The organism is Micromonospora sp. NBC_01638, from assembly GCF_045209745.1.
Classification (GTDB): Bacteria; Actinomycetota; Actinomycetes; order Mycobacteriales; family Micromonosporaceae; genus Micromonospora.
In genome coordinates this window covers 5,726,266-5,838,257 of record NZ_CP109273.1, presented here as the reverse complement: position 1 = coordinate 5,838,257, position 111,992 = coordinate 5,726,266, and the positions used below count along the sequence as shown (strand labels likewise).

General features: G+C 70.8%; 112 protein-coding genes, 1 tRNA gene, 2 pseudogenes and 1 riboswitch (1 of these 116 running past the window's edge). Of the genes and pseudogenes, 75 read left to right on the top strand and 40 right to left on the bottom strand.

Annotated elements, in window-relative coordinates; genetic code table 11:
- The 7 genes from egtB to OG811_RS27310 all read left to right on the top strand — a co-directional run.
- Nucleotides 1-404, top strand: the end of a protein-coding gene (gene egtB / locus OG811_RS27340; protein WP_406069813.1) for an ergothioneine biosynthesis protein EgtB. 943 nt of this gene lie to the left of the window's left edge; 404 of the gene's 1,347 nt are visible here — the last part of the coding sequence; its start codon lies beyond the left edge, outside the window; it ends in the stop codon at nt 402-404.
- Nucleotides 405-444: 40 nt separating this feature from the next.
- On the top strand, nt 445-1,191 hold the full coding sequence (egtC, locus tag OG811_RS27335) for an ergothioneine biosynthesis protein EgtC (protein WP_406069811.1): 747 nt from the start codon (nt 445-447) through the stop codon (nt 1,189-1,191).
- A 50-nt stretch (nt 1,192-1,241) separates the two neighbouring features.
- Nucleotides 1,242-2,207 (top strand): L-histidine N(alpha)-methyltransferase, encoded by a 966-nt coding sequence (egtD, locus tag OG811_RS27330; protein ID WP_406069809.1) that lies wholly within the window; start codon nt 1,242-1,244, stop codon nt 2,205-2,207.
- Between the two features lie 217 nt (nt 2,208-2,424).
- The gene (locus OG811_RS27325) at nt 2,425-3,012 is read left to right on the top strand and encodes a TMEM165/GDT1 family protein (RefSeq protein ID WP_406069808.1); all 588 of its coding nucleotides are present in this window, start codon (nt 2,425-2,427) and stop codon (nt 3,010-3,012) included.
- Between the two features lie 39 nt (nt 3,013-3,051).
- Entirely contained in the window at nt 3,052-3,414 is a 363-nt protein-coding gene (locus tag OG811_RS27320; protein WP_406069806.1) for a DUF1622 domain-containing protein, read from the top strand.
- Nucleotides 3,414-3,743, top strand: coding sequence for a hypothetical protein (locus OG811_RS27315; RefSeq protein ID WP_406069804.1), 330 nt, complete (start codon nt 3,414-3,416; stop codon nt 3,741-3,743). Before OG811_RS27320 ends, OG811_RS27315 begins: the two co-directional genes overlap by 1 nt.
- Nucleotides 3,740-3,937 carry a hypothetical protein gene (locus OG811_RS27310; protein WP_406069802.1) on the top strand — a complete coding sequence of 66 codons (198 nt, stop codon included), beginning with the start codon at nt 3,740-3,742 and terminating at the stop codon, nt 3,935-3,937. The genes OG811_RS27315 and OG811_RS27310 overlap by 4 nt, the downstream gene beginning before the upstream one ends.
- An 85-nt stretch (nt 3,938-4,022) precedes the next feature.
- Here OG811_RS27310 and nhaA read toward each other — a convergent pair whose 3' ends face one another.
- The gene (nhaA, locus tag OG811_RS27305; RefSeq protein WP_406069800.1) at nt 4,023-5,381 is read right to left on the bottom strand and encodes a Na+/H+ antiporter NhaA; all 1,359 of its coding nucleotides are present in this window, start codon (nt 5,379-5,381) and stop codon (nt 4,023-4,025) included.
- 338 nt (nt 5,382-5,719) lie between these two features.
- On the opposite strand from nhaA, the gene OG811_RS27300 reads away from it, so the two are divergent.
- Nucleotides 5,720-7,180 carry a polysaccharide biosynthesis tyrosine autokinase gene (locus OG811_RS27300; RefSeq protein WP_406069799.1) on the top strand — a complete coding sequence of 487 codons (1,461 nt, stop codon included), beginning with the start codon at nt 5,720-5,722 and terminating at the stop codon, nt 7,178-7,180.
- Here OG811_RS27300 and OG811_RS27295 read toward each other — a convergent pair.
- On the bottom strand, nt 7,161-7,715 hold the full coding sequence (locus OG811_RS27295; protein WP_406069798.1) for a low molecular weight phosphatase family protein: 555 nt from the start codon (nt 7,713-7,715) through the stop codon (nt 7,161-7,163). The two genes, OG811_RS27300 and OG811_RS27295, sit on opposite strands and share 20 nt — an antisense overlap.
- Before the next feature lie 168 nt (nt 7,716-7,883).
- Here OG811_RS27295 and OG811_RS27290 point away from each other — a divergent pair, with 168 nt between their 5' ends.
- The 4 genes from OG811_RS27290 to OG811_RS27275 all read left to right on the top strand — a co-directional run bounded on the left by OG811_RS27290 (nt 7,884) and on the right by OG811_RS27275 (nt 13,264).
- On the top strand, nt 7,884-9,131 hold the full coding sequence (locus tag OG811_RS27290) for a glycosyltransferase family 4 protein (RefSeq protein ID WP_406069796.1): 1,248 nt from the start codon (nt 7,884-7,886) through the stop codon (nt 9,129-9,131).
- Between the two features lie 97 nt (nt 9,132-9,228).
- Nucleotides 9,229-11,013, top strand: a complete 1,785-nt coding sequence (locus OG811_RS27285; RefSeq protein WP_406069795.1) for a DUF4012 domain-containing protein — start codon at nt 9,229-9,231, stop codon at nt 11,011-11,013.
- 13 nt (nt 11,014-11,026) lie between these two features.
- Entirely contained in the window at nt 11,027-11,662 is a 636-nt protein-coding gene (locus OG811_RS27280) for a hypothetical protein (protein WP_406069794.1), read from the top strand.
- Nucleotides 11,663-12,679: 1,017 nt separating this feature from the next.
- Nucleotides 12,680-13,264 (top strand): hypothetical protein, encoded by a 585-nt coding sequence (locus OG811_RS27275; RefSeq protein ID WP_406069793.1) that lies wholly within the window; start codon nt 12,680-12,682, stop codon nt 13,262-13,264.
- Between the two features lie 74 nt (nt 13,265-13,338).
- Here the strand turns inward: OG811_RS27275 and OG811_RS27270 are convergent, their stop codons facing one another.
- Both OG811_RS27270 and OG811_RS27265 read right to left on the bottom strand, forming a co-directional pair.
- Nucleotides 13,339-14,781, bottom strand: coding sequence for an MFS transporter (locus tag OG811_RS27270; RefSeq protein ID WP_406069791.1), 1,443 nt, complete (start codon nt 14,779-14,781; stop codon nt 13,339-13,341).
- An 85-nt stretch (nt 14,782-14,866) separates the two neighbouring features.
- On the bottom strand, nt 14,867-15,103 hold the full coding sequence (locus OG811_RS27265; protein WP_406069790.1) for a hypothetical protein: 237 nt from the start codon (nt 15,101-15,103) through the stop codon (nt 14,867-14,869).
- A gap of 161 nt (nt 15,104-15,264) precedes the next feature.
- Here OG811_RS27265 and OG811_RS27260 point away from each other — a divergent pair, with 161 nt between their 5' ends.
- Complete coding sequence (locus OG811_RS27260; protein ID WP_406069789.1) at nt 15,265-16,395, top strand: geranylgeranyl reductase family protein; 1,131 nt, start codon at nt 15,265-15,267, stop codon at nt 16,393-16,395.
- A 103-nt stretch (nt 16,396-16,498) separates the two neighbouring features.
- Here the strand turns inward: OG811_RS27260 and OG811_RS27255 are convergent, their stop codons facing one another.
- Nucleotides 16,499-18,289 carry a bifunctional metallophosphatase/5'-nucleotidase gene (locus OG811_RS27255; protein WP_406069787.1) on the bottom strand — a complete coding sequence of 597 codons (1,791 nt, stop codon included), beginning with the start codon at nt 18,287-18,289 and terminating at the stop codon, nt 16,499-16,501.
- A gap of 158 nt (nt 18,290-18,447) precedes the next feature.
- On the opposite strand from OG811_RS27255, the gene OG811_RS27250 reads away from it, so the two are divergent.
- A complete protein-coding gene (locus OG811_RS27250) occupies nt 18,448-19,353 on the top strand; it encodes an SDR family oxidoreductase (protein ID WP_406069786.1) in 906 nt (301 codons plus the stop codon).
- Between the two features lie 68 nt (nt 19,354-19,421).
- Here the strand turns inward: OG811_RS27250 and OG811_RS27245 are convergent, their stop codons facing one another.
- Nucleotides 19,422-20,081 carry a nucleotidyl transferase AbiEii/AbiGii toxin family protein gene (locus tag OG811_RS27245; protein WP_406069784.1) on the bottom strand — a complete coding sequence of 220 codons (660 nt, stop codon included), beginning with the start codon at nt 20,079-20,081 and terminating at the stop codon, nt 19,422-19,424.
- Nucleotides 20,078-20,419: a hypothetical protein gene (locus OG811_RS27240; protein ID WP_406069782.1), complete on the bottom strand. Its 342-nt coding sequence runs from the start codon at nt 20,417-20,419 to the stop codon at nt 20,078-20,080. The genes OG811_RS27245 and OG811_RS27240 overlap by 4 nt, the downstream gene beginning before the upstream one ends.
- 770 nt (nt 20,420-21,189) lie before the next feature.
- On the opposite strand from OG811_RS27240, the gene OG811_RS27235 reads away from it, so the two are divergent.
- The 10 genes from OG811_RS27235 to OG811_RS27190 all read left to right on the top strand — a co-directional run bounded on the left by OG811_RS27235 (nt 21,190) and on the right by OG811_RS27190 (nt 32,812).
- The gene (locus tag OG811_RS27235; RefSeq protein WP_406069781.1) at nt 21,190-21,744 is read left to right on the top strand and encodes a hypothetical protein; all 555 of its coding nucleotides are present in this window, start codon (nt 21,190-21,192) and stop codon (nt 21,742-21,744) included.
- Nucleotides 21,745-22,347: 603 nt separating this feature from the next.
- Complete coding sequence (gene fdh, locus OG811_RS27230) at nt 22,348-25,653, top strand: formate dehydrogenase (RefSeq protein ID WP_406069780.1); 3,306 nt, start codon at nt 22,348-22,350, stop codon at nt 25,651-25,653.
- Nucleotides 25,646-26,587 (top strand): 4Fe-4S dicluster domain-containing protein, encoded by a 942-nt coding sequence (locus OG811_RS27225; protein WP_406075941.1) that lies wholly within the window; start codon nt 25,646-25,648, stop codon nt 26,585-26,587. The genes fdh and OG811_RS27225 overlap by 8 nt, the downstream gene beginning before the upstream one ends.
- A complete protein-coding gene (gene nrfD / locus OG811_RS27220; protein ID WP_406069778.1) occupies nt 26,584-27,750 on the top strand; it encodes an NrfD/PsrC family molybdoenzyme membrane anchor subunit in 1,167 nt (388 codons plus the stop codon). The genes OG811_RS27225 and nrfD overlap by 4 nt, the downstream gene beginning before the upstream one ends.
- Nucleotides 27,751-27,763: 13 nt before the next feature.
- Nucleotides 27,764-27,859 (top strand) — tRNA-Sec (locus OG811_RS27215).
- 21 nt (nt 27,860-27,880) lie between these two features.
- Entirely contained in the window at nt 27,881-29,185 is a 1,305-nt protein-coding gene (gene selA, locus OG811_RS27210; protein ID WP_406069777.1) for an L-seryl-tRNA(Sec) selenium transferase, read from the top strand.
- A 2-nt stretch (nt 29,186-29,187) separates the two neighbouring features.
- Nucleotides 29,188-30,942: a selenocysteine-specific translation elongation factor gene (gene selB / locus OG811_RS27205; protein WP_406069775.1), complete on the top strand. Its 1,755-nt coding sequence runs from the start codon at nt 29,188-29,190 to the stop codon at nt 30,940-30,942.
- Nucleotides 30,943-31,001: 59 nt separating this feature from the next.
- Nucleotides 31,002-31,199 (top strand): hypothetical protein, encoded by a 198-nt coding sequence (locus tag OG811_RS27200; RefSeq protein ID WP_406069773.1) that lies wholly within the window; start codon nt 31,002-31,004, stop codon nt 31,197-31,199.
- Nucleotides 31,200-31,278: 79 nt separating this feature from the next.
- Nucleotides 31,279-32,556 (top strand): hemolysin family protein, encoded by a 1,278-nt coding sequence (locus OG811_RS27195; RefSeq protein WP_406069772.1) that lies wholly within the window; start codon nt 31,279-31,281, stop codon nt 32,554-32,556.
- A gap of 70 nt (nt 32,557-32,626) precedes the next feature.
- Nucleotides 32,627-32,812, top strand: a complete 186-nt coding sequence (locus tag OG811_RS27190) for a hypothetical protein (protein WP_036410487.1) — start codon at nt 32,627-32,629, stop codon at nt 32,810-32,812.
- Between the two features lie 5 nt (nt 32,813-32,817).
- Here OG811_RS27190 and OG811_RS27185 read toward each other — a convergent pair whose 3' ends face one another.
- Nucleotides 32,818-33,468 (bottom strand): hypothetical protein, encoded by a 651-nt coding sequence (locus OG811_RS27185; RefSeq protein WP_406069771.1) that lies wholly within the window; start codon nt 33,466-33,468, stop codon nt 32,818-32,820.
- Nucleotides 33,469-33,586: 118 nt separating this feature from the next.
- On the opposite strand from OG811_RS27185, the gene OG811_RS27180 reads away from it, so the two are divergent.
- Both OG811_RS27180 and OG811_RS27175 read left to right on the top strand, forming a co-directional pair.
- Nucleotides 33,587-35,206, top strand: a complete 1,620-nt coding sequence (locus OG811_RS27180) for an IS1634 family transposase (RefSeq protein ID WP_406067849.1) — start codon at nt 33,587-33,589, stop codon at nt 35,204-35,206.
- Between the two features lie 11 nt (nt 35,207-35,217).
- A complete protein-coding gene (locus OG811_RS27175; protein ID WP_406069770.1) occupies nt 35,218-35,529 on the top strand; it encodes a hypothetical protein in 312 nt (103 codons plus the stop codon).
- Here OG811_RS27175 and OG811_RS27170 read toward each other — a convergent pair.
- The 3 genes from OG811_RS27170 to OG811_RS27160 form a co-directional block, all read right to left on the bottom strand.
- Nucleotides 35,526-36,002, bottom strand: a complete 477-nt coding sequence (locus OG811_RS27170; protein ID WP_406069769.1) for a hypothetical protein — start codon at nt 36,000-36,002, stop codon at nt 35,526-35,528. The genes OG811_RS27175 and OG811_RS27170 overlap by 4 nt on opposite strands.
- Nucleotides 35,999-36,211: a phosphatidylethanolamine-binding protein gene (locus tag OG811_RS27165; RefSeq protein ID WP_110566860.1), complete on the bottom strand. Its 213-nt coding sequence runs from the start codon at nt 36,209-36,211 to the stop codon at nt 35,999-36,001. Before OG811_RS27165 ends, OG811_RS27170 begins: the two co-directional genes overlap by 4 nt.
- Nucleotides 36,212-36,282: 71 nt before the next feature.
- On the bottom strand, nt 36,283-37,164 hold the full coding sequence (locus tag OG811_RS27160) for a universal stress protein (RefSeq protein ID WP_406069767.1): 882 nt from the start codon (nt 37,162-37,164) through the stop codon (nt 36,283-36,285).
- 116 nt (nt 37,165-37,280) lie between these two features.
- Between OG811_RS27160 and OG811_RS27155 the strand changes: the two genes are divergently transcribed.
- From OG811_RS27155 to OG811_RS27085, 15 genes are all read left to right on the top strand, one after another.
- Complete coding sequence (locus OG811_RS27155) at nt 37,281-38,027, top strand: SAM-dependent methyltransferase (RefSeq protein ID WP_406069765.1); 747 nt, start codon at nt 37,281-37,283, stop codon at nt 38,025-38,027.
- A gap of 71 nt (nt 38,028-38,098) precedes the next feature.
- Nucleotides 38,099-39,277 carry a PP2C family protein-serine/threonine phosphatase gene (locus OG811_RS27150; protein ID WP_406069763.1) on the top strand — a complete coding sequence of 393 codons (1,179 nt, stop codon included), beginning with the start codon at nt 38,099-38,101 and terminating at the stop codon, nt 39,275-39,277.
- Nucleotides 39,278-39,328: 51 nt separating this feature from the next.
- Nucleotides 39,329-39,793 carry a MarR family transcriptional regulator gene (locus tag OG811_RS27145; protein WP_406069762.1) on the top strand — a complete coding sequence of 155 codons (465 nt, stop codon included), beginning with the start codon at nt 39,329-39,331 and terminating at the stop codon, nt 39,791-39,793.
- A 293-nt stretch (nt 39,794-40,086) separates the two neighbouring features.
- Complete coding sequence (locus tag OG811_RS27140) at nt 40,087-40,719, top strand: CDP-alcohol phosphatidyltransferase family protein (RefSeq protein ID WP_406069760.1); 633 nt, start codon at nt 40,087-40,089, stop codon at nt 40,717-40,719.
- Nucleotides 40,716-41,660: a DUF881 domain-containing protein gene (locus OG811_RS27135; RefSeq protein ID WP_406069758.1), complete on the top strand. Its 945-nt coding sequence runs from the start codon at nt 40,716-40,718 to the stop codon at nt 41,658-41,660. The genes OG811_RS27140 and OG811_RS27135 overlap by 4 nt, the downstream gene beginning before the upstream one ends.
- Nucleotides 41,657-41,989 carry a small basic family protein gene (locus OG811_RS27130; RefSeq protein ID WP_030327710.1) on the top strand — a complete coding sequence of 111 codons (333 nt, stop codon included), beginning with the start codon at nt 41,657-41,659 and terminating at the stop codon, nt 41,987-41,989. Before OG811_RS27135 ends, OG811_RS27130 begins: the two co-directional genes overlap by 4 nt.
- Before the next feature lie 11 nt (nt 41,990-42,000).
- On the top strand, nt 42,001-43,008 hold the full coding sequence (locus OG811_RS27125) for a DUF881 domain-containing protein (RefSeq protein ID WP_406069756.1): 1,008 nt from the start codon (nt 42,001-42,003) through the stop codon (nt 43,006-43,008).
- A gap of 60 nt (nt 43,009-43,068) precedes the next feature.
- Nucleotides 43,069-43,449: a glycine cleavage system protein GcvH gene (gcvH, locus tag OG811_RS27120; RefSeq protein ID WP_406069754.1), complete on the top strand. Its 381-nt coding sequence runs from the start codon at nt 43,069-43,071 to the stop codon at nt 43,447-43,449.
- 214 nt (nt 43,450-43,663) lie between these two features.
- The gene (locus OG811_RS27115) at nt 43,664-44,116 is read left to right on the top strand and encodes an FHA domain-containing protein (RefSeq protein ID WP_007071101.1); all 453 of its coding nucleotides are present in this window, start codon (nt 43,664-43,666) and stop codon (nt 44,114-44,116) included.
- Nucleotides 44,117-44,166: 50 nt separating this feature from the next.
- Entirely contained in the window at nt 44,167-44,868 is a 702-nt protein-coding gene (locus OG811_RS27110; protein ID WP_406069752.1) for a MerR family transcriptional regulator, read from the top strand.
- Between the two features lie 187 nt (nt 44,869-45,055).
- On the top strand, nt 45,056-45,520 hold the full coding sequence (locus tag OG811_RS27105) for a bifunctional nuclease family protein (RefSeq protein ID WP_124774070.1): 465 nt from the start codon (nt 45,056-45,058) through the stop codon (nt 45,518-45,520).
- Nucleotides 45,521-45,708: 188 nt separating this feature from the next.
- Complete coding sequence (locus OG811_RS27100) at nt 45,709-46,305, top strand: MerR family transcriptional regulator (protein WP_406069750.1); 597 nt, start codon at nt 45,709-45,711, stop codon at nt 46,303-46,305.
- Between the two features lie 312 nt (nt 46,306-46,617).
- Nucleotides 46,618-47,016 (top strand): group 1 truncated hemoglobin, encoded by a 399-nt coding sequence (locus tag OG811_RS27095; protein WP_406069748.1) that lies wholly within the window; start codon nt 46,618-46,620, stop codon nt 47,014-47,016.
- Nucleotides 47,017-47,018: 2 nt separating this feature from the next.
- Nucleotides 47,019-48,200 (top strand): globin domain-containing protein, encoded by a 1,182-nt coding sequence (locus tag OG811_RS27090; protein WP_406069746.1) that lies wholly within the window; start codon nt 47,019-47,021, stop codon nt 48,198-48,200.
- A 43-nt stretch (nt 48,201-48,243) separates the two neighbouring features.
- A complete protein-coding gene (locus tag OG811_RS27085; RefSeq protein WP_406069744.1) occupies nt 48,244-48,939 on the top strand; it encodes a DivIVA domain-containing protein in 696 nt (231 codons plus the stop codon).
- 123 nt (nt 48,940-49,062) lie between these two features.
- Here the strand turns inward: OG811_RS27085 and OG811_RS27080 are convergent, their stop codons facing one another.
- Nucleotides 49,063-50,664: a DUF6194 family protein gene (locus OG811_RS27080; RefSeq protein WP_406069742.1), complete on the bottom strand. Its 1,602-nt coding sequence runs from the start codon at nt 50,662-50,664 to the stop codon at nt 49,063-49,065.
- 84 nt (nt 50,665-50,748) lie between these two features.
- On the opposite strand from OG811_RS27080, the gene OG811_RS27075 reads away from it, so the two are divergent.
- Nucleotides 50,749-51,474 carry a MerR family transcriptional regulator gene (locus OG811_RS27075; protein WP_406069740.1) on the top strand — a complete coding sequence of 242 codons (726 nt, stop codon included), beginning with the start codon at nt 50,749-50,751 and terminating at the stop codon, nt 51,472-51,474.
- A gap of 93 nt (nt 51,475-51,567) precedes the next feature.
- Here the strand turns inward: OG811_RS27075 and OG811_RS27070 are convergent, their stop codons facing one another.
- Complete coding sequence (locus OG811_RS27070; RefSeq protein WP_406069739.1) at nt 51,568-52,224, bottom strand: SDR family oxidoreductase; 657 nt, start codon at nt 52,222-52,224, stop codon at nt 51,568-51,570.
- Nucleotides 52,225-52,324: 100 nt separating this feature from the next.
- Between OG811_RS27070 and OG811_RS27065 the strand changes: the two genes are divergently transcribed.
- The 3 genes from OG811_RS27065 (at nt 52,325) to gcvP (ending at nt 57,423) form a co-directional block, all read left to right on the top strand.
- Nucleotides 52,325-53,392, top strand: coding sequence for a MerR family transcriptional regulator (locus OG811_RS27065; protein WP_406075939.1), 1,068 nt, complete (start codon nt 52,325-52,327; stop codon nt 53,390-53,392).
- Nucleotides 53,393-53,485: 93 nt separating this feature from the next.
- On the top strand, nt 53,486-54,334 hold the full coding sequence (locus OG811_RS27060; RefSeq protein ID WP_406069737.1) for an NAD-dependent protein deacetylase: 849 nt from the start codon (nt 53,486-53,488) through the stop codon (nt 54,332-54,334).
- Nucleotides 54,335-54,429: 95 nt separating this feature from the next.
- A riboswitch (glycine riboswitch) is annotated at nt 54,430-54,528 on the top strand.
- A 72-nt stretch (nt 54,529-54,600) separates the two neighbouring features.
- Entirely contained in the window at nt 54,601-57,423 is a 2,823-nt protein-coding gene (gcvP, locus tag OG811_RS27055) for an aminomethyl-transferring glycine dehydrogenase (protein ID WP_406069736.1), read from the top strand.
- 123 nt (nt 57,424-57,546) lie between these two features.
- Here the strand turns inward: gcvP and OG811_RS27050 are convergent, their stop codons facing one another.
- Nucleotides 57,547-57,747: a DUF5999 family protein gene (locus OG811_RS27050; protein ID WP_406069735.1), complete on the bottom strand. Its 201-nt coding sequence runs from the start codon at nt 57,745-57,747 to the stop codon at nt 57,547-57,549.
- A 96-nt stretch (nt 57,748-57,843) separates the two neighbouring features.
- On the opposite strand from OG811_RS27050, the gene OG811_RS27045 reads away from it, so the two are divergent.
- Nucleotides 57,844-59,064, top strand: a complete 1,221-nt coding sequence (locus OG811_RS27045; RefSeq protein ID WP_406069733.1) for a chorismate-binding protein — start codon at nt 57,844-57,846, stop codon at nt 59,062-59,064.
- Between the two features lie 31 nt (nt 59,065-59,095).
- Nucleotides 59,096-59,605, top strand: coding sequence for a peptide deformylase (gene def, locus OG811_RS27040; RefSeq protein WP_406069731.1), 510 nt, complete (start codon nt 59,096-59,098; stop codon nt 59,603-59,605).
- A gap of 115 nt (nt 59,606-59,720) precedes the next feature.
- Here the strand turns inward: def and OG811_RS27035 are convergent, their stop codons facing one another.
- Nucleotides 59,721-60,494 carry a sulfite exporter TauE/SafE family protein gene (locus OG811_RS27035; RefSeq protein ID WP_406069729.1) on the bottom strand — a complete coding sequence of 258 codons (774 nt, stop codon included), beginning with the start codon at nt 60,492-60,494 and terminating at the stop codon, nt 59,721-59,723.
- A gap of 221 nt (nt 60,495-60,715) precedes the next feature.
- Here OG811_RS27035 and OG811_RS27030 point away from each other — a divergent pair, with 221 nt between their 5' ends.
- Nucleotides 60,716-61,459, top strand: a complete 744-nt coding sequence (locus OG811_RS27030) for a response regulator transcription factor (RefSeq protein WP_406069727.1) — start codon at nt 60,716-60,718, stop codon at nt 61,457-61,459.
- Complete coding sequence (locus OG811_RS27025) at nt 61,456-63,105, top strand: sensor histidine kinase (RefSeq protein ID WP_406069726.1); 1,650 nt, start codon at nt 61,456-61,458, stop codon at nt 63,103-63,105. The genes OG811_RS27030 and OG811_RS27025 overlap by 4 nt, the downstream gene beginning before the upstream one ends.
- A 24-nt stretch (nt 63,106-63,129) precedes the next feature.
- Here OG811_RS27025 and OG811_RS27020 read toward each other — a convergent pair.
- Nucleotides 63,130-63,711, bottom strand: a pseudogene (locus tag OG811_RS27020) (phosphatase PAP2 family protein); the annotation flags it as partial.
- A 320-nt stretch (nt 63,712-64,031) separates the two neighbouring features.
- Nucleotides 64,032-64,985 (bottom strand): polysaccharide deacetylase family protein, encoded by a 954-nt coding sequence (locus OG811_RS27015; protein ID WP_406069725.1) that lies wholly within the window; start codon nt 64,983-64,985, stop codon nt 64,032-64,034.
- A gap of 136 nt (nt 64,986-65,121) precedes the next feature.
- Between OG811_RS27015 and OG811_RS27010 the strand changes: the two genes are divergently transcribed.
- From OG811_RS27010 to OG811_RS27000, 3 genes are all read left to right on the top strand, one after another.
- The gene (locus tag OG811_RS27010) at nt 65,122-65,901 is read left to right on the top strand and encodes an endonuclease/exonuclease/phosphatase family protein (protein ID WP_406069723.1); all 780 of its coding nucleotides are present in this window, start codon (nt 65,122-65,124) and stop codon (nt 65,899-65,901) included.
- A 123-nt stretch (nt 65,902-66,024) separates the two neighbouring features.
- Complete coding sequence (locus OG811_RS27005; protein ID WP_406069721.1) at nt 66,025-68,133, top strand: M14 family zinc carboxypeptidase; 2,109 nt, start codon at nt 66,025-66,027, stop codon at nt 68,131-68,133.
- A 97-nt stretch (nt 68,134-68,230) separates the two neighbouring features.
- Nucleotides 68,231-68,902: a fasciclin domain-containing protein gene (locus tag OG811_RS27000; RefSeq protein ID WP_406069719.1), complete on the top strand. Its 672-nt coding sequence runs from the start codon at nt 68,231-68,233 to the stop codon at nt 68,900-68,902.
- Between the two features lie 6 nt (nt 68,903-68,908).
- Here OG811_RS27000 and OG811_RS26995 read toward each other — a convergent pair whose 3' ends face one another.
- Nucleotides 68,909-69,910 carry a tyrosine-type recombinase/integrase gene (locus OG811_RS26995; protein WP_406069717.1) on the bottom strand — a complete coding sequence of 334 codons (1,002 nt, stop codon included), beginning with the start codon at nt 69,908-69,910 and terminating at the stop codon, nt 68,909-68,911.
- Between the two features lie 378 nt (nt 69,911-70,288).
- On the opposite strand from OG811_RS26995, the gene OG811_RS26990 reads away from it, so the two are divergent.
- Nucleotides 70,289-70,846, top strand: a complete 558-nt coding sequence (locus OG811_RS26990; protein ID WP_406069716.1) for a hypothetical protein — start codon at nt 70,289-70,291, stop codon at nt 70,844-70,846.
- Nucleotides 70,847-71,571: 725 nt separating this feature from the next.
- Nucleotides 71,572-72,951 carry a glucose-6-phosphate dehydrogenase gene (zwf, locus tag OG811_RS26985; RefSeq protein ID WP_406069714.1) on the top strand — a complete coding sequence of 460 codons (1,380 nt, stop codon included), beginning with the start codon at nt 71,572-71,574 and terminating at the stop codon, nt 72,949-72,951.
- Between the two features lie 99 nt (nt 72,952-73,050).
- Here zwf and OG811_RS26980 read toward each other — a convergent pair whose 3' ends face one another.
- On the bottom strand, nt 73,051-73,779 hold the full coding sequence (locus OG811_RS26980) for an SDR family NAD(P)-dependent oxidoreductase (protein WP_406069713.1): 729 nt from the start codon (nt 73,777-73,779) through the stop codon (nt 73,051-73,053).
- A 90-nt stretch (nt 73,780-73,869) separates the two neighbouring features.
- Between OG811_RS26980 and OG811_RS26975 the strand changes: the two genes are divergently transcribed.
- The 3 genes from OG811_RS26975 to OG811_RS26965 all read left to right on the top strand — a co-directional run bounded on the left by OG811_RS26975 (nt 73,870) and on the right by OG811_RS26965 (nt 75,980).
- Nucleotides 73,870-74,703, top strand: a complete 834-nt coding sequence (locus tag OG811_RS26975; protein ID WP_406069711.1) for a patatin-like phospholipase family protein — start codon at nt 73,870-73,872, stop codon at nt 74,701-74,703.
- Between the two features lie 45 nt (nt 74,704-74,748).
- Nucleotides 74,749-75,210, top strand: coding sequence for a peroxiredoxin (locus tag OG811_RS26970; protein ID WP_406069710.1), 462 nt, complete (start codon nt 74,749-74,751; stop codon nt 75,208-75,210).
- Nucleotides 75,211-75,293: 83 nt separating this feature from the next.
- Complete coding sequence (locus OG811_RS26965; RefSeq protein ID WP_406069709.1) at nt 75,294-75,980, top strand: hypothetical protein; 687 nt, start codon at nt 75,294-75,296, stop codon at nt 75,978-75,980.
- 9 nt (nt 75,981-75,989) lie between these two features.
- On the opposite strand, the gene OG811_RS26960 is transcribed toward OG811_RS26965, so the two are convergent.
- Nucleotides 75,990-76,442, bottom strand: a complete 453-nt coding sequence (locus tag OG811_RS26960) for a MarR family winged helix-turn-helix transcriptional regulator (RefSeq protein WP_406069708.1) — start codon at nt 76,440-76,442, stop codon at nt 75,990-75,992.
- 96 nt (nt 76,443-76,538) lie between these two features.
- Between OG811_RS26960 and OG811_RS26955 the strand changes: the two genes are divergently transcribed.
- Entirely contained in the window at nt 76,539-77,021 is a 483-nt protein-coding gene (locus OG811_RS26955) for a MarR family winged helix-turn-helix transcriptional regulator (protein ID WP_406069706.1), read from the top strand.
- Here the strand turns inward: OG811_RS26955 and eis are convergent.
- The 3 genes from eis to OG811_RS26940 all read right to left on the bottom strand — a co-directional run bounded on the left by eis (nt 77,012) and on the right by OG811_RS26940 (nt 80,716).
- The gene (gene eis, locus OG811_RS26950) at nt 77,012-78,202 is read right to left on the bottom strand and encodes an enhanced intracellular survival protein Eis (protein ID WP_406069704.1); all 1,191 of its coding nucleotides are present in this window, start codon (nt 78,200-78,202) and stop codon (nt 77,012-77,014) included. The two genes, OG811_RS26955 and eis, sit on opposite strands and share 10 nt — an antisense overlap.
- Before the next feature lie 88 nt (nt 78,203-78,290).
- Nucleotides 78,291-79,289: a cytochrome d ubiquinol oxidase subunit II gene (gene cydB / locus OG811_RS26945; protein WP_406069703.1), complete on the bottom strand. Its 999-nt coding sequence runs from the start codon at nt 79,287-79,289 to the stop codon at nt 78,291-78,293.
- A 14-nt stretch (nt 79,290-79,303) separates the two neighbouring features.
- Nucleotides 79,304-80,716 carry a cytochrome ubiquinol oxidase subunit I gene (locus OG811_RS26940; protein WP_406075938.1) on the bottom strand — a complete coding sequence of 471 codons (1,413 nt, stop codon included), beginning with the start codon at nt 80,714-80,716 and terminating at the stop codon, nt 79,304-79,306.
- A gap of 204 nt (nt 80,717-80,920) precedes the next feature.
- Here OG811_RS26940 and OG811_RS26935 point away from each other — a divergent pair, with 204 nt between their 5' ends.
- From OG811_RS26935 to OG811_RS26920, 4 genes are read left to right on the top strand one after another with little or no spacing between them, the layout of a single operon-like run.
- Entirely contained in the window at nt 80,921-81,694 is a 774-nt protein-coding gene (locus tag OG811_RS26935) for a lysophospholipid acyltransferase family protein (RefSeq protein WP_406069701.1), read from the top strand.
- Nucleotides 81,695-81,751: 57 nt separating this feature from the next.
- A complete protein-coding gene (locus OG811_RS26930) occupies nt 81,752-82,540 on the top strand; it encodes a glycerophosphodiester phosphodiesterase (protein WP_406069699.1) in 789 nt (262 codons plus the stop codon).
- A 17-nt stretch (nt 82,541-82,557) separates the two neighbouring features.
- Complete coding sequence (locus tag OG811_RS26925; RefSeq protein ID WP_406069698.1) at nt 82,558-83,949, top strand: MFS transporter; 1,392 nt, start codon at nt 82,558-82,560, stop codon at nt 83,947-83,949.
- Between the two features lie 52 nt (nt 83,950-84,001).
- Nucleotides 84,002-84,727: a thymidine kinase gene (locus OG811_RS26920; RefSeq protein ID WP_406069697.1), complete on the top strand. Its 726-nt coding sequence runs from the start codon at nt 84,002-84,004 to the stop codon at nt 84,725-84,727.
- A gap of 24 nt (nt 84,728-84,751) precedes the next feature.
- Here OG811_RS26920 and OG811_RS26915 read toward each other — a convergent pair whose 3' ends face one another.
- A complete protein-coding gene (locus OG811_RS26915; RefSeq protein WP_406069695.1) occupies nt 84,752-85,210 on the bottom strand; it encodes a hypothetical protein in 459 nt (152 codons plus the stop codon).
- A gap of 146 nt (nt 85,211-85,356) precedes the next feature.
- Here OG811_RS26915 and OG811_RS26910 point away from each other — a divergent pair, with 146 nt between their 5' ends.
- On the top strand, nt 85,357-87,060 hold the full coding sequence (locus tag OG811_RS26910) for an acyl-CoA dehydrogenase family protein (protein WP_406069694.1): 1,704 nt from the start codon (nt 85,357-85,359) through the stop codon (nt 87,058-87,060).
- Nucleotides 87,061-87,170: 110 nt separating this feature from the next.
- Nucleotides 87,171-87,542: a VOC family protein gene (locus tag OG811_RS26905; protein WP_406069692.1), complete on the top strand. Its 372-nt coding sequence runs from the start codon at nt 87,171-87,173 to the stop codon at nt 87,540-87,542.
- 91 nt (nt 87,543-87,633) lie between these two features.
- Here the strand turns inward: OG811_RS26905 and OG811_RS26900 are convergent, their stop codons facing one another.
- The 6 genes from OG811_RS26900 to OG811_RS26875 all read right to left on the bottom strand — a co-directional run bounded on the left by OG811_RS26900 (nt 87,634) and on the right by OG811_RS26875 (nt 91,514).
- Nucleotides 87,634-88,632, bottom strand: a complete 999-nt coding sequence (locus OG811_RS26900) for a tyrosine-type recombinase/integrase (RefSeq protein ID WP_406069690.1) — start codon at nt 88,630-88,632, stop codon at nt 87,634-87,636.
- 67 nt (nt 88,633-88,699) lie between these two features.
- A complete protein-coding gene (locus OG811_RS26895; protein ID WP_406075937.1) occupies nt 88,700-89,125 on the bottom strand; it encodes an Hsp20/alpha crystallin family protein in 426 nt (141 codons plus the stop codon).
- Between the two features lie 102 nt (nt 89,126-89,227).
- A complete protein-coding gene (locus OG811_RS26890; RefSeq protein ID WP_406069689.1) occupies nt 89,228-89,722 on the bottom strand; it encodes a GNAT family N-acetyltransferase in 495 nt (164 codons plus the stop codon).
- A gap of 43 nt (nt 89,723-89,765) precedes the next feature.
- Nucleotides 89,766-90,179, bottom strand: a complete 414-nt coding sequence (locus tag OG811_RS26885; RefSeq protein WP_406069687.1) for a DUF6069 family protein — start codon at nt 90,177-90,179, stop codon at nt 89,766-89,768.
- Between the two features lie 75 nt (nt 90,180-90,254).
- A complete protein-coding gene (locus OG811_RS26880; protein WP_406069686.1) occupies nt 90,255-90,731 on the bottom strand; it encodes a MarR family winged helix-turn-helix transcriptional regulator in 477 nt (158 codons plus the stop codon).
- A 279-nt stretch (nt 90,732-91,010) separates the two neighbouring features.
- Nucleotides 91,011-91,514: a MarR family winged helix-turn-helix transcriptional regulator gene (locus tag OG811_RS26875; protein ID WP_406069685.1), complete on the bottom strand. Its 504-nt coding sequence runs from the start codon at nt 91,512-91,514 to the stop codon at nt 91,011-91,013.
- A gap of 68 nt (nt 91,515-91,582) precedes the next feature.
- On the opposite strand from OG811_RS26875, the gene OG811_RS26870 reads away from it, so the two are divergent.
- A complete protein-coding gene (locus OG811_RS26870) occupies nt 91,583-92,815 on the top strand; it encodes an MFS transporter (RefSeq protein WP_406069683.1) in 1,233 nt (410 codons plus the stop codon).
- Between the two features lie 17 nt (nt 92,816-92,832).
- On the opposite strand, the gene OG811_RS26865 is transcribed toward OG811_RS26870, so the two are convergent.
- Nucleotides 92,833-93,024, bottom strand: a complete 192-nt coding sequence (locus tag OG811_RS26865) for a DUF397 domain-containing protein (RefSeq protein WP_406069681.1) — start codon at nt 93,022-93,024, stop codon at nt 92,833-92,835.
- Nucleotides 93,015-93,782, bottom strand: a complete 768-nt coding sequence (locus OG811_RS26860; protein WP_406075936.1) for a DUF5753 domain-containing protein — start codon at nt 93,780-93,782, stop codon at nt 93,015-93,017. The genes OG811_RS26865 and OG811_RS26860 overlap by 10 nt, the downstream gene beginning before the upstream one ends.
- A 383-nt stretch (nt 93,783-94,165) precedes the next feature.
- Here OG811_RS26860 and OG811_RS26855 point away from each other — a divergent pair, with 383 nt between their 5' ends.
- Nucleotides 94,166-94,411: a flavin reductase gene (locus OG811_RS26855; protein WP_406069679.1), complete on the top strand. Its 246-nt coding sequence runs from the start codon at nt 94,166-94,168 to the stop codon at nt 94,409-94,411.
- Between the two features lie 16 nt (nt 94,412-94,427).
- On the opposite strand, the gene OG811_RS26850 is transcribed toward OG811_RS26855, so the two are convergent.
- Nucleotides 94,428-94,934, bottom strand: a complete 507-nt coding sequence (locus OG811_RS26850; RefSeq protein ID WP_406069678.1) for a DinB family protein — start codon at nt 94,932-94,934, stop codon at nt 94,428-94,430.
- Nucleotides 94,931-95,968, bottom strand: a complete 1,038-nt coding sequence (locus tag OG811_RS26845) for an aldo/keto reductase (RefSeq protein WP_406069676.1) — start codon at nt 95,966-95,968, stop codon at nt 94,931-94,933. The genes OG811_RS26850 and OG811_RS26845 overlap by 4 nt, the downstream gene beginning before the upstream one ends.
- A 374-nt stretch (nt 95,969-96,342) precedes the next feature.
- On the opposite strand from OG811_RS26845, the gene OG811_RS26840 reads away from it, so the two are divergent.
- The 6 genes from OG811_RS26840 (at nt 96,343) to OG811_RS26815 (ending at nt 104,020) form a co-directional block, all read left to right on the top strand.
- On the top strand, nt 96,343-96,900 hold the full coding sequence (locus OG811_RS26840) for a hypothetical protein (RefSeq protein WP_406069674.1): 558 nt from the start codon (nt 96,343-96,345) through the stop codon (nt 96,898-96,900).
- Nucleotides 96,897-100,217: a glycosyltransferase gene (locus OG811_RS26835; protein WP_406069673.1), complete on the top strand. Its 3,321-nt coding sequence runs from the start codon at nt 96,897-96,899 to the stop codon at nt 100,215-100,217. The genes OG811_RS26840 and OG811_RS26835 overlap by 4 nt, the downstream gene beginning before the upstream one ends.
- A 238-nt stretch (nt 100,218-100,455) precedes the next feature.
- Nucleotides 100,456-102,009, top strand: a complete 1,554-nt coding sequence (locus OG811_RS26830) for an ArnT family glycosyltransferase (protein WP_406069671.1) — start codon at nt 100,456-100,458, stop codon at nt 102,007-102,009.
- Between the two features lie 24 nt (nt 102,010-102,033).
- Nucleotides 102,034-102,495: an HNH endonuclease gene (locus OG811_RS26825; RefSeq protein WP_406069669.1), complete on the top strand. Its 462-nt coding sequence runs from the start codon at nt 102,034-102,036 to the stop codon at nt 102,493-102,495.
- A 233-nt stretch (nt 102,496-102,728) separates the two neighbouring features.
- Complete coding sequence (locus OG811_RS26820; RefSeq protein WP_406069668.1) at nt 102,729-102,878, top strand: hypothetical protein; 150 nt, start codon at nt 102,729-102,731, stop codon at nt 102,876-102,878.
- 158 nt (nt 102,879-103,036) lie between these two features.
- Nucleotides 103,037-104,020, top strand: coding sequence for a serine hydrolase domain-containing protein (locus tag OG811_RS26815; RefSeq protein ID WP_406075935.1), 984 nt, complete (start codon nt 103,037-103,039; stop codon nt 104,018-104,020).
- A gap of 512 nt (nt 104,021-104,532) precedes the next feature.
- Here OG811_RS26815 and OG811_RS26810 read toward each other — a convergent pair.
- Nucleotides 104,533-105,225, bottom strand: a complete 693-nt coding sequence (locus OG811_RS26810; protein WP_406069666.1) for an NUDIX hydrolase — start codon at nt 105,223-105,225, stop codon at nt 104,533-104,535.
- A 140-nt stretch (nt 105,226-105,365) separates the two neighbouring features.
- Between OG811_RS26810 and OG811_RS26805 the strand changes: the two genes are divergently transcribed.
- Together OG811_RS26805 and OG811_RS26800 are read left to right on the top strand one after the other, a co-directional pair.
- Nucleotides 105,366-105,776, top strand: coding sequence for a VOC family protein (locus tag OG811_RS26805; RefSeq protein ID WP_406069665.1), 411 nt, complete (start codon nt 105,366-105,368; stop codon nt 105,774-105,776).
- Between the two features lie 117 nt (nt 105,777-105,893).
- The gene (locus OG811_RS26800; RefSeq protein WP_406069664.1) at nt 105,894-106,520 is read left to right on the top strand and encodes a glyoxalase; all 627 of its coding nucleotides are present in this window, start codon (nt 105,894-105,896) and stop codon (nt 106,518-106,520) included.
- A gap of 432 nt (nt 106,521-106,952) precedes the next feature.
- On the opposite strand, the pseudogene OG811_RS26795 reads toward OG811_RS26800, so the two are convergent.
- From OG811_RS26795 to OG811_RS26785, 3 genes and pseudogenes are all read right to left on the bottom strand, one after another.
- Nucleotides 106,953-107,611, bottom strand: a pseudogene (locus OG811_RS26795) (recombinase family protein); the annotation flags it as partial.
- A gap of 314 nt (nt 107,612-107,925) precedes the next feature.
- Complete coding sequence (locus tag OG811_RS26790; RefSeq protein ID WP_406069663.1) at nt 107,926-108,579, bottom strand: response regulator; 654 nt, start codon at nt 108,577-108,579, stop codon at nt 107,926-107,928.
- Entirely contained in the window at nt 108,576-109,853 is a 1,278-nt protein-coding gene (locus tag OG811_RS26785) for a sensor histidine kinase (RefSeq protein ID WP_406069661.1), read from the bottom strand. Before OG811_RS26785 ends, OG811_RS26790 begins: the two co-directional genes overlap by 4 nt.
- Nucleotides 109,854-110,014: 161 nt before the next feature.
- Here OG811_RS26785 and OG811_RS26780 point away from each other — a divergent pair, with 161 nt between their 5' ends.
- Nucleotides 110,015-110,608 (top strand): VanZ family protein, encoded by a 594-nt coding sequence (locus tag OG811_RS26780; protein ID WP_406069659.1) that lies wholly within the window; start codon nt 110,015-110,017, stop codon nt 110,606-110,608.
- Between the two features lie 176 nt (nt 110,609-110,784).
- Here OG811_RS26780 and OG811_RS26775 read toward each other — a convergent pair whose 3' ends face one another.
- Nucleotides 110,785-111,153 carry a hypothetical protein gene (locus OG811_RS26775; RefSeq protein WP_406069658.1) on the bottom strand — a complete coding sequence of 123 codons (369 nt, stop codon included), beginning with the start codon at nt 111,151-111,153 and terminating at the stop codon, nt 110,785-110,787.
- Nucleotides 111,154-111,407: 254 nt separating this feature from the next.
- On the bottom strand, nt 111,408-111,614 hold the full coding sequence (locus OG811_RS26770) for a hypothetical protein (protein WP_406069656.1): 207 nt from the start codon (nt 111,612-111,614) through the stop codon (nt 111,408-111,410).
- Nucleotides 111,615-111,992 lie beyond the last annotated feature (378 nt).

Below are 111,992 nucleotides of genomic sequence, written 5' to 3'. Positions count from 1 at the left end.
CCCGTTGGGACCCGGCAAGCGGGCGGTCCCGCCGTTACCCCTGGGGGGACGACGACCCGACCGAGGCGCACGCCAACCTCGACCAACGTCATCTGTGGCCGGCGCCGGTGGGCGCGTACCCGGCTGGTGCCTCCCCGTTGGGTGTGCACCAGCTCATCGGTGACGTCTGGGAGTGGACCTCGACGACGTTCAACGGGCATCCCGGCTTCGCGGCCTTCCCCTACCGTGAATACTCGGAGGTCTTCTTCGGTGACGACTACCGGGTGCTGCGCGGTGGCTCGTTCGGCACCGATCGTTCCGCCTGTCGGGGCACCTTCCGTAACTGGGACTATCCGATCCGGCGGCAGATCTTCAGCGGTTTCCGCTGCGCCCGCGACGCCCGGCCGGACGAGTCGTACCGGTGAGTCACCGCGTGGCCGGCGGTCCGGCGGGCACGGTGCGCTGATGTGTCGCCACCTGGCCTACCTGGGGCCGCCGGTCACCCTGGCCGAGGTGTTGTTCGACCCTCCGCACTCGCTGGTGCGGCAGTCCTGGGCACCCCGCGACATGCGCGGCGGCGGCACCATCAACGCGGACGGGTTCGGCGTCGGCTGGTACCCGGGCGAGGGTGAGCCGGTGCGCTACCGACGGGCGCAGCCGATCTGGAGCGACCCGACCATCGCTCAGCTCGCGGCGGTGACCCGCACCAGAGCGGTGCTCGCGGCGGTGCGTTCGGCCACCGTCGGGATGGCGGTGCTCGACGGCGCCGCTGCGCCCTTCGCCGAGGGGCCGTGGCTGTTCAGTCACAACGGTGTGGTTCGCGGCTGGCCGGACGCTGTGGTGCCGCTCGCCGCCGGTCTGCCGGTGCGTGACCTGCTCACCCTGGACGCCGCCACCGACTCGGCGTTGCTCTGGGCGCTGGTGCGGCACCGGCTGCGCGCTGGCGAGGACCCGGCCGAGGCGGTCGGGCGGACGGTGGCCGACGTCGCCGCGGCCGCCCCGGGGTCGCGGCTCAACCTGCTGCTCACTGACGGGCACCGGGCGGTGGCCAGCGTGGCCGGGCACGCGTTGTCGGTACGCGAGGCGCCGGGCTCGGTGCTGCTCGCCTCCGAGCCGCACGACGACGATCCCGGTTGGCGGGCGGTGCCGGAGGGGCATCTGGTCATCGCCGCCGCGGGCGAGGTGGGGGTACGTCCACTGCCGCCCCGGTGAGCCGTACGGGTTGGGCACGCAATTGTTGATTCGAGCAGAGAGGTGAACCGATGACCGCGGAACCGCTGGAGATCTACCTCGAAGAGCGCGACCTGGAGCGCGGCCTGCGCGACGACGTGCGGGCCGGGTTGAGCGCCGAGCAGAAGTGGCTGCCGCCGAAGTGGTTCTACGATGCCCGGGGCAGCGAGCTGTTCGAGGAGATCACCCGCCTTCCCGAGTATTACCCGACCCGGGCCGAGCGGGCCGTGCTGGCTGAGCGCGCCCCCGACATCGCGGCGCTGACCGGGGCCAAGACCTTGATTGAGTTGGGCTCCGGCTCGTCGGAAAAGACCCGGCTGCTGCTGGACGCCTTCACCGGCCAGGGCGGGTTGGGCACGTTCGTTCCGCTCGACGTGTCGGTCAGCGCGCTGACCGGGTCCACCGCCCAGATCGCCGCCGACTATCCGAGCCTGCGGGTCCGGGGCATCGTGGGGGACTTCACCCGGCAACTGGACCGGCTGCCCACCGGCGGCCGACGGCTGGTGGTGTTCCTCGGCGGCACCATCGGCAACCTGTTGCCCGCCGAGCGGGCCGAGTTCCTGACGGCGATGCGCGCCGCGTTGGAGGTCGGCGACTGGCTGTTGCTCGGCACCGACCTGGTGAAGGACCCGTCGGTGATCGTGCCCGCGTACGACGACGCCGCCGGGGTCACCGCCGAGTTCAACCGCAATGTGCTGCACGTGATCAATCGGGAGTTGGGTGCCGACTTCGATCCGGGTGCGTTCGAGCACGTCGCCCTCTGGGTTCCGGCCCACGAGTGGATCGAGATGCGGTTGCGGGCGACGCGGCCGATGCGGGTGCGGGTGCTGGGCATGACCGTCGACTTCGCGGCGGGGGAGGAGCTCCGTACCGAGGTCTCGGCGAAGTTCCACCCGGAGGGGGTCGCCACGGAGCTGGCCACGGCGGGCTTCGACACGACGATGTTCTGGTCCGACCCGGACGGGCTCTTCGGGGTCACGCTGGCGCGGGCACGGTGAGCGTGTTCACCCGCCTCGGCCGGACCGGGCGGTGATCGGTTAGGCTGGTCGCGCGAAGGGGAGTAGCCCCCAATGTCGTGGTCGACATACTGGTGCGTTTCGCATCCGGCCACGCGGCCTCGGTTTTTCCGAGGCGGGCGAGACCTTCGACTCAGGCTGTTGCAGCCGGGTCGAGGGCGCCCCTGTGCCTCTTCCCGGCGTGAACGGGAGGGAAGTCATGGAGGGATTTTTCGTCGCGCTGGTCGTCAGCTTCGGCGTCATTTTCGTCGCCGAGCTGGGGGACAAGTCCCAGCTGATGGCGCTGACCTTCGCCACGCGGTTCAAGCCGATCCCGGTGCTGATCGGCATCACGGTTGCCACGGCGGTGGTACACCTGGCGTCGGTCGCGATCGGCGTGGGTCTCGGGGCGGTGTTGCCGACCGAGTGGATCTCCCTGGTGGCCGGCGTGGCGTTCCTCGGCTTCGGTGCGTGGACGCTGCGCGGGGACAAGCTCACCGAAGAGGAGAAGCGCAAGGCGGAGAAGACCAGCAAGACTGCGATCGTGGCGGTGTCGGTGGCGTTCTTCCTGGCCGAGCTGGGCGACAAGACGATGCTCGCCACGATCACGCTCGCCACCAAGTACGGCTGGTTCGGCACCTGGCTCGGCTCCACCATCGGCATGGTGGCCGCGGACGCGCTGGCCATTCTGGTCGGCCGGATGCTTGGTCGCCGGCTGCCGGAGAAGACCATCAGGTACGGTGCCGCGATCCTTTTCGCCATCTCCGGTCTCTGGCTGATCCTGGAGGCGGTGAACGAGCTGACCTGAGTGCCGACTAGCTGCCCCGAGGGCGGGTAACGGCCCGGGGTGGAGCCGGCCGAGTTGTTGCGCCACGGCGACCAGGTGTTGGTTGCCGTGGTGGAGGTGGCCGGAGCACTGGTCATCTTCGTCGGGGCCGTCTGGGCGGCGGTGCGGTTCGTGGTCGAAGGGCTGCGACACCGCACCGCCGCCGTTTTCACTCCGATCCGGCTTTCGCTGGGTCGGTTTCTGACCCTCGGCCTTGAATTCCAGTTGGCGGCCGACGTGCTGCGGACCGCGGTGTCCCCGTCGTTCGAACAGATCGGCCAACTGGCCGCGATCGCGACGATCCGGACGGCGTTGAACTACTTCCTGGGCCGGGAGATCCGCCAGGAGCAGCGCCAGGTGGCCGAGGGGGAGCCCCGGACGTGATGGGTGCCCTGGTCACGGCGGTCACCGCGCTGGCGCTGGTCGCCGGTGTGGTCACCGCGCTCAGCACCAGGGCGCTCCGGACCGCCGTCCGATTGCTGCTGGATTTGCTGACGGCGGCCGGCCTGCTCCGGCTCGCTGCCGATCCGGGGTGGAGCGGCCTGGCCGGCGCGGTGGCGATCATCGCAATGCGTCAGCTGCTCGGTGCGGCGCTGCGTACCCGCCCGCCGTGGTCCGGGCGACAATCCCCGGCGTCCTGCGCCGGGGACGATCACCACCTACCGTTGGCGCTAAGAGGCGAAACCGGGGAAAGCGGGAGGATAACCACATGAGGCGGCACGACGAACCGAACGAGTACGGCTTCGCCGGCGATGGCACCGCCCCGGAGCCGCCGCCGGCAGGCAAGCCTGACGAGCAGGATCGAGCCGAGTCGGTGGCGGTGCCGGGCGACGACCTCACCGCGCCGACGGTCGAGGCGCTGGCCGAGGAGACCGAGGACCTGCCGCCCGCCGAGCGTCGCGACTGACCGGGAGCCCACGGCCGGGCCCGGGGTGGGCCGCGAGTCACCAGGACCGCCGCAACCGCCTCGTCGCCCCCTCGCAGCCGCCCGCTCAGCCGTCGGTTGGCCGCTGGTAGACGTCGGGTACGCCGTCGCCGTCGGCGTCGCGCCGCTCCCGCTCCGCCACCCGGCGGTACGCCGCGTTGCGACGGACGAGCACTGTGGCGGCGAGCCCGCCGGAGATCACCGACCCGAGCAGCACGGCCGCCTTGACCCGGTCGTCGGCCGTGCTGCCGGCGCCGAAGGCCAGGTCGCCGATGAGCAGCGACACGGTGAACCCGACGCCGGCCAGCAGGGCGATTCCGAGCAGGTCCGACCAGGTGATGTCCTCGTCCAACTCGGCGCGGGTGAACCGGGCCAGCAGGTACGTCGAACCGAAGATGCCGATGCTCTTGCCGAGCACCAGGGCGGCGACGATGGCGATCACCACCGGGTCGCTCAGCAGGGCGCCCAGGTCGGTGCCCCGCAGGGTGACCCCGGCGGCGAACAGCGCGAAGATCGGCACCGCGAAGCCAGCCGACACCGGCCGCCAGCGGTGCTCCAGGTGCGCGGCGAGCCCGCCCTCGTCCGCCCCCGCACCGCTCGCGTCCGGCTGGCCGCCACCCACCGTCCGGCGGCGGGCCAGCACCGGGACCGTGAAGCCGAGCAGGACACCGGCCACCGTGGCGTGCACACCCGAGGCGTGCACCAGCGCCCAGGCGGCGATCGCGAGTGGGATCAGCGCCCACCACCAGTCACGCCCACGCTGCACCAGGAACGCGAAGAGCCCGATTGGCACCAACGCAGCGAGCAGCGGAACGGGATGGAAGTCGGCGGTGTAGAAGACCGCGATGATGGTGATCGCGAACAGGTCGTCGACCACCGCGAGGGTGAGCAGGAAGGCGCGTAGGCCCTGCGGCAGGTGCGAGCTGACCACCGCGAGCACGGCCAGGGCGAAGGCGATGTCGGTGGCGGTCGGGATCGCCCAGCCACGCAACCCGTTCCCGCCTGCGCTCAGGATGACCGCCACGTAGATCAGCGCCGGCAGCAGCATCCCACCGAGGGCGGCCACCACCGGCAGCGCGGCGCGTCGCGGGTCGCGTAGTTCCCCGGCGACGAACTCCCGCTTGAGCTCCAGGCCGACCACGAAGAAGAAGATGGCCAGCAGGCCGTCCGCCGCCCAGGTGGCCGCGTCCAGGTCGAGATGCCACGACGCGCCGCCGGGCCAGGGCACCCAGTCGCCGAGCCGGGTGTACGAGTCGGACCAGGGGGAGTTGGCCCAGATCAGCGCGATCACCGCACCGAGCAGCAGCAGCGCGCCACCGACGGTCTCGGTGCGCAGCACGTCGGCCAGGTGCCGGGCCTGGGGCCAGGACGATCGCGAGAACAGCCGCATTTTCGGCTGCTGCTCGGACGGCGGGGTGGGGATCATCTGCGGGGCTCACCTCGGGAATCTGGACGGCAGGAATTCACTCGCCGACCAGACTTCCCGGCACACCGCCGCCGACCCTATCCGGGTTTCTGGGTGGTGGCGACCGCAGGGCCGCTCGGGCGGGTCCCGGATCGCTCTTCGAACTTTCCCCGATGTCGCCGCTGCCGAAAGAGCGTTTGTCGGGTTGGTCATGCGGGCGCACATGTCGCCGCCGGAAAGTACATAACTCCGGACATAAGCCGTATGAGCCGCTTTAATGGTTTCACGAGTTGGCAGACGACCTTGGGGGTTTTCGTGAAGTTCTTTGGCCTAACCGGACCGACACGGAGGCACTCCTGATGGAACTGCTCCGCTATCTGCGCCACGTGCGTCGGCACTGGTGGGTCGTGCTGGTCACGGTCATGGTGGCCCTGGGCGTTTCGGCGTTCCTGACCGTACGGGCCCAACCCCGGTACGTCGCCTCGGTGACCTTCTTCGTCACCACCCCCAATACGGGCGTCTCCGACGCCTACCAGGGTGGGCTCTTCCTCCAGCAGCGCGTCAAGTCGTACGCGGACCTGCTCACCAGCGACCGGCTGGCCCAGAGCGTGGTGGCCGACACTCCGGTGGGCCTCACCGCGGACGAGGTGCGTAGCCGGGTGAGCACCTCCACCGAGACCGGCACCGTCCTGCTCCGCGCGTCGGTCAATGACACTGATCAGACCCGGGCGATGCGGGTGACGGAGTCCCTCGCCAAGAAGTTCGTCGACCTCGTACAGAAGGTGGAGACGACGCCCGAGGGCAAGGCCCCGATCAAGATCGAGATCGTCAGTGGTCCACGGGTGACCGCCAGCCCTGTCTCGCCACGGCCCGTCAACAACCTCACCCTCGGTGGTTTGGCCGGCCTGGTCCTCGGCATCGGCCTGGCGATCCTGCGTGGCGTCGCCGACGTCCGGCTGCGCGACGCCGCCGGTCTGCGACGAGCCACCGGCAGCCCACTGCTCGGTGAGATCCCGTTCGAGAGCAACGCCCGCACCGCGCCACTGATCGTGGGCGACGCCGCGTCCTCGGCCCGAGCCGAGGCGGTGCGCAAGCTGCGTACCAACCTGCGCTTCGTGGATGTCCACGAGCCGGCCCGGGTCATCGCCGTGACCAGCGCCCTGCAGGGCGAGGGCAAGACCACGCTCTCCTGCAACCTGGCCATCGCGCTGGCCGAGGCGGGTTGGCGGGTGCTGCTGGTCGACGCGGACCTGCGCCGCCCGAAGGTCGACGATTACCTCGGCCTGGACGCTGGTGTCGGTCTCACCGACGTGCTCGTCGGCGACGTGCAGGTCGGCGACGTAGTACAGCGCTGGGGCGACAAGTCGATGCTGGTGCTACCCAGCGGTTCCGCCCCGCCGAACCCGAGCGAGCTGCTCGGTTCCAAGGCGATGTCGGACCTGCTGCTGGCGCTGCGCGAGTCGGCGGACATCGTGATCATCGACACCGCGCCACTGCTCGCGGTGACCGACGGCGTGGTCGTGGCCGTGCAGGCCGACGGGGCGCTGCTGGTGAGCCAGCATGGCCGGACCTCGCGCGCCCAGGCGGCCGCGGCGGCCCGTGCGCTGCACTCGGTCTCGGTCCGGCTGCTCGGCTGCGTGCTGAACATGGCCAAGGTGGCCAAGGCCGAGGCGTACCAGTACGAGGCCTACCGGGTGGTCGCCTCGACGGCCAAGTCATCGACGCCGGCCGACCGGACCACGTCCGGCCGGCACACGGAGACCACCGGGGTCAACGGCGTCGCTGACCACACCCAGGAACTCACCCGGCTGCCCCGATGAGCGCGGCGAGGGGTCGCAGCGACCGTTCGACCTCCTCGGCGCAGCGTCGGAAGTCGGCGGCGGTTCCGCCGATCGGGTCCCGAAGGTCGTCCGCGTCCGGGGCGGCCGGTTGCAGCCGTCCCCGCGCCCGGGCGGCGGCGGCGATCGCCGCCCGCAACGGGTCGTCGGCCGACCCGGCGGGCGGCTCGGCCGCCGCGGCCAACCGGCCGAACTGGCGAAGAGTGAACGTCCGGTGCAGGGCATCCGGTGCCAGCGAGGTGCAGACCGAGCGTTGGCGCCGGGTCGCCGTCAGCACCAGCGTCGCGTCGACCAGGTGCTCGGGGCGCAATTCCCGGGTCCGGAACGCCGCCGGGTCCGCGCCGCTCGCGGCCACGACCTCCATGGCGTACGGGTGCATGGTCATCCCGTCGATCGCGTCGGTGCCGGCGCTGGCCACGGTGACGGGCCGGTCGGCCAGCAGCCGGCGGGCCAGGAACTCGGCCATCGGTGACCGGCACAGGTTGGCGTGGCAGACGAACAACACGCGGTCAGCCATCGGTGTCCCTCTCATCGGTGCGGACGCGGGTGCCCGCACCGCGAGGGCGGTGCGTCGACGCCGGCGGCCGCGCAGGGAGGGGTTGTCGGCATCGTACGCGGGCCGGACGCTTGCCGTCCGTGGTGCCGCGCCGGCCGCCGCTGATCCACGGTGGACGGGGGTGCGGCGATGAAGATCGGCATCCTGTCGTACCACTTTCCGCCCGAGCCGGCGTTCATCCCCGGCAGCCTCGCCGAGGAGTTGGCCGCGCGCGGGCATGAGGTTCGGGTGCTCACCGGATTTCCGGACTACCCCGGCGGTCACGTCTACCCCGGCTGGCGGCAGCGGTGGCACCACGAGACGCACAGCGAACGGCTGACCGTCCGGCGGGTGCCCCGCTACCCCGGGGGTGCCGCGTCCACCGGAGCTCGGATGGCCAGCTATCTCTCCTTCGCCGGCAGCGCGACGCTGACCGCGCGTCGATTCCTCCGCGACGTGGACGCGCTCTACGTCTTTCAACTGCCGGCCACGACGTTCGCCGCCGCCGGGGTGCTCCGGTTGCTCGGGCAGGTGCCGGCGGTGCTCCACGTCCAGGATGTCTGGACCCGTGACGGGGCGAACGAGCCGGGCGATGGGCGTTGGGCGGCGCGGGTCGGCAGCGCGATGACCCGGATCTACCGGGCCGCCGCGCGGATCGCGGTCGCCGCGCCGTCGATGCGGGACCTGGTGGTCGCCGCCGGCGCCGACCCGGCGCGGGTCCGTCTGGTACTGAACTGGACCGACGAGCGGATCTTCTACCCGGCGACGCCCGGTGCGGCGGCTCGGCAGTTGGTCCGCCGGGACGGTCGGTGCGTGGTGATGCACGCCGGGACCATCGGCCCGCGGCAGGGGCTCGAGACCGCGGTCCGGGCGGCCGCGGCACTGGATCGGACGATGGATCTTGTCCTGGTCGGGTCCGGGACGGACGAGCTGCGGGTGCGAGGGCTTGCCGCCGAATTGGGCGCTGCGAACGTCCGCTTCGTCGAGCGACGATCGCCGGTCGACATGCCGGAGCTGTACGCCGCCGCCGACTACCAGCTGATCATGCTGCGCGACCTTCCGGAGTTTCGCGGCATGGTGCCCGGCAAGCTCCAGGCCGCGCTCTCCTGCGCCGCGCCGGTGGTGGCGTCGGCTGGCGGGGACACCGCCGAGTTGGTCGAAAGAGCCAGGGCGGGGCTGTCCTGCCCGCCGGAGGACTGGGCCGCGCTGGCCGACCGGTTCTGGCTGGCCGCCACCATCCCGCCGCCGACGCGTACCGAAATGGGTCGCCGGGGGCGGGCGACGTACCTGCGGGAGATGTCGCTGCCGGCCGGGGTGGACCGGATCGAGCGGCTGCTGCATGAGGCGGCGGGGCGAGGTGCCGAGCCCGCCAGCGAACCGCGAGGGAAATTCGCTTAAAGGGTGAGAAGTGCAATAACAGTAGGAAACTGCCTGACTCGTGCTAAGAACATCGGTGGAATCGACCTTCTGTCCGATTCCGAGAACGGAGCGTGGTGTGACGGAAATCGAACGACCGACCCGGCGGAGGCGCAGGTCTCGGCGCCGTCGGCGTGCCCGACTGCGCCAGGCCCTTCTCGGTGCCCTGGTGGTCGGGTCGCTGCTGCTGGTGACCGGCGGTTGGATCGGGTTCCGTGGCTGGCAGGCGCGCGCTCACCTGCTCAACGCCGCTAGCCTGGCCCGGGAGCTGAGCGCCCAGGTGGTGAGTGGGGACAGCGACCGCGCCCAGCGGACGCTCGCCGCTCTCCAGGAGCAGGCCGACGCGGCCCGGGCGGCGACCACCGACCCAATGTGGCGGCTCGGTCGGCGTGCCCCGTTTGCCGGCGACGATCTCGATGCCGTCGGGCAGATCGCGGTCGCCATTGACGAGCTGGCCCGGCAGGCGTTCCCGACCCTGCTCCGGACGGACCTGACCAGCCTGGTGCCGACCGGCGGTCGACTGGACCTGGCCCGGCTGACCTCGGTTTCCGCCGAGTTGTCCCGGGTGGACGAGTCGGTGCAGCGCACGCGTCGGGACCTGGCGGCGGTGCCGGCCGACCGCCTGGTCAGCCAGATCCGGCAGGCGCTGACCGATCTGCGCGGCGAGATCGACCGACTGGCCAGTCTCACCTCGGCCGCCGACCAGGGATCCCGCCTGCTGCCGCCGCTGCTCGGTGCGAGCGGTCCACGGCGATACCTGCTGGTCTCGCAGAACCTCGCCGAGTTGCGGGCCACTGGCGGCATGTTCGGGGCGTACGCGATGATCGAGGCCGAGAACGGTGCGGTGAGGATGGGCAAGCAGGGCAGCAGTGCCTCGCTCGGCCGGTTCACTCCGGCGCTGAAGGTGCCCGCCGAGACCCGGGCAATCTGGACCGACCTGCCCGGCATCTATCCCGCCGACGTCAATCTGTCCCCGCACTTCCCGACCGCCGCCGCGTTGTACCGCGAGATGTTCCGCCGCAAGATGGGCATCACGGTCGACGGCGTGCTCGCTGTCGACCCGGTGGTGCTGTCCTACCTGCTCAAGGCGACCGGTCCGGTGCTGGTGCCCGGTGGTGTCCCGCTGGCCAGCGAAAAGGTCGTGCAGACCCTGCTCAACGACAGCTACCAACGGCTGGACGTCAAACAGCAGGACGAGTTCTTCGCGACGTCGGCCGCTTCGGTGTTCGACGCCTTCTTCAAGAAGAATGTCGACCCACGTGTGTTGTTGTCCGCATTCGACCGTGCTGTCACTGAACGGCGGATATTGTTCTGGAGTGCCCGACCTGAAGAACAGCGGACGTTCGGCGACAGCCGGCTGTCCGGGACGCTTCCGGAACAGGACACCGTGCCGACGGTCGGCGTGTTCCTCAACGACGGCAGCGGCGCGAAGCTCGGTTACTACCTGCGGCCGACGGCGAACTTGACGGTCGGCGCCTGCCGGCCCGACGGCCGCCGCGAGCTACGGCTGCGGGTGACCCTGCGCTCGACGGCGCCAAAGTCCGGACTCAGCGAGTCGGTCCTCGGCCTCGGCCTGGCTGGCGACCCGTACACCGCCCGCACGTTGGTGTCGATCTTCAGCCCAGCTGGCGGAGCGGTGCTCGAGGCCCGGCTCGACGGGATCGAGACGGCGCTTGGCAGCGGCACCGAACGCCGCCGTCAGGTGGCGACGGCCAGCGTCGATGTCGGCCCCGGTGCCGAGACGGCGTTGGAGGTCACCGTGCTGACGGCCAAGACCGGTGTCGGGCGTGCCGAGCTGTGGCTGACCCCCACCGCCAGCCCATGGACCACCCAAGTTCATTCCGCACCAAGCTGTGACCAGTAGGAGGGAACCAATCATGCGGCTATCCCGCATCATCATGGCGCTCACGGTCGGCCTGGCCGTGGTGGCCATGCCGACGGCAGCGGGGGCGGCACAGCCGCAGCCGCAGCCGTCGCCCAGCGCGACCACTGACCCACCCCAGCCGCCGCCGTACGCGCCGCAGCCCCCGGCCCTGACCGTCAACCGGCCGACGATCTTCCTCGGCGAGACGGTCGTGCTGACCGGCACCGGCTTCGGTCCGAACGAGACTGTCGACCACTCGGTGACGGTGACGCCGCTGGCTGCTCCGGCGGGTGGTCAGGCCCCGGCTCGCCGCAGCGACGGCAGCACCGTGGCCATGGCCCCGGTGGCCTACCAGGCGAGCGCGCCGCTGAACTTCACGGCGTCCACCGACGCCCAGGGTCACTTCACCAAGAGCTACAAGCCGTCGGTGACGGGTCTGCTGACCTTCACGGCCACGGGCCGGGAGTCCGGCCGTACCGCCATCACCGAGCTGCGGGTGCTGACCGAGAAGCAGCCGCTGCCCGTCACGGGTGACAGTCTCGGCACGCCCATGAAGCTCGGCGGTGGCCTGGTCGGCGCCGGAGCGGTCATGCTGCTGCTGACCCTGGCCTGGCGTCGCCGCCAGCGCCTCGGCGGGGCTGCGCACTAATCCGTACACGACCGGGCAGTGCCCGGTTCGCACCTGAGGCTGACGCCCGTCGGAACACTCCGACGGGCGCCAGCCCGTCTTGGAGAGAGTGGCCTCCTCCCGAGTGCGCTACCTTCCCGGCGGTGGTTGGCGTCCTGATTGTTCCGATTGCCCCGGTTGTCCCGGCGCTCGGGCTTTCTGGCCTCCTGGCGTCGAGGGCGCTTTGACGTCTGGGCCCTCCTGGCGTTCGCGCGTCCGCCCCTCCTGGCGTCCGGGGCCTTTCGGCGTCCAGGGCCTGGCCTGTCGCACCGACTTAAAGGCGACCAGCGTCCGCGCCGCGATGGATCGCCTACGCCTGGACGGCGGCGTGCGATCCCGGCGGGGCCTTTGTCCGGTTTACGCGCGTTAACACGGGTCGGCCTGTTCGTGATCGACTCGGTTTCCGTGATACCGGGGTGTCCGGACGGCCGGTTACCCCGGTATCCGTGAAGGTGAGTGGATCATGCCCGGGGTGGGTGATCGGGGGCCCCGCCTGTTGGGCTTTGTGGGCGGTTTGTCCGGTCGAGGGTGTCTCGGGGTTGTGACCGGTCGCACCCGTGGGCCGGAATCATGGCCGGCCCGGGGTCGTTACATACCCTGACGATCGCAGCACCACCGGCCCGCCACCCCACCCCGGGGTTGGAACGCCGGGCCCCGGGTTGGAATGCCGGGCCTCGCCCGGTCGTTGCAGTCCCCGCGAACGACCACCCGGCCACCGCCTCCACGAGGGTGCCGAGGGTTGGGCCACCCCCGGAATGACCCCGGCCCCCCGGTCGTTACACCTGAACCCCGGAGCCACGAGCTCTCCGCTCGTCGCCGACCCCGGCGCCCACGAGCCCCCGCTTGTAGGTCGCCGACCCCGGACGCCGAGTCACCGTAGGCGTCCACCCCGCAGACCTTTCCCCCCTTGTACCTGCAGCGCCGGACGAGGTGCTCACACCCGCACACCACCGACCCCCGGTGGGTGGGTGTCCTTACCCCCGAAGGAGCTAAATCCTCATGAACACGATCATTCGTAAGAGCGTGCTGTCCGTTGCTGGTCTCGCGTTCGCCGGTGGTGTCTTCGCCGGTCCGATCGCCGCCCACGCCAACCCGGTCGACGCCAAGCCCGCCGCGGTGGCGGTGCAGGCTGACAAGCCGGACACGAGCAAGCTGATCCCGCACGGCACCCAGGGCAAGCAGTCCCGCATCCCGCTGAACGATGAGCAGATCGCGAACGTCAAGGCGATCATCGCCGCGACGAAGAAGGCCGGTCTGCCCGAACGCGCCGCGGTCATCTCCATCGCCACCAGCTTCCAGGAGTCGAAGCTGGAGAACCTGGGCCACCTCGGCGACCGCAACGACCACGACTCGCTGGGCCTGTTCCAGCAGCGCCCGAGCTCGGGCTGGGGTACCCCGGAGCAGATCACCAACCCCGAGTACTCCACCACCGCGTTCCTCAAGGGCCTGAAGCAGGTCGACGGGTGGCAGGACATGCCCCTGACCAAGGCCGCACAGACCGTCCAGGTCTCCGCCTACCCCGACGCCTACGCCCAGTGGGAGCAGCAGGCCGCCGACCTCGTCAGCCAGCACTGGAACAGCTGACCCACCGCACCACACCGACCGCTGGCCGGCACCCCAAACGAGGGGTGCCGGCCAGCGGCGTACCCCTGGGGTTGTCAGGTGTTGCGGTGGTTGTGGGTGCGGAAAATGTCGATCAGCGCGGCGATCAGCGCGAGCACGATGATGCCGGTGGCCAGCATGAGGGAGCGTTCGAAGGCGGCGGTCCAGTTGCCGCGGCTGCCGGTCAGCGACGAGAAGAACACCGAGCCGACGGCGGCGATGCCGGCGGCGGCTCCGATTCGCTGACCGGTCTGGAGCATGCCCGCGCCACTACCGGCCTGCGCCACCGGCACCTCGGCGAGGGTGAGTGTCTGATTGGGAGCAATCACCAGGCCGCTGCCGATCCCGGCGATGAGCAGTGGGCCGGCGGTTACCCAGGGCGCGGGGGCGTCCGGCGCGAGGCGCAGCGCGACCACCGTTGCCGTCAGCCCGATCACCACGGCGAGCAGACCGAGACCGACCAGTGGTCGACCGAAGCGGTTGACGATTCGGCCACCCAGCGCGGACGCGGCTGCCGAGCCGAGGGCGAACGGGGTGATGGCCATGCCGGAGATGAGCGCGCTGTAGCCGAGGCCGTTCTGCAGGTAGAGCGTGAAGATGAAGAAGATCGCGGTGAAGCCACCGAAATAGATCAGCGCGATGAGCGACCCGAGGGTGTACGACTGGAAGCTGAACAGCCGAAGGTCGAACAGGGGTTGGTAGTGGCGTGCGTACCGTCGCTCCCAGAGCCCGAAGGCGACCAGCACCGCCAGCCCGGCCGGGATGAACGCCCATTTCCACGGGGTCTGCCACTGCTGCTCCTGCACCAGCGGCAACAGGACGAGGACCACGCCGACGCCGAGCAGCAGGATGCCGACCGGGTCGAGTCGATGCCAGCCGCGCTGACCAGCGGGGCGGGCGGGCAGCAGGCGCCAGCCGAGAATCACCGCGATGATGCCGACCGGCACGTTGACGAAGAAAACCCACCGCCACCCTTGTTCTTCGCCGCCGATGGCGATGAGCAGCCCGCCGAGCAGCGGCCCGACGGCGGTGGAGATACCGATGGTGGCACCGAGCAGCCCGAACGGGCGGGCCCGTTCCGGCCCCCGGAAGAGTTGCTGGATCAGCCCGATGACCTGCGGGTTGACGATGCCGGCGGCGGCGCCCTGAAGCAGTCGGGCGATGACCAGCCACGTCGGGGAGGGGGCGAGGCCGGCGAGCGCGCTGGTCACGGTGAACAGTGCGATGCCGAAGACGAACGCGTTGCGCCGACCGCGGGCGTCGCCGAAACGGCCGGCGGGCACCAGTGCCAGGCCGAAGGTGAGCGCGTACCCGGAAAGGATCCACTGCAGGTCGCTCGGCGAAGCGTGCAGCGCCCGGTCGATGGACGGCACCGCGACGTTGACAATGCTCACGTCGAGCAGCGTCATGAACGCGGCGACCAACCCGACGCCAACAGCCTGCCAGCGCCGCCGATTTTCGGCCGCGTCCACCGGCTGCGGCGTTTGTGCCGCACTCATCGTGCCCCCCGTTGACCGTCGATCACGCATTGCTGGTCGCTACCCGGGTCGCCGGGGGGTGAATCGTCTCGGATGGTTCCGCGGGTCACGCCATCTGGCGGGAGCAGAACCGGGGGCCGAAGTCGAGGCCGGCCATCGGCGAATCCTCGCGGTGCAGCAGACCCTTCTCGGTGAGCAGATGCAGGGGGCTGCCCACCTGCTCCTCGGTCAGCCCGGACGCCTCGGCGATCAGGTCCGGGTAGGGCACCTGCCCGCGTGCCTCAAGGGTGGTGACTGCCTGGTACACCCGTTGCTCGGCCTCCGACAGTTGCACCTGCTGCATGGTTTCCTCCTCTGCTCGTCCGCCATCGCGGCGGCGGTTGCCCGGACCCGTTTACCCCCTCGGTGACTGAAAATGCACACCCGATCGGGCGATCGGTGCGGTGCGCGGGGCCCGCTGTGGCGGGGAGTTTCGGGCGTCCGGCGGTGCCCTAAGCTGCTTTCGTGATCGTTTGGGATCTCGTCATCGTCGGCGCTGGCCCCGCCGGGCTCTCCGCGGCGTACGTCGCTGCCCGCGCGGGTGTTCGCACCCTGGTTGTCGAGCGAGCCGCGCACCCGCGATACAAGACGTGTGGTGGTGGCCTGATCGGCACCTCCCTGGCGGCCGTTCAGGATCGGATCGAGGTGCCCGCGCACGACCGGGTGGACCGTGTCACGTTCACCCGCGACGGCCGCCGGGAGTTCACCCGCCGCAACGACGGTCCAGTGGTCACCATGGTGCGCCGTGAGGAGTTCGACGATCGGCTGCGCGCGGCGGCGGTCGCCGCCGGCGCGCAGATGCGGGAGCGGGTTGCGGTCCGCGCGATCGAGCAGGACCCCGAGGGGGTACGCCTGCGGCTGGCCGACGGTACGACGATCGCGGCCCGCGCGGTGATCGGGGCGGACGGCTCCTCGGGGGTGACGGCCCGGCACGTGGGGGTTCGGTACCGGCAGGTGGACCTGGGTCTGGAGTTGGAGATCCCGGTGCCGCCCGCCGAGCAGGAACGGTGGCGAGGGCGGCTGCTGCTGGACTGGGGTGCGATGCCGGGCTCGTACGCCTGGGTCTTCCCCAAGGGTGACCGGTTGACCGTTGGTGTGATCGCCGGTCGGGGCGCGGGGGAGGGGACCCGGGACTACCTGCGGCGGTTCGTCGACCGGTTGGGGCTGACCGGGTTGCCGGCGGAGCACGACTCCGGTCACCTGACCCGGTGCCGTGCGGAGGATTCGCCGTTGCGCAACGGCCGGGTGCTGGTCGTGGGGGATGCGGCGGGGCTGCTGGAGCCGTGGAGCCGGGAGGGCATCAGCTTCTCGTTGCGCTCCGGTGAGCTGGCCGGTGCCGCGGTCGTCGACGGTGAGCTGGCCGGGTACGAGCGGGCGGTTGCCGAGCGCCTGGTGCCGGAGATGCGGGCCGGGTCCCGGCTGCTCGACGTTTTCACCCGCCGTCCGGACGTGTTCCACGCCCTGTTGGCGACGACGCCGGGCTGGCGGATGTTCGTCCAGTTCTGCCAGGGGCGGGCGAGCTTCGACGAGATGCTGCGGCGTCGGCCGATCCGGGCAGCCCTCGCGGTGCTCGACCGGCTACCCACCTCGCGCTAGCTCAGCGCTGTCACCCAGGATCCTAGGACGCCTTACAGGGTGTGCGCACGCGCAGACGGGCCGCGGGGGTCACCACCCACGGCCCGTCTGCGATGTGCTGAGGTCAGAAGACCGGCACGCCCTCGCGTACCAGCCGCCAGTTGGGCTGGAAGAAGTCGGCAGGGTCGATCGTCCCCTTGACCTGCGCCCAGTCGATGAGCAGCTGACGGATCTCCTGCTGCGCGTTGTACACCTGGGTCTTCACGATGCCGGGGAAGTTGCCGCCACCGCTGCGCCGGTAGTTGTTCACCGCCACCACGAACTGGGCGTTGTCGGCCACCGGGGTGTCGGTGCCGGTCAGCACCAGTCGGGTGATCCGCTGCCCGACCGGCTTCGAGATGTCGATGTCGTAGTCCAGGCCGGAGAAGACGTCGTAGTTGTAGTCCGGCACCGCCGGGTCGTTGATCTGCTCCGGGTCGACCGTGGCACCCGGGGCGAGGGTGCGGAAGTACTTCGCCGAGTACTCCAGGTACGCGCGCACCTCGGCGCCGCTGAGCACGACCGCCTCAAGGGTGTTGTCGTACACGTACAGCCCGGCCACGTCGCGGATCTTGACGGCACCGGCGGGAAAGACCGCGGTACGGCTGAACGGTGCCGCGATCGACAGCACCGGCAGGTCCGCGTACGCGGTGCCGATCAGCGCCGCGCCGACCACCTCGGTTTGCACGTGATTGATGAAGTCCAGAATCGGGGTGTCCCTGTACCGCGACTCCGCCGCCGACAACTCCACCGTGGACTTTGCGACCACCTGGTTGACGTACGCCACGGTCTTCTGATGTTGGGTCCGCACGGCGGCGAGCACCTTCGGGTCCTCGACAACCGTGTTGGTGTTCAGCATGGTCGCGGCCTTCTTGGTGATCGTCCACCGGCCACGCTCACGGGCGAGGGTGAAATCCATCCGGGTGAGCCGCTGGCCCCACTTCGACGGCTCGGAGAGCAGCACCTGCGCACCGGTCCGCTCGTTGGTGACGAACCGCTCGACCACCTCGTTGTGCGCGTGCCCGAAGAGGATCGCGTCGATCCCCGGCACCTGCTGGGCGATCAGGGCGACCGGGTTCTCGTTCGGCAGCTCCGGGCCGTAACTGGAGGTGCCGCTGTCACCGCCGTGCGCGGAGATCAGCACGAGGTCCGCGCCACGGGCACGCATGATCGGCACCCACTTCGCGGCGGTCGCCACCATGTCGTCGAAGCGCAGCTTGCCCTCGACGTTGCCCTTGTCCCAGATGGCCACACCGGGGTTGGTGAGCCCCAGAATGCCGACCCGCAGGGTCGGCGCGGCGAAACCGAGGGAGACCTTCTTGATGACGTACGGCAGGAAGGCTGGCTTGCCGGTCTTCGCGTTGACCGCGTTCGCGGCGAGCGCCGGGAAGCCGAGCTGACGGATCCACAGGTCCAGCAACGGCAGACCGTAGTTGAACTCGTGGTTGCCCAGCGTCACCGCGTCGTAGTCGATGATGTTCATCGCCCGGGCCATCGGGTGCTTCTCCCCGGTAGCGGTGATCGGTTCCTGTTTGGCGTAGTACGTGGCCAGCGGAGTGCCCTGGATGGTGTCGCCAGCGTCGAGCACCAGCGTCGCCTTGCCGCGCCGCTCCCGACGGATCTGGTTGATCAGGGTCGCCAGCTTCGCGACGCCGATGTCGTTCTGCTTGCTGTCGTCGTACTCGGCGTCGCGGTAGTAGTCCCAGTTGTGGACGTTGCCGTGAGTGTCCGACGTGCCCAGGAGGGTGAGGTCCCAGGTGCGTGACCGGGCCGCACCGGCCGCCTGCGCGGGGGCGGCGGCGATCAGCGGGGTGCTCGCCGCCGCGGCCGCGGCGGCGAGCACCTGACGACGCGACGGGCCGGAGGGAGAGGTCATGGCGTGCCTTTCCATGGGGGTGGACGCGCTTCGTGGGCGCCTCGCGCACCATAGCCAGCAGCGGGCACTCCCGCCACGCCAGCCCTGATCGTCACCGCGTTTCCGCAAGCGGTCGCAGGGTAGGGCGGTAGGAACCTGCTTCCGCGCAGCGCGAGGAGATGTCCGTGAGCGACCAGCACACCCAACAGGATCCGACCAGCCAGTACGGTCAGCAGTCCGGCCAACCCACTCAGCAGCAGTCAGCGCCCGGCTTGACCAAAAACATGAACCCGAAGCCAGACCACGGTGAGGAGTCGTACCGGGGCTGCGGCAAACTCGACGGCAAGCGGGCGCTGATCACCGGTGGTGACTCGGGGATCGGCCGAGCGGTCGCGCTCGCCTTCTCCCGGGAGGGCGCGGACGTGCTCATCTCGTATCTGAGCGAGGAGGAGGACGCCGACGCCCAGGAGACCCTCCGGTTGGTCGAGGACGCCGGCCGGCGGGGCATCGCGGTGCGCGGCGACATCACCGACGAGGCGCACTGCCAGCAGTTGGTCGATCGGGCGGTGCGCGACCTGGGCGGCATCGACATCCTGGTCAACAACGCGGCTTACCAGATGTCGCAGGACAAGGGGATCCTCGGAATCAGCACCGAGCAACTCGACCGGGTGTTCAAGACCAACCTGTACGCCCTGTTCTGGCTCTGCAAGGCCGCCATTCCCCACCTGGCCGAGGGGTCGGCGATCATCAACACGTCGTCGATCCAGGCGTTCGACCCGTCGCCGCAGCTGTTGGACTACGCCACCACCAAGGCGGGGATCGCCAACTTCACCAAGGCCCTCGCCATCGACCTGGCCAAGCAGGGCATCCGGGTCAACGCGGTCGCACCCGGCCCGGTCTGGACGCCGCTCATCCCGGCCACCATGCCGCAGGACAAGGTGAAACAGTTCGGCACCGACACCCCGGAGGGTCGCCCCGGCCAGCCGGCGGAGCTCGCCCCCGCGTACGTCTTCTTCGCCTCGCAGGAGTCCAGCTATGTCACCGGCGAGATCCTGGGGGTCACGGGCGGTCGACTGACCAGGTGATTCGTCGCCGGGCGGGCGCTGTTCGGGGTGCCCGCCCGGCGCCGCGGTTCGCTCGTGCGGTTTCTTGGTCAGCGTGGCCATGCGGCGAAGCGCTGCCGGATCTGGGCGACGTCGGCGGTGTCCAGGTCGTAACGGCCGAAACGCTGGTCGGACAGCCGGTCCAGGTAACGGCCGGCGGCTCGCACGTCCGCCGGATCCAGCGCGGGGTCGATCTGCCGTGCCAGCACCAACAACTCGGTCACGTCGTAGTGCTCCAGCGCCGCCGCCACGTCGATGAAGTCACGGACCTCCCGCCGGTTGACCAACGCCGCGATCTTGTTGGCCACCAGGTCACGGACGTCCATCACCGGGCCGAGGTCCATCACCACCGGACTCTGCTGACGGTCCAACCGGGCGAGGCTGAGCCGGATCTGCCGCCCGTCACGGCTCACCACGAAGTCCTTCATGTCCTGGTCGTACCCGTCGAACAGCTCGGCCAGCTCACTGTCCGGGTCAGCATCGGTGACGCTGAACCCAGCCCGCTCCAACGCCAGGCGCACTCCGGCGGACGCCGCTGCGGCAGCGCCCTCCACGTCTGCGAAGAGGTCGACGTCCTCCGTCGGACGGGCCACCAACCCGTGCGCCGCCCAGGCCACCCCGCCACCCAACACGAACCGGTACGGCCCGGCGGCGGCCAGCGCCACCCGGGCCACCTCCCGGTAGAACTCGTGCAGATGAGGGCCGATCACGCCGCGCGCAGGCCGCGGTGCCGGCTCTCCCAGGCCTGGCGTACGCCCCGAGGGAGGTTGAGCAGTCGCCACACCCGGCGCAGCGCCTGCCCGTTGATCAGAACGCGCAGATCCTCGGCGCGGGTGGTCTCGCGGAGCACGTTCTCGTACATCCAGAGCAGCTGGTCGGGGTCGCCAAGGTCGAAGGTGCGCTCGGCGTTCCACATCAACCGCACCGGTAGCTCCACCACACCCCGGGTGGGGCCGGCCAGCTCGGCGAGCGTCCTCGCCACCACGGCAGGGCGACCCGGGCGTGCCAGGAAGGCCACGCCGGTCGCGGTGGGGGAGACGGCCTGCATGGTGTCAGGGTAACGCCCGCCGGATCCGGTGTCGCTCAAGACGATCCCAGCGCGTTGCTCGCGGGTCCGCGCCAGCGGGCTACCTGCGGCCGTAGCGTTCAGACTCCGTCGCGATGTTTCCTGATTTGGGGGATCTGGCGCGGTCGGCCTGTTCGTGGCGGACTCGGTTTCCGTGATACCCGGGTGTCCGAACGGCCGGATACGCCGGTATCCGTGAAGGTGAGTGGATCATGCCTGGGGCGGGTGGTCTGAGGCCCGCTTGTTCGGCTTTGTGGGCGGTTTTGTCTCGCCGAGGGTGGTTGTGGGTTGTGACCGGTCGCACCGGTGGGCCGGAATCGTGGCGGGCCCGGGGTCGTTACATACCCTGACGATCGCAGCACCACCGGCCCGCCACCCCACCCCGGGGTTGGAACGCCGGGCCCCGGGTTGGAATGCCGGGCCTCGCCCGGTCGTTGCAGTCCCCGCGAACGACCACCCGGCCACCGCCTCCACGAGGGTGCCGAGGGTTGGGCCACCCCCGGAATGACCCCGGCCCCCCGGTCGTTACACCTGAACCCCGGAGCCACGAGCTCTCCGCTCGTCGCCGACCCCGGCGCCCACGAGCCCCCGCTTGTAGGTCGCCGACCCCGGACGCCGAGTCACCGTAGGCGTCCACCCCGCAGACCTTTCCCCCTTTTGTTCTTGTAGCGCCGGACGAGGTGCTCACACCCGCACACCACCGATCCCTATCGGTGGGTGGGTGTTCTTACCCCCGAAGGAGCTGGATCCTCATGAACACGATCATTCGTAAGAGCGTGCTGTCTGTTGCTGGTCTCGCGTTCGCCGGTGGTGTCTTCGCCGGTCCGATCGCCGCTCACGCCAACCCGGTTGACGCCAAGCCCGCCGCCGTGGCCGTGCAGACGGCCAAGCCGCAGGGCGAGCAGTCCCGCATCCCGCTGAACGATGAGCAGATCGCGAACGTCAAGGCGATCATCGCCGCGACGAAGAAGGCCGGTCTGTCCGAGCGTGCCGCGGTCATCTCGATCGCCACCAGTTTCCAGGAGTCGAAGCTGGAGAACCTGGGCCACCTCGGCGACCGCAACGACCACGACTCGTTGGGCCTGTTCCAGCAGCGCCCGAGCTCGGGTTGGGGTACCCCGGAGCAGATCACCGACCCCGAGTACTCCACGACCGCGTTCCTCAAGGGTTTGAAGCAGGTCGACGGGTGGCAGGACATGCCCCTGACCAAGGCCGCGCAGACCGTGCAGGTCTCCGCCTACCCCGACGCCTACGCCCAGTGGGAGCAGCAGGCCGCCGACCTCGTCGCCCAGCACTGGAACAGCTGACCCGGAACAGTTGACCCCGCACAAGCACCCACAAGCACCACCGCAGAACACCGACCGCTGGCCGGCACCCCACCCCGGGGTGCCGGCCAGCGGCGTACCCCTGAGGTTGTCAGGTCTCGCGGTGGTTGTGGGTGCGGGTGACGTGCTGGCGGTGAACAGGGTCGCCCGTCGGCGATTGCCAACCCCCGCACAGCCTCCGGCCGCACCGCCCTGCCCCGGCCCCACCGACCCATAGCCCGGCGGTGGGCTCGTGGGGTGGCGCGGTGGCGCGGGCGTAGGCGGCGCGGGGTTGGGGCAGGGGGCGGCGCGGCGGTAGGGCGGCACGGCGTCGGGGCTGTCGGGGTGGCGCGGGCTCGGGGCGGCCCGCGGGCGTGGGGGAACAAGGTGGGGTCGAGGCTGGTTGTGGAGGGTGTCGGTGTGACTCAGTGTCCCCGGGCCTCACCTAATATCGCCTTCGCGGAATACCGTTCGGCTGGAGCCGCGTCGTGCCACTCGCCGAGAGGCGACCTGCACACCGACACCAGCGCCGCCCCCGGCCCACCGGCCGGGGGCGGCGCTGTCTGTTTTCCCCGCTCGCGAAGATGTCTCAGCTGGCCTATGTTCATGGGGTCGCTCGCGTGGAAGGGGTGTCGAGGCGTGGGGCTGCGTACCTTCATCGAGGGTTGGCCGGTCTACCGTCAGCTGACCGGCACCGACCCGCTCGGCCGGGGCGTCGCGGCGCAGTCCGCCCGTTCTGCGGGGCTGACCGCCCGTACTGAGGATGCCGACAGCGTGGCCCGTTCGGTGTGCCCGTACTGCGCGGTGGGTTGTGGCCAGCGGGTGTACGTGAAGGACGGGCAGGTCAGTCAGATCGAGGGCGACCCGGACAGCCCGATCTCGCGGGGTCGGCTTTGTCCGAAGGGCGCGGCGAGTAAGAGTCTGGTGACGAGCCCGTTGCGGCAGACGAAGGTCCGTTACCGCAGTCCGTATTCGACGCAGTGGGAGGACCTGGAGCTCGACACCGCGCTCGACATGATCGCGGATCGGATGCTCGCGGCTCGCGAGCAGACCTGGGAGGATGTCGACACGCAGGGCCGGCCGCTCAACCGGACGCTGGGCTTTTCCAGTCTGGGTGGGGCGACGCTGGACAACGAGGAGAACTACCTCATCAAGAAGTTGTTCACCGCGATGGGGGCGCTCCAGATCGAGAACCAGGCCCGTATTTGACACTCCGCCACCGTCCCCGGTCTGGGGGCCAGCTTCGGTCGTGGCGGTGCGACGGATTTCCAGCAGGACATCGCCAACGCTGACGTCATCGTCATTCAGGGTTCGAACATGGCTGAGGCCCATCCGGTGGGTTTCCAGTGGGTGATGGAGGCCAAGCGTCGCGGCGCGAAGGTTTTCCACGTCGACCCGCGGTTCACCCGGACGAGTGCGGTGGCGGACGCGTACCTGCCGATCCGTGCGGGCACGGACATCGCGCTGCTCGGTGGGGTGGTGCGCTACATCCTGGACAACGAGCGGGACTTCCGGGAGTACGTGCTGTCGTACACCAACGCGGCGACGATCGTCAGCGAGGAGTTCAGCGACACCGAGGACGGCGACGGCTTCTTCTCCGGGTTCGACCCGGAGACCGGCACCTACGTGCAGGACAGCTGGCAGTACGAGGGGCACGAGGGCTCGTCCGGTAGTGGGCACACCGCCCAGGAGCGGGACAGCGCCGCGGGGCTGGCGCACGAGTCGCACGGCGCGCAGGTGAGCGGGCAGGCCCGGCGTGACGAGACGTTGCAGCATCCGCGCTGCGTCTACCAGATCCTCAAGCGACACTTTTCCCGCTACACGCCGGAGATGGTGGAGCGGGTCTGCGGCATCCCGCAGGACAAGTTCCTCGAACTGGCTCAGGCGTGGACGGAGAACTCCGGTCGGGAACGCACCGGAATGCTGATCTATTCGGTGGGCTGGACGCAGCACAGCGTTGGCGTGCAGTACATCCGTACGGGCGCGATCATCCAGCTGTTGCTCGGCAACATGGGCCGCCCGGGTGGCGGGGTCATGGCGCTGCGCGGGCACGCCAGCATCCAGGGCTCCACTGATATCCCGACGTTGTTCAATCTGCTTCCGGGCTACCTGCCGATGCCGCACCACGCCAAGCACCCGACCTTCGACGAGTGGGTGGACAGCATCCGGCACCCGGGTCAGAAGGGGTTCTGGGGCAACGCGCGGTCGTTCGCCACCAGCCTGCTGAAAGCGTACTGGGGTGACGCGGCGACGCCGGAGAACGACTACTGCTACGGCTACCTGCCCCGGATGACTGGCGATCACGGCACCTACCAACAGGTGCTCAACATGATCGACGGCAAGATCAAGGGGTACTTCCTGCTGGGTCAGAACCCGGCGGTCGGCTCGGCGCACGGTCGTGCGCAGCGGCTCGGGATGGCCAACCTCGACTGGTTGGTCGTCCGGGACCTGTTCATGATCGAAAGCGCGACGTTCTGGCAGAACGGCCCCGAGGTGGCCACCGGCGAGATCGTGCCCGAGGAGTGCCGCACGGAGGTGTTCTTTTTGCCCGCCGCCTCCCATGTGGAGAAGGAGGGGACCTTCACCCAGACCCAGCGCCTGTTGCAGTGGCGGGAGAAAGCCGTCGAGCCCGCGGGCGACGCCCGCTCCGAGCTGTGGTTCTTCTACCACCTGGGGCGCCGGCTGCGGGAGAAGCTGGCCGGCTCAACACTGCCGCGCGACCGTGCGCTGCTTGACCTCACCTGGGACTACCCCACGCACGGTCCGCGCGCGGAGCCGAGCGCCGAGTCGGTGCTGCGTGAGATCAACGGGTACGACGTGGCGAGCGGAAAGCCGTTGTCCAGTTTCGCCGAGGCGCGCGCGGACGGCTCCACCGCGATCGGTTGCTGGATTTACACCGGTGTGTACGCGGACGGCGTCAACCAGGCCGCCCGGCGCAAGTCCCGACACGAGCAGGACTGGGTGGCCGCCGAGTGGGGCTGGGCCTGGCCGGCGAACCGTCGCATCCTCTACAACCGTGCGTCCGCCGACCCGGACGGCAACCCGTGGAGTGAGCGCAAGCGCTACGTCTGGTGGGATCCGGACAAGGGCGAGTGGACCGGCTACGACGTGCCGGACTTCGAGAAGACCAAACCGCCGTCGTACCGGCCGCCACCCGGCGCGTCCGGGACGGAGGGCATCGCCGGCGACGACCCGTTCGTCATGCAGGGCGACGGCAAGGGCTGGCTGTACGCGCCCAGCGGCGTCCTGGACGGCCCGCTGCCAACCCACTACGAGCCGGTCGAGTCACCCGTGCGGAACCCCCTCTACGGGCAGCAGGCCAACCCGACCCGCAAGATGTACGCGCACCCGGTGAACTCGGTGAACCCGAGCCCGCCGCAGGAGCACAGTCAGGTGTTCCCGTACGTGTTCACGGTCAGCCGGCTCACCGAGCACCACACCGCCGGTGGGATGAGCCGTACCGTGTCGCCGCTGGCCGAGTTGCAACCGGAGATGTTCGTCGAGGTGTCGCCCGAACTGGCGGTCGAGCGCGGCCTCGACCATCTAAGTTGGGCGTACCTGGTCAGCGGTCGTGCGGTGATCGAGGCGAAGGTGTTGGTGACCGACCGGCTCGCCCCGCTGCGCGTGGACGGTCGGATCATCCACCAGGTCTGGTTGCCGTACCACTTCGGTTTCGAGGGTCTGGTGACGGGTGACTCGGCCAACGACCTGTTCGGGATCAGCCTGGACCCGAACGTCCTGATCCAGGAGAGCAAGGTCGGCACCTGCGACGTCCGACCTGGGCGTCGTCCCACCGGTCCGGCGTTGCTCGACCTGGTCGCCGACTACCAGCGGCGCGCCGGGATCAAGCCGGGCCAGAACGCCCCGGCGGTCACTACCGACAGCGAGGGAAAGGCGCGCGGTGATTCCTGATCCGAACAGCCTGTACGGGCCGCTCGACCCGGCACCGGACGCCGGTTGGTCGTCGGCGCCGCCGCGGATGGGGTTCTTCACCGACACCAGCGTCTGCATCGGCTGCAAGGCCTGCGAGGTCGCGTGCAAGGAGTGGAACGGCGTCCCGCAGAGCGGCCTCGACCTGCTCGGCATGTCGTACGACAACACCGGTGCGTTGACCGCGAACTCGTGGCGGCACGTCGCGTTCATCGAGCAGCCCCGCCCGGCCGGGCACCGCACCCCGCCGTTCGCGGGTACGCCGGCCGACGCCGGCGCGGGTCCGCAGTTCCTCGGGATGCCGGGTGCACAGCCGCCGGGTCGGGGCACCGGCGTCGAGGAGCGCACCGATTTCCGCTGGCTGATGATGTCGGACGTGTGCAAGCACTGCACGCATGCGGCCTGCCTGGACGTCTGTCCGACGGGTTCGCTGTTCCGGACGGAGTTCGGGACGGTGGTGGTGCAGGAGGACATCTGCAACGGCTGTGGCTACTGCATCTCCGCCTGCCCCTACGGTGTGATTGATCAGCGTAAGGATGACGGGCGGGCGTGGAAGTGCACGCTGTGCTACGACCGGCTCGGCGCGGGCCAGACTCCGGCGTGCGCCCAGGCGTGCCCGACCGAGTCGATCCAGTACGGCCCACTGGACGAGCTGCGGGAGCGGGCCGCCGCACGGGTGGAGGTCCTGCATGAGCGGGGAGTGCCCGAGGCGCGGCTGTACGGGCACGACCCGAACGATGGTGTGGGTGGTGACGGGGCGTTTTTCCTGCTCCTCGACGAGCCGGAGGTGTACGGGTTGCCACCCGACCCGATCGTGACCACCCGCGACCTGCCGAAGATGTGGAAGCGTGCCGGCCTCGCCGCCCTCGCCATGGCGGCGGCGACCGTCGCCGCGTTTGTAGGAGGTTCCTCATGACGCCACCGCCCCCGGTGGGCGACCGGTTCCGTCGCTTCCGGGACCGGATCACCGCCGATGGTCGAGACCGAGCAGAGGCGAACGACGAGCAGACCACGACCGCGAGCGGCGGCCTGACCGGGCAGCCGCAGCGGAAAACCGAGGCCTCCGGACGGCGGGGCAGACGTCGCGGCGGCGGCGAGGAGTTGCGGGTGCCGGAGGCCGAGTTCACCTCGTACTACGGTCGGCCCGTTCTCAAGGCGCCGGTCTGGAAGTGGGACATCGCCGCGTACCTGTTCACGGGCGGGCTGGCCGCCGGATCGTCGCTGCTCGCCGCGGGTGGGCAGCTCACCGGGCGGCCCGCGCTGCGTCGCGCTGGTCGGGTCACCGCGCTGGCCGCCGTCAGCGCCAGCGCTGTCTTCCTGGTCAAGGACCTGGGCAGGCCGGCACGGTTTCATCACATGCTCCGCGTGGCCAAGCTGACCTCTCCGATGTCGGTGGGCACCTGGATCCTCACCGCGTACGGGCCGGCCGCTGGGGTCGCCGCGATCGCCGAGGCCACCGGTCGGCTGCCCCGCCACGGTCTGCTCGGGTTGGCCGGCCGGGCGTTGCCTGCGATCGGGCACGCCGCTGGGCTGCTCGCCGCCGGCACCGCGCCCGCGCTGGCCACGTACACGGGGGTCCTGCTCGCCGACACGGCGGTGCCGTCCTGGCACGAGGCGTACCCCGAGTTGCCGGTCATCTTCGCGGGCAGCGCGCTGGCCAGCGGCGCCGGCGTGGGTCTGCTCGCCGCGCCGCCGGCCCAGGCCGGGCCGGCCCGGCGGATGGCGGTGGCCGGCGCGGCCCTGGAGCTGTACGGCGCGCACCGGGTGGAGACCCGACTCGGCCTGCTCAGCGAGCCCTACCGGCTGGGCCGGCCCGGTCAGCTGCTGCGCGCCGGCCGGCTGCTGACCACTGGCGGGGTCGCCGGGGCTCTGCTCGGCCGGCGCAGCCGGGTGGTCAGCGGGTTGTCCGGTGCGGCGCTGCTGGCCGCGTCGGTGGTGACCCGGTTCGGCATCTTCTACGGCGGCGTAGCCTCCGCCCGCGACCCTCGGTACACGGTGGTGCCGCAACGCGAGCGGGTCGACGCCCGGCGGACCGGCATGGATCTTCCATCTGATCGGGCGGTCCCGCCCGCAGTGTGATCGAATGTCCGATGGAGGCGTTCAGGCGGCTGGTGCCCCTCCCGGTCTTCAAAACCGGTGTGGTCCGGGACCCGGGCCAGGCGGGTTCGATTCCCGTCCGTCTCCGCCAACAGGGGCAGGAGATGACGCGATGGGCGACGGCCCGGTGGACCCGCGACGCCGGGTGCCCCGCACCGACACGCTGCTCGCCGATCCGCTGCTGGCCGCGGCCACCGCGACGCTGGGGCGGGACCAGGTCAAGGCGGTCGTCACCCGGGCACAGAATCGGGCTCGCCGTGGCGAGATCGACCCCGACGAGGTCCGGGATGTCGCGGTCGCCGCGCTGCCCGCACCCGGTCCGCGCGCGGTGCTCAACGCCACCGGCGTCGTGCTGCACACCAACCTGGGTCGGGCGCCACTGTCGCCCGCCGCTGTCGCCGCTGTCGTGGCCGCCGCCGGCCACACCGACGTCGAACTGGACCTGAGCACCGGCCGTCGGGCCCGCCGCGGCCGGGACGCGCTCGACGCGCTGGCCGCCGCCGTGCCCGACGCGGGCGCCGTGCACGTGGTCAACAACGGTGCCGCCGCGCTGGTGTTGGCCGCCACCGCGTTGGCCGCCGGCCGGGAGATCGTGGTCAGTCGGGGCGAACTGGTCGAGATCGGGGACGGCTTCCGCCTGCCCGACCTGTTGGAGAGCACCGGCGCGCGGCTGCGGGAGGTGGGCACGACCAACCGCACCACCCTCGCGGACTACGCCGCCGCGGTCGGCCCGCAGACCGGCTTCGTGCTCAAGGTGCACCCATCGAACTTCCAGATCACCGGGTTCACCTCCGCCACCGGAGTGCGACAACTGGCCACGCTCGGGGTGCCGGTTGTCGCCGACATCGGCTCCGGCCTGCTCTGCCCCGATGCGCTGCTGCCCGACGAACCCGACGCGGCCGGCACCCTGCGCGCCGGCGCCGCGCTGGTCACCGCCAGCGGCGACAAGTTGCTCGGCGGGCCGCAGGCGGGGCTGCTGCTCGGTGACGTCGCGCTGATCGACCGGCTGCGCCGCCACCCGCTGGCCCGGGCGCTGCGCGTGGACAAGCTCACCCTGGCCGCGCTGGCCGCCACCCTGCACCAACCGGACACACCAACCCGGTCGGCGTTGCACGCCGACCCGGGTGCCCTGCGCCACCGGGTGGAGCGGCTACGCGACCGGCTCGGCGCGGACGGCCGTAAGGCGGAGGTGGTGCCGGCCGTCGCGGTCGTCGGCGGAGGCGGCGCCCCCGGCGTGGAACTGGACTCGTGGGCCCTGAGCCTGCCCGAACGGTACGCGGCGCCGCTGCGCACCGGACACCAGCCGGTCCTCGGCCGGGTGGTTCGGGGCCGACTCCTGCTCGACCTGCGCTGTGTGCCCGCCGACGCCGACGAGGCCGTCCGGGCGGCCGTGCTGCGCGTCCCCGGGGACGACTGAGAGTGTTCGTCGTCGCCACCGCCGGGCACGTCGACCACGGCAAGTCGACAGTGGTCCGGGCGTTGACCGGGATGGAACCCGACCGGTGGGCCGAGGAACGCCGCCGGGGGATGACCATTGACCTGGGCTTCGCCTGGACGACACTGCCGTCGGGCGGCACCGTCGCCTTCGTCGACGTGCCCGGGCATGAGCGGTTCGTGCCGAACATGCTCGCCGGGGTCGGCCCGGTGCCGGCGGCGCTGATCGTGGTGGCCGCCGACGAGGGGTGGATGCCGCAGTCGGCCGAGCACCTGGCAGCGCTCGACGCGCTCGGAGTCGCGTACGGCCTGCTGGCGGTGACCCGCGCGGACCTGGCCGACCCGGGGCCGGCGACAGCCCACGCCCGCGCCGAGATCGCCGCGACGAGCCTCGGTGCGGTGGAGGCCGTGGCGGTCAGCGGCCTGACGGGCGCGGGCCTGCCGGAGCTGCGTACCGCCCTGGAGCGGCTCGCCGCCCGGCTGCCGCCACCCATGGTGGACGACCCGGTTCGGCTCTGGGTCGACCGCAGTTTCACCGTGCGGGGCAGCGGCACCGTCGTCACCGGCACCCTCGGCGCCGGTCGCCTTCGGGTGGGCGACGAGCTGGAGTTGGCAGGCATCGACGAACCGGTCCGGGTTCGGGGCCTGCACGCACTGGGCGAGGCCCGATCGGAGGCGGCGGCGGTGGCCCGGGTGGCGGTCAACCTGCGCGGTACGCCCCGCGACCGGCTCGGCCGCGGCGACGCGTTGCTCACCCCGGGCCGGTTCCACCGCTCCGACCTCGTCGACGTCCGGCTCACCGGCGACCCGGCGGCCGACCTGCCGGCCACCCTCACCCTGCACGTCGGGTCGGCGGCGGTGCCGGTACGGGTCCGACCGCTCGGCCCGGACACCGTGCGGCTGCGCCTGGCGCGCCCGCTGCCGTTGCTGGTCGGCGACCGGGCACTGCTGCGGGACCCGGGCCGGCACCACGTGTCCGGCGGGGTGCGGGTGCTGGACGTGGCGCCGCCACCGCTGGCCCGCCGGGGCGCCGCCGCGGCCCGCGCGCAGGTCCTCGCCGAGCTGGACGGTCAGCCCGACCTGGCCGGTGAGCTGCGCCGCCGTCGGCTGGTCCGCGCCAGTGCGTTGATCCGGATGGGTGTGCCGGCGCACGCCGCACCGGTGGCCGGTGACTGGTTGGCCGACCCCGCGCACTGGCGGCGGCTCGGCGATCAGCTGACCGAAGAGGTCGCCCGCTACGCCAGGGAGCACCCGTTGGAGCCCGGGATGCCGGCGGACGCGCTGCGCCAGCGCCTCGCCCTGCCCGACCGGGTGCTGGTCGAGGCGTTGGTCCGGCCGCCCCTGCGGATCCACGCCGGGCGGGTCGGGGCGGCGGGCGCCGACGCGCTGCCCGAACCGGTGGCCCGGGCCGTGCAACGGGTCCGCGCCGAGTACGGCGACCGGCCGTTTCGCGCCCCCGAGGCGGACCACCTCGTCGACCTCGGTCTGGGCCCCCGGGAGATCGGAGCGGCGGTGCGCGCGGGCGCCCTGCTGCGGCTGGCCGACAACGTGGTGCTGCTGCCCGACGCACTCGACGGCGCGGTCCGGGTGCTGGCCGGGCTGCCCCAACCGTTCACGCTCTCCGCGGCCCGGCAGGCGTTGGACACCACCCGCCGGGTGGCGGTGCCGCTGCTGGAGCTGCTGGACCGTCGGGGCGTGACCCGACGACTGCCCGACGACGCCCGGATCGTCGTCACCTGAGCCCCGCGGGGCCGGGCTAACCGGCCCCCGGGTCGGCGGCGGTCACCTACGGTGACGCCATGGACCCTTCCGCGGTCTGGCGGGACCGGCAGCACCAGTGGCGGATCGAGGCGTACCGCGCGCCGGACCTGCGGTTCGCCATCTACGCCACCAACGGCCCCACCGAGTCCGTGCCGCTCTGGCTGTTCGGGATGTCGGCGCTGGCCCGGTGGCTGATGACCCACGCCATCTCGCTGGACGAACTGGAGGCCGACTGAGCGGGGCGCGGGCGGAAACCGCACCCGGAGCCGGCCTCGCTGCGGTTGAGTGACCTGAGGCGGCGGACGGGAGTGCGCGATGGGCGGTCAGCTCGGGCAGTTGGCGCTGGTGGCCATGCTGGTGCTGGTCAACGCCGCGCTGTCCGGCAGCGAGATGGCCCTGGTGACACTGCGCGAGGGGCAGCTGCGGCGGCTGGGCCGGCGGTCCCGCGCCGGCGATCGGCTGGTGCGGCTGTCCGGCGATCCGAATCGCTACCTGGCCACGATTCAGCTCGGCATCACCCTGGCCGGGTTCCTCGCGTCGGCGGCGGCCGCGGTGTCGCTGGCCGGGCCGCTGGTCGGCCCGCTGGGCTTCCTCGGCGGCCTGGCCCGCCCCGCCGCGGTGCTCGTGGTGACGGTGCTGCTGACCTTCGTCACATTGGTGCTCGGGGAGTTGGCCCCGAAGCGGTTGGCCATGCAGCGGGCGGAGCGCTGGGCACTGCTCAGCGCCGGCCCGCTGGACCTGCTCGCCCGCGTGGCCCGACCGGCGGTGTGGCTGCTCAGTCGGGCCACCGATGCCGTGGTACGGCTGGCCGGCGGTGACCCGCGGGCCAACCGGGAGGAGATGACCGAGGAGGAGTTGCGAGAGATGCTGGCCAGCCAGCGCGGCCTGTCGGCCCAACAGCGGGAGATCCTGTCCGGCGCGTTCGACATCGCCGGCCGGACGCTACGGGAGATCCTGGTGGCCCGGCGGGAGGTGACGACGCTGCCGGCCAGCCTGACCGCCGACGAGGGGGTTCGGCGGCTCGCCGCCGCCGGGCGGTCGCGCGCGCCGGTCACCGGTTCCGCGGGGTTGGACGACGTGCTGGGTGTGGTGCACATCCGCGACCTGGTGCAGGCCGGCACCGCCTCGGTGGGCGAGCGGGTCCGGCCGCCGCTGCTGCTGCCGGTCACCCTGCCGGTCGCCGACGCATTGCGTCAGCTTCGTCAGGAGCATCAGCAACTGGCCCTGGTGGTCGACGAGCACGGCGGCGTCGACGGCATGGTCACCTTGGAGGATCTGCTGGCCGAGGTGGTTGGTGAGTTGTACGACGAGACCGACCGCGATGTGCGCGGGGTGCTCCGGGAACCGGACGGGTCCCTGCTGGTGCCCGGTGACTTCCCGCTGCACGACCTGCCTGATCTCGGGGTGCAGCTGAGCTTCCCGTTGTCCCGGGATTACACCACGGTGGCGGGGTTGATGCTGGCTCGGCTGCGGCACCTGCCGGATGAGCCGGGGGAGTTGGTGCGCCTGCCCGGGTTGACCCTGGAGGTGGTGGAGGTCGCCGACCGGGCGGTACGCCGGGTGCGGCTGCGCGGGTTCGTCGCCGAACGCTGACCGACACCCGGATGGAGGACATAGCCTCAAATGCCCACAAGGGGAATTTCGTCCGCCTACGGTGCGATACGTGAAGGACCGAGGGTTGCGTACGTTCGTCACGGTGCTGGCCGGCCTCGCGGTGATCTACTTCGGTAGCGCCGGCCGCAGCCCCGAGGAGGGCCGGGGCATCTCCGGCGGAGTGGTGGTCCTGGCGCTGCTCGCCGCGCTGCTGGTGTGGCACCTGACCCGCCCGGGGGACAAGACGGTGAAGTGAGCGCCTCAGCGGGCGGCGACGCGGGTGACCTCGCCAGCGGACTCCTCGCCGAGCGCCACCCGCACCAGCGCGGAGGCGAGCCGGCCGAAGTCCGGTTCGTCCACGAGGCCGGCCAACCCGTCCGGGGAGCCCGGCAGACCCAGCCGCTTCGCTCCGGCCAGCGTCCGACGGTCGGCGTACGGGCGCAGGTCCGACCAGACCGTCTGAGCTTCCCGCAGGTAGATGTCCGCGCCGGTGGGGCCGATGCCGGGGAACTCGGTGAGCCGTCGACGCAGCCCAGCGGGGTCGCCCTGGGCTTCCCGGTGCAGCCGCCGCAGGTCACCGTGCCAGCGGTCCAGGCACAGTCGGGCGCCGGTGCCGAGCATGGTGGCGGTCCGCTCGTCGTAGCGGCGGTAGTGGCCCCGGCCCAGTGCGTCGACCCGTTCCTGCCAACTGGCCGCCTCCATGGCCTGTGGGGTGCGGTAGCCCGCGGCGAACAGTTCCCGCGCGGCGTCCACGGCCACGCACGCCCGGATCCGGGTGCTCAGCAGGGTGGCGAGCACCAGCAGCTGATACAGCGGCCCGGGGCGGTCCGAGAGCCGGATACCGGCCTCCTCCGCGTACGTGCGGCCACGCCGGTCCAGCAGGACCTCCACCACCGTTCGATCGTTGCCCACGCCGACCGGATACCCGATCGGTGACCCGCTAGCCCTGCATTCCGCACGTCGGTGATCGTGGGTGGGGTTCGGCGCGGCGGGTTGGTCGTGAGGGCGGCCGGTGGCAGCGTGCCGGGCTGTGAGAGAGCGTGCGCGGTACGGCGCGGTGCCGTCGGTGGAGAAGGCGTTGGGGTCGTTGCCGGTGGTCGCGGCGTTCGCTGCCCGGTTGCGGATCCGGGATGTCATCGATGGGTTGTGCCCGGTGGATGACCGGTCGGAGTTGACGCATGGGCAGGTGATCGAGGCCCTGGTAGCGAACCGGTTGACCTCGCCGGAACCGCTTGTGCGGGTCCAGGACTGGGCGGGCGGGTACGCGGTCGAAGAGGTCTTCGGCGTGCGGCCGCAGCAGCTCAACGATGACCGGGTCGGCCGGGCGCTGGATGCGATCGCGTCGCAGGTGGATTCGATCGTCGGGTCGGTCGGCGCGCAGGCGATCGAGGTGTTCGGGATCGATGTGTCCCGAATTCACTGGGATATGACGTCGTTCTCGGTGTATGGCGAGTACGAGCATGCCGAGCAGGAGTACGCCGTGCCGAAGTTCGGGCATCCGAAAGACCGACGGCCTGACTTGAAGCAGGTCCAGGCCGGGCTCGCGGTAGCCGCGGACGGCGGGGTTCCGGTGTTCCACCGGGCGTATGACGGCGGTGCGGGTGAGGTCGCCCAGGTGATCCCGATGATGAAAGCGTTGCAGGAGATCGCTACCACCCGCAGGTTGTTGATCGTCGGGGACACGAAGCTGGTCTCCTACAACAACCTGGCCGCGATGCACGCCGACAAGGTGACGTTCGTGGCGCCGGCGTCGAAGGTGTACGTCAGTGCCGAAACGTTGGCCGGCCTGGACCTGGACCTGGCCACCCCGGTCGACTACGTCGCTGCCCGTGACCAGGGCAAAGACCCCGCCACGCTGGGAACGTGGCACGTGTACGAGGACACCATGACCTTGGCCGGGCCCCGCAAGAAGGATCCCGTGCTCACCCTGCGCCGGGTGTTCGTGCACTCCAGCGCCCGAGCGCAGGCCGCGACGGTGGCCCGGGCCAAGAAACTCGACCGGGCCACCGACGACCTCGCCCGGCTGACCCGGGGCTTGGGCTCACGGCACTACCCGGATACCGCCGCGGTCGAAACCCGGCTGGCCGTGATCGCGAAGACCCGCCGGGTCGTCGCCTACCTGCGCACGACCACCGGCACCGATCCGGACACCGGCAAGCCCACCCTGAGCTGGCACTTCGACCAAGAAGCGATCGATGCCGAAGCAGCCGGCGACGGCTGGTACGCGCTGCTGACCAACCTGGAGGCCGACCAGGCCGACGCCGCCCAGGTCCTGCTGCACTACAAGGGCCAGGAAGCCGTCGAACGCCGCTACTCCGCGTTCAAGGGCACCCTCGCCGTCGCCGCGATCTACCTGAAGACCAACCGCCGGATCACCGCCATGATCACCGTGGTCTGCCTCGCGCTGCTCATCTTCAGCCTCATCGAACGCCAGGTCAGAGCAGCTCTACGCGCACAGGGCCGGACCACCGTCGCCGGCCTCTACGCCCGCCGGCCCGCCGTCCCCACCACCCGACTGATCTTCCAAGCCCTCGCCAGCATGAGACTCATCCCCGCGACCAGCGGCAACCCACACACCATCCCTCAACCCACACCCCTGCAACTCGAAATCCTCGACCTGCTCGACGTCAATCCGCTGGAATGGTGCTGACGATCGCCGACATGCGGAATGCAGGGCTAGCCGTCGAGCCGGTGCCCGGCGCCGGAATGCCGCCGGGTCGGGCGGGTATGCCGACGGTGGAGGCGGTCGATGCCGCCTGCCGTATCCGGAGGGAGACACCCGTGGTCAACCCGCAGCAGGAGGAGCTCCGGCGTAACGCCAAGGGAGCCACCAGCCAGGACAGCAAGGGGCCCAACCCGGTCAACCGACCCTCGTCGCGCGGCGACGAGGGTCGACCGGTGCCCAAGGGGCAGGTGTCGCCGTACGGCCCGGCCGGTGAGCCGGTGGCCGAGGACGACAGCGACGCCCGCTAGCGACTGCGACCGGACGGCCGCCGCAACCTGTTCCAGGTGGCGGCGGCCGTCAACCCGTAGGCGAGGTGCGGAATGATGTCGGAGATCCAGTCGGAGCGCCGCCACGTGCGCGGGTCACTGACCCCGAGCGCCGTGATCGACCCGTCGGTCATGGTCATGACGCCGGCTCCGAGCAGGCCGGTGGCCATCGGCAGAGGCTGGCGCCGACCACCGGCGTAGAGCGCGAACGCGATACCCGCGGCGATGCCCAGCCCGTAGCCGATCAGGGGCCCGAGGCCCGAGCGGCGGTTGGCCGCCCGGTCCCCGGACCCCAGGTCTGCGTGCGCGATCCCGGCCAGCCGGTTGACGGTCTCCTGCGGGGCGTTGCTCTCCGGCCGTCCCCGCAGCGCCATGTCGAGGTAGCTGACCACGTTCAGCGCGGTGCTGCCGACGGCGCCCGCGATGGCGCCGTCGGCCACGTCGACCCTCCTCACTTCGGGTCGCCCGGTTCGCGCTCGCTCTTGGGGCCGTACGTGCGGTCGCCGCGCACCACACCCCGTTGGCCGCGATCCTCCTGGAGGATCTTGTTGGCGACCTGGTTGGCCTTGCCGTCGGGCACCCGGCGTCCGGAGTCGTCGATCGCGTTGCGCAACCGCGCCCGCTGCTTGTCGTACGCGTTACTGCCCGGCCGTGGTCCTGGCATCTGCTGCCTCCTTCGTCGGTCTGGGCGTACCGTCGCCGTCTACCCGTCTGGCGGCAGGCCAACCTCGGCTCTCAGCGAGGAGCCCGGACCACGACGACCGGGCACTGCGCGTGGTGCAGCACCGACTGGCTCACCGACCCCAGCAGCAACCCGGTCACCTCGCCGCGCCCCTGCCCACCGACGACCACCAGTTGGGCGGTGCGGGACGCCTCGGCGAGCACGGCACCAGGCCGGCCGCGTACCGCCCGGCAGGTCAGCCGCAGTTCCCGGTGGTCCTCGGTCAGCCCGGTCAGCCACCCGGCGAGCGTCCGCTCCTGCTCGCCGTGCAGCTTCGCCTCGTCGTACACCAGGGGTTGCATGTCGCCCGGGTCGCTGCTGCCCGGGTGCCGGTAGGCGTGCACCGCCACCAGCGGCACGCCGCGCGACACGGCGGTCTCGGCGGCGAAGTCGGCCGCCAGCCGGGAGGCTTCCGAACCGTCCACCGCGACCAGTACCGGCTCGTCGGGTCGTTGCGCGCCGCGGACCACCAGCACCGGGCAGTCGGCGTACGCGGCGACCTGCACCGCCACCGAACCGACCACCAGCGCGGAGAAACCACCCAACCCGCGGTCGCCGAGCACGATGAGCGCGGCGGTGGGGGATTCGCCCACCAGCACGGCGGCGGCCTCACCGTCGATGATCTCGCCGGAGATGGACAGCCCGGGCGCGGTCGCTTCGGCCTCGTTCACCGCGGCCTGGATGAGATCCTCGGCCTGGTGGCGCAGCCCACCACCGGGCGGCGTGTACGGGGCGGGGGAGGTTTGCACGTGCAGCAGCGGCCAGATGAACCCGTGTACGACCCGCAGTGGCCGTTGGCGGCGCGCCGCCTCCGTGGCGGCGAGGCGTACAGCGCGCAGCGCCGGCTCCGAGCCGTCCACGCCGACCACCACCGCCGCGCTGTTCGCCGAGTTCACCGCTTACCTCCCGCCGGGGCCAGTATCGCGGGCGGAGACACAGTCGCGCCGTGATACCGCTGACCGCTCCCCGGTCGGTACGCTGGCGACGACCGGCCGGGGAGGGAGCGTCGTCGATGGGTGAACCGGACCAGCCGAGCACCGCACGCATGATCGACTTTTGGCTCGGCGGGGAGCACCATTTCCCCGTCGACGTGGCCGCCGCGGGGGCGTTCGAGCAGGCGTACGGGCCGTGTGCCCCGGTGTTCCGGGAGCTGCGGGCGTTCCTGGGGCGGGCGGTGCGGGCCATGGCCGGGCAGGGCGTGGACGGTTTCCTGGTGTTCGGCGCCGGGGTGCCCACGATGGGCAATGTGCATGAGGTCGCCACCGACGCGACCGTGCTCTATACCGACGTCGACCCGGTGGCCATCCGGCTGGGGCAGAGGATCCTCGCCGGCAGCGACCGGGCCGGCTACGGCTTTGGTGACGCGACCGACATCGGCACGATCGACCCGGCGCAGCTGCACCGTTTCGTTCCGGGCTGGGGCCGGCGGCCGGTCGGGGTGGTCTTTCTCGGGCTCGCCGCGTTCCTCGACGACGCTACGCTGACCCGCACCCTCGACGAGCTGTACGCCGGCGCGGCACCGGGCAGCCTGCTCGCCGTGGACTTCGACACCGAGGAGTTGGCAGGTCACCCGCAGGCGCTGGCGATGATGGGGCCCCAGTTCCGGATGCGTTCACCGGCGGCGTTCGCGCCACTGCTGGGTCGGTGGGCGCCGACGGCGGACGGGATCGTCCCGGTCGCCCAGTGGCGGCCGGCGGGTCCGCCGGCGCAGGTGCCCGATGCGTTCCATGGTGTGCTCGCGACCCGCGGTGGTGACTGACCGCGCGGAATCGTTGTTCTGGGGCGTCCGTATGATGCTTGCCGTTTAGCAAGCTTTTCGGGAGGGCGACCATGGTGGACGCGCCGGACGTGGTGTCGCGCGCGCTGCGCGAGGCCCCGCCCGACCAGTTGGCGGAAGCGGCGGACCGGGCGATCCGGTCGTCGATGGGTGCGCTGCGCACCGACGTGTTCGTCGCCGACTACCGGATCAGCGGGCTCTGGCCGGTGCTTGATCCGGACCTGCCGACGGCCGGGTTCCTGGCGTGCCACACCGTGGCGCAGCGCTGCTTCAGCAGCCAGCTACCGGTGCGCGACAGCGCCGGCGAGGGCCCGTGCCGGCTCTACCTGCCGTTGACGGTGTGGGGGGAGCGGCTGGGCGTGCTGCTGATCGAGCTACCCGCCGTACCGGGTCCGGCCGTCACCGGCCGCGCGACGGACATCGCCGGCACCTTGGCGGTGGCGATGCGCGCGGCGGACCGGGAGACCGACCGCTACCGGCGGGCCCGCCGTCGCGAGCGACTGACGATGGCCGCCGAGATGCAGTGGGACCTGCTGCCCGGTCGCAGTGTGGCGCACCACGCGTTCGATCTGGCCGGCCAGCTTGAGCCGGCGTACACGGTGGGTGGGGACCACTTCGACTGGTCCCTGGACGGCGACCGTCTCACCCTGACGGTGCTCAACGGCGAGGGCAGTGGCCTGGCCGCGTCGATGCTGACCGCCGTCACGGTGAACGCGATGCGCAACGCGCGTCGCTCCGGTGGGGGCCTGGTGGAGCAGGCCGAGCTTGCCTCGGACACGGTCTTCTACCAACACCGGGGCCGCCGGTCCGTGGCCACTCTGCTGCTCGAGGTGGACACTCGCACCGGCCGGGTCCGGGCGGTCGACGCGGGATCCCCGCACATGCTGCGGATGCGCGGGTCCGTGGTGGAGCCGTTGAAACTGGATCAGCAGCTGCCGCTGGGCATGTTCGCGGAGACCCGCTACGAGTTGCAGGAGTTGCACCTCGCGCCGGGTGATCGCCTCTTCGTGGTCAGCGACGGGGTGTGGGCCGCCGAGCCGCCCGGCCAGGAGCCGTACGGGCAGCGGGTGATGGCACGTTCCCTGCGCGCCACGCGCTTGCAGCCGCCAGCCGAAGCGGTTGGTACGGTGATGCGCGAATTACATGCCTACCACGCGGACTCCGATCTGCGCGACGACGCCGTCGTGGTCTGTCTGGACTGGCACGGTCCGGGTGAGCGGAGTAGCGGGTGAGGGTCGCCGCCGCTGGGCAGGCACCCGCGCGACGACGGCAGGGGACATCGGGTGGAGCGATCTACGGATCTCGCCGCGGCGATCGACGCGGCTGCCGAGGCACTGATCGCCGTCCTCGACTCGGCGTCGTCGCGACCCCAGGTGCCGCCCACCCAGCTGCGGGTGCTGGCGCTGATCAGCAGCCGGCAGGAGACCAATGTCAACGGGTTGGCGGAGCTGCTGGACGTGGTGCCCTCGTCGGCGAGCCGCCTGTGCGACCGGCTTGAGGCAACCGGGTTGTTGCGCCGAGTGGCCGATCCACGGGATCGGCGTGAGGTGCGGTTGGTGCCGACCGCTGCCGCACTGGCCCTGCTGGGGGAGTTGGCCGAGCGGCGGCAGCGCGCGGTGCAGGTGGTGCTGGATCGGATGCCGGCGCGGATGCAGCACGACCTGTTGCTGGCGTTGGTCGCGTTCGCTCGGGCGGCGACCCAGCCGGTGCCCGAGCAGCAGACCGATTCCGCGGTCCAGACGGCCTGAGCGCCACCCACCTTCCACTAGTGTCCTAGGACGCTCTACGCGTGGTGATCCACACCACAGTGCGGCACAGCCGCACCGGGGCGCACCCGGCGGCATCCGGGAAGCCAAGGGAAGCCCGATATAGTGACAGCGCACTTACCCGGCCCGCGATCATCGATGATCGCGGGCCGCATCAGGGGAAGGGGCCCCAACCGGGGCCACAGGGGAGCCGGCGGTGGCCGGCCAGACAGCGCGTACCACCCTCAGCCGCGCCCCGCGTCGGCCGGGGGCCCGCGTGCCGTGGAGGAGGATCGGTGTCGCGTCGGCCGGCTCGGGCAGAGCAACCGCGGGACATCGACGACCAGACCCCCGGCAACCAGGTGCTCACCCTGCCCAACCTGATCAGCTTCGTTCGGCTGCTGGGCGTGCCGGTCTTCCTCTACCTGTTCCTGGTCGCACGGGCCGACGTGGCGGCGCTCGTCGTGCTTGCCATCGGCGGCACCACCGACTGGGTCGACGGTTGGATCGCCCGCCGTCTGCACCAGGTGAGCCGACTCGGGGAGCTGCTCGACCCGCTGGCCGATCGGCTCTATATTCTTGCCACCCTGGTCGCCTTCACCGCGCGGGACGTGGTGCCCTGGCAGTTCACGGCGGCACTGCTGGCCCGTGAACTGCTCCTGCTCGGGTCCCTGGCGGTGCTGCGTCGCTTCGGTTACGGGCCGCCGCCGGTGCACTACGTCGGCAAGACCGCCACGTTCCTGCTGCTCGCGGCGTTCCCGGTGCTGCTGTTGGCCACCGCGGTGACCGACGTGGCGACGGCAGCGAGTGCCATCGGCTGGGGGTTGGCCTGGTGGGGGTTGGTGCTCTACTGGGTGGCCGGCGGGATGTACGTCGTACAGGCGGCACGGCTGGTGCGGGCGGCGCGCGGCTCGGGAGCGGCGGCGTGAGCGCGCCACAGCCCAAGAAACCCCGCCAGGACCGGGTGTACGCGCCGGATTTCCTCACCGAACTGTTTCGCAACCCGCTGGACCCGGGGTATGCGGACGCGGCGGCTGCCCGACGGCGGTTGGCGTCCAGGGAGCCGACCCGGGGGTGGCGTGCCTGGTCGGCACGTTCGGTCAGCCTGGTCGTGGCGGTGCTGCTCGGTTTCCTGTTCGCGGTCGCGTACCGGCAGACGGTGGCGGACGAGCCTGGGCGCAGCAAGGCCCGCTCCGGTCTGGTGGCGCAGATCACGGAGCGGGAGAGCCAGACTGATCGGTTGTCCACGCGAGCGGACCAGCTGCGCGAAGAGGTCAGTCGGCAGCGGGACGCGGCGTTGAGTGGGTCGGCAGCCGCCCGGCTGCGGAGCCTGGAGGCGAGCACCGGGCTGGGTCGGGTGCGCGGCGATGGTGTGGTGGTGCGGTTGGCGGACGCGCCGGACAACGCGGACGTGGTGACCGGCGCCGGCGCCGGGCCGCCGCGGGTGCTCTACAGCGACCTGCAGGGGGTGGCGAACGCGTTGTGGAGTGCCGGCGCGGAGGCGATCGCCATCAACGGGCAGCGGTTGACGTCGACGTCGACGATCCGGTCGGCGGGTGAGGCGATGCTGGTGGATTTCCGGCCGGTGACCGGCCCGTACGAGGTGTCGGCGATCGGGCCGGGTTCGATGCGGCGCGCGTTCGAGGACAGCCGTAACGCGGCGCTGATGCGGGAGGTCGCGCAGAAGACCGGGTTGTCGTTCGGTGTGCGGGAGTCGGATGACCTCACCCTGCCGGCGGCTGCGGAGCCGCAGCTACGCTACGCCAAGCCGTCGGTCAGTCCGAGCCCTTCCGCGTCGGGTGTCCGGTCCGGCAGTCCCGGGTCGTCCGGTTCGACGACGACCGTTAGCCCCTCCGGAGGTGGCCGATGATCGCGGTGCTGGCGTTGCTCGCCGGTGTGGTGCTCGGTGTGTGGCTTGATCCCACGGTGCCGGCGGCATTGCAGCCGTACCTGCCGATTGCGGTGGTGGCCGCGTTGGACGCGGTGTTCGGTGGTGTGCGGGCCAGGTTGGACCGCATTTTCGACGACAAGCAGTTCGTGGTGTCGTTCATCTCGAATGTGCTGGTTGCTGGTCTGATCGTGTATCTGGGTGACCAGTTGGGGGTGGGCGGGCAGTTGTCCACCGGTGTGGTTGTCGTGCTGGGTGTGCGCATCTTCGGCAACGTGGCGGCGATCCGTCGGCACCTGTTCCGGGCGTAGGTTGGGTTGCGATGAGTGACGAGCAGACCGAGACGGGGACCGGGTGGCCGCAGCCGGCGGGTCCGGTGCGGCCGGGTGGGCCGGCGGGTGAGCCGGATCCGCGGCCGGATGCGCCGGATCCGGACGAGTTGAGCCCGTTGGCCCCGCAGGGGCCCGGGCAGCCGTCGGATGACGAGCCCGCGGCAGAGCCGGGTGTGGAGCCGGTCGACGACGGTGCGACGGTGGATCTGAGCGCGGTGTCGCGGTCGGGGGAGCCGGTGGCGAGTTCCGACGGGTTGGCGGAGCCGGCCGGGGATTCGGCGGTCCCGGTGGCCGCGGGTCGGTCCCGGTGGAGTACGGCCAGTGTGATGATCGTGGCGTTGTTGGCGTTGCTGGGTTTCACGCTGGTGGTGCAGTTCAAGACGACGTCGACGGATCCGACGTTGGGGGCGACGCGCCAGGAGGACCTGGTCCGGATCCTGTCGGATCTGGATGCGCGGGAGAACCGTCTCCGGCAGGACATCCGCGCCCTGGAGGACAGTCAGCGGCAGTTGGCCTCGGGTGAGCAGGGCCGTCAGGCGGCGTTGGATGAGGCGACGCGGCGGGCGGACGAGTTGGGCATCCTGGCGGGTACGTTGCCGGCGGTTGGGCCGGGGTTGACCGTGCAGTTCGACGCTGGTGCGAAGCCGATCACGGCAAACCGGGTGCTGGACGCGGTGCAGGAGCTGCGGGGTGCGGGCGCGGAGGCGATGCAGATTTCCGGTGGTGACCGGGCTTCGGTGCGGATCATCGCGTCGACGTTTTTCCTCGATGGGGACAACGGGTCGTTGATGGTGGAGGGGCGTCGGTTGACGGCGCCGTTCACGATCACGGTGATCGGTGATCCGGCGACGATGCGTACGGCGTTGAACATTCCTGGTGGGGTGGTGGCGTCGGTCCGGGGTGGCGGCGGTAACGTGACGTTTGGGGAGCGTGAGGTTGCCGAGGTTTCGGCGCTGCACGTGCCGATCAAGTTGGAACACGCCCGTCCGGTCTCCTGACCGGCGCGGCAGCCCCGACCCCGGGTGGTCCGGGGCACCGATGGATGAAGGACGCGTCTGGTGATTCCCGAGGATCTGCGATACACCGCCGAGCACGAGTGGGTGGCGGGTGACGGCACGGCTTCGATTCGGGTCGGCATCACGCACTTCGCGCAGGACGCGCTGGGTGACATCGTGTACGTGCAGTTGCCCGAGGCGGGTGCGGTGGTCGCGGTTGGCGATTCGTTGGGTGAGATCGAGTCGACCAAGAGTGTGTCGGAGATTTACGCGCCGGTCGCCGGTACGGTTGCGGCGCGCAACGAGGCGTTGGGTGACACGCCTGAGCTGATCAACACTGATCCGTACGGTGCGGGTTGGTTGGTGGAGATCACGCCGAATGATCCGACGGCGACGGACGGGTTGCTGACGGCGGGCGCGTATCAGAAGATCACCGAAGGCTGAGTGTGCTTGATCCGGCGCGTGGGATGTCTGCGCGCGTCCGGTTGCCCTGCATTTCGGCGCTGGCTAGGCTCGCCCAGTCGACCGAGTACCCAATAGTTGAGCGTTGCGGAATTGCCTTCCCGGGCACGGGGAGCCAGCCGCCGGGTGTTCAAGTGCCCGGCGGCCAGACCCGCCATTACCCGACGCCGACCGAACAGATCCGTGAGGTGGTCCCATGACGCGGCCAGACGACGAGTTCCCCCCGCTCGACGTCACTTCGACGCTCAATCTCGGTTCGCTCGACGAAGTGCTGGAGGGGCCGGACACCGATGTGGTGCCGAGCCGGATGTCCGGTTCGTTGCCGCCGGGTATGGCGCTGCTGGTGGTTCGTCGAGGCCCGAATGCGGGTGCCCGGTTCTTGTTGGACCACGATGTGACGACCAGTGGCCGGCATCCGGACAGTGACATCTTCCTCGATGACGTGACGGTGTCGCGTCGGCACGCGGAGTTCCACCGTGACGGTGGCACGTTCACGGTGCGCGACGTGGGTAGCCTGAATGGCACGTACGTGAATCGTGAGCGGGTCGAGGCGGCCACGTTGAGCAATGGTGACGAGGTCCAGATCGGTAAGTTCCGGGTGGTGTTCATCGCCGGTCCGCGCCCGGAGGAAGAGGCCGGCCGGGGGTGAACGAGCCTGCGGCCTCCACGTCACCCGGGGCGGCCCGGTCTCAGCCGCTGATGAGCATCGGTGAGGTGCTTGGGCAGTTGCGGGTCGATTTTCCGGACACCACGATTTCGAAGCTGCGGTTCCTTGAGGCCGAGGGTCTGGTCGAGCCGCAGCGGACGGCGGCGGGTTACCGGAAGTACAGCTGGGACGATGTGTCGCGGTTGCGGTTCGTGTTGACCGCGCAGCGGGACAGGTATCTGCCGTTGCGGGTGATCCGTGAGCAGTTGGCGGAGTGGGATTCGTCCGGTGAGCAGCCGGGGCGGTCGCGGCGGGCGTTGGTGGCGGTCGGTCCCGATGGTGCGGTGCCGGGTCGTGAGTTTGCGGAGCCGGCCGAGTCGTCGCAGGTGCGGCTCGGCCGGGCGGATCTGGTGGCGCGCAGTGGCATCGACGAGTCGACGTTGGTGGAGTTGGAGCGGCTCGGTGTGTTGGTGTCGGATCCGCCGGGGTGGTATGACGCGGACGCGTTGATCATCGCGTCCGCGGTGGCGGGGTTGGCGTCGTACGGGTTGGAGCCGCGGCACCTGCGGGGTTTTCGGACGGCGGCGGACCGTGAGGTCGGTTTGTTCGAGCAGTTGGTGGCGCCGTTGGCGCGGCAGAGTGATCCGGCGGCGCGGGCGCGGGCGGCGGAGACGGCGCGTGAGTTGGTGGCGTTGTCGGAGCAGTTGCACGCGGCGTTGGTGCGGGTGGGTCTGCGCTCGACGTTGGGTTGGTGAGGGTGCCCGGCGGGTGGTGGCTGAGCGGAAAGATCTCTTCCGGGAAGCGTGCCGTAGGCTTGCCGGGGTAACCCCTTTTTGGGCGCGGACGTGGTGCTGTAGCGCATGGGACGGCCGTGTCGCGGTCCGTGTACCGTGCAGGGAAAGGGCGCGGTGCGGCGTAGGTGACAACGACACGGAGGCGGCGGTGCGCGAGCTGAGCGTGGTCGGAGTTCGGGTGGAGCTGCCCAGCAACCAGCCGATCGTCCTGCTCAGGGAGGTCGAGGGGGACCGCTATCTGCCGATCTGGATCGGCGCGGTCGAGGCGACGGCTATCGCTTATGAGCAGCAGGGGGTCAAGCCGGCCCGGCCGTTGACGCATGATCTTCTGCGGGATGTGTTGGCGGCGTTGAAGGCGCCCTTGCAGGCGGTGGAGATCACCGAGCTCAAGGAGAACGTGTTCTACGCGGATCTGTTGATCGGTGATGGGGTGCGGGTGTCGGCGCGGCCGAGCGATTCGATCGCGTTGGCGTTGCGTGTCGGTGCGCCGATTCGTTGTGCGGAGCAGGTCCTCAGCGAGGCGGGGATCATCATCCCTGACGAGCAGGAGGACGAGGTGGAGAAGTTCCGCGAGTTCTTGGAGCAGGTGCGTCCGGAGGATTTCGCGGGCTGAGGTGAGTCTCGGCTCTGCGTCACGGTGGGTGATGCTCCGGTTCAGTTGGTGATCTTTCTTCGGTGGCTGCGCGGCGTGTCGCGTCGGTTCCTCCGTGGTAACCCCTGAAGGTGGCTATAGGGTTGCCATGTCGAGGGGTGCGCGTCCCGGAAACGACGCGTCGCCACACTGACGGGGAGGTTGTCCGGATGCACGAGCCGCGGGATTCCGATCCGGGTGGAGAGTTGGACGAGCCGGGTGCCTCGTCGCCAGGTGTGGCGACTGAGGGTGACGGTTCGGTCGGCTACCGGGGTGTGACGGCCTGCCACGCGGTGGGCATCAGTTACCGGCAGCTGGATTACTGGGCGCGGACGACGCTGGTGGTGCCGAGCGTGCGTGACGCCTCAGGTTCGGGGACGCAGCGGTTGTACTCGTTCCGGGACCTGGTGGTGTTGAAGGTCGTGAAGCGGTTGTTGGACGCGGGGGTGTCCCTGCAGAACATCCGCAAGGCGATTGAGGCGTTGCGGTCGCGTGGTGTGGAGGATCTGGCCGGGATCACGCTGATCTCTGATGGGACGACGGTGTATGAGTGCCGGTCCCCGGAGGAGGTGGTCGACCTGTTGCAGGGTGGCCAGGGCGTCTTCGGGATTGCGATCGGTGGGGCCTTCAAGGAGATCCAGGGGTCGTTGTCGCATCTGCCGGCTGAGCCGGCGGTGAGTGGCCCGGTGGAGCCGGCGGTGGCATCGGAGTCGGATCCGGTGGGTGACGAGTTGGCGGCGCGGCGGGCGCGGCGGCGGGCTGGCTGAGCCGCCGGGGCGTTCGGCGCGTCCGGTTTTTTTCGGGCTGGTTTTCTCGCGACCGTCGGTGACGGTAATTCGGGTTGGTGGGTCTCTGCGCTCCACTGTGGACACGGTGGGTGGCGCTGCGGTGGCCGGCTCTGAGATGCGCGCCGGCAATGGTGACGTTGTGTGTCTTTCAGATGTCGGGATCCCGATAGGGGGGCCCTGACCGGAGGCGATTGACACGCTATGGTCCGATACGGTTCCGGCGCGGTGCCGCTGTGGTTGGTCGATGTCGCTCCGCGCCGACCCTTCACATCCCTCCCGGAAGGAACGACCGTGACGGTTACGGAAGAGACCGCTCCCGCTTCGCATTACGACCGCGTCGGCGGTGCCAGCTCGGTCAAGGCGGCTGTTGGCCTGTTCTACGAAAAGGTGCTCGCCGACCCGGAGTTGGCGGGCTATTTCTCCGATGTGGAGATGGCAGGTCAGCGGCGGCACCTGGCGTTGATGTTGACGACGGTGCTGGGTGGACCGAACGAGTACACCGGCCGCGGGTTGGCCGAGGCGCACCAGCCGTTGAACATCCCGGTGGCGCACTACACGAAGGTGGGTGGACACCTGACGGTGGCGCTGACCGAGTTGGGTGTGCCGGCCGACATTGTGGCCGACGTGCGGACGGTGCTGGGGCAGGTGCAGGACCAGGTGGTGGCCGCCGGGAACCGGTCGGGCGCCTGAGCGTGGACGCGGCTCGACTCAAGCAGAGCTGGTCGGTGGTCGCGGGCCACGGCGACCAGGTGCCGCTCTTCTTCTATTCGACGTTGTTCCTCGCTCATCCTGAGACGCGGCAGATGTTCCCCACGAACATGGCCGGGCAGCGGGACCGCCTGGTGACCGCGTTGGGCCACATCGTGTCCAACGTGGATCAGGTCGACGGGCTGGTGGGTTTCCTGCAGGATCTCGGCGCGGACCACCGCAAGTTCGCGGTACGCGCGGAGCACTACCCGGCGGTCGGTGAGGCGCTGTTGGCGACGTTGCAGCATTTCCTCGGGGAGCAGTGGACCGACGAGTTGGCGCAGGACTGGGCGGCCGCGTACGGGTTGGTCGCCCAGGTGATGATGGAGGCCGCGCAGGCCGCCGAGGCGGTGAACCCGCCGTGGTGGGTGGCGGAGATCGTGGCGCACGAGCGGCGGGCGTTCGATGTGGCGGTGTTGACGGTGCGCCCGCAGTACCTGTTGCCGTTCACCCCGGGTCAGTCGGTCGGGGTGTCGCATCCGTCGGTGCGGTCGTGGCGGTACTACTCGCCGGCGAACGCACCGCGCGCGGATGGCACGTTGGAGTTGCATGTGCGTGCCGCGCCGGGTGGTGCGGTGTCGTCGCGGCTGGTGTACGGGTCGGCGGTGGGGGATCGGATCCACCTGGCGGCGCCGGTGGGGGACCGGCTGGGGTTGTGGTCGGCAGGTTCCAGTGATCTGTTGTTGCTGGTGGCGGGTACCGGCTGGGCGCCGGTGAAGGCGTTGGTGGAGCAGGTGGCCGCGGAGGGTTCCCGCCGACGGGTCGACCTCTACGTGGGTGCTCGTTCCCGCAGTGAGCTCTATGACAGCGACGCGATCGACAAGTTGGCGTCGTCGTGCCCGTGGTTGACGGTGACCTACGTGGTGGGTGCCGACGTCAACCGGCCGGGGGAGTTCGTGCACGCGGTGGACCGGGCGTTGGCCGACGGTGACTGGCGTTCCCGGCACGTGTTCGTGTGCGGGTCGGACGAGATGGTTTCGCACGCGGTGCAGACGTTGGTCCAGGCGGGTTTCCACGCGGGTCAGGTGCACCATGAGGGCCTGGGTGAGCAGTGGTACGGGCCGGCCTGGCGTACGGCGGTGCAGCAGTCGGCCGCCGGTGGCACTTCGGGAGGTGGGCACAGGTGAGTGAGCTTACGAGCCCGGCAGTCGCGAACGGAGGCGGGCACAGGTGAGTGCGACCCCGATCAGTCGGTACGACGGGATGCAGATTTCCGGCGGTGTGCAGGTGCGGATGACCGCCGACCGGGTCCGGCGGTGGGAGTTCGGTGCCGCGTCGTTCACCCGGCGCGGTTACGAGAACGCCGACGTGGATCGGTTCCGGGTGCAGGTCGCCGACGAGTTGGACCTGTTGGCGACGCAGATCGCGACGTTGCGGGCGGAGAACGAGCGGCTGACCGACCGGGTGGAGTTGCACCGGCACGGGGTGATCCCGAGCACGGGGGCGGCGGCGAAGGTCCCGGCGGCGCGGGAGGTGAATCTGCTGTCCGCGGCGCAACGGGAGGCCGAGCAGATCATCGCGCAGGCGCATGACTACGCGCGGCGGGTCGCCGAGTACGCCCGGGTGCAGTACGAGAGCTACCTGCAGGCGGCGGAGGCGGAGGCGAAGCAGGAGGCGGAGCGGGCGGTGACGGAGTACCGCAGCGCGGCGGGGACGAGCTTCGACGACACGGTGGCCACCCGGGAGGCGTTGCGGATCTTCGGCGAGATGATGGTGTCGCACATGCAGGCGGCGGCGCGGCATCTCGATGACGGTAGTGAGCAGTTGGCGCGCACGATGGACCGCATCGCGGCGGAGACGCCGGGGGCGCCATTCGTGGGTGGTGTGGTGGGGCAGTCGGCGTTGCCGCGGCACCAGCAGCGCTGAGTTGTCGTGGGTGGGGTTCGCTGAGGCGGACCCCACCCGACGCGCTGGCGGCGGTGGCACAGCGCGCATTCGGCCCTTGAGGACACCCGGATCGAAGCCGGATGCCTGAGGGGCCCCGAGGGTCTAGCTCGGCGACGGACGTCGGCTGCTGCGGAGCTCGCGGTCGGCGCTGCGGGAACGTGCCTGTGCCACCAGTCGCGTCACCTCGTCGGCGGTGGCTGGGCCTGGGTTGACCACGCTCGCCCAGCCCTGCACGGCGTAAGCCGGATGTGGCATCAGTCGGTCTGTCTCCGCGAAGTCGAGCCCGTCGCTGTGCGCGGCGAACTCCTCCGGGCCGTAGCCGAACAGGTTCCGGAACTCGGCGCGCCCGACCTCGATGTTGAGCCGGTACCGGCCGGGCTCGGACAACCGAGACCGCTCGTCGAAGTCCGGGACGTCGTGCAGGACGATCGTGGCGAAGGGCCGCATACGGTCTTCGCCAGCGAAGAAGAACCGGTCGCCCCAGGTGTAGGGCGGCATGTCGGAACCCGGCTCGATCCGGGTCTCGGTCACTGCGGGAAGCCCGGCGATCCGGGCCGCGTCGGCGGCGCCGGGCGCGGAGCCGATGTGCAGGATCGCGTCGCAGGTCTCGATCGTGGCGGTGTCCAGCGGGAAGTACCCGAGCAGGTCTGCTGCACGTTCGCGCAGATCGCTGCCGGACGGAGGTGGGAAGATCCCGGTCTCCGGGCCGAGCCGCTCCTCGTAGGTTCCGGGCTCCGGCTGCCCGAGGCCGACCGGCCCGCTCGCCCCGAGGCTGCCAGCCACGTACATGTACTTGTCCCCGAGCAGCGGCGACACGATCGAGCCGGCGCCGTTCCACTGTGCGGCCAGATCTTGGCCCTCCCAGTGGGTGTCCCACACGCTGGGGTGCCGTTGCAGGTGGGCGTTGTTGGCGGACACCAGGGTGGGTCCGCGGTCCCGCTCGTGGGCGAGGATGTCGAGCAGGTTCTGCGCCATCAGCGCGTCCCGCACCGCGAGCAGGCGACCGATCCGCTGCGACTGGCCGCCCGGTTCGGCCATCGCGGCATGGTACGCGAGCAGGCCGATGGCTGTGGTGGCGAGCACCCTGGCTCGGTTCCAGGACTGAGTGGACGTGTCCCTGATAAGGCGGGGCGCGTCGGCGTACAGCTGCGTCCGGAAGTCCTCGGCGAGGGCGCGCAGCCCGGCAGCCTCCGGTGACCGGCCGGGAGATCGCGTCGCGTCGAACATGATTTCTGGGGCGGTCCAGAGGCTCTCGTCGCCGACCAGGCGGTCCAGGTCCGGCGTCGGTATGCCGAGATACTCGCGCAGCTCACGCAGGATTGGGCCGGGGCTGGGCGCGCCGGTGATCTCGGTGGGAGCGTCGAAACCGTGGAAGGCGATGCGCTCGCCGGGCGGCAGCTTCTCGTTGTGGGCGCGCAGCCAGTCGATCAGGTCGCGGGTGGCGGGATGCGTGCCCCAGCCGTGACTGATCCCGGTGGCCATGTCCACGTCGTCGCGGCGGCCTTGCACGTAGTCGTCGACGGCGAGGCCGGCCGCCCGGTCCGACTCGATCGCGATCGACCGGAAGCCGTACCCGGCGAGTGTCTCGAGGATCCGGTTGCGCAGGCGCGGGAATGCCGGCTCGCCGTGGTAGGGCTCGCCGATCGCGAGAAGGTGCGGCCGGCGTGCGGCGATGAGGGACTGCAACTCGGTGTCAAAAGCCATGACCTCAACCGTATCGTTGAACTAGCGGTTGAAACTTTGGCCATATCGAACCCCGGGGAGGACCTGCTGAAGTCTAAAAACGGGGTGTACCGACCGGTGGATCTGGCGCGGGCACACGGGCTGTCCGCGCAGGCGGTCCGCAACTACGAGCAGGCCGGGGTGATCCCGCCGGCCGCGCGGACGGCGAGCGGTTACCGGGTCTACACCGACGACCATGCGGGCGCGTTGGACGCCTACGTCGCGCTGGTCCCGGGGTACGGGTACTCCGCAGCCGGTGAGATCATGAGGTCGGTTCTCCGCAACGACCTCCCGACGGCCTTGGCCGTGCTCGACACCGCCCATGTGCGGCTTCAAAGCGACCGGGAGACCGTGGACCGGATCGCTTCGGCGGCTGTCGTTCTGGCGTCCTCCCCGCCGGCCGCAGCCTGCCCGGACGGGCCTGTTTCGGTCGGTGTCCTCGCCCACCGGCTCGGTGTCACCCCGGCCACACTGCGCAAATGGGAACGCGCCGGCATCCTGGCCCCGGCCCGGTCAGGGACCGCGCGGTCCTACTCACTCGATGACGTGCGCGACGCCGAACTCGCCCACCTGCTACGCCGCGGCGGTTATCTGCTGGATCGCATCGCGGCCGTGATCGAGCAGGTTCACGCCGCCGGTGGGCCCGGCCCACTGACGGCCTCGATCGAGCAGTGGCGGGAGCGGATGACAGCCCGCGGCCGGGCGATGCTCACCGCATCCGCCCGCCTCGCGGACTACCTGTCCTTCCTCGAGCGGACTGCCCGTGACGCTTGCGTCTCGTCCGACATGTAAGCGGAGGTGACCGCGCACCGCCCCGTCGACTGCGGGGCGGGTGGTCAGCTGAGTCGTTGTTCGAGGTGGAAGGTGACCTCGACGACGGGTCGGTCAGGTCGCGGCGGCACGGATGGCGTCGGCGATCGGGGTGGGCCCGTCGACGAGTTCCAGGGTCGTGCCGGTGGTGCGCGGTTCGTTGAGCAGGGCGGCGAGGACGTGGGCGACGTCGGTGCGGCTGATCGCGCCACTGCCGGCGTGTGGGGTGAGGGTGACCCGCCCGGTGGGTGGGTCGTCGGTGAGCCGGCCGGGTCGCAGCACCGTCCAGGCCAGGTCGCGGCCGCGCAGGTCGTCCTCGGCGGCGCGTTTGGCGCGCAGGTACGCCGCCCACACGTCGTCGCTGCCAGGAGCGGGTGATTTGTCCACGCCCATGGAGGAGACGAGCAGGTAACGGTGGACGCCGGCGTGGGTGGCGGCGTCGGCGAGCAGCGCGGCGGCGGCCCGGTCGACGGTGTCCTTGCGGGCGGCGCCGCTGCCGGGGCCGGCGCCCGCGGCGAAGATCACCGCGTCCGCGCCATCGAGGTGCGCGGCCAGCTGCGCGACCGGGGTGTGTTCCAGGTCGCAGACGACGGGGGTGGCGCCGGCGGCGCGTAGCGTCGCGGCCTGCTCGGGGTTGCGGATGAGGCCGACGGCGGTGTCGCCGCGCCCGGCGAGGTGACGTTCCAGCAGTAGGGCGATCTTGCCGTGGCCTCCGGCGATGACGACGCGCATGCGCCCAACCTACCGGCGGCACCGGCTTGACCTTGACCTTCGGGTAACCCCGAGCCTGGTGGGTGCCGGTCGCCGTGACCGGCACGAGGAGGATGTCGACGTGGGGCTGATGACCATCGGGGCGTTCGCCCGGGCGGCGAGGCTGACGCCGAAGGCGTTACGCCTGTACGACCAGGTTGGGCTGCTGACGCCGGCCGCTGTCGATCCGGAGTCCGGCTACCGGCTCTATGAACCGGCTCAGCTGCCGGTGGCGCGGCTGGTCGCCCAGTTGCGTCGGCTCGGCATGCCGCTGGCGACGGTCCGGGTCGTGTGTGGCCTGGAACCCGCCGCGGCGGCGGAGGCGATCACCGCGTACTGGCGGCAGGTCAGCGCTGACACCGCGGCTCGCGCCCGGCTCGCCACCCTCCTCGTGGACCACCTGTCTGAAGGGGGCGCCACCATGTCTGACCCGAATCCCACCGTTGCCGTCCGCTGCGCCGCCGGTTGTGACACCGGGCTGGTGCGCGACAGCAACGAGGACACCGTGTACGCCAGCGAGCGGTTGCTGGCCGTGGCCGACGGTATGCGGGGGCCCGGCGGGGCGGCTGCCAGCGCGGCCGCCGTCGACGCCCTGAAGCCGTTGGCGCTCACCGACGTACCGGCCGCCGACCTGCTGACGATGCTGGCCGGTGCGGTGAGCGACGCCGACCGCGCCGTACACGGCTTGGCGACCGACGCCGACCAGCCGGTCACCACGCTGACCGCGCTGCTGCTCAGCGGTTCCCGGGTGGCGCTGGTGCACGTCGGTGACACCCGGGCCTACCTGCTGCGCGGCGGTGAGCTGTCGCTGCTCACCCAGGATCACACCTGGGTGCAGGCGCAGGTTGACCAGGGCAGGCTCGACCAAGGCCAGGCCGCGACGCATCCCCAGCGTGCGGTGCTGGTGCGCGCCCTCGGTGGCGGCCGGCAGGTCGAGGCGGATCTTGCGCTGCGCACCGCGCTGCCCGGGGACCGGTACCTGCTCTGCTCCGACGGGCTGTCCGCGGTCGTCGACCGGGCCGACCTGCGGTCGGCGTTGGCCGCGGCCGCGGATCCCGAGGACACGGTGCGGGAGCTGATCGGTCTGGCGCGGGCCGAGGGGGCGCCGGACAACATCGCCTGCGTCGTCGCCGACGTCGTCGCGGCGTAGCGTCGCCGCCACCGGCTACCCGCGCCGGGTGGGGCCGCCCACCTGGCGCGGGGTTCGGCGTCAGCGGACGGGTTGAGGCAGCATGGAGAAGTGATGGAGAGCCTCGACGCGTTGACCTCGCTGGTGGCCGGTGGTGGGGTGGTGGTGCTCAGCGGCGCGGGCCTGTCCACCGAGTCGGGGATCCCGGATTACCGGGGGCCCAGCGGGGTGGCCCGGCGGCACACGCCGATGACCTTCCAGGCGTTCACCCGGGATCCCCTCGCGCGGCGGCGTTACTGGGCGCGTAGCCACCTGGGGTGGCGGTTGATCGCGGGTGCGGCGCCGAACGTCGGGCACCGGGCGGTGGCCGGGTTGCAACACGCCGGCCTGGTCGACGCGGTGATCACGCAGAACGTCGACGGTCTGCACGGTGCGGCCGGCAGCACGTCGGTGATCGAGTTGCATGGTCGTCTGGACGAGGTGACCTGCCTGGACTGCGGCAACCTGACGTCCCGGGAGGAGTTGGACCGGCGGCTGCGTGAGGCCAACCCGGACTTCGTGGCCCAGGTCGCCGCGGTGAACCCGGACGGTGATGTGGATCTCCCCGACGAGCAGGTGGCGGCGTTCCGGCCGGTGGACTGCGGGATCTGCGGCACCGGGATGTTGAAACCGGACGTGGTGTTCTTCGGCGAGACGGTGCCGCCGCAGCGGGTGGCGAGGTGCTTCGCGGCCGTGGAGCAGGCCCGGTCGTTGCTGGTGCTCGGGTCGTCGTTGACGGTGATGTCGGGGCGGCGTTTCGTGATTCGGGCGGCGAAACGGGGCATCCCGGTGGCCATCGTCAACCAGGGGCCGACCCGTGGCGACGGGCATGCCACCGTGTGCGTCGACGCGCCGTTGGGTGCGCTGTTGCCGGAGCTGGCCGCCCGGGTCGCCGGTGACGCGGCGATGCCGCTGCGGGTGTGAACGGGCCGCCGGCCAGGATCGGCAGGCACGGCGGGCGGCCCGGGGGTAGGACATCTGCCGGAAACACCGGCGCTGGTAGCGTTGACCATGCCGGTAACACCCACGTGGGAGAGACCGCCCGACAGCACGCAGGGCGGCGCCGAAGGGGCAAATCCTCCCCGGAACCTCTCAGGCAAAAGGACCTCGTGGGCAGGCACTGTGGAGCGCCCTCTGGGGTGCGACAGAGGGGGAGGCCGACACGTCGACCTCGCCCCGGGAGCGCCCCCATGACCGTAGAGCAGTTCGCCACCCGTCACATCGGTCCCGGCCCCGACGATGAGCGTCGAATGTTGGAAACCGTCGGGCACGGCTCGATCGACGAGCTGATGGACGCCGCGATTCCCGAGGTGATCCGCTGGCACGGCACCCTCGACCTGCCGGACCCGGCCACCGAGGCCGAGACGATCGCCGAGCTGCGGGCCCTCGCCGCGCGCAACACCGTGGCCGTCTCCATGATCGGCCTGGGCTACCACGGCACGCACACCCCGGCGGTGATCCGCCGCAACGTGCTGGAGGACCCGGCCTGGTACACGGCGTACACGCCGTACCAGCCGGAGATCAGCCAGGGCCGCCTCGAAGCGCTGCTGAACTTCCAGACGATGGTCACCGACCTGACCGGGTTGACCACCGCGAACGCCTCCATGCTCGACGAGGGCACCGCGGCGGCGGAGGCGATGACCCTGGCCCGCCGGGCCTCCAAGAGCAAGAGCAGCGTGTACGTGGTGGACGCCGACGCGTTGCCGCAGACCATCGCGGTCATCACCAGTCGGGCCGAGCCGCTCGGCATCGACGTGCGGATCCTCGACGTCGAGCGCGACGAGTTGCCGGCGGAGTTCTTCGGCCTGCACCTGCAGTACCCGGGGGCGTCCGGGGCGGTCCGTGACCACGCGAGCCTCGTCGAGGCGGCGCACGCCGTCGGCGCCCTGGTGACCGTCGCGGCGGATTTGCTGGCGTTGGCGCTGCTGCGGGCGCCGGGGGAGATCGGCGCGGACGTCGCCGCCGGCACCACCCAACGTTTCGGCGTACCCATGGGCTTCGGTGGGCCGCACGCCGGTTACCTGGCGGTGCGCTCCGGCCTGGAGCGGATGCTGCCCGGGCGCCTCGTCGGGGTGTCGCGCGACGCGGCCGGCAACCCGGCCTACCGGTTGGCGTTGCAGACCCGTGAGCAGCACATCCGGCGGGAGAAGGCGACCAGCAACATCTGCACCGCGCAGGTGCTGCTCGCGGTGATGGCCGGCATGTACGCGGTCTACCACGGCCCGGACGGGCTGCGGGACATCGCGACGCGTACCCATGGCATGGCGGCGCGGCTCGCGGCCGGGTTGCGCGCCGGTGGCGTGGACGTCGCGGACGTCGCGTTCTTCGACACCGTCACCGCGAGCGTGCCGGGACGGGCGGCGCAGGTCGTCGCCGCGGCCGCCGAGCGGGGGGTGAACCTGCGGCTGGTCGACGCCGACCGGGTGAGTGTGTCCTGCGACGAGACGACCACCGTGGCGCACCTGGCGGCGGTGTGGGCGGCGTTCGGTGTGTCCCCCTTCGACGGCGATGGCGTGACGGCCCTGCCGGTCGAGTTTCGTCGCACGACTGACTTCCTGACCCACCCGGTGTTCCGCAGTCACCACTCGGAGACGGCGATGCTGCGTTACCTGCGGCGGCTGTCGGACTTCGACTACGCCCTGGACCGGGGCATGATCCCGCTCGGGTCGTGCACGATGAAGCTCAACGCGACCACCGAGATGGAGCCGATCAGCTGGGCGGAGTTCGCGCACATCCACCCGTTCGCGCCGGACGCGCAGACCGCCGGGTACCGGGAGATGATCGGTCAGCTGGAGTCGTGGCTGGCCGAGGTGACCGGCTACGACGCGGTCAGTGTGCAGCCCAACGCCGGTTCGCAGGGTGAGCTGGCCGGGCTGCTGGCCATCCGGGCGTTCCACCACAGCCGCGGCGAGGCGCACCGCGACGTGTGCCTGATCCCGTCGTCGGCGCACGGCACCAATGCGGCCTCGGCGGTGATGGCCGGCATGCGGGTGGTCGTGGTGGCCTGCGACGAGGACGGCAACGTCGACCTGGTCGACCTCGACGCGAAGATCGACAAGCATCGGGACGCGCTCGCCGGGATCATGGTGACGTACCCGTCGACGCACGGGGTGTACGAGACGGGCATCGCGTCGCTGTGCGCGAAGGTCCACGACGCCGGTGGGCAGGTGTACGTCGACGGGGCGAACCTCAACGCCCTGGTCGGGTTCGCCAAGCCGGGCAAGTTCGGGGCGGACGTGTCGCACCTCAACCTGCACAAGACGTTCTGCATCCCGCACGGCGGCGGTGGCCCGGGTGTCGGTCCGGTGGCGGTGCGCGCGCACCTGGCGCCGTTCCTGCCCGGTGACCCGCTGGGCGCGCACGTCGACGCGACGCCGGCGATCTCGGCGGCGAAGTACGGGTCGGCGGGGATCCTGCCGATCCCGTGGGCGTACCTGCGGATGATGGGCGCGGCCGGGCTGACCCGGGCGACCGGTGTGGCGGTCCTCGCGGCGAACTACGTGGCGGCGCGCCTGCGGGGGCACTTCCCGGTGCTGTACGCCGGCAACAAGGGCCTGGTGGCGCACGAGTGCATCCTCGACCTGCGGCCGTTGACGAAGGCGACCGGCGTGAGCGTGGACGACGTGGCGAAGCGGCTGATCGACTACGGCTTCCACGCGCCGACGATGTCGTTCCCGGTGGCGGGGACGCTGATGGTGGAACCGACCGAGAGTGAGGACCTGGCCGAGCTGGACCGGTTCTGCGACGCGATGATCGCGATTCGGGCCGAGATCGAGCAGGTGGGGTCGGGGCAGTGGCCGGCGGGGGACAACCCCCTGGCCAACGCGCCGCACACCGCGGTCATGGTCAGCGGTGACGAGTGGTCGCACCCGTACCCGCGGTCGGTGGGCGCGTACCCGGCCGGGGTGGACCGGGCCGGAAAATACTGGCCGCCGGTGCGGCGTATCGACGGCGCGTACGGCGACCGGAATCTGGTCTGCTCGTGCCCGTCGCCGGAGGCGTTCGAAGACTGACGACGGGCGAGCCGGGGCGGGCGGTACGCCTGCCCCGGCAGCCGCTGCGACCTGGGCTCAGACGTCCCTTACCGGGGGACTAGCCTGGTCGGCGGCGGCTATTCGGTGACGCTGGGTGGTCGATCAGGCCACAAGGGCGTGGCCGGCGGGGCCGCGGTGCGGTGCGATGCTGCTGCCGTCGGGGAGCAGCTCGCCGGTGTCCTCGAAGACGATGACACCGTTGCAGAGCAGGCTCCAGCCCTGCTCACGGAAGCAGGCGAGGACTCGCGCGGCTTCTCGGTCGGTGGCTTCAGCGGAGGGGCAGGTCGGTTGGTGCTGGCACATCGGGTTCTCCGGACTGTGGGGGCACTGTGTCATGGTTCACATGACCAGTGACGCACAGTACCAAGCGAAGGTGTCCAGCATCGAGCAGGTGTCCGCTTGGCGCACGGGAAATCCACTGAACGGATGAGGAAGGTTGGACCGTACGGCGTGGAAACGCTCCCACAGGTGTTGGTCGATGTGCCGGTGGCACCGGCCGCGTGCCGGGACGCACTCACCGAACGCGCGCGCCTGCAGTGGCGCCGCGGCGACGGCGGCGACCCCGCCGCGCTCGCCGAGGAGTTCCTCGCCGCGCACGGCCTGCCGCTGCACGACCTGACCCGGCCCGCCCCCGCGCACCCCACCACCGGTGCCTGCGGCGCCGCCCTCTACCTGTCCGCCGCCGCCGGGGCACTACTCGCCGGCGCCACCCCCGGCGCACCCGACCCCACGCCGGCCCTGCCCGACCTCGCCGTGGTGGTCTACGACCACGGCACCACCCGGGCCACACCACCCGGCCCACCAGCACCGTGGTGGCTCGGCCCATGGGCCGAGAGCTGGACCCCCCGCCAGCACGCCGACGCCGTCGACGCGGTCCGCGCCGCCATCGGCCGCGGCGACGTCTACCAGACCAACCTCGTCGGACACGCCGCCGCCCGCTACACCGGCGACCCGCTGCCCGCCCTGAGCCGCCTCGGCGCGCTCCCCGGCGCCCGCTACGGCGGCGTGCTAACCGGCGACGGCTGGGCGATCGGCTGCGCCTCACCGGAAACCCTCGTCGAGGTCACCGACGGGCACCTGATCACCCGACCCATCAAAGGCACCCGCCCGGCCACCGCCGCCGGCCGCGCCGAGCTCCTCGCCAGCGCGAAGGAACGCGCCGAACACATCATGATCGTCGACCTGGAACGCAACGACCTCGCCCGCATCGCCCGCACCGGCACCGTCCACGTCGACGACCTGTTCGCCGTCCGCCGCTGGTGTGACCTGTGGCAGGCCGAGTCGACCGTACGCGCCGCCGCCGCCGACGGCCTCGGCCTCGCCGACCTGCTGCGCGCCACCTGCCCCGGCGGCTCCGTCACCGGCGCGCCCAAACTCGCCGCCCTGACCCAGATCAGCACCCTCGAACCCGTCGGTCGGGGCGCCAGCATGGGCGCGCTGGGCTGGGTCGCCCCCGGCCGCGTCGACCTCGGCCTGACCATCCGCACCGCCGCCGCCGACGGCTACCAGCTGCACACCTGGGCCGGCGGCGGCATCACCTGGGACAGCGACGCAGGCGCCGAGGTCGCCGAAGCCGCCGCGAAAACCGCCCCGATCCGCGCCACCCTGGCCGGGCGCTGAACCCCCCGCCACCGGCGATACGCTGATCCACATGACCATGCGGCCCATCCGGATCATCGGCGACCCCGTCCTGCGCACCGGATGCGAGCCGGTCACCACCTTCGACGCCGACCTGCGCGCCCTGGTCACCGACCTGATGGACACCCTGCTCGGCGCGCCCGGCCGCGCCGGCGTCGCCGCACCCCAGATCGGGGTCAGCGCCCAGGTGTTCGTCTACGACGCCGACGGGCACCGCGGCCACCTGATCAACCCCACCCTGGAACTGTCCAAGGAACGTCAGGACGACGAGGAGGGGTGCCTGTCCATCCCCGGGCTGTACTTCCCGACCGTACGGGCCCTGCACGCCACCGCTCACGGCGTCGACCAGCACGGCGAGCCGCTGACCATCGCCGGCAGCGGGTTCCTCGCCCGCGCCCTGCAACACGAAACCGACCACCTGCGCGGCACGCTCTACGTCGACACCCTGCGCGGCGACGTCCGCCGCCGTGCCCTGCGCGAGATCCGCGCCGGTCGTTTCGACTCACCCAGCCGCCGCCGCTGACCTCCCACCGCCTACGAGGCGGTCAGCGAATACTCGTCGTACTCGGCGACCCGGGTGAAACCCACCCGCTCGTACAGCCCGGTCGTGCTCCGCGCGTACCGGCATCAGCGCCGGCTCACCGGGCCAGCCACTGGTCGTGACCAAGCTTGGCGACCAACGCCACCACCACGACCAGCAGCACCACCCGCACGAACCCCGACCCGCGGCGCAACGCCATCCGCGCGCCCAGCACCGCGCCGGCGATGTTGCACACCGCCATCCCGGCACCCAGCAGCCACCACACGTGCCCGGTCACCCCGAACACCACCAGCGCACCCAGGTTCGTGCCCGCGTTGACCACCTTCGCCATCGCCGAGCCGTGCACGAAGTCCGCGCCGATCAGCGCGGTGAACGCCAACACCAGGAACGTGCCGGTGCCCGGACCGATCAATCCGTCGTACAGGGCGATGCCCAGCCCGGCCAACGCGATCACCGCCGCCACCCGCGCCGGGGTCCGCCGCTGCGGCTGCGCCACCACGCCCAGCCGGGGCCGCAGCAGCACGAACAGCGCCACCGACACCAGCACCACCAGCACCACCGGCCGGTACGCCGACGCCGGCACCGCGCCAGCCAGCGCGGCACCCACCCCGGCGCTGAGCACCGCCACGCCCGCCGTCGGCCCCGCCACCCGCCAGTCGACCTTCGTGCGCCGCGCGTACGTCGCCGCCGCGGTGGCCGTACCGAAGATCGCGGCCAGCTTGTTGGTGCCCAGCGCCGTGGCCACCGGCAGCCCGGGCGCGGCCACCAGCAACGCCGGCAACAGCAGCAGACCACCACCACCGACCACGGCGTCGACCCAACCGGCCAGGACCGCGGCGGCCAACAGGGTGCTCAGCGATACGGCGTCCACGAGCGGCCATTCTTCCCACCCGCGGCCGCCCGGCCCGCACCAGAGTGGCCAGCCTCACCAGTCCCTGATCCCGATCTCAGCGCCCGCCGGGGCCGGCCGGCCGGGGTGGTGTCACCCATGCCGGCCCAGCCGCGAGGTCGCCAGTTCCTCATGAAACGCTCACAGGTTCTTCATGGCAGCTCGTTTGAATCGGGTACGAAGCCGGTGGCAGGGTGGTGAGGATGGGCGCGCGGATCTTGGTGGCTGAGGATGAGCCCAAGCAGGCGAATCTGATGCGGATGTACCTCGAACGGGAGGGTCACAGCGTGTTGGTGTTCGGCGACGGGCGAGCGGCGCTTGATGCGGCGCGGGCTCGCCGGCCAGATCTGGTGGTCCTCGATGTCATGATGCCGGTCATCGGCGGTCTTGACGTGTGCCGGATTCTGCGTGCCGAATCGACGGTTCCGATTCTGCTCTTGACGGCCCGGAGCACTGAGGATGACATCCTCCTGGGTCTGGACGTCGGTGCGGACGACTATCTCACCAAGCCCTACAGTCCGCGGGAGCTGACTGCTCGGGTTCGTGCTCTGCTGCGTCGTGCGGGCGTGGTGGGCGCAGGCGGTCAGGAGGTGCTTCGGGTGGGTGATCTGGAGGTGGACGCCGCCCGGTTCAGGGTGCGGGTGGACGGGCGGGAAGCCGTTTTGACGGCCAAGGAGTTCGGCATTCTTGAGGTGCTCGCTGGTGACCCAGGCCGGGCGTTCACCCGGGCGCAGATCATTGACCGGGCCTTTGGCTTCGACCATCTGGTGCTTGAGCGCACCGTCGATGCGCACGTGATGAATTTGCGGCGCAAAATCGAAGTCGACCCCGCCAGACCCCGATATGTGCAGACGGTCTTCGGGCGCGGGTACCGATTGGCAGACCAGGGCGCGACCGACTCGAAGAAACCCCCGGTTGGGCAATCGCCGCGAAAGACGGGTCCGTGAGTTTCCGACTACGGGTGCTCCTGCTGGTGGCGCTGGTGGCGGTGAGCGCGACGTCTGCGACGACCTGGTTGAGCCTGCGCGAGGTCTCGCAGCAGATCGACGAGTCCGCCACCATCGACCGCGCCCAGCTCGACCAGGTCAGCGCGGCGCTGCTCGACTACGGGAGTCGTCACGGCACCTGGGAGGGCGTCGCCGACCTCGCGGACGACCTGAGCCACAAGCTCGGACAGCGCATCCACCTGCAATCCGAGGCGGGCGTCGTGATCGTGGACACCGACACTATGGCGGGTCGCACAGCCCGCAAGGTCGGCAACGTGACCGCCTTGATCGATCCGCGACCGAAACTATCGCCCACGCGGCTAACCGCCGACACCACCACGCACTCGATCCGCTCCTACCGGGCCGGGGCGACTTTCGCCGCCTGCCTGGCTCGAGTCAACCTGGGCGTCACGATGCAGCCTGACAGTCACGGCGTGCCCACGTTCAACCTCGACCCAGCAGACCGCGACAAAACCCTGGGTGATCGGCCGGGTTCGATGGTGGCTGCGGAATGCCGGCAGCAAGCCGACCGTGCGGGAGCGAGCACCGACCTGGATCAAGCGCGCGTCGCGGTCTGCCGGACTGAAGCGGTCGGATCGTCGGAGGGCTGTCTGGCCCAGGCGTTCACCGATCAGATCAGCGCCGTGGCGCCCGTGCCGGTACGGGTCTACCTGGGCGCGGGGGGTTACGCCACACCTGTGCTGGCGATCGGTCCGCTGTTGGCGGCGGCGGCGGTCGTGATGACGATTGCCCTTGTCGGCACCGCCCTGCTCAGCCGGCGAGTGTTGCGCCCGATTCGCACACTCACCGCTGCGTCCCATCGGCTGGGCGACGGCGACCTGTCCAATCGGGTGCCGGTGCGGGGCAACGACGAGTTGGCCGGGCTGGCCCGATCCTTCAACCAGATGGCAGATTCGCTGCGATCGGCGGAGGAGCGCCAGCGTCGGCTGATCGCCGACGTCGCCCACGAGTTGCGCACGCCGCTGGCGAACCTTCGGGGCTACCTGGAGGCGCTCCAGGACGGGGTGATCGCGCCGGGGCCGGAACTGTTCGCCAGCTTGCACGACGAGGCGGTGCTCCAGCAACGGATCGTCGACGACCTGCAGGATCTGGCGCTGGCGGAAGCGGGGCAGTTGGCGTACCACCGGGTTCCGGTCGACGTAGCGGAACTGCTGGAGACGTGCCGTACCGCCCATCGATCCCGAGCAGAAGCCGACCGAGTGGCGTTGGCCGTGCGTGCGGAGCCGGCCACCGTGCACGGCGATCCGGATCGGTTACGCCAATTGATCGGCAACCTCATCACCAACGCGTTACGGGCCACTCCCGCCGGGGGTCGAATCACGCTGGAGGCCCACCACGCGCAGGGAACCGTCGTGGTGCGAATCGTCGACACGGGCTGCGGCATCGCCTCCGACGCGCTTCCCCACATCTTCGAGCGGTTCTGGCGGGGCGATCCGGCCCGGGGTCGACACACCGGTGGCAGCGGCCTCGGCCTGTCGATCGCCCGACAGATCATCACCGACCACGGCGGCTCGATCGAGGTCGCCAGCCAGGTCGGCGCCGGTTGCACGTTCACCATCACCCTGCCGGCGATATCCGCGACCTGAGCGCGCCCGATCCACGAGCGCGCCAAGCGCCATCGCTGCACCGACGTACACCCAGCCGAACAGCACGTCAACGACCCAGTGTTCGCCGGTGTAGACCAGGGTCACCGCCATCGCCAGCGGATACGCCAGCAGCAGCGGCACCCACCGACGGCGCACCCGGCGGAGAAAGAACACCACCGCGAGCAGAGCGAAAGCCGCATGCAGAGAGGGCATGGCGGCGACCGGATTGGCGAGAGTCTGCCCCTGAGTGACCAGGTTCCCGGCGCCGTGCAGCCCCATCGCATGCCAGCCCCGGGTGGAGATCCGGACGATCGGTGGTGCGACCTCGTGCACGGAGGCCCACCACGGAGGCGCGGCCGGATAGGCGAAGTACGTGCCCAGACCCAGTGCGGTGAGCACGAACCACCGGGTGGTGAACGCGATCCAGACCGGCCGGGCGCGAAGCCACAGCACCACCGCTATCGTCAACGTGACCGCAAAATGGCTGAAATAGACCCAACTTGCCAGAATGTCGTACCAGTGGACCGTGTCCGGGTCGTAGAGATGATGCTGCAACCACACGGTCGGCAGCTCACCACCGAACACGGCACGGTCCAGCGCGATCATCTCGGTCACGTGAGGGGTAGCGCCATTGTCCGCGAGCCCCCGACTGACGTCGTAGACGATCAGCAGCACCGCCACCGGCAGCCAGTCGCGTGCGAAACGCAGATGCTCGCGCGGTGGGAGCCGGATGTTCCAGCAGACGGTGGCGGCCCACATCCAGCCAAGTGCGGCGGTGATGTCCGTCGGCAGACCGATGGTCAGCCACCACGCGACGAACGCGACGACCAGGAGGGCGAACGCGGCCACCCGCCGGTCACCCGTCACCGGCCGTCCCGCAGCGGAACCGACGTCGCGCCGCAGCTCGACGTCCGACGTGCGGCGGGTCACCGGCGCGTCGCCGACTCGGCCAGCAGGTCGGAAACCCGCACGAACTCGAAGCCCCGGCGGCGCAGGCCCTGAATCATCCCCGCGAGACCCTGAATGGCGACCAGCCGGTCAGCGGGTCCGGTGTCGTGGGCGAGGAGAATCGTCCCCGGGGTGCAGGCATTGACGATGTAGTCCGTCAACCCCCCCGGGTCGCCCGGGTACTCCGATTCGATCATCTGCCGATTCCACAGAATGATCTGATAACCCAGCTCGTTCGCGGCCAGCATGCTACTGCCGGCCAGGTGCCCGTACGGCGGGCGCAACAGGGTCGGCTCCCGGCCGGTCAGCCGGGCCAGTTCGTGATGAGCACGGCTGATCGCCGCACGACTGTCCTCGACGGTCATCCGGGCCAGATCCCGATGCGCCCACGTGTGATTCCCGACCTCGTGCTCAGCTAGCTTCCCAGCGACGAGATCGCCGTAACGGCGCGCGTTCGCGCCCAGCATGAAAAACGTGGCCCGGGCCCGGGCCTCAGCCAGGATCGCCAACACCTGCGGCGTCCAGTTCGGCGCAGGCCCATCATCAAAGGTCAGCGCGATCAGCTGCTTGGCCGTGTCCACCCCCCACACCACATTCAGGTGAGACGACCTGGGCGGCGTGCGACGGTCGGCGTGAACGGTGGCGGCGTACCCGCCGTAGAACGGCAAAGGATCATCGGCCGTGAACGCATCGTAGCCACGCTTCCCAGCGGCAGCCACCCCCGCGCCAGCCAAAGCTGAGGCAACACCCGCGAGCACTCGCCGTCGTGACGGCACCGGGCGCGCAGATGAGGCATCAGGGAGGGGCCGCGCCGTGCGGTCACGGCCGGCCATGGCGATCGACATGCCCGCAGAGTAGGAACCAGCCATGAAGAAAAGATCAAGAAGCGACGAAGCCGCAATGCGCACCGGAGCAGGCGCGCCGAGCGCCACCCACGTACGAGACGTCAGCGACCCCGCGCCCGCCGCAACCACACCCCCAACGCGCCCATCGCCACGAACACCAGCACCGAACACAGCAGCACCTTCAGCACCCGGCAACCCTGCCACGGGGACGTAGGGTGCAGGGGTGCGCCTGGCCACCTTCAACCTGCTGCACGGACGATCCCTCACCGACGGCCTCGTCGACCCCGACCGGCTCACCGCCGCCGTCGGCGCCCTCGACGCCGACGTCCTCGCCCTGCAGGAGGTCGACCGCGACCAGAGCCGCAGCGGCAACCTCGACCTCACCTCCATCGCCGCCCGCGCCCTCGACGCACCCCACCACCGCTTCGCCGCCGCCGTCGTCGGCACCCCCGGCGAACAGTTCCGCCCCCTGCGCCACGACGACGACGGCCACGGCGAACCCTGCTACGGCATCGGCCTGATCAGCCGGCACCCGGTGCGCACCTGGCAGGTCACCCGCCTCAAGCCCGCACCCGTACGCTCCCCGGTCTACGTGCCCGGCCCCGGCGGCGGCCTCGTCCTGCTGCACGACGAACCCCGCGTCGTGCTCGCCGCCGTCCTGGACACCCCACACGGCCCGCTCACCGTCGCCGCGACCCACCTGTCCTTCGTCCCCGGCTGGAACGCCCGCCAACTACGGCAGACCGTCCGCGCCCTGCGCGCGTTGCCCGCTCCCCGCGTCCTGCTCGGCGACCTCAACCTGCCCGCCGGCGCGGCCCGGCTCATCTCCGGCTGGCGCCCCCTGGGCCGCTGCCCCACCTACCCCGCCGGGCAACCCCGCGTCCAACTCGACCACATCCTCGCCGACCGGCACGCCCTCGATCAGCTCCCCCCGGTACGCGCGGTCACCACTCCGCTGTCCACCATCTCCGACCACCGGCCCCTACTCGTCGACCTCGGCTGAAACCGGTCACCCCAGATCCACCCGGCGGTGTCGAGTCGCAAGATTCCCTCAAGATCATTGCATCGACGATCTCCGACGATCATGCTGGTCGAACCGCGCCACGATCAACTCGTCGGAGGCCACATGAGACGCCAGCGACCCACCGTCATCGCCATATCCACACTCCTCGCTATCACCCTCGCCGCCGCACCAACCCCCGCCAACGCCCAGAGCGCCGCGCAACCGAACCAGGTCGCCGACCTCACCGTCCGCCAAGCCGACGGGTACGCCACCCTCGCCTGGCAACCCGTTGACGGCGCCACCGACTACCAGATCGAACGCACCGCCGTCGACGCCAACGGCACCCCCACCGGCGCACCCACCATCGCCGGCATCTGGCGACCCAACCGCCAGATCAACCAACAGGCACCCACCTTCGCCGACGCCGGCTTCAACCCCGGAGACACGTTCCAATGGCGGGTACGCGCCCGCGCCGGCACCACCGAACAGCCCTACTCCGACCCGGTCGTCGCCACCACCACCGCACCCTGGGGCAACCCCGCAACCCCTGGCGAGCAACTGCGCACCCAGTGGGAGACCACCCGGGCCGCGCAATACACCAGCGACACCGACGAGTACGCCTACACCGCCGCCATCGACACCCTCAGCGACCGCGTCCGTATCGTCGAACTCGGCCGCACCCTGCAGAACCGACCCATCAACATGATGGTCATCGGTTACCCCACCCCGGCAGCGACCCCGGCGGCCGTCGCCGCCACCGCACCCGTGGCCATCAACTGCAACGTGCACGGCAACGAACCGGGCGACCGCGAAGCCTGCCTCATCATGGCCCGGCAACTCGCCTTCAGCACCGACCCCCGCATCACAGACCTGCTCAGCCGCACCACCGTCCTGATCGTCCCCACCATCAACGGCGATGGCCGGGCCGCCAACACCCGCGGCAACTCCACCGGCCAGGACCTCAACCGCGACTACTCCCTGATCCGCCAGCCGGAGACCGCCGCGTACATCAAGATGGTCCGCGACTACCGACCCGTCGCCGGCTACGACGGCCACGAGTTCGGCAACGCCCGCGCCGGTGACCTGCCGATGCTGCCGCCCCGCCACCAGAACGTCGCCCAACCCATCTTCGACCAGTCCCAGGACATGATCGAAGGCCACATGTACGCCAAGGGCGCCGAAGACGGCTGGTGGGCCTGCCCCTACGGCTGCGAAGGCGGCGGCAACGTCGGCCTCAGCGAGGAAACCATCCTGCGCAACACCCTCGGCCTCAAGAACGTCGCCAACTCCCTGCTGGAACTGCGCAGCTCCGGCGGCCAGACCCGACCCGACGAGGGCAACACCGCCAACAACCGGCGCCGCAAGACCTACTCCGCGCTGTGGACGTTCCACCAGTTCATCGACTACCACCGCGCCGACCGCGACGAGATCCTCAACTCCCGCGCCGAGTCCATCGAGATCCAGGCCGCCAACACCGGCCGCCTCGTCTTCCGCGGCTCCCGACCGATCCCCGCCCACCCCGCCCCGCACCCCGGCGACAGCCCGCCGCCGCTCGACGCACCCCGCGCCGACCTCATCCTCGACAACGCGCCGTGCGCCTACAAGCTCACCGACGCGCAGTACAACGGCGCCCGCACCGACGGGCCAGGGGGAGTGGGCACCACAGTCGCGCAGCGCATCGCCACCCACGGCTGGAAGGTCATCAAAACCGGCGACGACTACTACGTGCCCCTCAACCAGCCCGAACGCGGCCTCATCCCGCTGCTGCTCGACACCAAGGGCGTGGAGAAGCTGACCGACGGCGAACGCATCTACCCGACCCTCACCGGCCGACGCAACGGACCACTGACCGTCTCCGGCTTCACCTGCGCCGCCAACGCCACCATCAACGGCCCGGTCACCGTCCGTGCCGGCGCGGCACTCGTCGCGACCGGAACGACCATCAGCGGCCCGGTCAGCGCCACCGGCGCCGCCGGCGTCCTCCTCGCCGACAGCTCCATCAACGGCCCGGTCCAGATCGCCAACACCACCGACGCGATCTCCATCATCGACGTCACCATCGCCGGCCCGGTCACCCTGTCCGGCAACACCACCGGCACCGACGCACCCCTGCTGGCCGGCAGCACCATCCGCGGCCCGCTCAACTGCACCGCAAACAGCCCCGCCCCGATCAACCTCGGCGTCAACAACACCGTGCACGGCCCGCGCACCAACCAGTGCGCGGCACTGTGACCGCCAGATAGTCGAGCCACCGTGCCGGCGGCGCGGGCACCACGCCCGCGCCGCCGGCACAACCCATCCACCGAACCCCCGACCCGTGGAGACCGCCGTGTCGCACCCCACCTCCCCGAACGGCACCCCACCGCGGCACCCCCGACCCACCCGGCGCCTCCGCCTCCTCGTGCCGACCCTGCTGCTGGCCCTCACCGCCTGCACCGGTGCCCCCGCCGCCCCCCGCGCGGACACGGGACCAGCGACACCCCAGGTCACCGGCCCGCTCTGCGCCGCCCTGCCCACCGGCACCGACCCCGGAAACCCGACCTTCCTCGCCGGTCAACCCGTCGACCAGGCGCTGCGGTGGATCCCCACCCTCACCACCTTCGAAGCGGCCCTGCGCACCAGCGGCGTCCTCACCGACCTGCCCACCGGCACCGGCGTCACCATCCTGGCGCCCTCCGACGACGCCTTCGCCGCCAAGTTCTCCGAGGACAACTGGGACGACCTGATGACCCGCCACACCGACGAGCTGCGCACCCTGCTGAAGGCACATCTGATCGCAGGAACCCACTCAATCGGCGACCTGGCGAACGTCGGCACCGCCACCACCCTCGACGGCACCACCATCGTTGTCACCCGCACCGGTCCCACCGTCCGCCTCGCCGACCGCGCTGACGCCGTCTGCGCCGACTACCAGGCCACCAACACCCGCATCCACATCATCAACGCCGTACTCGGCCCACTGCCCGCCACCGCCAACGACAGCGACCAGCGGGCCCACTGACCACACTCACCCCTGATCCACCGGCACCAGCGCCGCCAGCGCCCGATTGGTGCGGTTGGCCCGGACCGCGTCGCGCTGCTGCCCGGCCGTCACCTCGATGTACGTCTGCGACGACGCCAACGACGCATGCCCCAGCAACCGCATGATCTCCGCCGCACTCGCCCCGTCCTCGGCCAACCGGGTCGCGAAGGTGTGCCGCAGCGCGTGCAACCGGGCCCCACGCGGCACCTGGTCACCAATGCCCGCCCGCCGGTAACACGACTCCACCAGATATTGGAGCCCACCGCGGCGCAGCGGCTCACCGTGCCGATCCACCAGCAACGCCGAGTCGGGGCGTACCGACCGCGAACCGAAGCGCCGCGCCCGACTGTCCAGGTAGTCCATCAGCACCCGGTCCAGATCCGCCTCGATCGGCACCACCCGAGGCCGCCCGCCCTTGCCGGCCACCTCGACGCGCCGTTCACCGGGCCGACCGGCCAGCGAGCTGACCCGCAGCGCGAGCAGCTCCGACAGGCGCAGCCCGGCACAGAGCGCCACCGCCAAGACCGTCACGTCCCGTTCCGGCCACGGGTCGCGTTGCCGACCGTCGTCGCGCGCGGCGGACGCGAGCAGCACCTCGGGAGTGTCCGCGCCGCGCAGCGGCTTCGGCTGGGGGAGTAGCGCCCGGGGTCGGCCGACGGCAGGCATCGGGTTGCCGGCCACGATCCCGTCGGCGACCAGGAACGTGAAGAAACTGTTCCAGGTGGACCAGGCCCGGTGCACCGACGCGGCGGCCCGGGGTGCGGCGAACCGGGCGAAGGCCGCCCGCATCACCCGGGGGGAGAGGTCGGTGATCGACAGCGCGCCCGGGGACAGGGGAGTGGCGGCATCCTCGGCGACCAGGGCCGCCACCGCGTGCAGGTCCCGCCGGTACGCGGCCAGGGTGTGGGGGGAGGGCTTGCGGGTGGCCCGGGCGGTCAGGAACTCCTCGATCAGCACCCCGAGCGATTCGTCCTGTTTGTCATGCATAAGGGATATTATGCAGCATTTTCGCGTATCCCGAAAGCCCGGGGAGAGGGGAGTGGATGCCAGAAGGGCCGCACCCGGCCCTGCACGGGACGGCCTGACAGGGTGGAACACGGCGGCCGGACTGGTGCGAAGACGGGTGGCGCTGACCGGGAGACACGTATCGTGCGCGGCATGCCGTTGCCAGTCGCCACCTGCCCTGACTGTGGTCGACCCGGCATGCCTATCGCGTACAAGGAGCCTGACGATCCCACAGATTGGGTCTGCCCCGAGGGGCATGAGTGGCGGGCGGCAGGCCCACCCGGGCGGGCTCCATGGGCATCACCAGCTGCTGTCGCCGGGGTCAGCGATGCGGGCGACGCATCGGCCGGGACAGACCGCGTGGGCGTCAGCGGGGACGGGCGGAGCTGGCGGATCGGCACGGCCAGCGACGTCGCCTGGATCGCCGGCCACACCGCACCCGGCGGCCTGTCTGTCACCACCGCGATCCCACCGGTTTTCGACGCGTACGGCACCTTCTACCCGCCCGACGGCGTCAGTTTCGACGCCCACGAACACGCCGTCGTCGACGAGCTGGCGGCCTGCACCCCGGACCAACCCTGGTGGCTGGGCTATCTCGACACCGGCGCCCATGACATCGTCTTCCCACGCGCCCCGAAGGTGTTTCTCTACTGGGGCTGGTCCTACGTGGTGGTGGAAGCCGGACCTGAGCAGGCCCTCACGTGGCGGACCGGTCACATGCGCGGCGACGGGCGCCTGCCCGACCTGTTCTTCCCGGCGGATCATTCCTGGCTCGTCTCTGCCCTCTGGGACGACACCTGGACCGACGTTGGCGGCAGCGCCGCCGTGCTCGCGGGCCTGCGGCGCAATCCGCTGGTCAACGCCCGCCTGGTCCGACCCGACGAGGATGCGCTTCCGCCAGGACTGACGCGCGATTGACCAGCTCCGTCCGCGGCGAGGGGACCGTCAGATCGCTCTACTTTACATAATGTGCATTATCGAACCTTCACCGATGACGTCAGCGAGCGAATTCGGCCTTCCCAAGACCCCTTCGGCGATCTCGCCGCTGGTGCCCTCCACGAGGTCGGGTCGTTGGCGTGCGATGCCGACAGCCAGGTAGGCGCAGTAGGAGCCGCCCGCCAATAGGACGGGTGCGTCGAGACATCGACAGGCACACCACCTCTGGTCCGGTCCCCGTTGATTGATCAACCGCCAGGTTCATGGGTCGCGTCCTCACTGGATGGTGGCGACGGCACCGCCCACGTTCACTCCGGTCGCCTACCCGCGGGTACTCCCCCGAGCTGCCGCTGGCCGAGGCAGAGGTGCGGCTCTGGGAGAAGGTCTGGGACCGCTTTTGCCCGAAGGCTTTTCTGACCGAGGGTCGTTGCGCGTTGCGGGCATCGGTCGTCGCGGCCGGTGCCCGCGAGCTGCTTCAGACGGGGTACGGCGTGGGTGCCTCCAGGTCTCGCCATGATCGATCCTCGTCGATTAGACTGGCACGCTGTCGGTGCCACGCCTTGTACGGTAAACCCTCTTTGAGGTAAGGGTTTGCCAGCGTGCTGCTGTCGCTGACCTCGCGTTCGCCGCGTGCAGGGAATTCTGGGGTGCGGCTGGGCTGTTGTCCGGTTTGGAAGATCAGGTTCCCATGATCGAATGGAAGTGCCATGCACATGCGCTCAGACGCGGTGGTGCTGTTCGGCGTCACCGGCGACCTCGTCTCGAAGAAGTTGTTCCCGGCGCTGTACGAGTTGACCCGGCGCGACCGTCTCGATGTTCCGGTGATCGGCGTGGCCCGCTCCCCCTGGGATGATCAGCAGCTCGTCACCATGGCCCGCAAGTCGATCGACGAGGTCGACGACGAGGTCGACGACGAGACCTTCGACCGGTTGGCGAACACCCTCTCGATGGTCTCCGGAGACTACGCGGACCCGGCCACGTACCAGCGGCTGGCTGAGCGCCTGCGGGGCGCCGAGCGACCGGTCTTCTACCTGGCGATCCCTCCGGCCGTGTTCGGCGCCGTCGTCGAGGGCCTCGCGGCCGTCGGCCTGGCCGACCGGGGCCGGGTGATCGTGGAGAAGCCGTTCGGGCGTGACCTGGAATCCTCCCGCGAACTGGATCACACGCTGCGGGCGGCCTTCGACCCTGAGCGCGTGTTCCGCATCGACCACTACCTCGGCAAGGAGGCCGTCGAGGGCCTCTACGCCTTCCGATTCGCCAACCGGTTGTTCGAGCCACTGTGGAACAACCAGCACATCGACAACATTCAGGTCACCCTCGCCGAGGGTTTCGGCACGCAGGGCCGCGCCGGCTTCTACGATACGGTTGGTGCTACCCGCGACGTGCTGCAGAACCACATCCTGCAGGTCATCGCGCTCATCGCGATGGAGGCACCCGCCGTCGACGTCACCGACGCGGTGCGGGAGGCGGAGGTCGCGGTGCTGCGGCAGATCGAGCCGCTGTCGCCGCTGTCCACCGTGCGGGGGCAGTACGCCGGCTACCGCGACGAGCCGGGCGTCGCACCGGACTCGAACACGGAGACGTTCGTCGCCACCCGGTTGACGGTCGACTCCCCCCGCTGGGCGGGCGTGCCCTTCTACCTGCGCACCGGCAAGTCCCTGCCGGGGACGGCGACCGAGGTCGTGGTTGAGTTCAAGCAGCCGCAGCGCTCCCTCATCCCGGCCGAGCATGGCACGGTGACCGTCGCGAACCTGCTGCGGTTCCGCCTCGGGCGCGGTGACGGCATCACGATCTCGATCCAGGCGAAGAGCCCGGGTGCCGAGGTGGCGAGTCGTCCGGTGGACCTGTCTGTCGACTTTGGTGCGGCTCTCGGTCGCCGTCAGGAGGCGTACGAGCGGCTGCTCGACGACGCGATGGACGGTCAGCACCTGCGTTTCGCGCGCGAGGAGACGATCGAGCAGGAGTGGCGCATCGTCGAGCCGATCCTGGATCTGCCGGCCGCCGTGCAGTCGTACGAGAAGGGCAGTTGGGGGCCTGCGGACGCCGACGCGCTGGCCGGCGGCTGGCACACCCCGGACCTGCGGTAGCGGTGTCGTCGCCCGGTCGCGGTCAGGTCAGCGGTGGTAATGGGATGTTCGTCTCCGCCTGCTTCTGGGCGGTGGGCTCGCTGGGGTGCGGCACCCCCGTCACAGGCCGCCGGAGACGCGCAGCACCGTCCCGGTGGCGTACGAGGCGTCCGGGCTGAGCAGCCAGGCGATGGCGGCGGCGATCTCGTCGGGTTCGCCGGCACGGCCCAGCGGGATGCGACCGGCCGCAGAGTCGGGGCGATCGGGTACACCGGAGTCGGCGTGGATGTCGGTGCGCACGATTCCGGGTGCGACGGCGTTGACCCGGATGCCCTTCGGGGCGAGTTCCTTGGCGAGCCCCACGGTGAGGGTGTCGGTGGCGGCCTTCACTGCGGCGTAGTGCACGTACTCCCCGGGGCTGCCGAGGGTCGCGGCCGCCGATGAGACGTTGACGATCGCGCCGCCGTCGGTCAGTCGGCGGGCGGCCTGCTGGGCGCAGAGGACGTAGCCGACGAGGTTGACGTCGATGACTCGCCGCAGGTCGTCGACGCGTAGCTCGGTGAAGGGCCCGATGGGGCTGGTGACGCCGGCGTTGTTGACCAGCCCGGTGAGCGGGCCGAGTTGTGCGGCGGCGTCGAACAGTTCGGTGACCTGGTCGGGGTCGGTGGTGTCGGCGCGTACCGCGATGGCCGGTGTGCCGGCGGCGCGCAGGTCGGCCAGGACGGCGCTGGCGGCGGCATCGTCGCGGCGGTAGCACAGGGCGATGTGGTGACCGGCCGTGGCGAGGCGGCGGGCGGTGGCCGCGCCGATGCCGCGGCCGCCGCCGGTGATGACGGTGACGGGTGCCACGGTGTCCTCCAAGGAGTTGTCGATGGCTGCGAAGCAGCCGGGCCGACGCTACCGTGACCGGCGCGGGTCGGTCGTCGAGAGGAGAGTCACATGTCGCGGGCGTTGGTGCTCGGTGGTGGCGGGGTGACCGGGGTGGCCTGGGAGTTGGGGTTGCTGGCGGGGCTGGTCGAGCGGGGCGTGCCGGTCACCGGCGCGGATCTGGTGGTGGGTACGTCGGCGGGCTCGGTGGTCGGCGCGCAGGTGTGTTCCGTGTTGCCCCTGGAGCAGTTCTACGAGGAGCAGTTGGTGCCGCCGTCGAGCGAGGTGGCGGCACGGTTGGGTTTCGCGACGCTGGCGCGGCTGGTGTGGGCCGGTGGCCGTACCCGTGACGTGGTGCGCTCCCGAGCCCGGATCGGGGCGATGGCGGTGGCGGCGCGTACCCCGTCGGAGGCGTCGCGACGCGCGGTGATCGAGGCCCGCCTCCCCGCCCGGGAGTGGCCGGCGCGGCGGCTGCTGATCACGGCGGTGGACGCGTCTTCCGGTGAGTTCGTGGTGTTCGACCGCGACAGCGAGGTATCGCTGGTCGACGCGGTGGGTGCGAGTTGCGCGGTGCCCGGGGTGTGGCCGCCGGTGACGGTCGGCGCGCGCCGCTACGTCGATGGTGGGATGCGCTCGTCCGTGAACGCCGATCTGGCGGCGGGCGCGCGACGGGTGCTGGTGTTCGCGCCGACGTCGGCGGCGTTCGGACCGATGCCGCGGTTGTCCGCGCAGGTGGCCGAGTTGCGGGTCGCTGGGTCGCGGGTGGTGGTGGTGACGCCGGACGCGGCGGCGCGTGCGGCGATCGGCCGCAATGTGCTGGACCCGGCGCGGCGGGCGGGCGCGGCGCGGGCCGGACGGGCGCAGGCCGCGGTGGTGGTGGACGAGGTGGCGGCGCTCTGGGCCTGATCGCTTACGCTCACCGCGCGTTCGATCGGGAAGCGGAGGTGCGCGGTGGCGGGTGTGCGTGTCGGCGACGTGGTGCAGGATTTCGAGTTGCCGGATGAGACGGGCACGCCGCGGCGGCTGTCGGAGTTCCTGGCGGCGGGGCCGGTGGTGTTGTTCTTCTACCCGGCGGCGATGACGCGGGGGTGCACGGCGGAGAGCTGCCACTTCCGGGACCTCGCGGCGGAGTTCACGGTGCTGGGCGCGTCGCGGGTGGGCATCAGCCGGGATCCGGTGGCGAAGCAGGCGGAGTTCTCCCAGCTGCACGGCTTCGACTATCCGCTGTTGTCGGATGAGGACGGGACGGTGGCGCAGCAGTTCGGGGTCAGGCGGCGGCTTCCGTTGGGGCCGTTGAGCATGAAGCGGCTGACGTTCGTGATCGGCGCGGACCGGCGAGTCATCGAGGTGATCCACAGCGAGGTCAGCATGAACGACCACGCGGACCGGGCGCTGCGGGCGTTGGGCGGCTGAGCGGGCGCGAGCCCCATGCGGCGGGTGTCGCAGCGGGCTGGTATCAAGACAGCAATCAAACAGGTGTACGGAAGAGGGTTGTGATGGATGCCGGCCAGGGTTTGTCCACTAGCGAGGTGCAGAGCATCCGGGAGGCGTTGGCGGCCGGGCGTAAGCCACGGGTGGTGTTCACCGCGGCGGCGGGGCAGATCGCCGGTCAGGTCGGTCAGGTGATTGAGCTGACCGACCCTGAGGTGTCCGACGAGTTCGTGGTGGTGCGCTTCGGCCGTGACGAGTTGCCGTTCTCCCCCGCCGATCTGGCTGTGGCGCCCAAGGGTGTTACTCGTCGGGTGGTGGAGCCGAAACCGGAGCCGGAGCCGCAGGAGTCGGCGGCGGTGGCGGCACCGGAGTTCGTGTTGGACACGCCGCGGGTGCCCGTGCAGCGACAGGAGGAGCCGAAGGTGGAGCAGACGGAGAAGTCGCCGGCGCGGCGGGTGGTCAAGGCCGTCAAGCCGAAGGGGCCCGCGGGCCTCACGGTGACGCTGGCGTACGCCGACGGTGAGTGGACCGTCGCCGCGCAGCAGGGCACCAAGGCGCTCGCGAAGCCGTACGTGGTGAAGCCGGCCGAGGCGTTGAGGATGGTGGCGCTGGTCGACGTGCCGGGCGTTCAGGAGGCGGTGGAGCACATCCTGGGCACGGAGCGGGCCGAGGCGGAGCAGCAGGCGGACAAGCTGCGCGCGGAGCTGGCCGAGATCGAGGCCCGGCTGGCGGAGCTGCGCGAGGCCCGCTGACGGGTCGGGTCAGTTCCGGGTGTGGTGGTCCAGCAGCCGGGTGAGCAGCCGGGTGAGCTGGTCACGTTCGGCGGCGGACAGCGGGGCGAGCAGGTCCTGCTGGACCCGGTCGACGGTCTCGGCCATCCGGCGTGCCTCGTGGGCGCCGGCGTCGGTGCTGCTGATGATGTTGCGGCGGCGATCGGCCGGGTCGGGGGCTCGTACGACGAGTCCCCGACCGGCCAGGTCGTTGATGGCCGCCACGACGTCGCTGCGGTCGATGCCGCAGCGTCGGCCGAGGTCGGCCTGGCTGGCGGGGCCGTCCTCGGCCAGCGTGGCGAGCAGCCGGTAGTGGTAGCCGCGTAGGTCGTGCGCGGCGAAGCCCTCGCTGAGCAGGCGGGCGGCGTGGCTGGCGGTCTGGTTGAGCAGCCAGCTCGGGGTGGTGCTGAGCCCGGCGGGTGACTGCGGGGCGCTGGACTCCATGGGCCGAAGTCTACCAGGAATCGTTGGTCCGACCCACGATCTGTGTTACGTTGGCTGCACCAACGTTGGTCAGGCCAACGCTCAAAAGGAGGCGTCATGTCCACCGCTCCCACCCTCAACGGCCAGGTCATCGGCCAGGCCCACTACGCCACCCGGGCCCTGCTGGAGCGGGCCATCGCCCCGCTCGGGGTCAGCTTCGGCCAGGTGCTCACCCTCAACGTCCTCGCCCCCGGCGCGATCGAACGGACCGGGCTCGTGCACCGGATCACCAGCACCCTCAAGGTCGACGAGCCGACGGTGCACACGCTGATCACCCACCTCGTCGACGCCGGGCTGGCCCAGGTCGGCGACCGTACGCCGACGGATGCCGGGGAGCCGCAGGTGTGGCTCACCGACACCGGCCACACCCTGCACGGCCGCGTCTCCGACGCCGTCACGGGCATCACCGCCCGGCTGTACGCGGACCTCCCGACCGACGAGACCAGCACCGCCGCCCGGGTCCTCACCCTGGTCACCCAACGTGCGAACGCCGAGTTGGCAGCGCCCCCGGACGTTGCCGCGGCGGTCGGTCAGAAGTAGTCGAGCAGCTGCGCCGGGCCTGCGGCGCCCAACAGGTCCAGGGCGTCCGGGTCGGCGCCGGCGGCGTGCAGCAGGCCCGCCTCGGCGACCGACCGGGCGCGGGCGGCGCCGGCGTAGAGCAGCGCGAAGCCGCGCACGTCCAGCCGCAGGTCCGCCTCGCCACCGATCCGGGTCAGCTCACCGGCGCCGTCGGCGACGCTCAACCGCCAGGTGCCGGCGTTCCACTCGGCGACCGCGTCGGCGAGGGTGAACTCGACGGCGCCCCGGGCGTGGGTGGGCCACCCGCGCATGCCGACCGCCCGGGCCACGTCCACCGGTCGTTGCATCCACAGGTTCCGTTCGTGGTCGCGGGCCGACTCCAACGGCAGGTGGACGCTCACGGCGTCGCCGTCGAGGGGGCACAGCCGCAGGGTCGGTGCGACACTGGCCCAACTGCCGAGCACGCCGACGAGTTCCCGGGCGGCCTCGGCGGTGGTCGCCAGGGCCTCATCGACGGTGAGCACCGAGTCGGCGCCGTAGCCACGGCCCCGTTCCCAGCTGGCGTAACCCACCAGGTCACCGCCGTCCTCGACCAGGGTGAGCCCGTCGCCGGGCACGCCGCGTTCGGCGGCGAAGAAGTCGAACAACTCGCCCCGACGGGTCAGCATGCCGTTGCGGTGCCGGGTGACCCGCTCATACAGGGCCGCGACGGCGGGCAGGTCGGCGGGCGTGCCGGCGCGGACGGTCAACCGGGGGTCCGGCCGGTGCCGGGGTAGCACGGCGGTGGCCAGGTCGACCGTGCGCAGCACCCCGGCCGCCTCCCAGCCGCAGGCACGGTAGGGCGCGGCGACGGTCGGGTACAGCGCGCTGATCGCTGCGCCGCGCTCGCGGGCGCCGCGCAGCAGGGCGGTGAGCATGCCGCGGGCCACGCCCCGGCCGCGGGCCTCGGGGGCGACCGCCACGCCCCCGACGTCGGCCGCGGGCACGGCCCGCCCGGACCACCACTGGTCGTGGTGCAGGTCGACGGCCTTGCCGACGAGCCGGCCGGTGTCGTCGAACGCGCCGTAGCGGGTCAGGCCGGGCACTGCGACGGTGGCGTGCGGTGGTCGCTGCGGGTCGAACCCGAAGGCGAACCGGCCCAGTTCCCAGGCGGCGGCCAGGTCGTCAACGGTGAGTTCGCGCACGTGCACGGTGGCGGGCATCGGCGCACCGTAGCGGGACGGGTCCGCACCCGGCCACCGATTTTCGGCCCGGGTGCGGGGCCGGCGTACCGACCCCGCACCCCGCCGGTCAGTGCTGCGGGATGTTGGCCACGCCGATGCGCTTGCGGAACACCCAGTACGTCCAGCCCTGGTAGGCCAGCACGATCGGGGTGAAGATCACCGCCACCCACGTCATGATCTTCAGGGTGTAGGGGGTGGAGGCCGCGTTGGTGGTGGTCAGCGTGCCGGCGGCGTCCAGGGTGGAGGGCATGACGTTCGGGAACAGCGCCGCGAACAGGGTCGCCACGGCCAGGCCGATCGCCACGGCGGTGCCGGTGAACGCCCAGCCCTCCCGGCGTACCCGGGCGGCGGCGAGGCCACCGAGCAGGGCGAGGGCCGCGCCGACGGCGAGCACGACGGCGGCCGCGCTGAAGCGGATGCTCAACGTCCAGGTGAGGAACCCGACCGCGAGCACCGCGGTGCCGACGCCCAGGCGCACCGCGAGGGCACCCGCCCGGTCGCGGATGTCACCGGTGGTCTTCAGGGCGATGAACACCGCGCCGTGGGTGAGGAACAGCGCGAGGGTCGTCGCGCCACCGAGCAGGGCGTACGGGTTGAGCAGGTTCAACAGCCCACCGACGTACTCGTGTTCGGCGTCCAGCGGCACACCGCGCAGGATGTTGGCGAAGGCGACGCCCCACAGGATCGCCGGCAGCAGCGAGCCGACCACGATCGCCGCGTCCCAGCGGCGCTTCCAGGACGCCTCGGGGCGCTTGTGCCGGTATTCGAAGGCCACCCCTCGGGCGATCAGGGCCAGCAGGATCAGCAGCAGCGGCAGGTAGAAGCCGGAGAACAGGGTGGCGTACCACTCGGGGAACGCGGCGAACATGGCGCCACCGGCGGTGATCAGCCACACCTCGTTGCCGTCCCAGACCGGGCCGATGGTGTTGATCAGGACGCGGCGTTCCCGGTCGTCGCGGCCGAGCACGGGCAGCAGCATGCCGACGCCGAAGTCGAAGCCCTCCAGGATGAAGTACCCGGTGAACAGCACGGCGACGAGGAGAAACCAGATGGTGGTCAGTTCCACGATGGGCTCCGGGATCAGTAGGCGAAGGCGAGCGGGCGCTCGGCGTCGTCGGTGTCGTCGGTGGGGGGTTGGTCGCTGACGTCTGGCACGCCGGCCTTCGCGTAGCGCAGCAGCAGCTTGACCTCGATCACGGCGAGGGTGGCGTAGATCAACGTGAAGGCGGTGAACGAGGTGAGCACCTCGGCCAGCGAGACACTGCGGGACACGCCGTCGCGGGTGAGCATCTCGCCGAAGACGATCCACGGCTGACGGCCCATCTCGGTGAAGATCCAGCCGAACGAGTTGGCCAGCAGCGGCAGCACCGGCATGGCCAGCCCGGCGCGCAGCAGCCACTTGCTGCTCGGGGTGCGGCCCTTGCGCTGGCTCCAGAGGACCAGCAGGGCGATCGCGGCGGCGGCCATCCCGAAGGCGATCATGAAGCGGAAGCTCCAGTAGGTGACCGGGATGATCGGGGTGTAGCTGCCCGCGCCGTACTGGCTGGCGTACTGGGCCTGCAGGTCGTTGATGCCGTGCACGGTGCCGTTCGGGTCGCCGGTGCCCAGGTACGACAGCAGGTACGGGATCTTGAGGGCGAACACCTCGCGGCTGCCGTCGAGGCTGCCGATGGTGAGCACGGAGAAGGAGGCGGGGCTCTCGGTGGTGTAGAGGCCCTCGGCGGCGGCCATCTTCATCGGCTGCACCTCGGTCATGATCTTGCCCTGGATGTCGCCGGTGATCGCCACCAGCGTGGCGGAGACCAGCACCACCCAGGAGCCGAACTTCGTGGCGAAGCGGTAGGCGCCGGTGTCGGCGGAGTCGCGGTTGCGGATCACGTGCCACAGGCCGACGGCGACGACCAGCGCCCCGGCGACCAGGAACGAGCCGGCCAGGGTGTGCGGGAAGGTGATCAGGGCGACCTTGTTGGTCAGCACGGCCGGGAAGTCGGTCAGCTCGGCGCGCCCGCTGTCCGGGTTGATCCGGAAGCCGACCGGGTTCTGCATGAACGAGTTCGCCGCGAGGATGAAATACGCGCTGAGGTTGGTGCCGATCGCGGCGGCCCAGATGCTGGCCAGGTGCGCCCGCTTGGGCAGCCGGTCCCAGCCGAAGATCCACAGGCCGATGAAGGTGGATTCGAGGAAGAACGCGACCAGCGCCTCGATGGCGAGGGGGGCGCCGAAGATGTCACCGACGAAGCGGGAGTAGTCGCTCCAGTTCATGCCGAACTGGAACTCCTGCACGATGCCGGTGACCACACCCATCGCAAAGTTGATCAGGAACAGCTTGCCGTAGAACTTGGTGAGCTTGAGGTAGCGCTCGTTGCCGGTGCGGTGCCACAACGTCTGCAGGATGGCCACCAGCACGGACAGGCCGATGGTCAGCGGCACGAAGAGAAAGTGGTAGACGGTGGTGACACCGAACTGCCACCGGGCAACGTCCAACGCGTCCACCTGAAACCCCCAGCTACTCATACTACGAGACGTAGTAAATACTACTGTTCGTCGTAGAGGGTTGGGCAGGGGCAGGCGACCCGAACCGGCCCGGGACCAATGACCCTGATCACCCCGGCCGCCGGCCCAGCCCGACGCCCAGCCGCGGGCAACCAGGCGACCTGCCCCCGCGGCCCCGCCGCCACGTGCGACGATGGCGCGCTGATGAACACGGCACACTCCCCCTGGCAGCCGCCGCTGGTCTGGCGCGCCGCCCTGCTGCTGGCCCGGGCCCTGGTCGGCCTGCTGGCCCGCATCGAGGTCACCGGCGACGTCCCCGCGCACCTGCGCCGCGGACCGCTGGTGCTGGCCGCCAACCACATCAGCCCGTTCGACCCCGTGGTGCTGGCCGCCGCCTGCCAGACCCGCGGCATCGCCCCCCGGATCATGGCGACCGCCGGGTTGTTCCGCGCCCCGGTGATCGGCGCCGCCATGCGCCGCGCCGGGCACATCCGCGTCGACCGGGGCACCACCGGGGTACACCGGGCACTGGACGCCGCCGCCACCGCCGTCGCGGGCGGCTCGGTGATCCTCATCTACCCGGAAGGACGCATCGGCCTGGACCCCGGCATGTGGCCCGAACGCGGCAAGACCGGCGCCGCGCGGCTCGCCCTGGCCTGCGCCGCCCCGGTCATCCCGGTCGCCCAGTGGGGCGCCCACGAGGTGCTCCCCTATCGGGCGCCCCGGGGAATGCTGCGCGGCATCGCCCGCGCGCTGTGGCGCCGCCCGGTGATCCGGGTGCACTTCGGCGCACCCGTCGACCTGGGCGAGACGGTTGCCGGCAACCCCGGCGCGGCCCGCCGGGCCACCGACCGGATCATCGACGCGCTCACCGACACCCTCGCTCCGCTGCGCCCCGACGAGCCTGACCTGCCCCGGCACGTCGACCCCAGCCGCCCCGCCGACCTCAGCCGCGCCCACCGCCGCCACTCAGCCTGACGCCGCCACGAGATCGATTCGGTTTCTTGGAAACGGGGGGTCACCTGCGGTCCACCCATGGCAGGCATACTGCGTCGCGTGCTGACCCGATTCGGTTACCTCGACGCGCCCGCGCCGCTGGCGTTCGCCCACCGCGGCGGTGCCGCCGAGGGCGACGAGAACACCACCGAGGCGTTCGCCCGGGCCATCGGGCTGGGCTACCGGTACGTGGAGACCGACGTGCACGCCACCGCGGACGGCGTGGCGGTGATCTTCCACGACCCGACGCTGCGCCGGGTCACCGGTGAGACGGGGCGCATCGCCGACCTGAGCTGGGCCGACCTCGCCTCGGTACGCGTCGGCGGTGCGGCCGTCGTACCCCGGCTCGACGAGGTGCTGGGCGCCTGGCCGCAGGTCCGCTTCAACATCGACGTGAAAGCCGACGGCGGGGTCGAGCCGACGGTCGCGACCGTGACCCGGGCGGGCGCCGCCGACCGGGTGCTGCTGGCTTCGTTCAGCGACGCCCGGCTGACCCGGCTGCGCGCGCTCACCGGAGGACGGGTCGCCACCAGCCTCGGCATGCGCGGGGTCGCCCGGCTGCGGCTCGCCTCCCTGCACGGGCGCCCGTTGCGGCTGCCCCCGTCGGTGGTCGCCGCTCAGGTGCCGCCGCACTACGGCCGGGTGCCGGTGGTGGACCGCCGGTTCCTCGACTACTGCCACCGGATCGGCTTGCAGGTGCACGTCTGGACGATCGACGAACCCGCCCAGATGCACGACTTACTGGATCGTGGTGTGGATGGCATCATGACCGATCACGTCGGCGTGCTGCGCGACGTCTACCGCAGCCGCGGCCACTGGGCCGCCTGACCATCGAAGGACCCCCGATGGCCGAGACCGTCACCCCCACGGTGGACGACACCCCGCCGCCGACGAGCACTCGCCGCGAGCGCAGTGGCTGGTACATCTACGACTGGGCCAACTCCGCGTTCCAGACCACGGTGATCACCGTGTTCCTCGGCCCGTTCCTGACCACCGTCGCCGAGTTGGCCGCCGGCTGCGAACTGGGCGCGGACACCTGCGACGGTTTCGTGTACCCGCTGGGCATCAAGGTCGCGGCCGGGTCCTACTACCCGTACCTGATCTCGCTGTCGGTGTTCCTCACCGTGTTCGTGCTGCCGGTCATCGGGGCGATCGCCGACCGGTCGGTGCACAAGAAGCGGCTGCTCGGCGGCGCCGCGTTCACCGGCTCCGGCGCGACCATCGCGATGGCCTTCGTCACCGGCGACCGCTACCTGCTCGGCGGGGCGCTGTTCCTGATCGCCAACATCTCCTTCGGTGCGGCCATCGTGGTCTACAACTCGTTCCTGCCGCAGCTCGGCGGCCCCGACGAACGCGACGGCATTTCCAGCCGCGGCTGGGCGCTGGGCTACCTCGGCGGCGGTCTGCTGCTGGCACTCAACCTCGTCGCGATCACCCTGCTCGACGAGGGCGACAACCCGCAACGCACCCTGGACCTGGCCCGCTGGTCGATCGTCTCCGCCGGAGTGTGGTGGGCGGCGTTCACGCTGGTGCCGCTGCGCTGGTTGCGCGAACGCCCCACCGCTGCGGCGCTGACCCGGGGCGGCAACGTGCTCACCGACGGGTTCCGCCAACTCGGCCGCACCATGCGGGAGATCAAGGCGTACCCGCTGACGCTGTACTTCCTGCTCGCCTTTCTGGTCTACAACGACGGCATCCAGACCGTCATCACCCTGGCCAGCCAGTACGGCACCGAGGAGCTGCGCCTGGAACAGAGCACCCTGATCGTCACGATCCTGCTGGTGCAGTTCCTCGCCTTCGGCGGCGCGTTGAGCCTGGGCGCGCTGGCCAAGCACATCGGCGCCTGGAAGACCGTGCTGCTCAGCCTGGTGCTCTGGACCGGCGTGATCATCGCCGCGTTCCGGTTGCCCGCCGGGGCCCCGGTGCCGTTCATGGTCCTCGGCGCGGCCATCGGCCTGGTCCTCGGCGGCAGCCAGGCGCTGAGCCGGTCGCTGTTCAGCCAGCTCATCCCGGCCGGCAAGGAGGGCGAGTACTACGGCTTCTACGAGATCAGCGACAAGGGCACCAGCTGGCTCGGCCCGCTCGCCTTCGGCCTGGTGTTCCAGCTCACCTCCTCCTACCGGGTGGGCCTGGTCTCACTGCTGATCTTCTTCGTGGTCGGTTTCCTGCTCCTGCTGGCCGTACCGATGCGCCGGGCCATCATCGCCGCCGGGAACACCCCACCGCGGGTGCTCTGAGCAGGCCGCGCCGGGCGGATCGGCCCCGGTCGATCAGATAGGCTGCCCGACCGTGACTGACGACGCCGCCATCTCCCCGACCTGCCTGGCCCACCCGCTCGCCGGCCCGCACCACGTCGCGGCCGGGTGCGCGGCGGCGCGCGGGCTCGACGGGCGTCCGTTGCACGCGGCGGCGTTGAAGTTCTTCTGGGGACCGATGGACTGCGGCAAGTCCACGATGGCGCTGCAGATGAACTACAACCACGCCCGGCAGGGCCGTCGTGGGCTGGTCACCACCCGCATCGACCGGTCGCTGGGCCCGCAGGTCACCACCCGCATCGGGCTGGCGCACGAGGCCGTCGAAGTCACCGACGACCTGGACCTGCGGGCCCTGGTCCGCGGCCGGTGGGCCGACGGAGTACGCGTCGACTACCTGATCTGCGACGAGGCGTGCTTCTACACCGTCGAACACGTCGAGCAGATGGCCGAGCTGGTCGACAGCTACGACGTGGACGTGTTCGCGTTCGGCCTGGCCACCGACTTCCGGTCCTGCCTGTTCCCCGCCACCCAGCGGCTGTTCGAGCTGGCCGACGAGGTGGCCCGCATCCAGGTCGAGGTGCTCTGCTGGTGCGGCCGGGAAGGGCTGCTCAACGCCCGGGTCGTCGACGGGCGGGTGGTCCGCGAGGGCGCGCAGGTCGTCATCGGCGACACGGTCGACACCGCTGACGTGCGCTACCAGGTGCTCTGCCGCCGGCACTACCGCAGCGGCGACCTCGGCCCGGTGACCACCGACCGCTGAACGCCGACGCGGTGGCCGGCCGCCTCAGAAGGGGTCACCACAGACCCGCCAGTGTCCGCCCTCGCGGACCACCGGCAGGCGGCGTTCCTCACTGAGCCCGCCGTCACGGATCACCTTCACGGTCACCGTGCCCTGCGGCCGCCCGCTGCGGGTGGCCACCGACACGTCGGTGATCTCGTAGTCGGTCACCATCGGCGGCGTACGCACCCAACTGGTGAAGCCGATCGCGCTCCACCGGCGGCGCGCGTCCTCGCAGAGCCGCCCGTACGCCTTGTCGCTGTCGCCGAGGGCCACCTCGTTGAGGAACCCGTCGGCGGTGTCCCGGATCGGACCGGCGGCCTGCCGGACGGTCTGCAGGTTCCAGGCGCCCACCCCGGCCACCCCGACGCAGCACAGCGCCACGCCGAACCCGACGACGGCCAACCCGGTGCGCATCGGGCGGTGACGCCGGGCCGGTCGGCTCCACGGCTGGCCGGCACCCACGACTACCGACCGTAGAGAACACCATCGCGCCGGAGCACGACAAGCCGGAAACTGGGTGCGCCCGGTGGACGGGTGTGCCCTGTTCGGATCGACCACGGATCGTCTACCGTCGGCGCACACCCCCGAGCAGTGCCAGGAGCCGATCGATGAGCCGCTTCGTGCAGCCGCCACCACACCCCGTCGACGCGTACGCCGGTGACGGCCTGCTGCGGTCCTGGCTGGAGCGTCACCTCGGCCCGGCCGGGCACGCCGCCGCGAAGGGCCGCCTCGCTGACCTGGCCGCCGACGTCGCCGGGCCGCTGCGCGCGGCGCACGCCGACGCGGAGGCGCACCCGCCGACGCTGGTCCGCTACGACCCGTGGGGTGCCCGGATCGACCGGATCGACACCTCCGCCGGCTGGCAGGCGCAGCGCGCCGCCGCCGCCCGACACGCCGTGGTCGCGCTGCCCTACCTGCCGGACGCGCGCGGCACCTGGGGCGCCGCCGCGCGGGTCGTGCAACACGCCCTGCTGCACCTGTACGGGCCGGAGTCGGCGACGTTCTCCTGCCCGGTGGCGATGGCTGACGGAGCTGCGGCGCTGCTCAGCATGCCCGACGTGGACGCCGGGGTCCGCAACACGTGGCTGCCCCGGCTGATCTCCACGGACCCGGCCACCGCGATCACCAGCGGGCAGTGGATGACGGAGTCGCAGGGCGGCTCCGACCTGGGCCGGTCGAGCACGGTCGGCCGACCCGCGGCGGATGGTTCGTGGCGGCTGACCGGAGAGAAGTGGTTCTGCTCCGCCGCCGACGCGGCGATGGCGGTGGCGCTGGCCCGACCGGAGGGCGCCGGGCGCGGCAGCCGCGTGCTCGCACCGTTCCTCGTTCCCCGGTACGCGGCCGACTCACCGCTGGCCAGCGGCATGGCACCGGACGCACCCGCACCGGGCGTCACCGTGCACCGCCTCAAGGACAAGCTCGGTACCTGGGCGCTGCCCACCGCCGAGATCGGTCTGCGCGACGCGTACGCCGTACCGCTGGGCGACCCGGCGGTGCCCGGCCTGGTCCGGGCGATGACCCTGGTGGTGGTGACCCGGGTGCACAACGCCGCGGCGGCGGCCGGCGGGATGCGACGGGGTCTCGCCTACGCCCGGGCGTACGCCGACGTGCGGCACGTCGCCGACGGCGCGCTGGCGTCCTCGCCGCTGCACCGGGCGACCCTGGGCACCCTCGCGGTCGACGCGGCGGGCGCGTTCGCGCTGGCCGGGCACGCTTTTGCCCTGCTCGGACGGGTCGAGGTCGGCGCCGACCCGGTGGCCGCAGCGGAGTTGCGCATCGTGGCGCCGCTGGCGAAGCTGGCGACCGGCCGGCTCGCCGTCAGTTCCGCCAGTGAGTACGTGGAAAGCTTCGGCGGGGCCGGCTATGTGGAGGACACCGGCGTGCCCCGGTTGCTGCGCGACGCCCAGGTGCTGCCGATCTGGGAGGGCACCACCAATGTGCTGGCCCTGGACGTGCTACGCGCGCTGACGCGGGAGGACGCCGGGGCGCCGCTGCTGGGCCGGCTCGCCGCCGCCGTCGACCTGGCCCGGCCGCTGTCGCCGGTGCTGGCCGACACCCTGGCCGCCGCCGCCGCGCAGCTGGGCGACACCATCACCTTGGTGACCGCCGACCCCGGTGCGCCGACGGTCCTCGCCGGCGCCCGTGGCCTGGCGCTGCGCCTGGCGTACGCGCTGACCACCGCGCTGCTCGTCGAGCACGCCGCGTGGGGTGACGAGCAGGCGGAGCTGGCCGCCCGACTGTGGGCGCGGCGCTGGCTGCGGCACGAGGAGATCGCCGAGGACGCCCACCACCATCTGGACCTGCTCTGCTGACCGGCCGGCGCGAACGGACGGTTGTGCGCCGAGGTTGGTGCTGATCGAGCTGGACGACGACCGGCGCACTGAGATCGGTGGGTGTCGGACCCCGACGGCATACTGCCGGCGTGACAGTTTCTGCTGACCTCGCAATGGTCAACCTCGACAGCTCCGACCCCGCTGGCCACGCCGCCTTCTACCACCAGGCGCTCGGCTGGGAGGTCACCCACAGTCAACCCGAGTACGCCATGATCAGCGGTGGTGGCGTCTCGATCGGCTTCGGCCTGGTCGACGGCTATCGACCGCCGGCCTGGCCGGATCCGGCCGGTGACAAGCGCTACCACCTCGATCTCTACGTCGACGACCTCGCGGCAGCGCAGGAGAAGTTCGTCGCGGCGGGCGCGTCGAAGCCGGATTTCCAGCCCGGTGGTGAGCGGTGGGTGGTGCTTCTCGACCCGATCGGGCAGCCGTTCTGCATCTGCCCCCGTCCGCAGAGCTGAGGCCGCTCGCCGCAACGACAAGTCGACGCCACCGCGGTCCTCGACTCACCGGAGAGCGGTCGGCGGATGGACGCCGCCGGGGGCGTGCTGCTCAGCTGCGACGCCGGGACCGGGCCGCCCACACCACGTAGGCCGGGTCCCGGTCGAGGTTGTGCCGATCCCGGTCGTAGCGGCGGGTCGTGCGCGGGTCGGCGTGCCCCATCGCGTCCTGCACGTCCTCCAAGGGGACACCCTCGGAGCGGGCCGTGGTGGCGAAGGCGTGCCGCAGTGAGTGCGGGGACAGCTTCGCCCAGGCCGGGATGCCGGCGGCTCGGGCGAGTCGCCGGACCATCCGGAACACCGAGTGCCGGTCCAGCCGGGCGCCGCTGGCGGTGACCAGCAGCGGCCCGGTCAGCTGCGGCACCGGCACGCCGGTGGCGGCGGCCCGTTGGGCCAGGTAGGCGTCCACCGCGTACCCGGTGCCGGGGGTGAGGGCGCGACGGCGTTGCTTGCCGCCCTTGCCGACGAAACGCACGCTGCGGTGCCCGCGTTCGGTGCCGAGGTCGGTCAGGTCCAGTGAGATCAGCTCCCCGACCCGCAGGCCCAGGTCGGCGAGGAGCGCGATCGCCGCCCGGTTGCGCACGGCGGTCGCGCTGGTGTCCGCGTCGGCGGCGTCGAGCAGGGCGTCCACCTCTTCGGGGGTGAGCCCGACGGTCGCGGAGTGGTCCCGGTCGACGCGGGGCCGGTCCGCGCCGGAGACCGGGTTGGCCGGCACCCCACCAAGTTTGACGAGAAAGTCATACCAACTGGACAGCGCGGAGAGCCGGCGCGCCACGGTCGCCGGGGTCAGTGGTCGGCCGCTGCGGGCGCCGGTGGTGGACTCCAACGCGCGTGCGTAGTCGTTGACGTGCAGGAACGTGGCCCGCAGCGGGTCCAGGTCACGGCCGGCGCACCAGGTGAGCCAGCCGGTGACGTCGCGTCGGTACGCGTCGCGGGTGTGCTCGGACAGCCGCCGGTTGCGCAGCCACGCCTCGGTGACCTCGACCGGCCCGCTCGGCAGCGCGGGTGGCGCGGACGGGCGGGGTAGCACCGGAGCGTGGGAGATCACCATGTGAAAAAGGCTCTCAGTTTCGGGTGGGATCGGCGTGCAGGCGCGCCGATCCCACCCGTCACCGTGATCAGGCGTTGATCTGCCGACGCCCGTCGCCGTTGGCGGTGATGGTCACCCGGCGTGGCTTGGCGCGCTCGGCAACCGGGATGCGCAGCGTCAACACCCCGTGCTCGTAGCCCGCCTCCAGCTTGTCGGTGTCCAGAGTGTCGCCCAGGAACAGCTGCCGGGTGAAGGTGCCCATCGGGCGTTCGGCGGCCACCAGTTCGACGCCGTCGCCAGCGGGCCGGCGACGCTCGGCGCGGACGGTGAGCACATTGCGCTCGACGGTGCAGTCGATGCTGTCCGGATCGACGCCGGGCAGGTCGAACGCCGCGTAGAAGTGGTCCCCGTCGCGGTAGGCGTCCAGGTGCATCATCGCGGGACGGGCTGCCGTACCGAAGAACTGCTCGGCGAGCCGGTCGATCTCGCGGAACGGGTCGGTACGCATCAACATGGTCATGCCTCCTCGGTTCTCCTGGCCGAAGGTGATGAGTTGAGCCGGAGCGACTCAACTTCCTCCTACTATTTAGCGCGTCCGAAGGCTGGCGTCAACCGCTCACGGCAGCCGCTTTTCGAACCAGTGCTCGGCGTAGGGGCCTCGCGAGTACGCCGGGATCTCGACGTAGCCGTGCCGGGCGTACAGGGCGCGGGCCTCGACCAGGTCGGCGCGGGTGTCGAGCCGGATCCGATCCGCCCCGGCCACCCGGGCCCGCTGCTCGACGGCGGCCAGCAGCGCGGCGCCCCCACCGGCGCCACGATGCTCGGGGCGGAGGAACACCCGGGTCAGCTCGGCCCAACCCGACTGCCAACGCAGCCCGGCGCAGCCGGCCAGGTCAGAGCCGTGGTGGGCGAGCAGCAGCAGCCCGCCCGGGTGCGCCAGGTCGTCACTGGGCAACTCGGCCAGCGCCTCGTCGACCTCGCCGGGCAGGGCCGGGCGGCGGTGGTAGCGGACCACCATTTCGGTCATGTACTCGCGCAACAGGAGCACCGCGTCGGGGTGGTCGGGCTGGCTGGTGCTGGTCGTCCAGGTGGGTCGGGCGGTAATGGTCACCTGTTGATCATCCCCGCCCGGTCAACGGCTTTACGGCGCGCGGTCAGCGGCGACGGGCCGGCAGCAGGGCGATCAGCACGACCGCCACGGCTACGTGCGTCGCGCCGAGGGCCAGCTTGGCGCCGCCGGTGGCCTCGGTGCCGAGCAGTGGGGCGAAGGACAGCAACGTCACCATGACGGCCAGCGAGATCCAGACAGGACGGGCGAACCGCGGGGCGAACCGCTCCAGCAGGGCCAACGTCGCCCAGCCGAGCAGTGCGACGCCCAGGGAGACCACGAAAATCGCGCCAGCCCCGATGACTGTTGCGGGCTGACCCGGATTCTCGACGGTGTAGTCAACTCCGGCCAGCGCGCCGATCGCCCAGATGGCCAGGCAGGCCACGACGGCGGCGCCGACGGCGAGGGCGCGGCGGCGCAGCGATGAGGTGGCAGGGGTCGCGACAGCGGTAGCACTCATGACGGCTCCTCGTTCAGGGAAAAGAACAAGTGAGACCGTAGCAGATAGTCTCGTCCAGAACTATCTGCTTTGGGATCAACAACCGGATCGGACACCCGGCGCGTACGGGGAGGTGTTGGCCAACGGGCCGTCCACCAGCGCCAGGAGAGCACGCAGAAACGCCTCCCGGTCTGGCTCTGGCAGGGTAGCGAGAAGATCGTCCTGGATGCGGCGAACCACCTGCTGCGCTCGCTGCAGGACCTGGTCCCCCGCCGGCGTCACCGCGACCAGCCGGGCCCGCCGATCCGTCGGCGCCGGGCGACGCTCGGCCAACCCGGCCCGCTCCAACTGGTCGAGCGTGACGACCATCGTGGTCTTGTCCACGCCGCACCGCTCGCCGATTTCCCGCTGGGTCAGGTCGCCGGTGCGGGCCTGCGCCAGCACATAGTGCGCCCGCGGTGAGATGCCCAGCTCGGCCAGCCCCGCCGCGTACTCGGTCTGCAGCGCGTGACTGGCCCAGGAGAGCAGGAACAACAGGTCCGGTGGGCCGTCGGCGGGCGTGCAGGAGGTCATGCGCCGAGGCTAGCAAGATCCTCGGCGACCAGACGGTTCGCGCGGCACCACCCGCGCCGGCAGGCCGGTCCGTTCGGCGACCGCCGCCGCGCTGGCCGACCCAGCACGATCGCCGCGAAGATCCGTCGCCGTCCGCCGTCCGCCGTCGGCCAGGGCTCCGGCCAGGGCATGCGCAGTCACGCCGGTCACCCTCGGGTGCGGTTGATCGACTCGGATTCCGGGGAATCGCGGCATCGACCGCCGGCTGCTGACACCCCGCTTTCCTTGAGAACGAGGCGATCACGCGCCCGCTGGCTCTTCGGCGACGAGCAGCACCCGACGCAGCAGGTCGGAGAGTTGTCGCCGTTCGGTCGGGGTGAGCGCGCCGAGCAGTCGGTGCTCCTCTGCGCCCTGGATCTCCATTGCCCCGAGCCACGCCGCCTGACCCGCGTCGGTGAGCTCCACGTCCACCCGCCGGCGGTCGACTGTCGAGGGAATCCGGCGCACGAAACCCCGCCGCAGCAGCGCGTCCACCCGCGCCGTGATCGAGGCGGGGGCCATCGCGAGGTCCGCTGCGAGGTCCGAGGGTGCGGCCCGGCCACGGCGGCCGGCCAGGGCGTGCAGGGTGTCGTACTCGTGGGCCTGCAGGTCGAGGTCGACCAGGACCCGTTCCTTGACCGTCCGCAGGTGCCGGACCAGCTTGATCATCCTGGTCACCGCGCCCTCGACGTCCGCGTCGAGGGCCGGCACCACGGGTAGCCAACGCTCGATGTGCCGGTCGACGGCATCCGGGATGGTGGTCACCGCGCCAGCTTACCTCGGTGCCGAGATATTCATTGCCGAAAGGTTCGATGTCGAAGTATGTTGCCGATATGGTTCACCCCCTGCGCACCCGCTCCTTCCGGCTGCTGTTCCTCGGCCGCACCGTCTCCACCCTCGGCGACGCGGTGGTGCCCGCCGCGCTGGCCCTGGCCGTGCTGCGGGCCACCGGCTCCACCGGCGCGCTGGCCGTCGTCCTCGCCGCGGCGATGGTTCCCCGACTGCTCCTGCTGCCACTCGGCGGTGTCCTCGCCGACCGGTTCGACGCCCGCCGGGTCGCCCTGCTGGCCGACCTGGTCCGCTGCGCGACCCAGCTCGCGGTCGGCGTGGAGTTGCTCGGCGGCGACCCGTCGCTGACCACCGTCGTCGTGGCGTCCGCGCTCGGCGGCACCGCGTCGGCGTTCGCCATGCCGACCGCGTCCCCGCTGGTCGCCGGCACCGTCGAACCGGCCGGCCGGCAGCGGGCCAACGCCCTGATGGGGATCACCGCGAACACCAGCCGGCTCGCCGGTCCGGCGCTGGCCGGCGCGCTGATCTGGGCCGCCGGACCCGGCTGGGCGTTCATCCTCGACAGCGCGTCGTTCGCGCTCAGCGCCGCCCTGCTCGCGCTGGTGCGGGTCCGCCACGTGCCGGTGCCCCGCCGCTCCGTCCTCGCCGACCTGCGGCACGGCTTCGGCGAGGTGCGCGCCCGCGACTGGTTCTGGACCAGCCTGCTCGGGCACGGCGTGTGGAACGGCGCGGCCGCCGTGCTGATGACCCTCGGGCCGGTCATCGCCATCGACCGACTCGGTGGCGAGACGACCTGGGTGCTGTTGTTGCAGGCCGGCGCGGTCGGCATGCTCACCGGATCGCTGTTGGCCGGGCGGGTCCGGCTACACCGGCCGGTGCTGCTGGCCAACCTCGGGTTGGCCAGCTACGCCGCCCCGCTGTTCCTGCTCGCCGTCGCCGCGCCCGCCCCAGCGGTGATCGCCGCGTACGCCGTGGCGCTGACCGCCCTCGGCTACCTCAACCCGGTCTGGGAAACCGTCGTGCAGCACCACTTTCCGCCGGACGTCCTGGCCCGCGTCACCTCGTACGACTGGCTGGTGTCGCTGGGCGCCATGCCACTGGGGTACGCGTTGGCGCCGCTGGCCGCCGACGCGTTCGGCGCGCCCGTGCCGCTGGCGGTCGCCGGCCTGCTGGTGCTCGCCTCGTGCGCGGGCACTGCGCTCGTCCCCGGCGTACGCCGACTCACCTGGCCGGCGGCCCCGCAACCGCAACCGGCCGAACCCGCTGACGTCCGCTGATCAGATCGGGCCGTCGGTCAACCGGCGTCGCGTGCCATCGCGACGAAGCCACGCCACGACTCCGGGCTGAAGGTGAGCGTTGCGCCGTCGCGATCTTTCGTGTCCCGAACGAGGACCACGCCGGAGAGGTTGTCGGCAACCTCGACACAGTCACCGCCGTTGCCGCCGCTCTTTGTGCTCTTACGCCACCGCGCACCGGTCATGTCCATGATGCTGCCGCTTCTCTGAGAAGTGCCAAGGAACGCCCTCGGGGCAGAGCCTCTCCGCGAATACGCTCCCACCGTCGTTCCAGGCTAACAAGTTCCGACGCCTGATCGAGGATCTGCGCCCGTGCAGGGCTGTCGACGTGCGCGACCCGCGACCCGTCCGGCATGTCCGCAATGGTGAACGGTCCGTCGAGCCCGGGATAGCTGGGTGCGTCCGCCGGGACGATGTGGAGCTGCACGCTGCCCATCTCGGCGTACCCGAGCAGGCGCGCGAGTTGCACCGCCATCAAGGCGCGGTCGTCGCCGACGCGCCGCCTCAGCACCCCCTCGTCCAGCACGGCGATCAGCAGTGGTCCGCTGTCCCGGCTGAGAATCGCCTGCCGACTGATTCGCGCCTCCGCGAATTCGGCGACCGCCTCCGGTTTCAGCACCCCACCGGCCAGGGTCGCCCGCGCGTACGCCTCCGTCTGCAGCAGTCCGGGCACCCACGCCAGTTGGAACGACCGCAGCGTCACCGCCTCGCGTTCGAGGTCGACCCACGGCCGGAACCACACGGGTTCGCGGCGACGGACGACGTCCGGCCAAAGCGCGTCGGCGTCTTTTGCCAGGAGCTCTGCGACGGTCGACCGGTGTCGGCTCTGCGGAATGTGCCCCGGGTTTGCCCACCTGGCGACGGTCTTCGGGTGCACGCCGATCCGACCTGCGAGGCTTTCGGCGGTGTGACCCGCTCCGGCGAGCGCCGCGACAAAGGCGTGGTTCATGCCAACCCTCCCCCTGAACAAAACAACTGCCCGAAGGAGATTACACAACGCTGTGTGATTGTCCGGCAACCCTCGGCACAGTGCTGTGTAGACGGCGCGACCGGCAGGGACCCGAATCCGGCGGACGCGTTCGCAGCGGGGCCGCCCCGACGGGCGAGCACTCACGGGGCGGCCCCTTCCCAACGCCAGTCAGGGGGAATCGGTGTCAGACGAGGACGAGAAGCCACGGAAGCCGGACAAGCCGCAACCGGAGGTGCGGGGATGACCGGCCTCGTGCTCAGGGCAGGGGACGTGGTCCTCCTGACCACCGCCGCGAGCGTTCAATTCCTGAAAACCCGCTTACCCGCACCGATCCGGCGTCACGGTCCCGTGGGGGTCGCCTGATGCCCGAGCGTCCGAAGCACTCCCCATTGCGGCCGTCGTGGCGCTGCCCGGTCTGCGGCATCCTGTGGCCGTGCTCGGCCGCGAAACTGCGCCTCCTCGGCGAGTACCGCGAGGATCGGCCGGGCCTGTTGATCCACCTGGCGAAGGTTCAGGAGGCAGCCGAAGCCGATCTCACCGCGCTCAACCCAAACGGTGTGCTTCCCAATCTGACCCCGCGTTTCGTCGGCTGGGCCGAAGCCCGCTGATCAGGTCGCGTCGGCCTCACTCTCCGGTCGGGCCGCCGGCGAGTTCGGCGACCACGTCGAGGTGACCGAGGTGACGGGCGTACTCCTGGACCAGGTGGAACAGCACCCGCTCCAGCGACGCCGGGTCGGCGCCGTTCCAGCGCGGGCCCGGCGCACCGACCTCCGCCAGGTCGTGCGCCGTCACCACCTCGGTGGTGTGCGCCCCCTGAGCGCGCAGCGCCGCCACCAGGTCCGCGCGGGTCTCGTCGGGGGCGACGTACCAGCGGTCCTGGTGGCGGTCGCCCCACGGCTCGGCGACATTCCGGCCCTGGAAACCCCACTCGATCCAGCGCAGCTCGACGTGACGCAGATGCTTGAGCAACTCCAGCGGAGTCCACCCCGACGGCAGCCGGCTGCGCCGCAGCTCCGACTCGGCCAACGCCGACACCTTCTCCACCATGGACTCGCGGAAATAGTCCAGGTAGCGCAGGAACACCTCGGTGCGGCTGCCAGCGGGAGCGGTGGGTTCGGGAAAGACGGTCATTGTCCGGAAACGGTCGGCAGGTCGCGTGCGCGCTGCCGCACACCCGCCCCGCCGTACGGGTAGTCACCCACGGGCGGGGCGCTCGCCTCGTCCAGCAACCGCATCTGCTCGGCGTCGAGAATCAGGTCGGCGGCGGTCAGGTTGTCGTCGAGCTGCTCGGTGGTACGCGCACCGAGGATCACCGAGGTGACCGCCGGCCGGGCCGCCAGCCAGGCCAGCGCCACCGCCGACATGGACACGCCGCGTTCCCCGGCGACCCGGCCAACCGCGTCGAGCACCCGCCAGGTGCGCTCGTCGGCGTTGCGACCCGCGTACGCCTCGACGCCGCGCTCCGGGTTCTCGCCGAGCCGGGTAGCGCCGCTGGGCACGCTGTCGCGCTGGTACTTGCCGGTCAGCCAGCCGCCGCCCAGCGGCGACCACGGCAGGATCCCGATGCCCTCGTTCTCGCAGACCGGCACCAGCTCGAACTCGATCTCGCGGGCCAGCAGGTTGTACTGCGGTTGCAGGGCCACGATCGGGGTGAGGTTGAGGTGCTGGGTGAGCAGGGCCGCCTTCTGCAACTGCCAACCGGTGAAGTTACTGACACCCGCGTAACGGATCTTGCCCGCGCTCACCGCGTCGTCGAAGAATCGCAGCGTCTCCGGCAGGGGGGTCAGCGGGTCCCAGGCGTGCGCCTGGTACAGGTCGACGGCCTCGACGCCGAGCCGCCGCAGGCTGGCGTCCAGGGCGCGGGTGAGGTGCACCCGGGACAGGCCGGCGTCGTTCGCCCCCGGGCCCATCGGGAACCGCCCCTTCGTGGCGATGACCAGCCGGTCACGCAGGTCCGGCCGCGTCCGCAGCCAGCGTCCGACGATGTCCTCCGAGACACCGGCGGAGTAGACGTCGGCGGTGTCGATGACGGTGCCCCCGGCCTCGACGAACCGGTCCAGTTGGGCGAAACTGCCGGCCTCGTCGGTTTCCGCGCCGAAGGTCATCGTGCCAAGACACAGGGTCGACACCACCGTGCCGGTGGTGCCCAGAGTGCGATAGCGCATGTCGTCCTTCCGGTCCGAGTGACAAAGCTGATCTTCGCACCTGATCAGACCGCTTGCACGCGGAGACCTATGGGCACTCACGCGGCGGCTTCGCCGGTCATGATGGGTGGCGCGTCCGTCCGCAACGGAACCTTGCAACCGTTCGTCCTGTTTCGCCGCTCAAGAGGACGATCGCTCCGTTCGACCGTTCACAGCCCACATTTCGGGATATGCGAATGACGAAACATCTGCCGGACCGCCTGCCCTTCGAATCAGGACATACACCGACAAGCTCCCCATAACCTCGACCGGTGGCTGTTCACATGTCTTTCGATGGGTTGCCAGGTCGCCCTCAGCACGTTCTGCCCACTGTCCTGTCCCGACCCATCGAACCGGTGTTCGTGGACGCCACTGGCATCCGCCGCCGCCGGATTCGACGCGCGGGCGTGCTGGTCGCAGTCGCCTCGCTGAGCTACCTGCCGATGGCCGCGACCGCTCTGCTCCCCGGTCCGCCGGCGCCCGCGCAGCCCGCTCCACTGTTCGTCGGCGACCGGACCGGAGAACAGCCTCGCGCGGCGCCGCCGCCGCTCGGCGATCCGCATCAGAACCTCACCCCCGAACCGGAAGACACCGTGGATGGCCCACAACTTCCGGCAGACCGGGCGCCGGCGCCGGACGATATGGCGCCGACGACCGAGCCGTCGATCAACCCGACCTATCCCGAACCCAGCCACTCGGCCGACGTGCTCCCGACCGGTCGTCCGTCCACCACCCCAATGCCCCCGACCTCGTCCCCGACCTCGTCCCCGACCTCGCCGCCGGCCCCGCTGCCCGAGGGCTCGACACCGCCCGTCACCGCCTCGCCGACCATGTCCACTCCGGCCGAACCCAGTCCCGGACCCGTCGCGACCCGGCCGATCACGCTTGAGCTCGCGCCATGGGTGGCGGGATGATCCTGGTGAACCGTCGCCGCCGCGCCGCCGGCCACGCCGGTGACCGTCGGCCCGGCCGCATCGGCCAGGGAGTCAGCCGGTTCGTCTGCGCCTCACTGGCGACGGTGGTGATCTGCGTGCTGTTTGTGGAGGCGTACGCCAACGCCAGCTTCAGACCCGATCATGTACGGGAGGCCGAGGACCAGGGCACCGTCCCGGCCGATGTCCTCAACGGCGGGCCGGTACTCGATGCCCGGCAGGACCAGCCCCGCTCCTACCGCCTACCCCCGCGGACCATCGCCCTCACCTTCGACGACGGGCCGGACCCCGTCTGGACCCCCCGGGTGCTGGACGTCCTACACCGACACCGAACCCCGGCCACCTTCTTCGTGATCGGCTCGCAGGTGGCCAGGCACCGGGACCTGGCACGGCGGTCCGTCCAGGAGGGTCACGAACTCGGCGTGCACACCTTCACCCACCCGGACGTGAGCCTGCTGCCGGGATGGCGACAACGGATGGAGTACGCGCAGACCCAGATGGCGATCGCGGACGCGGCTGGCGTGCGCACCAGTCTGCTGCGCTTCCCCTACTCCTCGCTGCCCAGCGCCGTCGACGACGCGCACTGGCCGGCGATCCGGGAGGCTGGCCGGCTCGGCTACCTGACGGTGGTGAACGACGTCGACAGCGAGGACTGGGTCCGACCCGGCGTGGACGTGATCGTGCGGAAGATGACGCCCGCTGACGGAGCGGGTGCGGTGGTGCTGCTGCACGACGCTGGCGGGGACCGGTCGCAGACCATCGCGGCGCTGGACCGGTTTATCCCGATGATGCAGGCGCGCGGCTACACCTTCACCACGGTCAGCGACGGGATGAACCGGGCACGGCAGGGCGCGGCTCCGTTCGTCGGCAACGCCCCCACGTCGACCATGGACCGCTGGCGGGCCTCCCCCGTGGTGTGGGCGATCCGGCTGGCGGACTCGATCCTGCGCGGGCTCACCCTGCTCTTCGTGGTGGTCGGGGTCCTCGTCCTGACCCGGACGCTGCTGCTGCTCCTGATCGCCGGCCGGCTCGCCCGGCGCAGGCGGGCGCACCGCTGGCCCTGGGGAACATTCGACGCACCGGTGTCGGTGATCGTGCCCGCGTACAACGAACGGGCCGGAATAGTCGCCACGGTCCGTTCGCTGGTGGCCAACGACCACCGGGACATCGAGGTGATCGTGGTCGACGACGGTTCGACCGACGGCACGGCAGACCTCGTCGACACGCTGTGTCTAAACAGCGTCCGGGTGATCCGCAAGCCCAACGGGGGCAAGGCCAGCGCCCTCAACACCGGGCTCCTGTACGCCTCGCACGACATCATCGTGACCGTCGACGCGGACACCGTCTTCGAACCGGATGCGATCCGACGGCTGATCGAGCCGTTCAACGACCCGCGGATCGGAGCGGTAGCCGGAAACGTCAAGGTCGCCAACCGGCGGCGGCTACTCGGCCAGTGGCAGCACATCGAGTACGTCATCGGCTTCAATCTGGACCGTCGGTTCTACGAGAGGCTCGGCTGCATGGCCACAGTCCCGGGAGCCATTGGGGCCTTCCGCCGCCGTGCCCTGGTCGGCGTCGGGGGGATGAGCGGTGACACCCTGGCCGAGGACACCGACATCACCATGGCGGTCCTCCGCGCCGGGTGGCGGGTGGTGTACCAGGACCGCGCCCGCGCCTGGACGGAGGCACCCGCCACCGTGCGCGAGCTGTGGCGGCAGCGCTACCGGTGGAGTTACGGCACCATGCAGGCGATGTGGAAGCACCGGGGCGCGGTGTTCGATCGGGGCGCCTCGGGCCGATTCGGCCGGTTCGGCCTGCCGATGCTCGCCCTCTTCGGCGTGGTGCTGCCACTGCTCGGTCCGGTGCTGGACCTGCTCGCCCTCTACGGCCTCTTCTTCCTGGACACGACGAAGACCGCAGTGGCCTGGGTGGCGATGCTGGTCGTCCAGGCGGCGACCGCCGCGGTGGCCTTCCGGCTCGACCGGGAACGGATACGCCCGCTGCTGACCCTACCGATCCAGCAGTTCGCCTACCGCCAGCTGATGTACGTGGTCCTGGCGCGGTCCGTGGTGACCGCGGTGACCGGCTCCCGGCTCGGCTGGCGCAAGCTCAAGCGGGCCGGTGACGTCGTGGACGACAACCGTCTCGCCCGGTCCCCGTCGGCGACCGCCGGACGCGAGGGGCGCGACCGCTGGTTCGACGCGCTGCGGGCGCTGGCGCTGGCTCGGGTCATCACGTACCACATGTTCGGGGCCGCCTGGCTGAGCGTCGCCTTCCCCGCCATGGGCGTGATGTTCGCGCTGGGCGGCTCCCTGATGGCCAGTTCGCTCGACCGCTCGCCGCAGCGGGCGGTCAGCGGCCGGCTCCGGCGCCTGCTACCGGCGCTGTGGGCCCTGGGCATCGTGCTGCTGCCCCTGATGGTCTGGCACGGCTGGTCCGACCGTCCGGCCTGGCCGGCGCTGCTGAGCTGGCTGGTCCCGGTGCTGCAGCCACCGGGCAATGCGTGGGCGGCGGACGTCACGGGTGTGCTGTGGTACCTCGTCGCGTACCTGTGGTTCGTGCTCCTCTCCCCCGCGGTGCTGACGCTGTACCGACGCTGGCCGGTGTGGTCCGTGCTCACGCCGCTGGCCGGCGTGGTCCTGCTGCAGACCGCGGCACCGGCACTGGGCGGACCGGTGGATTCGGTACTGACCGACCTGGCCACGTTCGGCGCCTGCTGGCTCCTGGGCTTCGCACACCGCGACGGTCAGCTGCAGCGGCTCCCACTTCGGTTCCTGCTGGCCATGGCGGCGCTGTGCCTGGGACTCGCCGTCGGCTGGCTCGTCATCCACCCGGGCGCCGGGCTCGACCTCAACGACATCCCGGTGGCGCAGGCGTTCTGGTCGCTCGGATTCGTGCTGCTGCTGTTGCGGATGTCCCCACAGATGACCTGGCTGGCCCGGATCCGGCCACTCGACCGGCTGGTCACCGCGTTGAACAGTCGCGCCCTGACCATCTACCTCTGGCACAACGCCGTCATCGCGGTCTGCTTCGCCGTCGGTGACCTGCTCGGGGTCTGGCGACTCGGCAAGCTGGGCTACCTGGTGGTGGCCCTGGTGCTCCTCACCGGCCTGGTTCTGGCCCTCGGTTGGATCGAGGACCTCAGCGCCCGACGGTCCCCTCGATTGTTGCCCTGGCCTCGGCCGCCGCAAACGACAGGTCGGGATCGGGCAGTGCAGCCGGCTTCGGGGGCCGCCGCGTCCGATGAACAGGAAGTTCCAGATGTGCTCCACGAACACGCTCGATCAGTACTGACGTGAGCGTTGTTCGGGGTGAAACCACGCCACGACGGCACGGCCGGAAATCAACACGATCCGGCTGAGCCGCCGCTGGCGGGAGACGGTGATGGGGGTGATCACCGTCGGCCGGCACGGGCCTCGCCTCCTACGGGCCCGTGCCGGCTGCTGGCCGCACTGCTTCCTGGCGGTGGACGCCGCGCAGGGGTCGACGTCAGGTGGCAGACGAGAAATACCGCAGCGAATCGGTGATGATGTGTGCGTGAGCGAACCCTCCACCGCCACCGACCGCCCCCACCAGCCGGCTCCAACGTCCCCGCCGCCGGGGCCACCGACGCCCGGCCCCCGCACGCTCGGGCCATGGCTGGTGGCCGGGGCGGTCAGCGTGACGCTGCTGCTGCTCGCCGGCCGCTACGGCTACCACCGCGACGAGCTGTACTTCCTGCTCGCCGGCCGACACCTGGACTGGGGTTACGTCGATCAGGGCCCCCTGGTTCCGGCGCTGGCCCGGCTGCTCGACACGATCGCGCCGGGCAACCTGGTGGTGCTGCGTACCCCGTCGGCGTTGCTGGCCGGCGGCGCGGTCCTGCTGGTCGCCGCCATCGCCCGTGAGCTGGGCGCCGGCCGGGGCGGGCAGACCTTCGCGGCGGTGCTGGCCGCGCTGTCCGGCATCGTGCTCGCCGGCGGGCACCTGCTCAGCACCACCACCGTCGACCTGCTGGTCTGGCTGGCCGCGGCGTGGTGTGCGGTGCGGTTGCTGCGCACCGGCGACAGCCGCTGGGCGCTGGGCATCGGGCTGGCGCTCGGCGTGGGCATGCTCAGCAAGGTGCTGCCCGCGCTGCTGGCCGTGGGCCTGATCGCCGGGGTGCTCATCGCCGGGCCACGCCGGCTGCTGCGCGACCGGTGGGTGCTCGCCGCCGCCGGGATCGCCGTGCTGCTGGCCGCACCGAACCTGATCTGGCAGGCGACGCACGGCTTTCCGCAGCTCGGTGTGGCGGCCTCCATCTCCGAAGGCGACAGCTCCTACAGTGGCCGCCTCAACGCGTTCACCCTCCAGTTCGTCATCATCAGCCCGTACGCCGTGCCGATCTGGATCGCCGGCCTCGTCGCGCTCCTGCGCCGACCGGCGTGGCGGGCGTACCGGGCGGTGGGTTGGTCCTGGTTGGTCGTGGTCGGCGTCGTGCTGATCGCCGGCGGCAAGGGCTACTACGACGCGCCGCTGCTGCTGGTCCTCACCGCCGCCGGCGCGGTGGTGACCGTCGCCTGGGCGTCGCGCGGGTCAGTCCGCCTGCGTCGGGGCCTGCTCGCGCTGGGCGCGGTGCCGTTCCTCCTGCCCACCATCGTGCTGCTGCTGCCGGTGCTGCCGGCCGACCGGCTGCCCGGTTTCGTGCTCGACGTCAACTACGACGCCGGCGAGACCATCGGCTGGCCGGCGTTCGCCGACTCGGTCGCCACCGTCCACCGTGGTCTGCCGCCCGAGGAGCGTTCGCGGGCGGTCGTCCTGACCGGCAACTACGGCGAGGCCGGTGCGCTGGCCCGCTACGGTCCGGCCCGTGACCTGCCCCGCGCGTACTCCGGGCACAACAGCATGGTCGATTTCGGCCGGCCACCCGCCGACGCGGACGTGGTCATCGCCGTCGGCTGGGACCGTCCCGACCGGCTGAACACGTGGTTCGACGAGTGCACGCTCGCCGGGCGGGTGGATCAGCGGGTCGAGGTGGACAACGACGAGAACGGCGGCCCGATCTTCGTATGCCGAGGGCTGCGGCGTCCGTGGGCGCAGATCTGGGACACCGAGGTACGCCACACCGGGTGACAGCGGCGCGGGTACGGTGACGGCGTGCTCTCGGCGGTGAAGGGTCTCTCGCGGTACCACACCGAGGAGTCGCTGCGTGCGTACCTGCTGGGGCGCTCGCACCGCACCGACGACGGCTGTCTCGTCATCCACGGCTACGGTCAGCGACGCGGGGTCCACCAGAAGGTCGCCGGGCGGGCCTGGGCGCACATCGCCGCGTTCGTGGTCCTCGTCGGCGGGTACGACCCCACCCTCGACGTCGATCACCTCTGCGGTGTCGCCGACTGCATCGAGCCGACGCATCTGCGCCAGGTCAGCCGCTCAGAGACCTGCCGGACCCGGTCGCAGCCACCGCAGTGCCGCAACGGCCACGACCGCGAGCTCGACGACGCCACGGGCCGATACCGTCGGGTCTGCCGGGCGTGCAACCGGGAGGCCCAACGCCGTTGGCGTGAACGCGCCGCCGCCGAGGTCGCCCAGGCGCGCGCGGCGTACGGCCGCTCGTAGCCCGCGTACGGCCGGGTGAAGTGCGTCTCGCGTACCTAAATGGCCCTCTCGACTGGCAGGCTCGCGTAATCCAACTGTCTTGTATTCGCGTCCATGGCTCGTCCGCAATCACGGTGAGTCACACGGAGCATGGTGCTGGCGGCGAGATCTGCATCCACGATCATCGTCTGATGACGCGGCGGGCGATCTGGATGCCGTACTGACCGTGAGGATGTCCGGACGACTGGCGCGCCATGTCACGGCAGATGCGGATGCGCGGCGGCAGCTCGCACTGGACGTGGCGGGTTGTGCTGCTCGTGCTCGGCACCACCCCGCGCGCCGTTGACAGCGACCTCATCGAAGGTCTGGTACGCAAAATGGGCCGGCACGGTTCTGGACGTTGACGTCGAGGCTCTGCGCCAGGACGTGGCCGTCTCTCACGACCGAATCATCGCTGCGGCGGGCCGGGCTAGGCCCTCTCACCCGGGCCGCTCCGAAAGCGGAAATTCCGGTATAACGAGCATGCTGTTCCGCTGGCCGATATCCCCTCGGAGTGCCCATGATGACGCAGTTGCGTGACCGTCTCGACGAAGTACTCCAAGCTGGCCAGGTCGGCGGTCTGCACGCCGTCGCGGCGGTTCGCGGTGGTCAAACCTTGCTGGAGTACTACATGGCCGGCGAGGACTTCGCCTGGGGCGAGTCGCTGGGCGTCGTCGAGTTCGGGCCCGAGACGCTGCACGACATCCGGTCCGTCACCAAGAGTGTGACCGTGCTGTTGTACGGCATTGCGCTCGGCGAAGGGTTGGTCCCGCCGCCGGCGGAGCCGCTCCTGCGGCGGTTCCCGCAGTACCCCGACCTGGCAGCCGACCCCCGGCATGCCCGGCTCACCATCGAGCACGCGCTGACAATGTCGTTGGGCGTGGAATGGCGCGAAGATCTCCCGTACAACAGCCCGGCCAACGCCGAGATCGCGATGGAGCTGGCGCCGGACCGGTACCGGTACATCCTGGAGCGGCCGATCATCGAGCCGCCCGGCACCCGATGGACCTACTGCGGCGGTGCCACGGCTCTGCTCGGCCGACTGATCGCCGACGGCACCGGGCAATCGCTGCCGCAGTACGCGCAGGCCGTGCTGTTCGCGCCGCTGGGCATCGGCAGCTTCGAGTGGATGACCGGCGCGGACGGAATGGCCTCCGCCGCGTCCGGGCTGCGACTCGCGCCCCGCGACCTGGCCAGGCTCGGCGAGCTGGTGGTGGCCGAGGGAACCTGGGACGGTCAGCCGATCGTCCCCGCCGACTGGATCCGAACGATGCTCCAACCACGCCTGAAGACCCCCTGGGGCGCGCAGTACGGCTACCAGTGGTACATCGAATCCATCGAGGGCCATCGGCTGGTGGCCGGCATGGGCAACGGCGGCCAGCGCCTGTTCGTCCTGCCCGACCTGGACCTCACCGTGGCCGTCACCGCCGGCAACTACGACGACCCCGACCAGTGGCGGACCCCGCTCACGGTGCTGGAACGGGTCATCCTCCCCGCAATGGCTTGACGGCACCGCGCCCGTCGGTCAGCCCGTCGGCAGGGCACACATCTGAGCCGGACGTCACCTCGCGCATGCGGTTGGGACAGTTTCTGCGTTCGCCGGAAAGGCACCCGCGGCACGGCACCCGATCGACATCCGGTCATGGGCGAATCAGTATGTGGGCGGACGCCGAGCGGCTTCACCAGCAGTGACGAAGGGGTTCGTTTCCGCTGCTGTGGAGAGCCGCGAGCAGCCACCTTGGGAAGAGATCTCCTGGGTAGATCGTCATGACGGGCTGTAGCGGTACCAGGTGCCACCGACGGCCTGGTCGACGAAGCTGACGAATCGCCATTACATCGGATACGTGACCCTGCCAGTTGAGCGCCGCTCGCTCCAGTCGACCGCCGCTCGCTGCCAGCCGACTGCCGACTGCCGCTCGAAGCAACGTCCCGTCCTCCGCATGCCCGAGAACTGGGCGGCCTGACTGCCATGACGCTTCGTAGCCACTGTTGGGTCGCGTCCGCGCTGATCCCGGCAAATCAGTGCGTCTCGCCGGAGCTGCAGAGATGGAGCGGCAGGACTGCGGCGGTCGTCACGGCCAGGTCGCGGTCGAGAACCTCGTCCCGCGGGACGAACACCATTGCGCGGCCCTCGCCGACCGCCACATCCTGTTGCCGAGCATCGGTCCTGCCACGGAAGACGTGAACAGTCACCGTGTGCGGGAAGCCGGCCTCGTACGGACGTGGGCCGCTCCACAACGCACGCAACTCACCCGTCCTCAGGCCCGTCTCCTCCAATAGCTCCCGGTGCGCCGCCTGTTCAGGCGTCTCGCCCGGCTCGACATGACCACCCGGCAGGCTCCACTGGTTCGGAGAAGCCGAAGTTTGATCATCGCGGTGCTGCAGGAGTACCGCCTCCGAGGAATCGACGAGAAGCACCAGCGCAATTTCATAGGTCGCCATGGCAAGATCGTCCCAGGCCCGCTGCCGGCCGGCACCACGCGGCGCACTCATTGCGACAGATCCGGACGCCGACCCTAGCTCGCTTTCGCTACGGTCCGTGACGCGCTCCGACAGTGGCCGGCCTGCGGCGGAAAACCCGGTCCGATCGAACACGCGAGGCTGCCAGTTGGACGGGCCCAAATTCGGGCTCGATCGCGCGTCGTCGATGAGCTTGTCGATGAAACGCGGGTCAGGGGTCGTGCCGCCCGCCAGCGCTGCCCGCAGCCGCACCGACGAGCGGCTGTCCTCCCGCGCTCGGAACGCTCGAATCGCATCCGGTCCTGATTCGGCATGGTCATCGGGACCACCCCCTCGGCCACAGTGAAGACCTTGTCACTGTGTCGGGAAGCCGCGTCTCTAGCATGATCGTCATGGACATCACCATTAACACGAGCTTCCTCCCGCATGTCGACCCGGAGGCATCCCTGTCCTTCTACCGCGACGCCCTCGGCTTCGAGGTCCGCAGCGACGTCGGTCAGGGCACGATGCGGTGGATCACCGTCGGCCCCGTCGACCACCCCGGCACCTCCATCCTCCTGGCGCCGCCGGCCGCCGACCCGGGGGTCACCGACGACGAGCGCCGGACCGTCGCCGAGATGATGGCCAAGGGCACCTACGGCTGGATCCTGCTGGCCACCCGGGACCTCGACGGCGCCTTCGAAAAGCTGCAGGCCGGCGACGCCGAGGTCGTCCAGGAGCCGACCGAGCAGGCGTACGGCATCCGCGACTGCGCCTTCCGCGATCCCGCCGGCAATCTGGTCCGCATCCAGGAGCTTTGCTGAACCGTCCGGTCATCGATTCGGCCATGCTGGCCGGCGTCGCGACCACCTGCGACAGGTGTCAGGACCAGTCAGGAATCAAGAAGCACCGGTCGCCGAGCCACGCCTAACGTGATGGGCATGGCAAACATCGAATCCGTCACCCTCGACGTGGCCGACCCCACGGCGGCCAACCGCTTCTACGCCGACGCCTTCGGTTTGGACACCCAGATACGCCTGCGGGCCTCGGAGGCACCGACGACCGGCTTCCGTGGGTTCACGCTCGCGCTCACGGTGTCCCAGCCGGCCACCGTCAACAGCCTCATCGGCGCTGCCCTGGACGCCGGCGCCACGTCGGTGAAGCCTGCCGCGAAGTCGCTCTGGGGCTACGGCGGAGTCGTCCAGGCCCCGGACGGGACGATCTGGAAGGTCGCGACCTCGGCGAAGAAGGACACCGGCCCGGCCACCCGGCAGATCGACGAGATGGTGCTCCTGCTGGGAGTGGCGGACGTGGCCGCGAGCAAGCGGTTCTACGTCGAGCGCGGCCTTGCCGTGGCGAAGAGCTTTGCCCGCATGTACGTCGAGTTCGCCGCTGGGTCGAACCCTGTCAAGCTGGCGCTGTACCGGCGCCGTGCACTTGCCAAGGACCTCGGCGTCGCTCCCGACGGCACCGGATCGCACCGGCTCATGATCGGCGGCGGTGCCGGGCCGTTCACCGACCCGGACGGGTTCGCGTGGGAGGCCGCATCGCTGGCGCCCACGCCCTGACGCGTCACTGCTGCCTGCCCAACCTGGCCGCCGATCACGAGACGGCCGCACAAAGTGAATGGAGAAAGCATGACGGGCGCGCCGCCGCGTGGGCTTGAGGAAAGACTGCGGGACACTCGTGCGAAGTTGGAGAACGAGATCGATCTCTGGGTCGCGACGTCGGGCTTCCCGGGCGGCGTCCACCTCATCCCCCTGTCGTACCACTGGGGGTGTTGGTAAGAAACGTGTCACCAGCCGCCAAAAAGTTGATCTAGCGGATGCTTGGGCAGGCCAGCGCTTCCCGGTGTTGTCGAGTGCCGCTCGGCGTCGACGGTGTGAGGGTGGCTGGCATCACAAGCCCAAGGTCGAGCGGTGGATCGCCTCCGGCGAGCGTCCGCGAAAGGGGGGTTTCCTAACGTTCGTGTCAGCGGGGACCATTTAGTTAGTTGATCTTTAGTCTTCTCGGCTGGGTCGCTGGGTGAGCAGCTGGTCGTACGCGGTGAGGGAGGGTGCCGGGCGGGGGTTGGCGGGCAGCCTGTCGATCTGTTTGCCCAGGCGCGTCGTGGCCTGCTCGGGTGTGAGCAGTTCGGGCAGGACCTTGTAGAGGGTGGTCGGGGAGATTTTGAGCAGGGTCGCGATCGAGCGCAGCGAACGCTCGGGCTCGACCAGCAGCGAGAGGGCGTAGGCGACCTTCTCGGGTGTCATCACCGGGGGTCGGCCGAGGCGTTGGCCGCGGGCTCGGGCGGCGGCCAGGCCGTCGTTGGTGTTGGCGACGATGATGTTGCGGATGAACTCGGCGAGGGCTGCGAAGACGTGGAAGATGAACATCCCGCCGGGAGTGGTGGTGTCCAGCTTCTCGGCAAGGGACAGGAACCCGACGCCCATGCGTTTGAGGTGGCGACGATGCCGATGAGGTCTTCCAGGGACCGGCCGAGCCGGTCGAGGGACACCACGGTCAGCGCGTCGCCGGGGCGCAGGTACTCGTAGGCGGAGTGCAGGCCGGGCCGGTCGGTGTTCTTACCGCTGGCTTTGTCGAAGAAGCACTTGGCGCAGCCGGCCGCCTTCAGCCCCGCTTCCTGGCGGGCAAGGTTCTGGTCGCGGGTGGAGACGCGGCCTTAGCCGACGAGGACGCCGGTCAGTGTCGCCGGGGCGAGTAGGTCACCGGCGACGGCGGCCGGGACGAGGGCGGGGGCGGGGGCGGTGTCCATGCCGGTGATCATGCCAACAATCGCCGGGGCTCCTTGTTGGACGCGCCGGGTTGTTGGACGGGTTTTCTGGACGGCACTGGCCGTCCCCGTAGTCATTTGTTGATCTTGTTCAGGTAACGATCGATCGCTGAACAAGATCACTGATGGCCTTCATACAGACGGCATCCGAACTGGGGTTCCGCACGTGCCGGAGGCTGCACGGGATAGGCCCTCGCCGCTCATCGCACTAGGCCGGACTGCCATGCCCAGGCCGCGATCTCCACCCGGTTGCGGACGTCGAGCTTGCTCTGGATGTTGCTGAGATGCGTCTTGACCGTTCCGGTGCTGATATGGAGGCCGGTGGCGATCTCGGCGTTGGTGTGTCCTCGAGCCACCAGGCCGACGATGTCCTCCTCTCGCCGTGACAGCGCTCCGCCGGGTGGGCGTAGTGGCTGCCGAGCCGGTTCGGTGAACCGCTGGAGCAGCCGCACGGTGACGGAGGGGCTGATCAGCGCCTCGCCCAGGGCCGCCGACCGGACGGCCTCCGCCAGCAGCCGGGGCCCGGCGTCTTTCAGCAGAAAGCCGTAGGCGCCGCCCCGCAGCGCACGGTGCACGTACTCGTCGTCGTCGAAGGTCGTCACCATCACCACCCTCGGCACATGAACGACCCCGGGCCGGGTGAGCAGCCGCAGCGCCTCCAGGCCGTCGAGGCGGGGCATCCGGATGTCCATCAGCACGACGTCGGGGCGGTGCCGGGCCACCTGCTCGACCGCCTCCAGGCCGTCGTGGGCTTGCGCGACGACCTCGATGCCGTCCTCGGCCGCGAGGATCATGGCCATGCCGGTACGGACGATGGCCTGGTCGTCCGCGATCAGCACCCGGGTCGTCGTCATCGGGTCCCGCCGCTCTCGGCACGGCAGTCACTCGCGCCGCCGGAGGATGCCGCCGCACGGCCGGGGAAGGATGCCGCCACCGTCCAGCCGGTCTCGCCCCGGTCACCGTTCCTGGGGCCGGCCCGGAAGGTTCCGCCGGCTAGAGTGACCCGCTCGCGCAGCCCACGGAGTCCGTAACCGTTCCCGCTGCTCGGGGTGCTGCGGCGTGCGTGTCCGTTGTCGCGGATCTCGACGTCGACCGTTCCTGTGGGTACGGCGGTCAGCAGCACCTCGACCGTGTCGCAGCTGTGGGAGTGCCTGGTCACATTGGTCAGGGCTTCCATCACCACGCGGTGGATGCTGCTCGTGACCTCCGCCGGTATGCCGTCGAGCGGGCCCCGCTCGACGAGCCGGATACGCGTATCCGGGAGCGCGAAGCCGTCGACCAGGGACCGGACCCCGTCGAGCCCGCTGTCCACCGGCAACGCAACCGCCGCGCCGGCCCCGGCTCCGCCCCCGGCTTCGTCGCGCAGGGCTCCCACCATCCGCCGCATGGACTCGAGCGCTTCGGCGCCGGTCTGCTCGATGAGTTCCAGAGCGGGCTGCACCAGGTCGGGGTTCTTCGCCGCGATGGCCCGGGCGCCCTGGGCTTGGACGATGATGCCCGTCACATGGTGGGCGACGTAGTCGTGCAGGTCGCGGGCGAAGCCGATCCGCTGGTCGAGCCGGATCCGCTCATCCCGCTGCTCCCTCGCAGCCGCCACCAGCCGGGAGGTGAGCCCCGCGGCGAGCGCGGCGCCGGCGAGCAGGGCGAGGAAAAGCGCGACAGTCACCGAGCCCTCCTGCGCTCGGATCGCCACCGGCCGCAGCACCACGCCAGCGGTGAGCAAGGGCGCCCCGAACGCGGCCCCTACCGGTGTGGCCCGGCGCGCGCAGATCAGCAGAATCACGAGCAGCGCCACGGCCTCGAAAGCCCCGTACGCGGACGAGGCCGCCGGGCCGAGATCACCCGCCCCGTCCACATGCAGGCGCAGCGCCACCGAGCACCCGAGCGAGACTGTCCCCACCCCGCATGCGGCCCAGCCGACGCCGGCCGCCGACAGCCGCGCCAGCAGCACCAGCACGACTGCGGCCGCGGCAGCCGAGATCAGCAGCGGGGCGCCGGTGACCGGCTGCCGGAACGTCCCCATCCGCATGTCCAGCAGCACCGCTGTCACCGCGGCGCAGGCCGCGATGACGCCACCCGCCCTGGCGAGGGCCGCCGCACGACCGGATGAGAGGGACAAGGACCGCATGGCCCGAGGATATCCGCAGGCCGGACGGATCGACCTCGGCCGAAAGTCATAGCCGGCCGGCGACGGACCGGCCTTTCAGCAGATACGGCAGCAGGGTGGCCGGCGGCAGAGTCGACCCGTCGTCGTCCGACGGCGCCCGCCGCTCAACTGCAAGGACCCTCATGAACGTGTCATTCCAGATCGGCGCCGCCCTTGTGCTCGGGCCGCTGCTCACCGCGTACGCCGTCGTCCTCACCATCCGGGCGCGGCGCGGAGCGGTAGGGCACACCGGGCGGCATGCAGCGCTCCGTGTCATCGTGGCGCTGTACGCGGCGGCGGTGCTGTCCATCACGATCTTCCCGCTCGACATCACCTGGGGCGAAGGCGCGAACCTGATGCCCTGGCACAACCAGCTGAATTGGATCCCCCTGCTCACCATGGACGTCAGCGCCCTGCCCAACATCGTGATGCTGATCCCGCTGGGCATGCTGCTGCCACTCATCTCATCGCGGGCCACCTCGGCGGGACGCGTCACCGCGCTGACCGCGCTGACCAGCGCGGCAATCGAGAGCACGCAGCTGCTCACCTACATCCTGTTCAACAACGGCCGATCCGTCGACATCAACGACGTGATCGCCAACACCCTCGGCGGCCTGATCGGCTGGGCGCTGCTGCGGACCGCGCTGCGCACGCAGACGCTCGCCGGCACACTACGCGGCGCCGCCCTGCCCGGCACGGCTCTCGCCCCCGGCACGCGCCCCCGGCAAGCCGCTTAGCTGACGGGGGTCACGGGCCTGTAAGAAAGAATCGGACAGTCCCGCGCACTACCGCCGATGACGGCTGATCTTGCTTATCGTGACTTTCCAGGGCTGTAGTCCTCCAGCGCCAGATCTTCCTTCGCCACGGTCGTGCCGCCCAGAATCGGCGGGGCACGCCCGTCGGCAGTCGGTGCTCAATGCAGCGGCAACGGGTCCAAGTCGACGTCGTCGAAATCGTCGAGGTCGCCGCCGGAACCTTCGGCGTTGAGAGCGATGGCCTCGCGGATCCAAACCAGCTCCTCGTCGGTGAGGACCACGGTGGTCCACTGGGTGATCACGTCCAGGTGCTCGGTCGGGTCGCCGATGGCGCCCTCGAAGTCGCCAGGCACGGTGACGGTGATCCAGATGTCGTCGCCGAGGAGCTCTCCCGCGGCGCGCAGCTGGCGGACCTTGGGTTCCCGGGCGAGGCTGTGGCCTTCGTCGAGGTCGTCGATGGCGATGCCGTACTGCGGTCGCATGTCGTGCGTGTCGGGCAGGCCGACAGGTGCTCGCCGAGCTGCCACCAGTCCAGGCCCGCGTCCAGGGCGTCGCGGACGACGCTGTAGTACAGGTGCCGGCCGCCGGTGCGCAGGTGGTCGGCCTGGACGGAAGCCTGGCGCCAGTCGCCGGCGGCGACCGCCGCGGTGGTGGCGGCCAGACTGGTGGCGGACACGCTCGCGAACTCGGCGGCGAGCGCCCGGGTGTGGGTGGCGGTGCTGGTCTGGGGCATGACGGTGTCCTCTGCTCGTGCTTCCGTGGAAGCGGGACCCGGCGCGGTTCAGGCGGCCGGGCGCTGCTCGATGTCATCTTCTCCGGCCGGGGCCGGGTTGGCGGTGGCCACGCCGCCGCCCAGCGTGAGCCGGTTGGTCATGTTCAGCCGGACCTCGCCGTACGGGGCGATGTTCGTCCAGAACAACGGCGTGAGGCCGCGTCGGTCGTCGACATCGAGTTCAACGAGCCCTTCGCCCAACACGTCCTGGACCATAGCTACGCAACCCCACCGAAGGCGCCTACTTCGATCGGAAGAAAGCCGCCGGGAAGACATCGATGGAAGCGATGCGGGCGCTGAAACGACGCTTGTCCGACATCGTCTACCGACAAATGATCGACGACGCCACGATGGCCACGGCGACGGGCCCGGGAGGACAACGGGAGACGACTACTGACTCCAGCGTGACCAGCTCACATCCCCATGCCGGCTCTTCGGAGAAGTCACTTCCCGGACCCGCCAGACCCCAGCCTAGAACAACCCTCGCCGCGGCCTCTTGACACAGAGGGGAGCCAGAAGCGGACGTCGAGCGACTCGCCCCGCTGGGTGGTGCTCGTCACACAACGTTACCGATCACCCGGGTGGCCGATCTCG

What these genes read in the sequence shown, in the direction of transcription:
- egtC (WP_406069811.1), top strand. Translation starts at nt 445, where the DNA reads ATGTGTCGCCACCTGGCCTACCTGGGGCCGCCGGTCACCCTGGCCGAG.
- egtD (WP_406069809.1), top strand. Translation starts at nt 1,242, where the DNA reads ATGACCGCGGAACCGCTGGAGATCTACCTCGAAGAGCGCGACCTGGAG.
- OG811_RS27325 (WP_406069808.1), top strand. Translation starts at nt 2,425, where the DNA reads ATGGAGGGATTTTTCGTCGCGCTGGTCGTCAGCTTCGGCGTCATTTTC.
- OG811_RS27315 (WP_406069804.1), top strand. Translation starts at nt 3,414, where the DNA reads ATGGGTGCCCTGGTCACGGCGGTCACCGCGCTGGCGCTGGTCGCCGGT.
- OG811_RS27310 (WP_406069802.1), top strand. Translation starts at nt 3,740, where the DNA reads ATGAGGCGGCACGACGAACCGAACGAGTACGGCTTCGCCGGCGATGGC.
- nhaA (WP_406069800.1), bottom strand. Translation starts at nt 5,381, where the DNA reads ATGATCCCCACCCCGCCGTCCGAGCAGCAGCCGAAAATGCGGCTGTTC.
- OG811_RS27300 (WP_406069799.1), top strand. Translation starts at nt 5,720, where the DNA reads ATGGAACTGCTCCGCTATCTGCGCCACGTGCGTCGGCACTGGTGGGTC.
- OG811_RS27295 (WP_406069798.1), bottom strand. Translation starts at nt 7,715, where the DNA reads ATGGCTGACCGCGTGTTGTTCGTCTGCCACGCCAACCTGTGCCGGTCA.
- OG811_RS27290 (WP_406069796.1), top strand. Translation starts at nt 7,884, where the DNA reads ATGAAGATCGGCATCCTGTCGTACCACTTTCCGCCCGAGCCGGCGTTC.
- OG811_RS27280 (WP_406069794.1), top strand. Translation starts at nt 11,027, where the DNA reads ATGCGGCTATCCCGCATCATCATGGCGCTCACGGTCGGCCTGGCCGTG.
- OG811_RS27275 (WP_406069793.1), top strand. Translation starts at nt 12,680, where the DNA reads ATGAACACGATCATTCGTAAGAGCGTGCTGTCCGTTGCTGGTCTCGCG.
- OG811_RS27270 (WP_406069791.1), bottom strand. Translation starts at nt 14,781, where the DNA reads ATGAGTGCGGCACAAACGCCGCAGCCGGTGGACGCGGCCGAAAATCGG.
- OG811_RS27265 (WP_406069790.1), bottom strand. Translation starts at nt 15,103, where the DNA reads ATGCAGCAGGTGCAACTGTCGGAGGCCGAGCAACGGGTGTACCAGGCA.
- OG811_RS27255 (WP_406069787.1), bottom strand. Translation starts at nt 18,289, where the DNA reads ATGACCTCTCCCTCCGGCCCGTCGCGTCGTCAGGTGCTCGCCGCCGCG.
- OG811_RS27250 (WP_406069786.1), top strand. Translation starts at nt 18,448, where the DNA reads ATGTCCGTGAGCGACCAGCACACCCAACAGGATCCGACCAGCCAGTAC.
- OG811_RS27240 (WP_406069782.1), bottom strand. Translation starts at nt 20,419, where the DNA reads ATGCAGGCCGTCTCCCCCACCGCGACCGGCGTGGCCTTCCTGGCACGC.
- OG811_RS27235 (WP_406069781.1), top strand. Translation starts at nt 21,190, where the DNA reads ATGAACACGATCATTCGTAAGAGCGTGCTGTCTGTTGCTGGTCTCGCG.
- nrfD (WP_406069778.1), top strand. Translation starts at nt 26,584, where the DNA reads ATGACGCCACCGCCCCCGGTGGGCGACCGGTTCCGTCGCTTCCGGGAC.
- selA (WP_406069777.1), top strand. Translation starts at nt 27,881, where the DNA reads ATGGGCGACGGCCCGGTGGACCCGCGACGCCGGGTGCCCCGCACCGAC.
- OG811_RS27200 (WP_406069773.1), top strand. Translation starts at nt 31,002, where the DNA reads ATGGACCCTTCCGCGGTCTGGCGGGACCGGCAGCACCAGTGGCGGATC.
- OG811_RS27195 (WP_406069772.1), top strand. Translation starts at nt 31,279, where the DNA reads ATGGGCGGTCAGCTCGGGCAGTTGGCGCTGGTGGCCATGCTGGTGCTG.
- OG811_RS27175 (WP_406069770.1), top strand. Translation starts at nt 35,218, where the DNA reads ATGCGGAATGCAGGGCTAGCCGTCGAGCCGGTGCCCGGCGCCGGAATG.
- OG811_RS27165 (WP_110566860.1), bottom strand. Translation starts at nt 36,211, where the DNA reads ATGCCAGGACCACGGCCGGGCAGTAACGCGTACGACAAGCAGCGGGCG.
- OG811_RS27155 (WP_406069765.1), top strand. Translation starts at nt 37,281, where the DNA reads ATGGGTGAACCGGACCAGCCGAGCACCGCACGCATGATCGACTTTTGG.
- OG811_RS27150 (WP_406069763.1), top strand. Translation starts at nt 38,099, where the DNA reads ATGGTGGACGCGCCGGACGTGGTGTCGCGCGCGCTGCGCGAGGCCCCG.
- OG811_RS27130 (WP_030327710.1), top strand. Translation starts at nt 41,657, where the DNA reads ATGATCGCGGTGCTGGCGTTGCTCGCCGGTGTGGTGCTCGGTGTGTGG.
- OG811_RS27125 (WP_406069756.1), top strand. Translation starts at nt 42,001, where the DNA reads ATGAGTGACGAGCAGACCGAGACGGGGACCGGGTGGCCGCAGCCGGCG.
- OG811_RS27115 (WP_007071101.1), top strand. Translation starts at nt 43,664, where the DNA reads ATGACGCGGCCAGACGACGAGTTCCCCCCGCTCGACGTCACTTCGACG.
- OG811_RS27110 (WP_406069752.1), top strand. Translation starts at nt 44,167, where the DNA reads ATGAGCATCGGTGAGGTGCTTGGGCAGTTGCGGGTCGATTTTCCGGAC.
- OG811_RS27100 (WP_406069750.1), top strand. Translation starts at nt 45,709, where the DNA reads ATGCACGAGCCGCGGGATTCCGATCCGGGTGGAGAGTTGGACGAGCCG.
- OG811_RS27080 (WP_406069742.1), bottom strand. Translation starts at nt 50,664, where the DNA reads ATGGCTTTTGACACCGAGTTGCAGTCCCTCATCGCCGCACGCCGGCCG.
- OG811_RS27070 (WP_406069739.1), bottom strand. Translation starts at nt 52,224, where the DNA reads ATGCGCGTCGTCATCGCCGGAGGCCACGGCAAGATCGCCCTACTGCTG.
- OG811_RS27060 (WP_406069737.1), top strand. Translation starts at nt 53,486, where the DNA reads ATGGAGAGCCTCGACGCGTTGACCTCGCTGGTGGCCGGTGGTGGGGTG.
- gcvP (WP_406069736.1), top strand. Translation starts at nt 54,601, where the DNA reads ATGACCGTAGAGCAGTTCGCCACCCGTCACATCGGTCCCGGCCCCGAC.
- OG811_RS27050 (WP_406069735.1), bottom strand. Translation starts at nt 57,747, where the DNA reads ATGTGCCAGCACCAACCGACCTGCCCCTCCGCTGAAGCCACCGACCGA.
- def (WP_406069731.1), top strand. Translation starts at nt 59,096, where the DNA reads ATGACCATGCGGCCCATCCGGATCATCGGCGACCCCGTCCTGCGCACC.
- OG811_RS27030 (WP_406069727.1), top strand. Translation starts at nt 60,716, where the DNA reads ATGGGCGCGCGGATCTTGGTGGCTGAGGATGAGCCCAAGCAGGCGAAT.
- OG811_RS27005 (WP_406069721.1), top strand. Translation starts at nt 66,025, where the DNA reads ATGAGACGCCAGCGACCCACCGTCATCGCCATATCCACACTCCTCGCT.
- OG811_RS26995 (WP_406069717.1), bottom strand. Translation starts at nt 69,910, where the DNA reads ATGCATGACAAACAGGACGAATCGCTCGGGGTGCTGATCGAGGAGTTC.
- zwf (WP_406069714.1), top strand. Translation starts at nt 71,572, where the DNA reads ATGCACATGCGCTCAGACGCGGTGGTGCTGTTCGGCGTCACCGGCGAC.
- OG811_RS26975 (WP_406069711.1), top strand. Translation starts at nt 73,870, where the DNA reads ATGTCGCGGGCGTTGGTGCTCGGTGGTGGCGGGGTGACCGGGGTGGCC.
- OG811_RS26965 (WP_406069709.1), top strand. Translation starts at nt 75,294, where the DNA reads ATGGATGCCGGCCAGGGTTTGTCCACTAGCGAGGTGCAGAGCATCCGG.
- OG811_RS26960 (WP_406069708.1), bottom strand. Translation starts at nt 76,442, where the DNA reads ATGGAGTCCAGCGCCCCGCAGTCACCCGCCGGGCTCAGCACCACCCCG.
- OG811_RS26955 (WP_406069706.1), top strand. Translation starts at nt 76,539, where the DNA reads ATGTCCACCGCTCCCACCCTCAACGGCCAGGTCATCGGCCAGGCCCAC.
- eis (WP_406069704.1), bottom strand. Translation starts at nt 78,202, where the DNA reads ATGCCCGCCACCGTGCACGTGCGCGAACTCACCGTTGACGACCTGGCC.
- OG811_RS26935 (WP_406069701.1), top strand. Translation starts at nt 80,921, where the DNA reads ATGAACACGGCACACTCCCCCTGGCAGCCGCCGCTGGTCTGGCGCGCC.
- OG811_RS26930 (WP_406069699.1), top strand. Translation starts at nt 81,752, where the DNA reads ATGGCAGGCATACTGCGTCGCGTGCTGACCCGATTCGGTTACCTCGAC.
- OG811_RS26925 (WP_406069698.1), top strand. Translation starts at nt 82,558, where the DNA reads ATGGCCGAGACCGTCACCCCCACGGTGGACGACACCCCGCCGCCGACG.
- OG811_RS26910 (WP_406069694.1), top strand. Translation starts at nt 85,357, where the DNA reads ATGAGCCGCTTCGTGCAGCCGCCACCACACCCCGTCGACGCGTACGCC.
- OG811_RS26900 (WP_406069690.1), bottom strand. Translation starts at nt 88,632, where the DNA reads ATGGTGATCTCCCACGCTCCGGTGCTACCCCGCCCGTCCGCGCCACCC.
- OG811_RS26895 (WP_406075937.1), bottom strand. Translation starts at nt 89,125, where the DNA reads ATGTTGATGCGTACCGACCCGTTCCGCGAGATCGACCGGCTCGCCGAG.
- OG811_RS26885 (WP_406069687.1), bottom strand. Translation starts at nt 90,179, where the DNA reads ATGAGTGCTACCGCTGTCGCGACCCCTGCCACCTCATCGCTGCGCCGC.
- OG811_RS26880 (WP_406069686.1), bottom strand. Translation starts at nt 90,731, where the DNA reads ATGACCTCCTGCACGCCCGCCGACGGCCCACCGGACCTGTTGTTCCTG.
- OG811_RS26870 (WP_406069683.1), top strand. Translation starts at nt 91,583, where the DNA reads ATGGTTCACCCCCTGCGCACCCGCTCCTTCCGGCTGCTGTTCCTCGGC.
- OG811_RS26865 (WP_406069681.1), bottom strand. Translation starts at nt 93,024, where the DNA reads ATGGACATGACCGGTGCGCGGTGGCGTAAGAGCACAAAGAGCGGCGGC.
- OG811_RS26860 (WP_406075936.1), bottom strand. Translation starts at nt 93,782, where the DNA reads ATGAACCACGCCTTTGTCGCGGCGCTCGCCGGAGCGGGTCACACCGCC.
- OG811_RS26855 (WP_406069679.1), top strand. Translation starts at nt 94,166, where the DNA reads ATGCCCGAGCGTCCGAAGCACTCCCCATTGCGGCCGTCGTGGCGCTGC.
- OG811_RS26850 (WP_406069678.1), bottom strand. Translation starts at nt 94,934, where the DNA reads ATGACCGTCTTTCCCGAACCCACCGCTCCCGCTGGCAGCCGCACCGAG.
- OG811_RS26845 (WP_406069676.1), bottom strand. Translation starts at nt 95,968, where the DNA reads ATGCGCTATCGCACTCTGGGCACCACCGGCACGGTGGTGTCGACCCTG.
- OG811_RS26835 (WP_406069673.1), top strand. Translation starts at nt 96,897, where the DNA reads ATGATCCTGGTGAACCGTCGCCGCCGCGCCGCCGGCCACGCCGGTGAC.
- OG811_RS26820 (WP_406069668.1), top strand. Translation starts at nt 102,729, where the DNA reads ATGTCACGGCAGATGCGGATGCGCGGCGGCAGCTCGCACTGGACGTGG.
- OG811_RS26815 (WP_406075935.1), top strand. Translation starts at nt 103,037, where the DNA reads ATGACGCAGTTGCGTGACCGTCTCGACGAAGTACTCCAAGCTGGCCAG.
- OG811_RS26805 (WP_406069665.1), top strand. Translation starts at nt 105,366, where the DNA reads ATGGACATCACCATTAACACGAGCTTCCTCCCGCATGTCGACCCGGAG.
- OG811_RS26800 (WP_406069664.1), top strand. Translation starts at nt 105,894, where the DNA reads ATGGCAAACATCGAATCCGTCACCCTCGACGTGGCCGACCCCACGGCG.
- OG811_RS26790 (WP_406069663.1), bottom strand. Translation starts at nt 108,579, where the DNA reads ATGACGACGACCCGGGTGCTGATCGCGGACGACCAGGCCATCGTCCGT.
- OG811_RS26785 (WP_406069661.1), bottom strand. Translation starts at nt 109,853, where the DNA reads ATGCGGTCCTTGTCCCTCTCATCCGGTCGTGCGGCGGCCCTCGCCAGG.
- OG811_RS26780 (WP_406069659.1), top strand. Translation starts at nt 110,015, where the DNA reads ATGAACGTGTCATTCCAGATCGGCGCCGCCCTTGTGCTCGGGCCGCTG.
- OG811_RS26770 (WP_406069656.1), bottom strand. Translation starts at nt 111,614, where the DNA reads ATGGTCCAGGACGTGTTGGGCGAAGGGCTCGTTGAACTCGATGTCGAC.